This window comes from Streptomyces sp. NPDC007189, from assembly GCF_040703635.1.
In the GTDB taxonomy this organism is placed as follows: Bacteria; Actinomycetota; Actinomycetes; order Streptomycetales; family Streptomycetaceae; genus Streptomyces.
In genome coordinates this window covers 1-114596 of record NZ_JBEYEY010000019.1, presented here as the reverse complement: position 1 = coordinate 114596, position 114596 = coordinate 1, and the positions used below count along the sequence as shown (strand labels likewise).

The 114596-nt window shown below is 70.2% G+C and carries 102 protein-coding genes and 8 pseudogenes (1 of these 110 running past the window's edge); 67 read left to right on the top strand and 43 right to left on the bottom strand.

Annotation, left to right across the window (positions count from 1 at the left end; all coding sequences use genetic code 11):
• The 4 genes from AB0950_RS32495 to AB0950_RS32480 all read left to right on the top strand — a co-directional run.
• Window positions 1–1775, top strand: the final stretch of a protein-coding gene (locus tag AB0950_RS32495) for an SDR family NAD(P)-dependent oxidoreductase (RefSeq protein ID WP_366780023.1). 23539 nt of this gene lie to the left of the window's left edge; only the last 1775 of its 25314 coding nucleotides appear in the window; its start codon lies off the left edge, out of view; its stop codon occupies window positions 1773–1775.
• Window positions 1772–7738, top strand: coding sequence for an SDR family NAD(P)-dependent oxidoreductase (locus tag AB0950_RS32490; protein WP_366780022.1), 5967 nt, complete (start codon window positions 1772–1774; stop codon window positions 7736–7738). The genes AB0950_RS32495 and AB0950_RS32490 overlap by 4 nt, the downstream gene beginning before the upstream one ends.
• 1 nt (window position 7739) lies before the next feature.
• On the top strand, window positions 7740–10103 hold the full coding sequence (gene fabD, locus AB0950_RS32485; RefSeq protein ID WP_366780021.1) for an ACP S-malonyltransferase: 2364 nt from the start codon (window positions 7740–7742) through the stop codon (window positions 10101–10103).
• Between the two features lie 472 nt (window positions 10104–10575).
• Window positions 10576–11553: a Dyp-type peroxidase gene (locus AB0950_RS32480; RefSeq protein WP_360160323.1), complete on the top strand. Its 978-nt coding sequence runs from the start codon at window positions 10576–10578 to the stop codon at window positions 11551–11553.
• Here AB0950_RS32480 and AB0950_RS32475 read toward each other — a convergent pair.
• Window positions 11552–11710: pseudogene (locus AB0950_RS32475) on the bottom strand (DUF1345 domain-containing protein); the annotation flags it as partial. The gene AB0950_RS32480 and the pseudogene AB0950_RS32475 overlap by 2 nt on opposite strands.
• 142 nt (window positions 11711–11852) lie before the next feature.
• Here AB0950_RS32475 and AB0950_RS32470 point away from each other — a divergent pair.
• The 5 genes from AB0950_RS32470 (at window position 11853) to AB0950_RS32450 (ending at window position 16640) form a co-directional block, all read left to right on the top strand.
• Window positions 11853–12494, top strand: a complete 642-nt coding sequence (locus tag AB0950_RS32470) for an HD domain-containing protein (RefSeq protein WP_360160324.1) — start codon at window positions 11853–11855, stop codon at window positions 12492–12494.
• Window positions 12491–13486, top strand: coding sequence for a GlxA family transcriptional regulator (locus AB0950_RS32465; RefSeq protein ID WP_366780020.1), 996 nt, complete (start codon window positions 12491–12493; stop codon window positions 13484–13486). The genes AB0950_RS32470 and AB0950_RS32465 overlap by 4 nt, the downstream gene beginning before the upstream one ends.
• A gap of 499 nt (window positions 13487–13985) precedes the next feature.
• The gene (locus AB0950_RS32460; RefSeq protein ID WP_360160326.1) at window positions 13986–14684 is read left to right on the top strand and encodes an aquaporin; all 699 of its coding nucleotides are present in this window, start codon (window positions 13986–13988) and stop codon (window positions 14682–14684) included.
• A gap of 116 nt (window positions 14685–14800) precedes the next feature.
• Window positions 14801–16258 (top strand): catalase, encoded by a 1458-nt coding sequence (locus tag AB0950_RS32455; protein WP_360160327.1) that lies wholly within the window; start codon window positions 14801–14803, stop codon window positions 16256–16258.
• A gap of 121 nt (window positions 16259–16379) precedes the next feature.
• Window positions 16380–16640, top strand: a complete 261-nt coding sequence (locus AB0950_RS32450; protein ID WP_360160328.1) for a hypothetical protein — start codon at window positions 16380–16382, stop codon at window positions 16638–16640.
• Window positions 16641–16667: 27 nt separating this feature from the next.
• On the opposite strand, the gene AB0950_RS32445 is transcribed toward AB0950_RS32450, so the two are convergent.
• From AB0950_RS32445 to AB0950_RS32420, 6 genes are all read right to left on the bottom strand, one after another.
• Window positions 16668–19346: a LuxR C-terminal-related transcriptional regulator gene (locus AB0950_RS32445; RefSeq protein WP_366780019.1), complete on the bottom strand. Its 2679-nt coding sequence runs from the start codon at window positions 19344–19346 to the stop codon at window positions 16668–16670.
• Between the two features lie 108 nt (window positions 19347–19454).
• Window positions 19455–20396, bottom strand: coding sequence for a hydroxymethylbilane synthase (gene hemC / locus AB0950_RS32440; RefSeq protein ID WP_366780018.1), 942 nt, complete (start codon window positions 20394–20396; stop codon window positions 19455–19457).
• Window positions 20393–21712, bottom strand: coding sequence for a glutamyl-tRNA reductase (locus AB0950_RS32435; RefSeq protein WP_366780017.1), 1320 nt, complete (start codon window positions 21710–21712; stop codon window positions 20393–20395). Before AB0950_RS32435 ends, hemC begins: the two co-directional genes overlap by 4 nt.
• Window positions 21713–22129: 417 nt before the next feature.
• Window positions 22130–22840, bottom strand: coding sequence for an NPP1 family protein (locus AB0950_RS32430; RefSeq protein WP_360160427.1), 711 nt, complete (start codon window positions 22838–22840; stop codon window positions 22130–22132).
• A gap of 173 nt (window positions 22841–23013) precedes the next feature.
• On the bottom strand, window positions 23014–23199 hold the full coding sequence (locus AB0950_RS32425; protein WP_360160332.1) for a hypothetical protein: 186 nt from the start codon (window positions 23197–23199) through the stop codon (window positions 23014–23016).
• Window positions 23200–23358: 159 nt separating this feature from the next.
• The gene (locus AB0950_RS32420; protein ID WP_366780016.1) at window positions 23359–23733 is read right to left on the bottom strand and encodes a hypothetical protein; all 375 of its coding nucleotides are present in this window, start codon (window positions 23731–23733) and stop codon (window positions 23359–23361) included.
• Here AB0950_RS32420 and AB0950_RS32415 point away from each other — a divergent pair.
• Window positions 23717–24151 carry a hypothetical protein gene (locus tag AB0950_RS32415; RefSeq protein ID WP_366780015.1) on the top strand — a complete coding sequence of 145 codons (435 nt, stop codon included), beginning with the start codon at window positions 23717–23719 and terminating at the stop codon, window positions 24149–24151. The genes AB0950_RS32420 and AB0950_RS32415 overlap by 17 nt on opposite strands.
• 232 nt (window positions 24152–24383) lie before the next feature.
• Here the strand turns inward: AB0950_RS32415 and AB0950_RS32410 are convergent, their stop codons facing one another.
• Together AB0950_RS32410 and AB0950_RS32405 are read right to left on the bottom strand one after the other, a co-directional pair.
• Window positions 24384–26039, bottom strand: a complete 1656-nt coding sequence (locus AB0950_RS32410; RefSeq protein WP_366780014.1) for a xylosidase — start codon at window positions 26037–26039, stop codon at window positions 24384–24386.
• A 304-nt stretch (window positions 26040–26343) separates the two neighbouring features.
• Window positions 26344–27165, bottom strand: coding sequence for a GntR family transcriptional regulator (locus AB0950_RS32405; protein ID WP_360569521.1), 822 nt, complete (start codon window positions 27163–27165; stop codon window positions 26344–26346).
• Window positions 27166–27506: 341 nt separating this feature from the next.
• Between AB0950_RS32405 and AB0950_RS32400 the strand changes: the two genes are divergently transcribed.
• The 6 genes from AB0950_RS32400 to AB0950_RS32375 all read left to right on the top strand — a co-directional run bounded on the left by AB0950_RS32400 (window position 27507) and on the right by AB0950_RS32375 (window position 33773).
• Window positions 27507–28358, top strand: a complete 852-nt coding sequence (locus AB0950_RS32400) for a hypothetical protein (RefSeq protein ID WP_360160337.1) — start codon at window positions 27507–27509, stop codon at window positions 28356–28358.
• A 257-nt stretch (window positions 28359–28615) separates the two neighbouring features.
• Window positions 28616–29554, top strand: coding sequence for a fumarylacetoacetate hydrolase family protein (locus tag AB0950_RS32395; RefSeq protein ID WP_360569519.1), 939 nt, complete (start codon window positions 28616–28618; stop codon window positions 29552–29554).
• Window positions 29555–29570: 16 nt separating this feature from the next.
• Entirely contained in the window at window positions 29571–30155 is a 585-nt protein-coding gene (locus AB0950_RS32390; RefSeq protein ID WP_360160339.1) for an NAD(P)H-dependent oxidoreductase, read from the top strand.
• On the top strand, window positions 30152–31654 hold the full coding sequence (locus AB0950_RS32385) for a DHA2 family efflux MFS transporter permease subunit (protein WP_366780013.1): 1503 nt from the start codon (window positions 30152–30154) through the stop codon (window positions 31652–31654). Before AB0950_RS32390 ends, AB0950_RS32385 begins: the two co-directional genes overlap by 4 nt.
• Window positions 31651–32082, top strand: coding sequence for a heme-binding protein (locus AB0950_RS32380; RefSeq protein WP_360160341.1), 432 nt, complete (start codon window positions 31651–31653; stop codon window positions 32080–32082). The genes AB0950_RS32385 and AB0950_RS32380 overlap by 4 nt, the downstream gene beginning before the upstream one ends.
• A 161-nt stretch (window positions 32083–32243) precedes the next feature.
• Window positions 32244–33773 (top strand): MFS transporter, encoded by a 1530-nt coding sequence (locus AB0950_RS32375; protein WP_366780012.1) that lies wholly within the window; start codon window positions 32244–32246, stop codon window positions 33771–33773.
• Window positions 33774–33983: 210 nt separating this feature from the next.
• On the opposite strand, the gene AB0950_RS32370 is transcribed toward AB0950_RS32375, so the two are convergent.
• The 14 genes from AB0950_RS32370 to iolC all read right to left on the bottom strand — a co-directional run bounded on the left by AB0950_RS32370 (window position 33984) and on the right by iolC (window position 53168).
• A complete protein-coding gene (locus tag AB0950_RS32370) occupies window positions 33984–35204 on the bottom strand; it encodes an SGNH/GDSL hydrolase family protein (RefSeq protein WP_366780011.1) in 1221 nt (406 codons plus the stop codon).
• A 98-nt stretch (window positions 35205–35302) separates the two neighbouring features.
• On the bottom strand, window positions 35303–37729 hold the full coding sequence (locus AB0950_RS32365; protein ID WP_366780010.1) for a glycoside hydrolase N-terminal domain-containing protein: 2427 nt from the start codon (window positions 37727–37729) through the stop codon (window positions 35303–35305).
• A 100-nt stretch (window positions 37730–37829) separates the two neighbouring features.
• On the bottom strand, window positions 37830–39704 hold the full coding sequence (locus AB0950_RS32360) for a CBM35 domain-containing protein (RefSeq protein WP_360160346.1): 1875 nt from the start codon (window positions 39702–39704) through the stop codon (window positions 37830–37832).
• 414 nt (window positions 39705–40118) lie between these two features.
• Window positions 40119–41306, bottom strand: a complete 1188-nt coding sequence (locus AB0950_RS32355) for an ROK family transcriptional regulator (RefSeq protein ID WP_366780009.1) — start codon at window positions 41304–41306, stop codon at window positions 40119–40121.
• A gap of 240 nt (window positions 41307–41546) precedes the next feature.
• Window positions 41547–42527: a sugar phosphate isomerase/epimerase gene (locus AB0950_RS32350; RefSeq protein WP_360160348.1), complete on the bottom strand. Its 981-nt coding sequence runs from the start codon at window positions 42525–42527 to the stop codon at window positions 41547–41549.
• The gene (locus AB0950_RS32345) at window positions 42524–43390 is read right to left on the bottom strand and encodes a sugar phosphate isomerase/epimerase (RefSeq protein ID WP_360160349.1); all 867 of its coding nucleotides are present in this window, start codon (window positions 43388–43390) and stop codon (window positions 42524–42526) included. Before AB0950_RS32345 ends, AB0950_RS32350 begins: the two co-directional genes overlap by 4 nt.
• The gene (locus AB0950_RS32340) at window positions 43387–44406 is read right to left on the bottom strand and encodes a Gfo/Idh/MocA family oxidoreductase (protein WP_360160350.1); all 1020 of its coding nucleotides are present in this window, start codon (window positions 44404–44406) and stop codon (window positions 43387–43389) included. The genes AB0950_RS32345 and AB0950_RS32340 overlap by 4 nt, the downstream gene beginning before the upstream one ends.
• A 56-nt stretch (window positions 44407–44462) precedes the next feature.
• Entirely contained in the window at window positions 44463–45893 is a 1431-nt protein-coding gene (locus AB0950_RS32335) for a sugar porter family MFS transporter (RefSeq protein ID WP_360160351.1), read from the bottom strand.
• A 9-nt stretch (window positions 45894–45902) separates the two neighbouring features.
• A complete protein-coding gene (locus tag AB0950_RS32330) occupies window positions 45903–46853 on the bottom strand; it encodes a TIM barrel protein (protein WP_360160352.1) in 951 nt (316 codons plus the stop codon).
• 76 nt (window positions 46854–46929) lie between these two features.
• Window positions 46930–48435, bottom strand: coding sequence for a CoA-acylating methylmalonate-semialdehyde dehydrogenase (locus tag AB0950_RS32325; RefSeq protein ID WP_366780008.1), 1506 nt, complete (start codon window positions 48433–48435; stop codon window positions 46930–46932).
• A 29-nt stretch (window positions 48436–48464) separates the two neighbouring features.
• Window positions 48465–50345: a 3D-(3,5/4)-trihydroxycyclohexane-1,2-dione acylhydrolase (decyclizing) gene (iolD, locus tag AB0950_RS32320; RefSeq protein ID WP_366780007.1), complete on the bottom strand. Its 1881-nt coding sequence runs from the start codon at window positions 50343–50345 to the stop codon at window positions 48465–48467.
• The gene (gene iolB, locus AB0950_RS32315; protein WP_366780006.1) at window positions 50342–51292 is read right to left on the bottom strand and encodes a 5-deoxy-glucuronate isomerase; all 951 of its coding nucleotides are present in this window, start codon (window positions 51290–51292) and stop codon (window positions 50342–50344) included. Before iolB ends, iolD begins: the two co-directional genes overlap by 4 nt.
• Window positions 51289–52161, bottom strand: coding sequence for an aldolase (locus AB0950_RS32310; protein ID WP_366780005.1), 873 nt, complete (start codon window positions 52159–52161; stop codon window positions 51289–51291). The genes iolB and AB0950_RS32310 overlap by 4 nt, the downstream gene beginning before the upstream one ends.
• 2 nt (window positions 52162–52163) lie before the next feature.
• Window positions 52164–53168 carry a 5-dehydro-2-deoxygluconokinase gene (gene iolC / locus AB0950_RS32305; protein ID WP_366780004.1) on the bottom strand — a complete coding sequence of 335 codons (1005 nt, stop codon included), beginning with the start codon at window positions 53166–53168 and terminating at the stop codon, window positions 52164–52166.
• 209 nt (window positions 53169–53377) lie between these two features.
• Here iolC and AB0950_RS32300 point away from each other — a divergent pair, with 209 nt between their 5' ends.
• From AB0950_RS32300 to AB0950_RS32285, 4 genes are all read left to right on the top strand, one after another.
• Window positions 53378–54373 (top strand): LacI family DNA-binding transcriptional regulator, encoded by a 996-nt coding sequence (locus tag AB0950_RS32300; protein WP_360160428.1) that lies wholly within the window; start codon window positions 53378–53380, stop codon window positions 54371–54373.
• A gap of 448 nt (window positions 54374–54821) precedes the next feature.
• Entirely contained in the window at window positions 54822–56012 is a 1191-nt protein-coding gene (locus tag AB0950_RS32295) for a PP2C family protein-serine/threonine phosphatase (RefSeq protein ID WP_360160358.1), read from the top strand.
• Between the two features lie 356 nt (window positions 56013–56368).
• Entirely contained in the window at window positions 56369–56752 is a 384-nt protein-coding gene (locus tag AB0950_RS32290; protein ID WP_366780003.1) for a hypothetical protein, read from the top strand.
• A gap of 51 nt (window positions 56753–56803) precedes the next feature.
• Window positions 56804–57163 carry a hypothetical protein gene (locus AB0950_RS32285; RefSeq protein WP_360160360.1) on the top strand — a complete coding sequence of 120 codons (360 nt, stop codon included), beginning with the start codon at window positions 56804–56806 and terminating at the stop codon, window positions 57161–57163.
• Window positions 57164–57291: 128 nt separating this feature from the next.
• On the opposite strand, the gene AB0950_RS32280 is transcribed toward AB0950_RS32285, so the two are convergent.
• Window positions 57292–58449 carry a nuclear transport factor 2 family protein gene (locus AB0950_RS32280; RefSeq protein ID WP_360569494.1) on the bottom strand — a complete coding sequence of 386 codons (1158 nt, stop codon included), beginning with the start codon at window positions 58447–58449 and terminating at the stop codon, window positions 57292–57294.
• Between the two features lie 95 nt (window positions 58450–58544).
• Between AB0950_RS32280 and AB0950_RS32275 the strand changes: the two genes are divergently transcribed.
• Window positions 58545–59504 carry a LysR family transcriptional regulator gene (locus AB0950_RS32275; RefSeq protein WP_360160362.1) on the top strand — a complete coding sequence of 320 codons (960 nt, stop codon included), beginning with the start codon at window positions 58545–58547 and terminating at the stop codon, window positions 59502–59504.
• A gap of 16 nt (window positions 59505–59520) precedes the next feature.
• A pseudogene (locus tag AB0950_RS32270) lies at window positions 59521–59636 on the top strand (ribose-phosphate diphosphokinase); the annotation flags it as partial.
• A gap of 678 nt (window positions 59637–60314) precedes the next feature.
• Here AB0950_RS32270 and AB0950_RS32265 read toward each other — a convergent pair.
• The 3 genes from AB0950_RS32265 to AB0950_RS32255 form a co-directional block, all read right to left on the bottom strand.
• Window positions 60315–60806, bottom strand: a complete 492-nt coding sequence (locus AB0950_RS32265; protein ID WP_360160363.1) for an RNA polymerase sigma factor — start codon at window positions 60804–60806, stop codon at window positions 60315–60317.
• 122 nt (window positions 60807–60928) lie between these two features.
• Window positions 60929–61546, bottom strand: coding sequence for a class F sortase (locus AB0950_RS32260; RefSeq protein WP_366780002.1), 618 nt, complete (start codon window positions 61544–61546; stop codon window positions 60929–60931).
• Window positions 61543–61944 carry a sortase-dependent protein gene (locus AB0950_RS32255; RefSeq protein ID WP_366780001.1) on the bottom strand — a complete coding sequence of 134 codons (402 nt, stop codon included), beginning with the start codon at window positions 61942–61944 and terminating at the stop codon, window positions 61543–61545. The genes AB0950_RS32260 and AB0950_RS32255 overlap by 4 nt, the downstream gene beginning before the upstream one ends.
• Window positions 61945–62118: 174 nt before the next feature.
• On the opposite strand from AB0950_RS32255, the gene AB0950_RS32250 reads away from it, so the two are divergent.
• From AB0950_RS32250 to AB0950_RS32220, 7 genes and pseudogenes are all read left to right on the top strand, one after another.
• The gene (locus AB0950_RS32250) at window positions 62119–62424 is read left to right on the top strand and encodes a hypothetical protein (protein ID WP_366780000.1); all 306 of its coding nucleotides are present in this window, start codon (window positions 62119–62121) and stop codon (window positions 62422–62424) included.
• Window positions 62425–62524: 100 nt separating this feature from the next.
• Window positions 62525–62590, top strand: a pseudogene (locus AB0950_RS32245) (hypothetical protein); the annotation flags it as partial.
• A gap of 102 nt (window positions 62591–62692) precedes the next feature.
• Window positions 62693–62881, top strand: a pseudogene (locus AB0950_RS32240) (arginine deiminase family protein); the annotation flags it as partial.
• A 425-nt stretch (window positions 62882–63306) separates the two neighbouring features.
• Entirely contained in the window at window positions 63307–64035 is a 729-nt protein-coding gene (locus AB0950_RS32235) for a DUF2071 domain-containing protein (protein ID WP_366779999.1), read from the top strand.
• Window positions 64036–64077: 42 nt separating this feature from the next.
• Window positions 64078–64716 (top strand): hypothetical protein, encoded by a 639-nt coding sequence (locus AB0950_RS32230; protein ID WP_360569490.1) that lies wholly within the window; start codon window positions 64078–64080, stop codon window positions 64714–64716.
• 52 nt (window positions 64717–64768) lie between these two features.
• On the top strand, window positions 64769–65173 hold the full coding sequence (locus AB0950_RS32225; protein ID WP_366779998.1) for a hypothetical protein: 405 nt from the start codon (window positions 64769–64771) through the stop codon (window positions 65171–65173).
• 365 nt (window positions 65174–65538) lie between these two features.
• Window positions 65539–66390 carry an LLM class flavin-dependent oxidoreductase gene (locus AB0950_RS32220; protein WP_366779997.1) on the top strand — a complete coding sequence of 284 codons (852 nt, stop codon included), beginning with the start codon at window positions 65539–65541 and terminating at the stop codon, window positions 66388–66390.
• A 202-nt stretch (window positions 66391–66592) separates the two neighbouring features.
• Here the strand turns inward: AB0950_RS32220 and AB0950_RS32215 are convergent, their stop codons facing one another.
• Both AB0950_RS32215 and AB0950_RS32210 read right to left on the bottom strand, forming a co-directional pair.
• Entirely contained in the window at window positions 66593–67447 is an 855-nt protein-coding gene (locus AB0950_RS32215; protein WP_360569484.1) for a GAF and ANTAR domain-containing protein, read from the bottom strand.
• A gap of 620 nt (window positions 67448–68067) precedes the next feature.
• On the bottom strand, window positions 68068–68556 hold the full coding sequence (locus AB0950_RS32210; protein ID WP_360160372.1) for a MarR family transcriptional regulator: 489 nt from the start codon (window positions 68554–68556) through the stop codon (window positions 68068–68070).
• A 171-nt stretch (window positions 68557–68727) separates the two neighbouring features.
• On the opposite strand from AB0950_RS32210, the gene AB0950_RS32205 reads away from it, so the two are divergent.
• From AB0950_RS32205 to AB0950_RS32165, 9 genes are all read left to right on the top strand, one after another.
• Window positions 68728–69354 (top strand): nitroreductase family protein, encoded by a 627-nt coding sequence (locus tag AB0950_RS32205; RefSeq protein WP_366779996.1) that lies wholly within the window; start codon window positions 68728–68730, stop codon window positions 69352–69354.
• A gap of 60 nt (window positions 69355–69414) precedes the next feature.
• Window positions 69415–70098: a phosphoribosylanthranilate isomerase gene (locus AB0950_RS32200; protein ID WP_366779995.1), complete on the top strand. Its 684-nt coding sequence runs from the start codon at window positions 69415–69417 to the stop codon at window positions 70096–70098.
• Between the two features lie 130 nt (window positions 70099–70228).
• Window positions 70229–70894 carry a uracil phosphoribosyltransferase gene (upp, locus tag AB0950_RS32195; protein WP_366779994.1) on the top strand — a complete coding sequence of 222 codons (666 nt, stop codon included), beginning with the start codon at window positions 70229–70231 and terminating at the stop codon, window positions 70892–70894.
• A complete protein-coding gene (locus tag AB0950_RS32190) occupies window positions 70891–71799 on the top strand; it encodes an EamA family transporter (protein ID WP_366779993.1) in 909 nt (302 codons plus the stop codon). Before upp ends, AB0950_RS32190 begins: the two co-directional genes overlap by 4 nt.
• A 30-nt stretch (window positions 71800–71829) precedes the next feature.
• Window positions 71830–73437 (top strand): amino acid adenylation domain-containing protein, encoded by a 1608-nt coding sequence (locus tag AB0950_RS32185; protein ID WP_366779992.1) that lies wholly within the window; start codon window positions 71830–71832, stop codon window positions 73435–73437.
• Between the two features lie 110 nt (window positions 73438–73547).
• Window positions 73548–73802 carry a tautomerase family protein gene (locus AB0950_RS32180; protein WP_360160375.1) on the top strand — a complete coding sequence of 85 codons (255 nt, stop codon included), beginning with the start codon at window positions 73548–73550 and terminating at the stop codon, window positions 73800–73802.
• Window positions 73799–74740, top strand: a complete 942-nt coding sequence (locus AB0950_RS32175) for a pseudouridine-5'-phosphate glycosidase (protein ID WP_366779991.1) — start codon at window positions 73799–73801, stop codon at window positions 74738–74740. Before AB0950_RS32180 ends, AB0950_RS32175 begins: the two co-directional genes overlap by 4 nt.
• A gap of 17 nt (window positions 74741–74757) precedes the next feature.
• Window positions 74758–75840 carry an alkene reductase gene (locus tag AB0950_RS32170; RefSeq protein WP_366779990.1) on the top strand — a complete coding sequence of 361 codons (1083 nt, stop codon included), beginning with the start codon at window positions 74758–74760 and terminating at the stop codon, window positions 75838–75840.
• Window positions 75837–76820: a ribose-phosphate diphosphokinase gene (locus AB0950_RS32165; protein WP_366779989.1), complete on the top strand. Its 984-nt coding sequence runs from the start codon at window positions 75837–75839 to the stop codon at window positions 76818–76820. The genes AB0950_RS32170 and AB0950_RS32165 overlap by 4 nt, the downstream gene beginning before the upstream one ends.
• Window positions 76821–77077: 257 nt before the next feature.
• Here the strand turns inward: AB0950_RS32165 and AB0950_RS32160 are convergent, their stop codons facing one another.
• Together AB0950_RS32160 and AB0950_RS32155 are read right to left on the bottom strand one after the other, a co-directional pair.
• The gene (locus AB0950_RS32160) at window positions 77078–77617 is read right to left on the bottom strand and encodes a hypothetical protein (protein WP_366779988.1); all 540 of its coding nucleotides are present in this window, start codon (window positions 77615–77617) and stop codon (window positions 77078–77080) included.
• A gap of 485 nt (window positions 77618–78102) precedes the next feature.
• Window positions 78103–78894 (bottom strand): alpha/beta hydrolase, encoded by a 792-nt coding sequence (locus tag AB0950_RS32155; protein WP_366779987.1) that lies wholly within the window; start codon window positions 78892–78894, stop codon window positions 78103–78105.
• A 565-nt stretch (window positions 78895–79459) separates the two neighbouring features.
• Here AB0950_RS32155 and AB0950_RS32150 point away from each other — a divergent pair.
• Window positions 79460–79566, top strand: a pseudogene (locus tag AB0950_RS32150) (oxidoreductase); the annotation flags it as partial.
• Window positions 79567–79755: 189 nt separating this feature from the next.
• Here the strand turns inward: AB0950_RS32150 and AB0950_RS32145 are convergent.
• A complete protein-coding gene (locus tag AB0950_RS32145; protein ID WP_360569463.1) occupies window positions 79756–80292 on the bottom strand; it encodes a phenolic acid decarboxylase in 537 nt (178 codons plus the stop codon).
• A gap of 116 nt (window positions 80293–80408) precedes the next feature.
• On the opposite strand from AB0950_RS32145, the gene AB0950_RS32140 reads away from it, so the two are divergent.
• Complete coding sequence (locus AB0950_RS32140; protein ID WP_360160382.1) at window positions 80409–80909, top strand: MarR family winged helix-turn-helix transcriptional regulator; 501 nt, start codon at window positions 80409–80411, stop codon at window positions 80907–80909.
• Window positions 80910–81289: 380 nt separating this feature from the next.
• Window positions 81290–81460, top strand: a pseudogene (locus tag AB0950_RS32135) (CBS domain-containing protein); the annotation flags it as partial.
• Between the two features lie 62 nt (window positions 81461–81522).
• On the opposite strand, the gene AB0950_RS32130 reads toward AB0950_RS32135, so the two are convergent.
• Window positions 81523–81726: a cold-shock protein gene (locus AB0950_RS32130; RefSeq protein WP_360160429.1), complete on the bottom strand. Its 204-nt coding sequence runs from the start codon at window positions 81724–81726 to the stop codon at window positions 81523–81525.
• Window positions 81727–82200: 474 nt separating this feature from the next.
• Between AB0950_RS32130 and AB0950_RS32125 the strand changes: the two genes are divergently transcribed.
• The 17 genes from AB0950_RS32125 to AB0950_RS32045 all read left to right on the top strand — a co-directional run bounded on the left by AB0950_RS32125 (window position 82201) and on the right by AB0950_RS32045 (window position 95876).
• Window positions 82201–82350 carry a hypothetical protein gene (locus tag AB0950_RS32125; protein ID WP_366779986.1) on the top strand — a complete coding sequence of 50 codons (150 nt, stop codon included), beginning with the start codon at window positions 82201–82203 and terminating at the stop codon, window positions 82348–82350.
• 731 nt (window positions 82351–83081) lie between these two features.
• Window positions 83082–83435 carry a hypothetical protein gene (locus AB0950_RS32120; protein WP_360160384.1) on the top strand — a complete coding sequence of 118 codons (354 nt, stop codon included), beginning with the start codon at window positions 83082–83084 and terminating at the stop codon, window positions 83433–83435.
• A 107-nt stretch (window positions 83436–83542) separates the two neighbouring features.
• Window positions 83543–84100 (top strand): hypothetical protein, encoded by a 558-nt coding sequence (locus AB0950_RS32115; protein WP_366779985.1) that lies wholly within the window; start codon window positions 83543–83545, stop codon window positions 84098–84100.
• Window positions 84049–85071, top strand: a complete 1023-nt coding sequence (locus tag AB0950_RS32110) for a PP2C family protein-serine/threonine phosphatase (RefSeq protein WP_366779984.1) — start codon at window positions 84049–84051, stop codon at window positions 85069–85071. The genes AB0950_RS32115 and AB0950_RS32110 overlap by 52 nt, the downstream gene beginning before the upstream one ends.
• A gap of 51 nt (window positions 85072–85122) precedes the next feature.
• On the top strand, window positions 85123–85395 hold the full coding sequence (locus tag AB0950_RS32105; protein WP_366779983.1) for a hypothetical protein: 273 nt from the start codon (window positions 85123–85125) through the stop codon (window positions 85393–85395).
• A gap of 322 nt (window positions 85396–85717) precedes the next feature.
• Window positions 85718–85921, top strand: a complete 204-nt coding sequence (locus AB0950_RS32100) for a hypothetical protein (RefSeq protein WP_366779982.1) — start codon at window positions 85718–85720, stop codon at window positions 85919–85921.
• Window positions 85922–86092: 171 nt separating this feature from the next.
• Entirely contained in the window at window positions 86093–86590 is a 498-nt protein-coding gene (locus AB0950_RS32095) for a Fur family transcriptional regulator (protein ID WP_366779981.1), read from the top strand.
• Window positions 86591–86598: 8 nt separating this feature from the next.
• Entirely contained in the window at window positions 86599–86808 is a 210-nt protein-coding gene (locus tag AB0950_RS32090; protein WP_360160388.1) for a hypothetical protein, read from the top strand.
• A 9-nt stretch (window positions 86809–86817) separates the two neighbouring features.
• Window positions 86818–87840, top strand: a complete 1023-nt coding sequence (locus AB0950_RS32085; RefSeq protein WP_366779980.1) for a GTP-binding protein — start codon at window positions 86818–86820, stop codon at window positions 87838–87840.
• Window positions 87841–87947: 107 nt separating this feature from the next.
• A complete protein-coding gene (locus tag AB0950_RS32080; protein ID WP_360160390.1) occupies window positions 87948–88862 on the top strand; it encodes a hypothetical protein in 915 nt (304 codons plus the stop codon).
• On the top strand, window positions 88859–89296 hold the full coding sequence (locus AB0950_RS32075; protein WP_360160391.1) for a (2Fe-2S) ferredoxin domain-containing protein: 438 nt from the start codon (window positions 88859–88861) through the stop codon (window positions 89294–89296). The genes AB0950_RS32080 and AB0950_RS32075 overlap by 4 nt, the downstream gene beginning before the upstream one ends.
• A gap of 97 nt (window positions 89297–89393) precedes the next feature.
• Window positions 89394–90371: a zinc ABC transporter substrate-binding protein gene (locus AB0950_RS32070; protein WP_366779979.1), complete on the top strand. Its 978-nt coding sequence runs from the start codon at window positions 89394–89396 to the stop codon at window positions 90369–90371.
• A 178-nt stretch (window positions 90372–90549) separates the two neighbouring features.
• Window positions 90550–91323, top strand: a complete 774-nt coding sequence (locus tag AB0950_RS32065) for an ATP-binding cassette domain-containing protein (RefSeq protein WP_366779978.1) — start codon at window positions 90550–90552, stop codon at window positions 91321–91323.
• A complete protein-coding gene (locus AB0950_RS32060; protein WP_366779977.1) occupies window positions 91310–92221 on the top strand; it encodes a metal ABC transporter permease in 912 nt (303 codons plus the stop codon). Before AB0950_RS32065 ends, AB0950_RS32060 begins: the two co-directional genes overlap by 14 nt.
• The gene (locus tag AB0950_RS32055; RefSeq protein WP_360160395.1) at window positions 92218–93087 is read left to right on the top strand and encodes a metal ABC transporter permease; all 870 of its coding nucleotides are present in this window, start codon (window positions 92218–92220) and stop codon (window positions 93085–93087) included. Before AB0950_RS32060 ends, AB0950_RS32055 begins: the two co-directional genes overlap by 4 nt.
• Before the next feature lie 18 nt (window positions 93088–93105).
• A complete protein-coding gene (locus tag AB0950_RS32050) occupies window positions 93106–93564 on the top strand; it encodes a Fur family transcriptional regulator (RefSeq protein WP_360569451.1) in 459 nt (152 codons plus the stop codon).
• Window positions 93565–94754: 1190 nt separating this feature from the next.
• Window positions 94755–95876 (top strand): hypothetical protein, encoded by a 1122-nt coding sequence (locus tag AB0950_RS32045; protein WP_366779976.1) that lies wholly within the window; start codon window positions 94755–94757, stop codon window positions 95874–95876.
• A gap of 415 nt (window positions 95877–96291) precedes the next feature.
• Here AB0950_RS32045 and AB0950_RS32040 read toward each other — a convergent pair whose 3' ends face one another.
• Window positions 96292–97194, bottom strand: coding sequence for an NmrA family NAD(P)-binding protein (locus AB0950_RS32040; protein WP_366779975.1), 903 nt, complete (start codon window positions 97192–97194; stop codon window positions 96292–96294).
• A 431-nt stretch (window positions 97195–97625) separates the two neighbouring features.
• The gene (locus tag AB0950_RS32035; RefSeq protein WP_366780035.1) at window positions 97626–99221 is read right to left on the bottom strand and encodes an MFS transporter; all 1596 of its coding nucleotides are present in this window, start codon (window positions 99219–99221) and stop codon (window positions 97626–97628) included.
• A gap of 235 nt (window positions 99222–99456) precedes the next feature.
• Here AB0950_RS32035 and AB0950_RS32030 point away from each other — a divergent pair, with 235 nt between their 5' ends.
• Both AB0950_RS32030 and AB0950_RS32025 read left to right on the top strand, forming a co-directional pair.
• Entirely contained in the window at window positions 99457–100050 is a 594-nt protein-coding gene (locus tag AB0950_RS32030; protein ID WP_366779974.1) for a TetR family transcriptional regulator, read from the top strand.
• Between the two features lie 605 nt (window positions 100051–100655).
• A complete protein-coding gene (locus AB0950_RS32025; protein WP_366779973.1) occupies window positions 100656–101108 on the top strand; it encodes a hypothetical protein in 453 nt (150 codons plus the stop codon).
• A 214-nt stretch (window positions 101109–101322) separates the two neighbouring features.
• On the opposite strand, the gene AB0950_RS32020 is transcribed toward AB0950_RS32025, so the two are convergent.
• On the bottom strand, window positions 101323–102216 hold the full coding sequence (locus AB0950_RS32020) for a phosphorothioated DNA-binding restriction endonuclease (protein WP_360569439.1): 894 nt from the start codon (window positions 102214–102216) through the stop codon (window positions 101323–101325).
• Window positions 102217–102534: 318 nt separating this feature from the next.
• Here AB0950_RS32020 and AB0950_RS32015 point away from each other — a divergent pair.
• Window positions 102535–102639: pseudogene (locus tag AB0950_RS32015) on the top strand (IS5/IS1182 family transposase); the annotation flags it as partial.
• Window positions 102640–102787: 148 nt separating this feature from the next.
• Here AB0950_RS32015 and AB0950_RS32010 read toward each other — a convergent pair.
• A complete protein-coding gene (locus AB0950_RS32010) occupies window positions 102788–103639 on the bottom strand; it encodes an oxidoreductase (protein ID WP_366779972.1) in 852 nt (283 codons plus the stop codon).
• 207 nt (window positions 103640–103846) lie between these two features.
• Here AB0950_RS32010 and AB0950_RS32005 point away from each other — a divergent pair, with 207 nt between their 5' ends.
• On the top strand, window positions 103847–104719 hold the full coding sequence (locus tag AB0950_RS32005; RefSeq protein ID WP_360160403.1) for a helix-turn-helix transcriptional regulator: 873 nt from the start codon (window positions 103847–103849) through the stop codon (window positions 104717–104719).
• 15 nt (window positions 104720–104734) lie between these two features.
• On the opposite strand, the gene AB0950_RS32000 is transcribed toward AB0950_RS32005, so the two are convergent.
• The 3 genes from AB0950_RS32000 to AB0950_RS31990 form a co-directional block, all read right to left on the bottom strand.
• Window positions 104735–105679, bottom strand: a complete 945-nt coding sequence (locus AB0950_RS32000; RefSeq protein ID WP_366779971.1) for a YafY family protein — start codon at window positions 105677–105679, stop codon at window positions 104735–104737.
• Window positions 105680–105689: 10 nt separating this feature from the next.
• Complete coding sequence (locus tag AB0950_RS31995; protein WP_366779970.1) at window positions 105690–106643, bottom strand: alpha/beta hydrolase; 954 nt, start codon at window positions 106641–106643, stop codon at window positions 105690–105692.
• A gap of 698 nt (window positions 106644–107341) precedes the next feature.
• The gene (locus AB0950_RS31990) at window positions 107342–108178 is read right to left on the bottom strand and encodes a LysR substrate-binding domain-containing protein (RefSeq protein WP_360160406.1); all 837 of its coding nucleotides are present in this window, start codon (window positions 108176–108178) and stop codon (window positions 107342–107344) included.
• A 96-nt stretch (window positions 108179–108274) separates the two neighbouring features.
• Here AB0950_RS31990 and AB0950_RS31985 point away from each other — a divergent pair, with 96 nt between their 5' ends.
• From AB0950_RS31985 to AB0950_RS31975, 3 genes are all read left to right on the top strand, one after another.
• Window positions 108275–108769: a cupin domain-containing protein gene (locus tag AB0950_RS31985; protein ID WP_360569429.1), complete on the top strand. Its 495-nt coding sequence runs from the start codon at window positions 108275–108277 to the stop codon at window positions 108767–108769.
• A 170-nt stretch (window positions 108770–108939) separates the two neighbouring features.
• Window positions 108940–109299 (top strand): DoxX family protein, encoded by a 360-nt coding sequence (locus AB0950_RS31980; protein WP_366779969.1) that lies wholly within the window; start codon window positions 108940–108942, stop codon window positions 109297–109299.
• 296 nt (window positions 109300–109595) lie between these two features.
• Entirely contained in the window at window positions 109596–110150 is a 555-nt protein-coding gene (locus tag AB0950_RS31975; RefSeq protein WP_360160409.1) for a DUF3291 domain-containing protein, read from the top strand.
• 258 nt (window positions 110151–110408) lie between these two features.
• Here AB0950_RS31975 and AB0950_RS31970 read toward each other — a convergent pair whose 3' ends face one another.
• Window positions 110409–111170 carry a hypothetical protein gene (locus tag AB0950_RS31970; RefSeq protein ID WP_366780036.1) on the bottom strand — a complete coding sequence of 254 codons (762 nt, stop codon included), beginning with the start codon at window positions 111168–111170 and terminating at the stop codon, window positions 110409–110411.
• Between AB0950_RS31970 and AB0950_RS31965 the strand changes: the two genes are divergently transcribed.
• Window positions 111052–111606 carry a DUF6417 family protein gene (locus AB0950_RS31965; RefSeq protein ID WP_366780034.1) on the top strand — a complete coding sequence of 185 codons (555 nt, stop codon included), beginning with the start codon at window positions 111052–111054 and terminating at the stop codon, window positions 111604–111606. The genes AB0950_RS31970 and AB0950_RS31965 overlap by 119 nt on opposite strands.
• Before the next feature lie 162 nt (window positions 111607–111768).
• Here the strand turns inward: AB0950_RS31965 and AB0950_RS31960 are convergent.
• Window positions 111769–112072 (bottom strand): annotated as a pseudogene (locus tag AB0950_RS31960) (SOS response-associated peptidase family protein); the annotation flags it as partial.
• Window positions 112073–112388: 316 nt separating this feature from the next.
• Between AB0950_RS31960 and AB0950_RS31955 the strand changes: the two are divergent.
• On the top strand, window positions 112389–113099 hold the full coding sequence (locus AB0950_RS31955; protein ID WP_366779968.1) for a DUF4232 domain-containing protein: 711 nt from the start codon (window positions 112389–112391) through the stop codon (window positions 113097–113099).
• A 351-nt stretch (window positions 113100–113450) separates the two neighbouring features.
• Here AB0950_RS31955 and AB0950_RS31950 read toward each other — a convergent pair whose 3' ends face one another.
• Window positions 113451–114497: an alpha/beta fold hydrolase gene (locus AB0950_RS31950; RefSeq protein ID WP_366779967.1), complete on the bottom strand. Its 1047-nt coding sequence runs from the start codon at window positions 114495–114497 to the stop codon at window positions 113451–113453.
• Window positions 114498–114596 lie beyond the last annotated feature (99 nt).

The window sequence follows — 114596 nt, the reverse complement described above, 5'->3', positions numbered from 1 at the left end:
TGGTGAAGTCCCTGCACTGCGAGCGGGTCAATCCGTATATCGACCTGGACGGCAGCCCGTTCTACCTGGTGCGCGAGCGGCAGCCCTGGCCCGCGCCGAAGGACGCCGACGGCCGGGAACTGCCCCGCAGGGCCGGCGTCAGCTCCTTCGGGCTCGGCGGGGTCAACGCCCACGTCGTCCTGGAGGAATACGTCGCCCCGAACGGCAGCGAGACGCCGGCCGCGTCCCCGGCACCGCTGCCCGTGGTGCTCTCCGCACGCCACCCCGACGTCCTGCGCGACCTGGCCGGACAGTGGGTGACCGCACTGGAACGCGGCGACTACCGCGACGCCGACCTGCCGTCGATCGCGTACACGTCGCTGACCGGACGCACCCCGATGACCGAACGCCTGGCCGTCCTCGCAGGCGGCGTCGACGACCTGCGGCGGCGCCTGGAGTCCTGGCTGCGCGGCGAGTCCGGCCAGGCCGTGCGCACCGGCCGGGTACGCCGCGGCAGCGACACGCCGGACGCCGTCACGTGCCCGGAGCCCGGCCCGGTAGACGGCCCGGTCCGCCGGGACTGGGACCGCGCGCTCACCGCCTGGCTCGACGGCGCCGACGTCGACTGGGAACGCTGGTGGACCGGACCCCGGCCGCGCCGCGTCTCCCTGCCCACGTATCCGTTCCAGCTGCGGCGCTACTGGATCGACACCACCGCCCCCGCCGGGACGCGGGCCGCCGCACCGCACCCGCTGCTGCACAACAACACCTCCGACCTGACCGAGCAGCGGTACACCAGCCGCTTCACCGGGCGCGAACCGCTGCTGGCCGGCCACCGCGTGCGGGGCGTGCCGGTGCTGCCGGGCGCCGCCCAGCTGGAGATGGCCCACGCCGCTGCCCGCCTCGCCTCCGGCGACGACGCGCGGGCCTGGGCGCTCGGCCAGGTGGCATGGACCCGCCCGCTGACCGTCGAACGGCCCACCGACGTCGAGGTGGCCCTGACGACCCGGCCCGACGGCAGCCTCTCCTACGAGGTGCGCAGCCGTGGCGCCGACGGCGCAACCGTCGTACACGGCCACGGACGGCTGCGTCGCCGCACGCCGGCGGTCGGGGAACGGCTCGACCTTCCGGCCCTGCTCGCCCGCTGTGACGGCGGGGAAGCGGACGCCGAGGCGATCTACGAGCGGTTCGCCCGCCGCGGCCTGGACTACGGGCCCGCACTGCGCGCACTGCGCCGCCTGCACAGCGGCTCCGGCCTCGCGGTCGCCCGCCTGGAAGCGCCGGCGTCCGCGCGGCCGGACGGCGCCGGCTACGTCGTCGACCCGGGCCTGCTGGACGCCGCCCTCCAGGCCACGTCCGGACTGTTCACCGACGACGGCGCCGGACTCACCGCGCTGCCCTTCGCGCTCGGTGGACTGGAGGTGCTGCGGCCCACCCCGGCGACCGGCTGGGCGGTCGCCCGGTTCGACGCGGACGACCGGCCCGGCCCGGTGCGCCGCATGGACGTCGACGTGTGCGACGACGACGGCGAGGTGTGCGTCCGGCTGCGCGGGTTCACCGCCCGCGACATCACCGCGAACGACCGAACCGGGGGCCTGGCCGGCACCGGACCGGAGCCGCGGCCCGCACCCGCCCCGACAGCCGGACACGAGCCCGCACCCGCCCCGGCAGCCGGACACGAGACGGACGGCGGCGCCCCCGACGACGCGTACCTGCTGCACCTGATCGAAGCCGTGTCACGCCAGGACCTGAGCGTGGACGACTTCAAGCGGAGCCTGAACGGAGCCAGGAAGTGACCACATCCATCGAATCCCTCGACGACCTGCACGCAGGCATCCGCGAAGGGCGCATCGGGCAGGCCGAGGCGCTGCGTCTGATCCGTGCCCTCCGGCACCGGCCGGCCGCCGTGCCCCGGCCCGGCACCGACACCGGCACCCGGGAACTGCTCGAGCACGTGTCCGGCATCGTGCTGGAGAAGGTCGCCGGCTTGTTGAAAGTCGATGCGGGGGAACTGGACCCGGACGTCGCCCTGAGCGAGTACGGCCTGGACTCGATCGTCATGAGCCAGCTCGTCAACGAGCTGAACGAGGTGCTGGGCCTGGAACTGATGCCGACCGTGCTGTTCGAGCACGGCACCATGAACGCCTTCGGCACTCACCTCGTGAACGCGCACGGCCCGGCCCTCGCCGCCCGCCTCGGCCGGCCGCGGCCCGCCCAGGACGCCACTCCCACCGCGCAACCCGAAGCCGAACCCGTTCTCCCGGACCCGGCGCGGGGACGGTTCACGCCGCGCCCGACGGCCACGGCCGCACCGGACGTGCCCTCCGGCTCCGAGCAGGCCGCCTCGCCCGTCGCGGGGGAGCGGACCGGCGACCTCATCGCCGTCGTGGGCGTCAGCTGCCGCTTTCCGCAGGCCGGGGATCTGGACGCCTTCTGGGAGAACCTGTGGGAGGGCCGCGACTGTATCGGGGAGGTTCCCGCCGACCGCTGGGACTGGCGCGCCCATTACGGCGACCCCGTGAAGGAGCCCAACACCACGAACGTCAAGTGGGGTGGCTTCATGGACGGCGTGGCCGATTTCGATCCCATGTTCTTCGGCATCTCGCCGAAGGAGGCCATGCTGATGGACCCGCAGCAGCGGCTCCTGATGCTGTACGTGTGGAAGGCCCTGGAAGACGCCGGATATGCCGCCGACTCCCTGGCCGGCAGCGACATCGGCCTGTTCGTCGGCACCACCAACACCGGCTACAGCAGCCTCGTCGAGCGCACCGGCGGTCCGGTCCAGAGCGTGTCGTCGACCGGGGGAGTGCCTTCGGTCGGCCCGAACCGGATGAGCTACTTCCTGGACGTGCACGGGCCGAGCGAGCCGGTCGAGACGGCCTGCTCCAGCTCCCTGGTCGCCATCCACCGCGCCGTCGCCGCCATCGAGCGCGGCGAGTGCCCCATGGCGGTCGCCGGCGGCGTCAACACCATCGTCGTGCCCGACGGGCACATCAGTTTCTCCATGGCGGGGATGCTGGCGGTGGACGGGCGGTGCAAGACGTTCTCGGACCGGGCGGACGGCTATGTGCGCGGTGAGGGCGTGGGGATGCTGGTGCTCAAGCGGTTGTCGGACGCCGAGCGTGACGGTGATCATGTCTACGGGGTGATCCGGGCGACCGGTGAGAACCATGGCGGCCGGGCGAACTCGCTGACCTCGCCGAACCCGCGTGCGCAGGCGGACCTCATCCGCAGGGCGTGGACGCGGGCCGGGGTGGATCCGCGCACGGTGGGCTATATCGAGGCTCACGGCACGGGGACGTCGCTGGGTGACCCGGTGGAGGTCAATGGTCTGAAGGCGGCGTTTGCGGAGCTGTACCGGGCGCACGGTGTGACGGTGGGGGAGGCGCACTGCGGTCTGGGCTCGGTGAAGACCAACATCGGGCATCTGGAGCTGGCGGCGGGGGTCGCGGGCGTGATCAAGGTGTTGTTGCAGTTGCGGCACCGCACGCTGGTGAAGTCCCTGCACTGCGAGCGGGTCAATCCGTATATCGACCTGGACGGCAGCCCGTTCTACTTGGTGCGCGAGCGGCAGCCCTGGCCCGCGCCGAAGGACGCCGACGGCCGGGAACTGCCCCGCAGGGCCGGCGTCAGCTCCTTCGGCTTCGGCGGGGTCAACGCCCACGTCGTCCTGGAGGAGTACGTCCCGCCCGCCCCCGCCCTCGCCACCCCGCCGGCCGACGAGCCCGTGGCCGTCCTGCTGTCGGCCGCGGACCAGGACACCCTGCGCGCCCGCGCCCGCGACCTCCTCGCCTGGATCGACGCGGGCCGCATCCGCGAGAACGACCTCACCGCGCTCGCCCACACCCTGCAGACCGGGCGCGTCGCCATGGACGAGCGCCTCGGCTTCGTCACCGACTCCCTCGCCGACGCAGGCGAGCGCCTGCGCGCCTACCTGGAGGGCGGCACGATCCCCGGCGTCCACGCCGGGCGGGCCGCCCGGCAGGAGGCATGGAACACCCTCACCGCGGACGAGGACGTGGCCCGCGCCGTCGACCAGTGGATCGCCCGCGGCAACCTCGACCGCGTCGTCAAGCTGTGGACCACCGGCTGCGACGTCGACTGGAGCCGCCTGCACGCCGGCCGGCCGGTGCGGCGCATCCCCCTGCCCGCCTACCCGTTCCGGTTGCGCCGTTACTGGATCGCCGACCGGAACCACGGCCACCGCCCCGAGGCGGCGCTGCCGGCGGGCACGGGGGAGCGGCTGCGGCGCCTCGACGGACAGGAGCCCTACCTCGCCGACCACCGGGTCCTCGACGTGCCCACCCTCCCCGGCGCCGCCCACGTGGAGTTCGTCCGTGAAGCCCTCACCGCGTCGACGCCCGGCGCTCCCGCCACCGGCGTCCGCCTGCGCGACGTGACCTGGCTGCGACCGGTGCGGGTGACCGGGCCGCGCACGCTGCGCATCACCCTCACCCCCGGCGGCGGGGACAGCGGTGACCCCGCCGAGCGCACCTTCGAGGTGCGTGCCGACGACGCGCCCGACGTGCACGCCCGGGGCACCGCACAGCTCGACCCGGCGCTGCGCGACGCGCCCGCGGAGACCCGCGACATCGACGCCCTGCGGGCCGGCTGCCCCCGGCGCCGCGACGCCGACGAGTGCTACGCCCTGTTCGCCCGCATGGGCCTGGACTACGGTCCCGCCCTGCGCACGGTCCAGACGCTGTACCACGGGCCCGACGGCGCGCTGGCCCGGCTGCGGCTGCCCGCCCGGGCCGCCGGCCTGACCACCGACCCGAGCATGCTCGACGGCGCCCTGCAGGCCACGCTCGGCGTTCTGCTGGAGGAGCGGGACGACGAGCCCGCCGCCGGCTCGGCCGCCGTTCCGTTCACCGTGCGCGAGATCCGACTGCTGCGGCCCACACCGGCCGAGGGCTGGGCGGTGGTGCGCCGCGCCGCGGACGACCGGGGGGAGGGACGCCTGCGACGCCTCGACGTCGACCTGTGCGACGACCGGGGCACCGTCTGCGTGCGTCTGCTCGGCTTCAGCACCCGCGCGATCCAGACCCCGCCGACCACGGCCCCTACGCGGGCCGTACCGGACACGGCCACGGCGTCCACGGCGGACACGGACGCCGCCCTGCTGGCCCACATCGCCTGGCAGGACCACACCGGCACCGGCCGGGACACGCACCGCGGCACGCCCGGGCACGTCGTCCTGTGCGAACTCCCCGGCATCGACGCCCCCGAACTCGCCCGCACCCTCGGCGCCGGGTGCGATGTCTGGCAGGCCGACGGCGACGCCGCGGCCCGCTACGCCGCACACGCCGAGCGGCTGCTCGCCCTGCTGCGCGAGGCGGCGCGCGACCACGCCGACGAACCCCGGCTCCTGCAGGTCGTCACGCCCGCGCACGCGCCCTGGCTGGCCGGCCTGAACGGCATGCTGCGCACCGCCCGCGCCGAACACCCCAAGCTGCTCACCCAGTGGATCGAGACCGCGGTGCCGGCCACCGCGGAGGACCTGGCGGCCGTCCTGCGCCGCGCGGCGGCCGACCCGGACGAGGACGCCGTACGCCACGTCGACGGCTGCCTCCGGGTGCCCCGCTGGCGGGAGCTGACGGTGCCGGCTCCGGCGGCACCGTGGCGGGACCGCGGCGTCTACCTGCTCACCGGTGGCGCCGGGGGCCTGGGCGCCGTCCTCGCCAAGGACATCGCCCGGCGCGTCAGTGACCCCGTTCTGGTGCTGTGCGGGCGCAGCCCGGCCGGTGCCGCCCACGCCCGGCTCCTCGGGACTCTGCGCGACTCGGGCGCCCGCGCCGAGTACCGCGTCCTGGACGTCACCGACCGCGCCGCCGTCCTGACCGCCGTACGGGAGACCGAGACCCGGTACGGGGCCCTGCACGGCGTCGTCCACGCGGCGGGTGTGCTGCGCGACGGCTTCCTCGCCACCAAGAGCGCCGACGACCTGCGGGACGTCCTCGCCGTCAAGGCCGCCGGGCTGGTGCACCTGGACGAGGCGACCGCAGGCTGCGACCTGGACTGCTTCATCGCGTTCTCCTCGATGGCCGCCTTCGGCAACGCCGGCCAGGCCGACTACGCCGCCGCCAACGCCTTCCTGGACGCCTACGCCGCCCACCGCCAGGACCTCGTCGGCAAGGGCGAACGCCGGGGCCGCACCCTGTCCGTCAACTGGCCGCTGTGGCAGGAGGGCGGCATGCGCGCCGGCGCCGGCGCCCTGGCCGCCATGGAACGCGCCGGACTGCGCGCCCTGGACGCCGACGCCGGACTGGACGCCCTCCACCGGGCCTGGGCCGGCGCCCTGCCCCAGGTGATCGTGGTCCACGGCGACCACGACCGCATCCGCGAGCAGTTCCTGCCCGGCACCGCCGCACCGCAGGCCCCGGCGGACGGCCGGCCGCACACGGCGGACACCGGCCGGCCGCCGGCACCGGCCGCCGACCGCGTCACCGCGCTGCTGGCCGAGGTGCTCGAACTGGATCCGGCCGAGCTGAAGCCCGACGTGCCGCTGCGGCGCTACGGCTTCGACTCCATCTTCCAGGTCCAGTTCCTCGCCCGTGCGCAGCGGGACATCGACCCGGAGCTCACGCTCGACACCCTCGTCGACAGCGAGACCCTCCAGGACCTCGTCACCGCGCTCGGCGGACCCGGCCGCGAGGACACGGCACCGGCCACCCCGGCGCTCCCGCCGTCCGGCGAGCCCGTCCCCGACCCCGCGCAGGCCGCCGCCTCCGTGCTCGTCCGGATGAACGGCGTCACCACCGGCCGGCCGGTGTTCTGGGTCCACGACGGCAACGGCGGCATCGGCGGCTACGCGCCCCTCGCGGCCCGCTGCCGACGTCCCTTCTACGGGATCATCCCCAAGGGCTGGACCGGTACGGAGGACATCCTCACCGGCCAGGAGGCCATGGCCCGGTACTACGTCGCGGCCATGCGCTCCGTCCAGCCGGACGGCCCCTACGACGTCGGCGGCTTCTCCCTGGGCGGCCTCTTCGCCTACGAAGTCGTGCGCGAACTGCAGGCGCAGGGCCAGGAGGTGTCCTCCTTCGTCATGCTGGACACCCTCGACGGCATCGCCACCAACCGGGCCAACGACCTGGTGCTCGGCGGCCGCGCCGACGCCGACGCGCGCGCCAAGGTCAGCCTGTTCCGCGCCGTCAACCTGGTGCTCGGCGACAACCGCCTCACCGCCCCCGACGACGCCTCGCCGGTCCTGCACCGCGACGAGGTCGACCCCACCCTCGATGTGGACGCCTTCCTGAACTCCCTGATCAAGGCCGCCCTGGAGCGCGGCGTCGACCGCACCGAGGGGCAACTGCGCACCCGTGTCCGGCAGCTGGCACGCTACTTCGACGCCGTGCAGGGCGAGACGTACACCGTCCGGCCCCTGCCGCGCCCGGACCAGGTGCCCTGCCACTACGTGCGCAACAAGGGCGGCGAGTTCTTCGGAGCGTACGAGGAGTACATGGTGCTCTTCCCCAACCCCGACCTGCCCAGCGTCGACGGCACCGCGTACTGGCGCGCATGGGAGGGGCACATCGAGGACTTCACCGTCGTCGACGTCGACACCGTCACCCACTCCGACGTGATGAGCGCCCCCCACGCTCTGGAGAAGATCCTGGACCTGTGCGACACCCTGTACGGGCCGCAGGGGCCCGCCCACGACGCCGCGACCGCGCCCGCCCGGGACGCGGGCGCACCGGTGCAGGAGCACACGGCCGGCGACCGGACGTCCGACCCGTCCGCGCGAGGAGGCAGCTGAGATGAAGGCAGTGATCTTTCCCGGACAGGGCGCCCAGTTCCGCGGTATGGGCCGCGAACTGTTCGACGCCTACCCCGAAGCGGCCGGGCAGGCGTCCGACATCCTCGGCTACGACCTGCCGCGCCTGTGCCTGCACGATCCGCACCGGGTCCTGAACGACACCGAGTACACCCAGCCCGCCCTGTTCGTCGTCGGCGCCCTCGCCCACCGCCGCTGGCGGGAGGAGAACGGCGACGCGGCCGGCTGTCTCGCCGGGCACAGCCTGGGCGAGTACTGCGCCCTGCACGCCGCCGGCGCCTTCGACTTCGCGACTGGCGTACGCCTGGTCCAGCGGCGCGGCGAGCTGATGGCGCGGGCGCGCGGCGGCGGCATGGTGGCCGTCGTCGGCATCGACGGCGACCGGCTCGCCGGTCTCCTCGCCGAGGGCGCCTTCACCACGCTCACCGTCGCCAACCACAACACCCCCACGCAGCACGTCATCTCCGGCGACGCCGAGACGATCGGCGTGCTGGAGACCCACCTGGAGGAGCGGAAGGTACGGAGCGTGCGCCTGAAGGTCTCCGGGGCCTTCCACTCCCCGCTGATGCGGCCCGCGCAGGAGGAGTTCGCCGCGTTCCTGCGCGACTTCCGGCTCGGCGACCCCCGCCTGCCGGTCATCGCCAACGCCACCGCACGCCCGTACCCGGCCGGCCGTACCGCGGAACTGCTCACCCGGCAGATCACCAGCCCCGTCCGGTGGACGGAGAGCGTGCACCACCTGCTCGACCTCGGCGTGAGCGACTTCGTCGAACTGGGCGGCACGGTGGTGGGCCGCCTGGTCGACCAGATCCGCACCGCCCCGCGCCCCGCCCCCACGGCGCCACCGCCGGCGCCCCAGGCGGACGGAATCCCGGCCCGACCGGCCGATCCGGCCCGTCCCGCCGATCCGGCCGGTCCCGCCCCCCGGCCGGCCGACACCGCTTCCGCCGCCACCGAACTGGGCAGCGCCGTCTTCCGCCGCCGCCTCGGACTGCGCTACGCCTACGCCGCCGGCGGCATGTACCGGGGCATCGCCTCACCCCGCATGGTCATCGCGCTCGCCCGCCGCGGCATGCTCGGCATCCTCGGAACGGGGGGCACCCCCCACCAGGAGATCGAGGAGGACCTGCGCACCATCCGGGCCGCCCTCGGCCCCGACCGCCCGTTCGGCGTCAACTTCCTGGCCCACCACGACGATCCCGCCGCCGAACGTGCCATGGCCGACCTGCTGCTGCGCCAGGACGTCCGGATCGTCGAGGCGTCCGCGTTCATCCGGATGACCCCGGCGCTCGTCCTGTACCGGGCCCGCGGCCTGCGTCGCGGCCCCGACGGCACTCCCGTGTGCGACCACCGCGTCGTCGCCAAGGTCTCCCGCCCCGAGGTAGCGCGGGCCTTCATGGAGCCCGCCCCCGACGCCGTGCTCGACCGCCTGGTGCGCGACGGCGACCTCGGCGCACACCAGGCCGAACTCGCCCGCCGGGTGCCGATGAGCCACGACATCACCGTCGAGGCCGATTCCGGCGGCCACACCGACGGCGGCATCTCCACCGTGATGATGCCGGCGATGCACCGGCTGCGGCAGGAGGCCCAGCACCGCCACGGCTATGCCGAACCCATCTGCCTCGGCCTGGCCGGGGGCCTCGGCACCCCGGAGGCCGTGGCCGCCGCGTTCATGCTCGGCGCCGACTACGTGCTGACCGGCTCGGTCAACCAGTGCACCGTGGAGGCCGGGACGAGCGACGCCGTCAAGGACATGCTCCAGGACATCGACATCCACGACACCGAGTACGCGCCGGCCGGCGACATGTTCGAGATGGGCGCCAAGGTGCAGGTACTGCGCAAGGGCGTGTTCTTCCCCACCCGCGCCAACAAGCTGTTCTCGCTGTACTCGCACTACGACGGCCTCGACGAGCTGCCCGCGAGGACCCGTGACCTGCTGGAGCGCACCTACTTCCGCCGCACCCTGGACGAGGTGTGGGAGGACACGCGCGCCCACCTGCGTTCCCGAGGCCGGCACGACGACCTCGCGCGCGCCGAGGCCAACCCCAAGCTGCGCATGGCGCTGGTGTTCCGCTGGTACTTCGCCCACACCGCGCAGCTCGCCCTCAACGGACGCGACGACCGCACCAACTACCAGGTGCACACCGGACCGGCGCTCGGCTCGTTCAACCAGTGGGTCAAGGGCACGGACCTGGAACGGTGGCGCGACCGCCACGTGGACGACATCGGTGTACGGCTCCTCGAAGGCGCCGCCGGACACATCGCCGCCATGTACCTCAGCTGGCACCAGCCCGCGTCGGCCACCCCACCGCCCTTGCCGGCACCCACCCCGGCTGCCGCCGTCTGAGACGGTGGTCGATGCCGGGTCCGAAGGGGGCTTGACCGGCTGCGGTGGTGTCCGCGTTCAGCTGGTCGGCGGGCAGGGCCCGCGGGTCGGCGAGGGGGGCGCCGTGCAGCTAGACCATGACTCCGAGGGCCGGTGACGGCCGGTTCGCATCCGGGGTGGGGAGTCCAGGCTCCGCCACGCCACGCCGGCATCCGGCTGGTGCTCGACGATCTTCGTCGCGTACCGGCACAGCCACCTGGACCGTCTCTTCGATGGTCGACATGGCTCGCCCGTCATGTCGATCTTGCGGGGAGTGCCGCAGCCGTGTCGCCGCCCGTGTGAAGGCAAGCGCTTTGCCGCGTCGTGCAGCAGCATGGAAGGAGGGCACAGGCAGGCCATGCCATGGCGAGGCCCTGTTGCCACGCGTTGACAGATGCCGCACCCGTCGGTACGGCATTCGCCCCCCGCCCAGGTTGGAGAGGACGGTTCTCCTGTGGTCGAATCACAGCCCGTGATTGTCCCGCCGGCCAGAACCGCCGTATTCCTGGTGGCCACGGTCTTGCCCGGCGGTGAGGGCGCGGTCCGCGGTCTTCTGGAAGATGTGTCGAGTCTGCGGCGTTCCGTCGCGTTCCGAGCCCCGAGCGAGGAGCTGACCTGTGTCGTGGGGATCGGTTCTGCTGTCTGGGACCGTCTCTTCAGCGGGCCGAGACCCAGGGATCTCCATCCGTTCGTGGAGCTGGACGGCGGACGTCATCGAGCCCCCTCGACCTCCGGCGACCTGCTCTTCCACGTACGATCGCGCCGCATGGACCTCTGCTTCGAGCTTGCCCGGCTGTTCTCCGAGCGCCTGCGCGGCGCAGTCAGCGTGGTGGACGAAGTGCATGGCTTCAAGTACTTCGACGAGCGCGATCTCCTCGGTTTCGTGGACGGCAGCGAGAACCCGGAGGGACAGCTCGCCGACGATGCCGTGTTCATCGGCGACGAGGACCCCGGCTTCGAAGGAGGCAGCTATGTGGTCATTCAGAAGTACCTGCACGACCTCGCGGCCTGGACCGAACTGTCCGTGGAGGAGCAGGATCGGGTGATCGGCCGCCACAAGCTGGACAACGTCGAACTGCCCGACGACGTCAAGCCCGAAGACTCTCACGTGGCACTGAACACGATCACCGACGAGGACGGCTCCGAGCGCAAGATCGTGCGTGAGAACATGCCGTTCGGCAGCTTGGAACAGGGGGAGTTCGGCACCTTCTTCATCGGCTACTCGCGCACGCCGGACGTGACTGAGCAGATGCTGCGGAACATGTTCATCGGCCCCCGCCCGGGGCTGCACGACAGGATTCTCGACTTTTCGACCGCTGTCACCGGGTGCCTGTTCTACGTCCCGACCGCTGACTTCCTGGATGACCTGCCTGCGGCGCCCGATGCCGCGACCACCCGCGACGGTTCCTTGGGGATCGGCAGCCTGAAATAGGCGGGCCCTCGGAGTTGAAGCCGATCCCGCCCCCGGCCGCGTAGTAGACGCGAGCGTAGCGGGTGGCGTACATCAGGTGCAGGGTGGCCCAGGCCATGAACACACCGCAGAGGGCGACCGTCACCACGACGACTTCCTCGGTAGCAGGCCGGAAATCCACAACGGCACGCGGTGCCATGGCGGGACCTGTGGGATATACGTCCACATCGCCATGGCCTGTGCCGGTGGGGACGACGATCCTGAAACAGAGCTGCTGAACGCGGCCCCCACCGACCCCACCAAGCACACAGGCGGATCCCATGACCATCACCGGAGCAACCGAGGCACAACTGCCCGACACGGCGCTCGTCCGCGAGGCGACCCAGCTCGTCCGGGACACCACCAGTGATCTGATCTACCACCACTCCCGGCGGGTCTTCTTCTTCGGCAGCCTCCAGGGACACCGGCGCGGCCTCCGTTTCGATCCCGAACTCCTCTACGTCGGTGCGATGTTCCACGACCTCGGCCTGGGCGAGGTGTTCCGCGGCAGCGGACGCCGTTTCGAGGTCGACGGTGCCGACGAGGCGAGAAAGTTCCTGCAGGCCCATGACGTGCCGGCCGACGGCATCCGGCGCGTGTGGACGGCGATCGCCCTGCACACCACCCCGGGCATCCCGGAGTTCATGGAACCGGAGGTCGCCCTGGTCACGGCCGGCGTCGAATACGACGTCCTGGGCATCGGCTACGACACGATCAGCGACGAGGAGCGCGCCGCGATCGTGTCCCTGCACCCGCGCCCCGACTTCAAGCGGCGGATCCTCGCCGCCTTCACGGAGGGTATCCGCCCCAAGCCCGACACCACCTTCGGCAACGTGAAGGCGGACGTGCTCGAGCGGTACGTACCCGGCTTCGAGCGCGGCAACTTCGTGGACACCATCCTTGGCTCACCATGGAAGGAATGACCACCACACGCACGCCGGGCCGGCGCGTCGTCGCCGTCCTCGCCTTCGACGACGTACAACTGCTGGACGTCACCGGCCCGGCCGAAGTCCTCACCACGGCCAACTCCTACGGCGCCCGCTACGACGTACACATCGTCTCCGCCACCGGCGAGGACGTCCGCACGTCCTCGGGTGTGCGGATCGGCGTCGACGGAACGCCCTCCGCGCTTCCGCGACGCCTCGACACGCTGATCGTTCCGGGCCGCCGTGACTGGCGGCGCACGGTCGCCGACACGGAGCTGGTCGCCCTCGCGGAGAAGCTGTCGGCGGGGGCCCGGCGGACGGCCTCGGTGTGCGCGGGCGCCTTCGTGCTCGCGGCGGCCGGACTGCTGGACGGCCGCCGTGCGGCCACCCACTGGGAACTCGCCGCGGAGCTGGCCGCGGCCTTCCCCGACGTGGATGTACAGGCCGATCCCCTCTTCGTGCGGGACGGCCGCGTCGTGACATCCGCGGGCGTGACCGCCGGCATCGACCTCGCCCTCTCCCTGGTCGAGGAGGACCACGGCCCCGACACCGCGCGCGATGTGGCCAGGCAGCTCGTCGTCTTCATGGCCCGGCCGGGCGGCCAGTCGCAGTTCAGCACCAGGCTCGCGGCCCAGCGGGCCGACGACGCGGCCGTACGACGCGTCATGGACGTCGTGACGAGTGACCCCACCGCCGACCACGACCTGGAATCCCTCGCCCGGTGCGCCGGCCTCAGCGCCCGGCATCTCGGCCGCCTGTTCCGCAGCCATACCGGCATGACACCGGGCCAGTACGTCGAGGCCGTCCGCACCGAGGCGGCCCAGACCCTGCTGGAAAGCGGCGGGCACAGCGTCGAGGAGGTCGCACGCCTGGCCGGATTCGGCTCGTCCGAGTCCCTCCGCCGGGTCTTCCAGCACCGCCTGGGAATCGCCCCGACGACCTACCGCGCCCGCTTCCGCACCACCGCCACGGCGCCGGGAGCGTCATAGCCAAGAGCTACTGATCTGATCGAGACGGCACCCTCCGGGCACGACCACGAGGACGTGAACGGCACCGAGGCCTGTCCGGAGGTCAGGTCCGTGTGCCGCGTGACAGCAGCGCGCACGACGCAGCCGTGCCCGTCGAGGACCGTCTCGACACCCGCGCCGGCCGACGTGGTCTCGGCGACGCGGTCGTGGTCGGCGTCCACGTCGGCGCCCACGGCGAGGTCGGCCTCCGTACTGTCGCCGGTGCGGCTTCACCACCTTCACGCGACAGGCGCCTCACCAAGGGCCGGCCGGGTGTCCGCCCCGTCCTCGGGGCTTTCGTCGTCGCTTTCGCCGACGGGCGGCTCGGCTCGCGACCCGGAGATCCGGCCCGAAAACCACCAGAACCATGTGATGCCGGTTCACCAGGGCGGACGTGAGGCTGAGTGCATCGGTCAGGCCGAACCGGAACGAGTGCGGCCAACGATGCCCAGCCGAACACAGCAGGGAACGGAGCACCATCATGGCAGGAGCAACCACGCGAGAGGCAGCGCCCACCTATGCGGTTCCTCTCCCGCAGTACGGGGTGGCGGGGCGGAAGTACGTCACCGAGTTCATCGGCGCGTTCTTCCTGACGTTCGCGGTCGCGGTGGCCGTCTTGAGCGGCAGCACCTTCGTGCCGCTGGCGGCGGGCGCCACCCTGATGGTCATGATCTACGCCGGCGGGCACATCTCCGGCGGCCACTACAACCCGGCGGTGACGGTGGCGGCGCTGGTCCGCCGCCGGATCGGAGCCCGGGACGCGGCCGGGTACGTGGTCGCGCAGGTGGTCGCCGGCGTCGTCGCGGGGATCATCGCCCGTGCCGTGGTCAACCCCGGGGCGGTCAGGACCCTGACGCTGTCCGGGCACACCGAGGCGGCCGCCGCCGTGGTCGAGCTGCTGATCACCTTCGCGCTGTGCTACGTCGTGCTGAACGTGGCCACCAGCAAGGACCACCCCGGCAACGGGTTCTACGGGCTCGCGATCGGGTTCACCGTCGCGGCCGGCGCCTTCGCCGTCGGCGGCATCTCCGGTGGTGTGTTCAACCCGGCGGTCGCGCTGGGCGGCGCCACAGCAGGGCTGTTCGGCTGGTCGACGATCTGGGTCTACCTCGTCGTCCAGCTGGCCGCCGGCATCGCGGCGGGGATTGCGTTCCGGGCGCTCAACCCCGGCGACAAGTGACCGGGCACGGGCCGTCACCGGCCTCGTGCACCCCCGGAACGGCGGGCCCCGGGTCGGCTACCACCTCCCTTTCCACCACCCCTCTTTCCACCACTCGCACAGAGGAGAAACGGTCCATGACCAGCATCCAGCCCAAGCCGACCACCAACGATGCCGGCATTCCGGTGGCCAGCGACGACCATTCGCTGACCGTCGGTCCCGACGGCCCGATCCTGCTGCAGGATCACTACCTGATCGAGCAGATGGCCAACTTCAACCGGGAGCGGATCCCGGAGCGTCAGCCGCACGCCAAGGGAGCCGGCGCGTTCGGACACTTCGAGGTCACGAACGACGTCAGCGCCTACACCAAGGCCGCGGTGTTCCAGCCCGGCACCCGCACCGACACGCTCATCCGGTTCTCCACCGTGGCCGGGGAGCAGGGCAGCCCGGACACCTGGCGGGACCCGCGCGGGTTCTCGCTGAAGATGTACACCTCCGAGGGCAATCTCGACCTCGTGGGGAACAACACCCCGGTGTTCTTCATCCGCGACCCGATGAAGTTCCAGCATTTCATCCGGTCCCAGAAGCGCCGCGCCGACAGCGGGCTGCGGGACAACGACATGCAGTGGGACTTCTGGACCCTGTCCCCGGAGTCGGCGCACATGGTGACCTGGCTGATGGGTGACCGGGGCATCCCGCGGACCTGGCGGCACATGAACGGGTACTCCAGTCACACCTACTCCTGGCTCAACGCCGACGGTGAGCTGTTCTGGGTCAAGTACCACTTCATCACCGAACAGGGCATCGAGTTCCTCACCCAGGCCGAGGCCGACGACCTGGCCGGCAAGGACGGCGACTACCACCGGCGTGACCTGTTCGAGGCGATCAAGCGCGGGGAGTACCCGAGCTGGGCCCTGAAGGTGCAGATCATGCCGTTCGAGGACGCCAAGACCTACCGGTTCAACCCGTTCGACCTGACCAAGGTGTGGCCGCACGGCGACTACCCGCTGCACGAGGTGGGCCGGCTGACGCTGGACCGCAACGTGAGTGACTTCCACACCGAGATGGAGCAGGCCGCGTTCGAGCCGAACAACCAGGTGCCCGGCACCGGGCTGTCGCCGGACAAGATGCTGCTGGCCCGCGGGTTCTCCTACGCCGACGCGCACCGCGCCCGGCTCGGGGTCAACTACAAGCAGATCCCGGTGAACTCGGCGAAGGTCGAGGTGCACTCGTACTCCAAGGACGGCGTGATGCGTGTCCGCAACGTCTCCGACCCGGTGTACGCGCCCAACTCCTACGGCGGTCCGCAGGCCGACCCGGTGGCGGCCGCGGAGGTGCACTGGTCCGCCGACGGCGACATGGTCCGGTCCGCCTACACGCTGCGCCGTGACGACGACGACTGGGGCCAGGCCCGCACCATGGTCCGCGAGGTCCTGGACGACGCCGAGCGCGACCGGCTGGTGTCCAACATCGCCGGCCACCTGCTGGGCGGCGTGTCCGAGCCGGTGCTCGAACGTGCCTTCCAGTACTGGAGGAACGTGGACCAGACCCTCGGCGAGAGGATCGAGAAGGCCGTCCGCGACGGACAGCCGTGACCGGCGGCCCGCACCCACCCATGGGCCTGGCGCCGACAGGCGCCGGGCCCATTCCCCTGACGTCCGGAACAGCAGCCGTCCGGCACGGAACAGCCCAGACTCTGGGCGGAACGCTGGCGCCATGAACAATCCCACCACATCCGCGTGCTACGAGATCCGTGTGCACGGACATCTGAGCCAGACCTTCCTCGGCGCGTTTCCCGGCCTGCGCGCCGAGATCCAGGGAGCCGATACCCTGCTCACCGGAACGCTGCCCGACCGAGCCGCGCTGCACGGCGCGCTGGCCCAGATCGAAGCGCTCGGCCTGGAGCTGATCGAACTCCGCCGCTGCGACGGCACGCCCGTGAGTGGCCGGGTCCGCGGCCGGCGCCGCCAGGGCTGAGACCCGCCGCCAGGCCTGAGACCCGGCTCAGGATCTGCGCGAAGAGGGAGCCAGCAGGCCCAGGACCCGGGCCCGCTCCACGGCCTGGCTACGGCTGTGTGTGCCGAGTTTCCCGTACAGGTGCCGCATGTGCGTCCGCACGGTGTTCACCGACAGGGACAGCTCGTCGGCGATCTCCGGCGCCGGCAGGTTCGTCGGCAGGTAGCGCAGGACGCGGATCTCACTGTGGGTCAGCGGCTCGCGCAGCCGCGCCGGGGGGCCGGCCGCCGGCGCTGCCCGCTTGCCGGCCAGGAGGTCGAGGATCTCGGAGATCATGGCGGCATGAGCGGTGCCACGCCGGGCGTGGCGCCCGAGCAGCCCCGGAGTGGGGTGGAGGAGGAAGGGCAGCACCGCGGCGTCGGGCTCGGCGAGATCGAGTGCGCGTTCCAGGGTGCGCCCGGCGGCGGCCTGGTCGCCGAGCGCGTCGCGTGCGATCGCCTCGAGCAGGAGGGGCTGCGCCAGCCAGCCACGGGGTTCCATGAGCGGGGCGGAGCCGTCGAGGACGGGCGCCAGCTCGGCCGTCGCCGCCTGCGGGTCGTCCTGGGCGAGCCGCAGCGCCGCAAGAGCGACCCGGTTCTCCCCGCTCTCGCGCTCCGGCGGGTCCATCTCGGCCAGCGCCTGTTCGACACGCTCCTGCTCACCGAGCCGGACCCATGTGTGCAGCTGAAACGCCCGCGCCTTCGTGGCGAGCGGATGACGGGCGGCCACCAGACCGCTCACGTGCTCGGCCGAGCGGAGAGCGGTCAGCGCGTCCCCGTCATGGCCACGGGCCAGATCCAGCAGCCCACGGCCGTAGTGCAGGATCAGGACGGTCACCGGATCGGCCTCCCTGCGCACCGCCCGCTCGGCCCGCTCCAGCCACGGCTCCGCCTCGTCGAGCCGTCCCTGCCAGAGCATGTGCAGGCCGAGCGCCACATGCGCGGCCGTGACGATCCGCTCGTCGGTCCAGCCGTGCCGGCGGGCCAGCTCCATGGCCTGCCGACCGCGCTCGGCGGCGACGGCGGGCTCCCGGCTGAGCGCCACGACCGCCCAGTGCGCCAGCCCCAGGATCTCCAGATACGGCCGCCCGCTGCGGTGGGCCAGTGCGACGCCCCGCTCCAGGTGCCGGTTGGCGTCTTCGTACCGCTGGGACCAGGTCTCGGCCATGCCGAGGCTGATCAGCGCCAGGGTACGCAGCTCGGTGCCGCGTTCGAGCTCCGCCGCGTGCAGGGCGTCACCGGAGGCGAGCAGCCGCTGCGCTTCCTGGACCACGGCCGGCAGGTCGCCGCGCTGACGAGCCAGCAGGAGCCGCAGCCCGGTGACCATCCGATCGACATGCTCCCGCCGGTCTGCGGACACCGGCGCCGCGCCTCGGGTGGCCAGGGCCAGCCACCGCTCCGCCTCCGCCAGCGACCCGTGCACGGCTTCGTCGAACGCGGCCAGTGTCGAGAGCTCCCCGTCGGCCGAGATCATCTCGGCGGGGAATCCGGCCAGCAGCGCATGGGCCGTGGCGGCCTGTCCGTCCAGCACGAGACCGATCCAGTGGTCCGAGAGCAGGCGGGCCGCCGCACCCCAGTCTCCCGCCGCCTGGGCGTGCCGGATCGCCTCCACCGGATACCCGTGGTCCGCGTACCAGCCGGCCGCGGCGCGATGCACCGCGGGCACCTCCTCCGGAGCCGTGCGTCGCAGTTCCAGCTGGAGCAGGTCCGCGAACATCGTGTGGTAGCGGAACCAGGACCGCCGCGCGTCCAGTGAGATGACGAACGCCCCGGCCTCCTCCAGGTCCTGCAAGGCCCGTTCCGCGCCGGAACTCCCCGTCAGGAGGTCGGCGAGCTCGCCGTTGACCCGTTCCAGCACGCTGGTCCGCAGCAGCAGTCGCCGGACCTCCGCGCTCTGCCGCTCCATCACCTCGGCCAGCAGGTAATCGGCCACGGTCCGCTCGCTGCCGGCGAACCCGGCGGCGAATCCCTCCGGGTCCGGATGCCCGGCCAGCGACAGAGCGGCCAGCCGCAGCCCTGCGGCCCATCCCTCGGTGCGCTCGTGCAGCCGTGCGAGGGTCGCCCCGGACAGCTCCACCCCGGCGCCCTGGAACAGCGCTTCCGCCTCTTCCAGGCTGAACCGCAGGCCGTCCGCGCGGATCTCGGTGAGTTGCGCCTCCAGTCGCAGCCGGTGCAGGCCCAGGCGCAGATCCCGCCGGGTGGCGAGCACGAACCGCAGCTCCGGCGGCGCGCGCAGCAGCAGCAGTTCCAGCTGGCGTTGCGCCTCCGTCGAGCGCAGCTCGTGCAGGTCGTCGATGATCAGCCAGACACGGTCCTGAAGCGGTGCCAGGTCCTTCAGCAGCCGCTCCACGATGGCCCACCCGTCCAGGTCCGGCGCCTCCGTCAGTGGCCGCACCAGGCCGGCCCCGACGTCCGTGGCCCGAAGCGCGTCGCACACAGTGACCCAGAACCGTTGCGGGTCGCGCTCCTCGCGCTGCACCGAGACAGCCGCGGCACGCTCCACCAGGCCCGCCTCGCGGACCCAGGACCGCAACAGGAAGGTCTTCCCGCTGCCGGCCGGCGCCGACACCGTGGTGACGCGCGCCGCGCCGGCAAGCCGTTCGTACAGTGCGGGGCGGGAGACGATCCGTCCCTGGACAGCGGGAACCGTCCGAGCGTCGGCGCTCTGGGATCGGCCTGGAGTTCTCATGGCGGTCACTGTGAAGTGGGCAGGGGCACGGTGCGCACTTCCGACCATCGCACAGGTCCGTGGTGAATTCCCTCCGGCGGGCATCTCGCCACCGAAGGTCAGCATTTCTCAGAGCCCGGAACCGGTCACCTGCATGAGATCGCGCGCCCCGGCGCAGAGCAGCTCCACGGCCAGTTCGCGGCCGAGTCGCAGGGCTTCGGCGAGGGGGGAGGAGGAGCCGAGCGGGGCGGCGCCGTGCGTACGCAGCACCCGCCGTCCGTCGGCGCCGAAGACGGCGGCCCACATCAGCAAGGGCCGCGTACCCACCGCGTAGGCGCCGACCGGGGCACTGCACCCGGCTCCGAGGGCCTGGAGCAGGCCGCGCTCGGCGGTCACCGCGGCCAGGCCGGCCGGGCAGGTCAGGGCATCCAGCACGGTCGCGAGCCCGGGCTCGTCGGCACGGCATTCCACGGCGAGGGCTCCCTGGCCGGGGGCCGGGAGCATCTCGTCCGGCTCGAAGACCTCGGTGACGGCGTCGGCCCGACCGATCCTGGCCAGCCCGGCACGGGCCAGCACCACTGCGTCGAGCCGGCCGGAGGTCACCATGCCGAGCCGGGTGCCCGCGTTGCCGCGGATCGGGACGCAACGCAGGTCTCCGCGCAGGAGCAGCACCTGCGCGGCCCGCCGCGGCGAGCCGGTGCCGACCGTGGCGCCGGGCGGCAGGTCGGCGAGCTTGGCACCGTTCCGCGCGACCAGCGCGTCCCGAGGGTCGTCGCGGGGCGGCACCGCCGCCAGTACGATGCCCGCCGCGGGCCCGGTCGGCAGGTCCTTCAGCGAATGCACGGCGAGGTCGACCGCACCGCCGAGCAGAGCCTCGCGCAGCGCTCCGACGAACACTCCGTTGCCGCCGATCCGGTGCAGTCGCGCCCAGCTGACGTCGCCCGGCGTCGTCACCCCGACGATCTCCACCGGTCGGCCGGTCCGCTCGGTGATCATGTCGGCCACCCGCCGGGACTGTGCCATGGCCATCGGGCTCCTGCGGCTGCCGAGCCGCAGCGTCTGCGCGTTCACGGCAGCTCCTCCTGCGCCGGGGCGGGTGCCCGGGTGACCGCCTGGACCGCGCGTGGATCCAGATCGAACAGGACGTGCAGCGCCGCCGCGTAGTCCTCGCCCTTCGGTGAGCCCGCGAGTTCCTTCACCCGTACGGTCGGCTCGTGCAGGAGCTTGTCCACCACCCGCCGGATGGTCTGGGCCATCTCGTCAAGGACACGGCCGCTCGGCGCGTCGGGGGGCAGCCGGCCGGCCAGTCTGGCCAGTTCGGCGTCGACCACGCCGGCCGCCTTGGCGCGGAGTGCGACCACGACGGGAGCGACCCGGGCGGCGTCGACCGCCGACCGGTAGGCGGCGAGTTCGCTCTCCACGATCGCCCGCACCGCGGCGATCTCGTCGGTACCGGCGCCGGTCCGATGCTCGCTGAGCGCGTCCATGCCGACCACCATCACGCCCGGCAGGTCGGACACGGCGGGCTCCACGTCGCGGGGCATCGCGAGGTCCAGGAACACCAGGCTGCCGCGCCGCTCGGCGGGCACCATGTCCGCGGTGACCACGGGCCCGGCCGCACCGGTGCAGCAGATCACGACGTCCGCCTCCGCCATGCCGGCGGGCAGGTCCCCCAGGCCTACGGCCCGGGTCACCGTCGTACCCGCCCGGGCGGCCAGCCGCTCCGCCTTCCGGCGTGTCCGGTTGGCCACCACGATCCCGGCCGCCCCGCTCCGGGCCGCGGTCGCCACCGCCAGCGCGCTCATCGACCCGGCCCCGAGCACCAGCACGTCCCGGCCCGCCAGGCCCTGCTCGCCCAGGCGCGGCGAGGCCAGTTCCACCGCCAGGCCCAGCAGGCCTGCCCCGGCGCGGCCGATCGCGGTCTCGGCCCGGGCTCGCTTGCCGGCCCGCAACGCGACACGGCCGAGGTCGCCCAGGATCCGTCCGATGGTGCCCTGCCGGGCGGCCAGCTTGATCGCCGCGCGTACTTGGCCGACGACCTGCTCCTCGCCCACCACCACCGAATCCAGCCCGCAGGCCACGGCCAGCAAGTGGCTGACGGCGCGGTCCTCGTAGTGCACGTATACGTGGGGGGTCAGGTCATCGAGAGGGACCCCGGAGTGCCGCGCCAGCAGCTCGCAGATCACCGTCACGCCGGCGTGAAATCGGTCGATGTCGGCGTACACCTCGATCCTGTTGCACGTCGAGACCACGAACACCTCGGCCACGGGCTCGGCCTGCGCCACGTCCTGCAGCAGCTTGCCGAGTGTGTCCCCGGTGACCGAGGCCCGCTCCAGGACCGCCATCGGCGCGCTCTTGTGGCTCAAGCCAACCGCCAGTACGCTCACCGCTCCTCCTCATGTCCGTCGCTGACACCCAGCCTCCGGCGCGGATTGGTGAACGCACATCGCCCGATTCAGGTGATGTGCGCCGGCGGCTCCCACGCAGGCGGGCGCCGACGAGCCCGGCCCAGCACCGCCCGTGCACCGCGCCACCGTCGCCGACCTGGTCGGCGACGCCGGCTGCCGCTGGAAGAGCGAGGGCTGCTTCCGGAGTGCGAAGAACGAGGGCGGATGCATGGTGTGTGCGCAACGTTCGACGTGCGTGGCGTGGTGCATACGAACCGGTGCCTCGTTCGATGCGATCGCGATGCTGCTCTTTCCTCGCACTCCGACGTCACAGGGCATGTGCTGCGACGCTCTGTCGGCCCGACGACGGACCGCGATGCCACGGCGTCGATGTGCCCTCAGCGGTGCATCGGTGTCTCAGGCGTAGGGGTCGAACGGGATTCCGGAGGGCTTGGAGTAGGCGAGGTTGTCATTGAAGGAGCCGTCCTTGATCTTGATCGTGGCCTCGCCGAAATCGGCGTTCAGGAGCTTGTCGCGGTAGCCGGCCGGATAACCCTCCCAGCCGACGAGGCGCGGGTAGAACCAGCCGCCGGTGGCATTCTCCGGTGGTTCGTCGTTGCTGTTCGCGAAGCGGAAGTCGTGCGTCGACACCCCGTCCTTGTGGTACACGATCTTCGGGTGGGTTCCGTCGAAGCGTACCGAGGAGCTCGGACTCACCAGGTATGAGGAGTGCTGCGACACAGAGACGTACTGGACCTGGTTGTTGGAGATCCACACGATGACGTGTTCCCAGTCGTGGGTGTGGCCGATGGCCGCCGGCCCCAGCGTGGCCTGGTCCTTCTCGAAGTAGCTGGCGTACATGACGGCGCACCAGCCGTTGTTGCACTTCTCGCGCGAGTACGTGTTGGCGTTCGCCAGCTGGGCGGGATCGTGGCAGTGGCCGTTCACGTCTCCGCCCAGCGGCAGGCCGGGATTGATGGTGCCGTCCGCGCCGATCGCGGCCGTGGCGTAGCAGCCGTCGCCGTCGTAGTCGTAGGCGGGGGAGAACGTCTGCTCCAATCCGTCGGCGTTCTGCGGCAGGAGGGTGAGAACGTTGGCGTTCGCGTCGGTCGGGAGTGCGATGACCAGGGCTGCGGCGGCAAGGACGCTGGTGAGCGCGAGTTGGCGGGTCCTCTTGGGGCGCTTCGTCTGGTGGGGAGCGGTTTCCGCGTGCGAGACGGGTGATGAGGATGTGTCGTGCACTTCAACTCCTTTTGGGGGAAGGCGAGTTGAGGCGATCCTCTTGGGTTCCCGCGTCGAGATCAAGGGATGTCGCGGATGTTCCGCGCGGACCGCTCCCGCGGGCCGATGGCCGTGCCCTCGGCGATCAAGAGGCACAAGGTGATCACGACGAGGTCGGCCAGGGTGTCCGGAAACTCGCCGATGCGTGAGAGCGCCGGCGGGCATGGGGTGAAGGGGTCACCGGACTGGCCGCCTTCGATGTCCATCGGGCGGCGTGGGTGCTGCCGGGCGGCAGCGACTCTTGCGCCGACCCTGGTTCGGATCACTTTGGCAGGAGTTCCACAGACAAACCCAAGTGTCGTCATAGGAACGGACGGCAGGCTCTGCGGCGTTACCTCAGTTGCGAGGAGTGCCATCATGAACGACTACGACCCGACAAGCCACTCGCCGGCCGGTTCAGCCCCGGCGACCACAGCCGTGCGAACGCGGCAGCAGGGTGTTCGGCGGTTGCTGTCGAAGAAAAGAAGCGGATGGATCCTGGCCGCCGGACTGACGTGTGCGGCGGCTGGACTCACCGGCACCTCCGCCGCGGCGGACTTCTCCTCGTCCGCGTCGTCCTTTTCAGCTGCCGACACGTCCGCACCGGCTCCATCGCCCAGCCTGCCCGCAGGCGGCGGGTCCCGTTCCGCCCCCGCCGCCGGGGGTGCGACCGGCATCGTCGACAGCAGGTCCGCGTCGGGCTTCACCTTCTCGACGGCGACGGGCGTGGAGGTCACCGTCGACGTGTCGAAGTCCACCATCTATGACAAGGGAGTCCACCGCTCCTCGGCCAAGGCCGTCAAGAAGGGCGCAAGCGTCCTCGTCCTGGGAACGGTCGACAGCGCGACCATCACGGCCACGCGGGTCGTCGTGCAACCCGGGGGCGACGGTGGAGCCGCGGCTGCCAAGGCGGCGGGAGTGATCCCGTTCCAGCAGGGCACGCCGTCACCGGTGAAGTCGGTCGGCCAGATCCCGGACTACACCGAGGGAGAGGGAACGATCGTCAGCGGGACGGCAGCGGACAAGGCGACGAAGGCCGCGCAGGCCGTCGTCCCCGGAGGCATCAACGACCGTGTGGTGAAGCTGAGCGACGGCGAGTACGAGGTCCACAACATCAGCGTCAACTGGCCGCACCACATCTTCGTCAGCAAGGACTTCAAGGTCCTCGGCTACGAGTAGCCGCCGCGGCAGAGCGCCGGTGCCCGTCGCCGGCCAGGGTTGCCACTGGCGGACGCCCCCAGTGGCAACCCTGGCCTCCGCCCCCCGCTTTCCCGGTGGTTCGGCGCGCAGGCATTCGGCCTGCTCACCCTGGAGGGCTGCTCCCGGGCCCTGCATCCGGGCCGGGTGCCGTCCCGGCGGCCCGAGCGCGACGGGCGCCGCACTGCGCCGCAGGGCCGGGCCGGCCGGCGGGCTACGCGGTGGCCATGGTGAACTGCTCCCAGGTTCCGATGGCCGTCCGGTTGGCGATCAGTGGGGACGTCCCGGTGTTGTCGGCGCAGACGTACTGGTTGTTGGCCAGCGCCTTGAAGCTGACCGTGCCGTTCGAGTTCCTGATCAGCTGGAAGCTCTCCCAGGTTCCGACGGCCGTCCGGTTGGCGATGAGCGGGGACGTCCCGGTGTTGTCCGCGCTGACGTACTGGTTGTTGGCGTGGGAGAGCAGCGCGACGTTGCCGCTGCCCGCGTCGACGAGGGTGAACTGCTCCCAGGTTCCGACGCTCGTCCGGTTGGCGATGAGCGGGGACGTCCCGGTGTTGTCGGCGCAGACGTACTGGTTGTTGGCCAGCGCCTTCAGTGAGATCACCGAGCCGACGCCGGGCGTGGTGCCCGAGAGCACCGGCTGGGTGGGGCGGGTGGCGGTGAGGGCGATCTGGCCCTTGAGCATCCTCCCGCCGTCACCGGTGAGCCTCAGGTAGTAGTCGGAGGAACAGGCGGTGCCGTCCTCGTCCAGGGCCAGCATGCCGCTGTTGGCCGGTGTCCAGGCCTGGGACTCGGCTGTCTTGGCGATCTGGTTGCCCTCGTTGTACTCGTCGAACATCGAGATGTAGATGCCCTGCACTCCGGCCCGCACCATGTTGTAGAACTGCCGCCACATGAAGTCACCGTGCGCTCGCTGCCGCGCCGATACGTCGCCGGGCAGGACGCACGGCTGGTAGTCGATGCCGTGCGCGGCGCAGTCGGCGAGGTCCGGCACGGTCGCCACGTTGTAGAAGTTGTCGGCGTCGGCGACAGTGCCGATCCGGCCGACCATCCACGGGGAGAGCATGTCGAAGGCGTGGTAGGTGTCCAGGAACCCGGTTCTGGAGTCGCCGGTGCCGGTCCGCCACCAGGTCGGCACGCCGCCGATCACGTAACACCCCTGGGACTTGAACCAGTTGATCACGTCCAGGGCCTGTGCGGCGGTGGCCGGGTGATTGCTGTCGTTGAAGCCGAAGCCCCATATGCAGACGACCGGCTTGCCGTTCTGCTTCGCGTACGCCGAAGACGCCGTGTGCGCCTTCATCTTGTCGGACCAGTCCGTCTTGATCTCGGACTGCATGTTCGTCCAGCCGGTGACGTCGTACATGATGTAGAACTTCCGGCCGTACGACTCCGCGGCGCTGCGCACCTTGGTGGCCATCGCGTCGCGGGTCGGGCCCTCGGCGCCGTTGGGGTTGAACCGTTGCAGGGCCGCGGTGTCGATGTTGTTCTGCTGCATCCACAGGAAGTGCGTGTTCACCGTCTGCTGGTCGTACGACGAGAACAGCGTCGCCGGCCGGCCGTTGCCCAGCGCGGCGAAACCGGTCTGGTAGGTCCTGGTGTACTCGCGCACGTCCGGCCAGCACTTGATGCCGTTGTTCGACGGGGACGGCGCCTGGCCGGAGTTGGGGCTCCAGTGCCACCAGGCATTGATCGGCGCGCCGTCCCCGATGCACGCGAACCAGCCCTGGTAGCCGACCGTGATCTTCCCGACCACGTCTCCCGGCGCACTTGCCGCCGATGCGGTGGGGGCCAGGCCGAGCACGGAAAGCCCCGCGGCCGCCGAACCGCCGACCGCCGTGGTCAGAAATGTCCGACGCGTCACACCCATGTTGACTCCCATGTTCAACAGCTGAACGCAGCGTCCCTGACCCGCGTGCGGACGCAAGGGCCCGCAAAATCGCGCAAGTTTCCGCTCTGTTTGCGCAGGCTTGCGGTGGGGGGAGGTGTGGGCCGGAGCGGGCGCACACCACGCTGAGCGCTACTGCATCTGCGGTTTGAGGTCTCCGGGGATTCAACTGCTGAACAAAGACCCCGTCAAGAGGTCTGGACCAACAGACTTTTCAGCGCCTCATCCGTCAATTTCTCGAGAGACGCTACTTATTGCATCCGCTGGAACGGGCCGGACCGGGGACTCACGACGTGTTGTCCCGGCTGGGGACCTGGCCGCCCAGGGTGACGTTCGACCGCAGCCACGCCGTAAGAGCCTCTGTGAGGCCGGCGTCGGAGGCGGTGTTCTCGCCGTCCTTCCGGGCCGACGTGATGCGTTCGACGACCAGGCGGTGGTAGTCGCGGACCACGGAGGCCGCGTGCCGGGCGTCGCGGGAGGCGATCGCGCCGACGATCCGCATCCGCTCGGCGTGGAGAGTGTCGGAGACCCGCCCCCAGTCGCCACCGTCGCCGCCGGACAGTTTCACGGCGAGTCCGAGCTGCATCTCGGTGATGAACCGGCTCAGTGCGGCGAGCAGGGGATTGTGCGAGATGTCGGAGAGCGTCCCGAAGAAGTGCTGCAGCGCGGCGGCCGACCGTTCCACGCCCTCGGTGGCGGGAATGGCCTGCGCCGCCTCGCGCAGCCGGTGGACCTCTTCGTCCGAGGCGTGCTCGGCGGCCAGTTCGGCGGCGTAGGCGTTGAGCGCGCCGAGCAGGCCGAACACTTCCCGCGCGCCGACCTTCTCGAACTGCACGACGGAGGCGATCGACACGGCGAGCAGGGTGTCGCCCTGCGCGGTGACGGTCGCTCGGCTGCCGTTGCGGGTGTTGACCAGACCCATGGCGGTCAGTACGCGGATGGCCTCGCGGACGGTGGGGCCGCTGACGTCGTAGTACGCGGCCAGCTCCCGTTCGGCGGGCAGACGCGAGCCGTCGGGCAGGGTGCCGCTGAGGATCTGCGCGCGCAGGTCCTCGACGATCTGGTCGGCCACCCGGCCGCGGAAGATCTTCGCCGGAGTGCGAGGCACGGACATGTGACTCCCCAAGGGTGTTCAGGGCCAGAATGCCCCATCGAAAGGAGCCTAACCTACCTAATAGGTTGACTCAAGCTCTTCGGTGCTCTCACTGTCCGTGCCACCGCAGGCTCCTTCATTTTCGATGAGAGCTCGCCGTCTGTCTTGACGCGAACCTACTAGGAAGGTTTGCTGGATGGCGAGCGACGACCGGAAATCATCGAAGGGGCCGCGTCGCGGCCCCCACCGCGCGACAGCCGGACCGGCCGATCGCCGTCAGTCATCACGCCCGCTCCGTCCGAGCCCCGTGCCGCGCGGATGCCACCCGGGCGAGCACCCGACCATGGAGGACAGCGATGAAGATCGCTCCGTTCGATGAGAACGCATTCAAGATGGACCACCCCAGGGGGACGGTCTCGTTCAACTACCTGCTCATGGGCGACCGGGACAAGCCGCTGGAGAACTACCGCTACATCCTGGGCCGCCAGGAGGCCGACTTCTCCATGCCCCGGCACTGCCACACCTTCGAGCAGATCCGTCTGCCGCTGGTGGGCGACATGAACCTGGGCGAGCAGGGCATCCTGCGCGAGGGTGAGGTCGGCTACTTCCCCGAGGGTCAGACCTACGGCCCCCAGGACGACAAGCTCACCGACCCCAAGCAGCTCCAGCTCGTGCTGCAGTTCGGCGGGGCTTCCGCGCTGGGCATGGGTGCCGGCCGTGGCCGTGGCCCGGACAACAAGGAGGCGCAGACCGAGCGCCGCCCCCGGCGGGAGCAGAAGTTCCCGAAGCCGCGCTACAACGGCGTCGTCATCAGCAACCCCGCCCACTTCAACTGGCTTCCGGTGGCCGGCTGGCCGGGGGTGAAGCGCAGGCACATCGGCACTTACACCGAGCGGCAGTTCTGGGTCGAGTTCGTCAAGATCGAGGCCGGCGCCGAGTGGATCTCCGAGAGCGAGAACGCCAAGCGGCTGACCGTGGTGCTCTCCGGTACGGGCACGGTGGAGGACACCGAGATAGGCAGGCTCGGCGCGGTGGAGGCCGACCCCGGTGAGAAGGCCCGCTACGCCGCGACAGAGGAACTCGTGCTGTTCACCGTCGGCCTGCCGCCGATCCACCTCCCTGTCGAACCGGACGACGACAAGTTCGTCACCGTCGTCACCGACGGCGGCATCCGCTTCGAGGACCCCAAGGACGCCGACAACGGCTGAGCCCTGCACCATCGGGCGGTGTCCCGGAGCCACGCTCCTTCCCGAGCCCCCTCGGCCCACGCGCCGAGGTGTGGCGCGGGCAGTCCGCCCCGGAGCCTCCGCGCCCCCGTCCGCTGCGGAGTCCTCACCGCGGCCTTCGCACCTGGCAGCCCGGCCACGGCCGCCCGGCGCAAGAGCGCCGTGCTTCCGGCCCGACCGGCCTGCCCGCACGGCGCCGCACCCGACTCGCCCACTACCCGGAAAGCTCCCCTCACCCAGTGAAAATCGCCTCGCGGCGGACCCCCTTCGGCGATCGGCTCTGCTTCGCCGAAGTCGTTCCGCACCACCTCGTCGACATCGGGGCCGCCTACGTACGACGGCTTGAGGCCGACGGCGTCCACCGGGACGACGCCCTCGCCCGCGCCCGCTACGCGGTCCCCGGTGATCTGCCTTCCCTCCTCCAGGTCGACCCCCAACTCGCCTCCCTGCGGCGCCTGTTCGACTGGGTGGCCGGGCACGCCGACACCGGCGTACTGGACCAGGACTGTCTGTGGTCCGACGAGCCCCGCCTGCTCGCGCCGCCCGTCGGGAAGCCGCACACCGTCTGGTGCATGCTTGCCACCTATCCGCGACGGCCGCCCGCCACCGGTCAGAAGCCGCCTCCCCGCCGCGGGCTTCAGGGCTGTCTCAAGGCACCCGGTGCCCTGGCGGGCCCGCACGACGACCTGCGGTACCCCGCGATCAGCGAACAGGTCGCCCCGGAGACGGAGCTGGCCGTCGTCATCGGTCCCCGCTCGGGCCGCCTCACCCCCGACAACGCCCTGCGCGCCGTGGCCGGTTACGTCGGCTTCTGCGACGTCGGATCCCGGGACGTCTCGGAGCGGGACAACAACCGCATGGACCGCGGCAAGGGCTTCGACACCTACGGGATCTGCGGCCCCTGGTTCGTCACCGCCGACGAGATCCCCGACCCGCACGCGCTGCGCATCCGCCAGTGGGTCAACGGTGAGGTACGCCAGGACGGCAGCACCGCCGAGATGCTCCACACCATTCCCGAGCAGCTTGCCTGGCTCACCGCCGCGCTCACCCTCGCACCCGGAGACGTGCTGTCCACCGGCACCCCGGCCGGCCACGGCCCGGTGCGGCCCGGCGACGTCGTCCGCGGCGAGATCGAGGGGCTCGGAGTCATCGAGAACAAAGTCGTCCCCGGCGACTGACCGACCGGAGGTCACCATGTCCCCACCCCGTCTGCACATCATCGTGGGCAGCACCCGCCCCGGCCGCCGCGGCCCGGCCGTCGCCGGCTGGTTCCACGCCCTGGCCCTCGAGCACTCCGGCTTCGACGCCGGACTCGTCGACCTCGCCGCGGTCGGACTGCCGCTGCTGGACGAACCCCGTCCTGCCCAGCGCGGCCAGTACGAGCACGAGCACACCCGGCGCTGGAGCCGGACCGTCGACGCTGCCGACGCCTTCGTGTTCGTGGTGCCCGAGTACAACCACAGCTACAACGCCGCAACCAAGAACGCCCTCGACTACCTGGCCAAGGAGTGGCAGGGCAAGCCGGTCGCCTTCGTCGGGTACGGCGGGGTCGCCGGGGGCGCCCGAGCCGTACAGGCTCTGCTTCCGGTCGTGATCGCCCTGGGCATGGTGCCGGTGGCCGGTGCCGTGCACATTCCCTTCATCCGGCTGTCGTTCACCTCCGACGGCACGTTCGAACCCGCCCCCGGCCTCGACGAGAACGCCACCGGCGTGCTCGACGAACTGCTGCGGTTGACCACCGTGCGCTCCGCGAGCCGGCCCGCCACCTGGGTCGGATGAACGCCGACCCGGCCGCTGCTGCCGCCGACGAGGCGGCGGACGCGCGACGCGGCCCCCGGATCGCCATCAGCCAGAAGGTGGCCGTCTGCGTCGTCTACGTGGCCGGGCTGTTCCTGAGCACCCTCGACATGACCATCGTCAACGTCGCCCTGCCCACCATCGGCCGCGCCTTCGACGTCCCTTCCACGGCCGTCGACACCGTGTCGATCTCCTACCTGGTGAGCCTTTCGGTCGCCGTGCCGGCGTCCGGATGGCTCGGCGACCGCTTCGGCGGCAAGCGCACGCTGCTCACCGCTGTCGCCGTCTTCACGCTCGGTTCGGCGCTGTGCGGGACGGCGCAGAGCCTCGGCCAACTGATTGCCTTCCGGGTGGTACAGGGAGCAGGCGGCGGAATGCTCGCCTCGGTCGGCATGGCGATGCTGCTGCGCAGCTTCGCCCCGCACGAACGGGTGCGGGCCTCGGCGGTCCTCAGCATCGCCAACGGCCTCGCCCCCACCCTGGGCCCGGTCCTGGGCGGCGTCCTGGTCACCCAGGTCTCCTGGCGGGCGATCTTCTACGTCAACGTGCCGGTCGGCGTCTTCGCCACCGTCTTCGGCGCGCTGTGCCTGCGCAATCAGTCCGCCCGCCCGGCCGAGCGGTTCGACCTGACGGGGTTCCTGCTCGCCGCCTCCGGCTTCGGGCTGGTCATGTACGGCATCTCGGAAGGTCCCGAGCAGGGCTGGAGCACGTCATCCGTGGTGCTCGCCCTGGCTTGCGGAGCCGTACTGGCCACCGCGATGGTCACCGTCGAACTGCGCAAGCGGACCCCGATGATCGACGTACGGCTGCTGAAGGACCGTCTGTTCGCGTCCGGCACGACCGTGATGACGGTGGAGTCGGTGACCTTCCTGGGCACCCTGTTCACCCTCACCCTGTACCTGCAGGACGAGCGGGGCATGACCCCGATGACCGCGGGCCTCACCACGTTTCCCGAGGCGCTGGGCGTCGTCACCGGCTCACAGCTCGCGAGTCGTGTCCTCTACCGGCGGCTGCGGCCGCGCCGGCACCTCGTGCTCGGCGTGGGCGGCACCAGCGCGGCAGTCGCCGCGATGGGCCTGCTGCTGCGGGCGGACACCGGCCGGTGGCTGGTCGTACCGCTGCTGTTCTGCCTGGGGCTCGCCGTCGGCCAGGTCTTCGTGGGCACCCAGTCCGCGTCGTTCGCGACGGTTTCCGCCTCGTCCTCCGGCCGGGCCTCGACGCTGTTCAACGTCGGCCGCCGGCTCGGCGGAGCCGTCGGTGTCGCGGTGGCCACCACCGTGCTGGTGACGGCCGGCACGACGGGTACGGACACCGCGCCCGGTATCTCCGGCTACCGCGCCGCCTTCCTCGCCCTGGCCGCACTGAACCTGCTCGGCCTGTACGCGGCCACCCGCGTCAGCGACACCGAGGCGGCCGGCACCCTCCCCCTACCACCATCCCCGAAACCCACCCCGTACAAGGAAGAGGAACCACAGCCATGAGTGCACTGACGCTGACTCAGGCGTCCGAGATCGTGGACGCGGCCCTGAGCCATGCCCGAGAGCTCGGCCTGCGCCCCCTGACCGTCACCGTCCTCGACCCCGGCGGCCACCCGCTGGTCGTCAAGCGCGAGGAGACCGCGGGCATCCTGCGCCCCCAGATCGCCCACGCCAAGGCATGGGGCTGCCTCGGCACCGGCCAGGGCGGCGCCGCCGGTGCCCGGCACGCCACCCGCGACCCCGCGTTCTTCGCCGCCCTCGCCAGCATCTCCGAGGGGCGCATCGCCTCCTCCAAGGGCGGTGCGCTGATCCGGGACGAGGACGGCGAGCTGCTCGGAGCGGTCGGGGTGAGCGGCGACCGGCCCGACAACGACGAGGCCGTCGCTGTCTTCGGCGTGGAGAAGGCCGGCCTCGTCGCCGACGTGGGCTGACCGCGCCCAGCGCCAGGGCCGGGACGGGAACCCGACGGTCCCGGCCCGTACCGGAAACGGATGCAGCTCCACGGCACGAGCCGCATTCCCCGGGGGCGCTCCCGCGCCCCCACGGCATCGCACTCCCCGTACGGACAGCCGATGGGAAACAGAGGGACACCATGGCAAAGACGCCGGAAGACCTCACCGCACCACATGACACGCCTGACGGAAAGGGGCGCCCCGGGCCCGCCGAAACCGCCGGACTCACGCCCGGACGCCGCGCCCGGGCCCTCGCCGTCTGCATCGCGGCGGCCTTTCTGACGCTGCTCGACGTGAGCATCGTGACGGTGGCCCTGCCGTCCATGGAGCACCACCTGCACCTGTCGTCCTCCCAGGCGACCTGGTCGATCGCCGGATACACACTGACCTTCGGCCTGGTGCTGATCCCGAGCGGCCGGCTGGGCGACGAGTTCGGCCGCCGAAAGGTCTTCCTCGTCGGCATGGTGCTGTTCACCGTCACGGGCGTGCTGTGCGGGGTCGCACCCGACGCCACCTGGCTCGTGGCCTCACGACTCGCCCGTGGAATCGCAGCCGGCCTGGTGGCGCCCCAGGTCGTCGGCCTGCTGCACCAGATGTACCCGCCGCGTCAGCGCGGCCGCGCCTTCGGCTACTACGGCGCGACGGTCAGCCTCTCCACGGCCATCGGGCCGCTCCTCGGCGGCGCGATTCTCCAGGGCTTCGGCACGGCCGACGGCTGGCGCTGGATCTTCTACCTGTTCATTCCGCTGGACCTGCTCGCCCTGTTCCTGGCCGGCCGCCTCTTGCCGGAGGGACGCAGGGCCGAGCGGCCCAGCAGCCTCGACCTGGTCGGCATGCTCGTGCTCGGCGTGGCCGTCACCGCCGTGATGCTGCCCCTGCTGCAGAGCGGCGGCTGGGCGGACCGCCGCTGGTGGCTGGCCTGGACCGGTCTCGCCCTGCTGGCCGTGTTCGTCCTGTGGGAGCGCGGCGTCGCCCGGCGCGCGAGGCAGCCGCTGGTCGACGTGAACCTGTTCCGCGAGCGGACCTACTGGGTCGGCACCCTGGTCGCCGCCGCGCTCTACGGCGGATTCACCGGCATCTTCATCGTCCTGTCGCAGTTCCTGCAACAGGGCATGCACTACTCCCCGCTGAAGGCATCCCTGTGCACGGTGCTGTTCACCGTCGGCTCGGCCGTCTGCGGGATCATCAGCGGTCGCGTCGTCCACCGTGTCGGGCGTCCGCTGGTCATCGTCGGCACCGCACTCACCGCCGTGGGTCTGGCGGCCAACGCCCTGATCGTGGGCCAGTCCTCGGTCGGTGACAACATGTTCCTGCTGACGGCCCTTCCTCTGCTGGTGGCGGGTTGCGGCGCCGGCTGTGTCATCGCCTCCAACCAGACGCTCGCCCTCCAACTGGTGCCGCGCGGAGAGGGCAGCACCGCGGCCGGTGTCTACCAGACGGGCATGAAGATCGGCACCTCGCTGGGCACGGCACTGGCGGGTTCCCTGTACTTCAGCCACCTCCTCGCCACGCACCGCGACTTCCCCGCCGCGGCGCGTACGGGCCTGCTGGGCGCGGCCGCACTGGCCTGCGTGGCCTTCCTCGTGGCCCTGCCCGGGTTGACCATCCCCGAACGAAGGGCCGCGGAGGCGGTGGTGCACGTCGTGGAGGAGGCCGAGCCGGCCAGATGAGCCCGTTGTCGTCGCCGTCGACGAACTGGGTGCCAGGCTGGGTACGGTCGAGCCCTCACTGTCCGGCCCGATGTCGGTGCCGGTGGTCCCACGAACCGTGAGACCACCGGCAGTTGGTCGGTGTGATGCGCAAGCAGATGCACTGTCGGCGCCGCCCATGGCCCGGTGGAGACCGACGGACTGCCGGACGCCGGGTCCCGCCAAGCGATGTCAGCTGCGCAGGAGCCGTAGGTCGATCGCGTCGGCCATGGCCTTCATGCCCTGGTCGTTGGGGTGGATGTGGTCACCCGAGTCGTAGGCCGGGTCGAGGGCGGCCGGGTTCGCCGGGTCACGCATGGTCCGGTCGAAGTCGATGACGCCGTCGAAGGCGCCGCTGGTGCGGATCCACTGGTTGACGCTCTGGCGGATCGTCTCCGCGGCAGGTGTGTAGTAGCCGTTGCCCTGGTCGGGCATCAGGGTGGCGCCGATGACGTGGACGTGCGCGGCATGCGCCTCGTCGATCAGGGTGCGGTAGCCGTTGACGAGGTCTTGGGCGGTCAGCGGGCGGCCGTCGGGGCCGGCGTTGTTGCCGATGTCGTTGATGCCTTCGAAGAGGATCACGTCCTTGACGCCTGGCTGGCCGAGGGCGTCATGCCCGAACCGCTTGAGGGCGCTGACGCCCTGCCACAGGTTCGGTACGTCGGTGAGGACCCGGTTTCCGCCGATGCCGGCGTCGACGACGCTGAGCCGCTGCGGCCCCGGTCCGGCGCCGAGCCGGCGACCGAGGAAGTCGGGCCACCGGCTGTAGGTGCCGGTCGAGGAGTGGTACCCGTCGGTGATGGAGTCACCGAAGGCGACGACGGTGCCCCGTGCGGTCGGTGACACGACGTCCAGCCCTGCCAGGTAGTACCAGGAGGTCGTGGTGGTGCCGAAGGCGGCGGCACTGTCGTCACCGGCGTGGTTCCCGGAGGCGATGTAGGTGGTGTCGAACGCGTCGGAGTGCCAGGTCGACATCCCCGTCGTACCCGGCACGTAGAGGCTGACGAGCAGGTTCTCCCCGGCGCCGACCGGGATCGGGACGACGTCGCTGACCGCCTCTTCGCCGGCGGGGATCGTGAGGTGGCGGGACCCGCCGAAGGTGATGTTGCGTGTGGTGCCGCGCGTGGCCTCTCCGCCGCTCGCCTGGACGGCCACGTCCACGGCGCCGACATCGAGCGGGGTGGTGCTGTACCGGTTGGACAGGGTGATGCGGGCGCCCGAGCCCGCGACGCTGCTGTGCGCCACCATTCGGATGGTCTGGTCGCTGAAGGACGGGCCGCCGGTCGTCATGCTGGGCGACCAGGCACCGACCCGGGTGCCCTTGCTCTGTGACGAGGGCGTGGCAGCACTCGCCGCATGCGCGGTGCTCAGCGGAACCGCCGCCAGGACCAGGCCGGTCAGCGCGCCGAACACGGACAGCAGGGTTCTACGACGCGGTCGGCGACCCCTCGTCGTGCTTATCTCTTCCGGGGACATCGGCGATCTCTCCACTCTTCTCGTGGTCCGCATCCTCAGCCGAAAGCGCCCAGGGTGACGGACTCACCGGGCTTGAGGCTGATCCTCCGTGAGGTGCCACCCGCGACGACGGTCGTGTCCCGGCCGCCGACGCTCTGCAGCGTCACCTGCGTGACCTTGCCGTTCTTCCACTTCAGGGCGGCGACGAAGCCGCCGCGGACTCCGACGCCGGACACCGAGCCGGATGCCGCCCAGGCGGCGGGCAGCGCGGGCAGCAGCTCGACGTGGCCCGGACGTGAGTAGACGAGCATCTCGGTGATCGCGGAGGGGGTGCCGAAGTTGGCGTCGATCTGGAAGATGCCGCGGCCCTGTCCCATGTCCATGATGTCGAAGAGGTTCGGCGCGGTGCCGTTGCTGCCGTTCACCGACGGCTTGAGGTTGTTGACGACCAGCTGATAGGCCTTCTCGGCGTTCTTCAGCCGTGACCAGCACAGGCTGCGCCAGGCGTTGGACCAGCCGTAGCTGTTCATTCCGCGGGCTGTCAGCAGGGCGGTCGCGCCGGCGAGGATGTCCTTCGGCGTGGAGTCGTCCGGGCGGATCCGGTCGCCGGGGAAGAGCCCGATGAGCGGGGAGAGGTGCCGGTGTGTGGTCTCGCCGAGGTTGTCGGGTGACATCCACTCCTCCAGCCAGCCGGTCTTGGGGCTGACCACGGGCAGGTACAGGCGCCCGCGCAGACCGTCGACGGTCGCGCTGTAGGAGGTGTCCCTGCCGAGCACCTGGGTCGCGGTGTGGTAGTTGCCGAAGAGGTTCCACACCAGTTCCTGGGCGTAGGTGATGCCCTTGGCGTCCAACGGCCCCTGCTCGGGCGACCAGTCGCTGTCGGCGATGAGGACCTCGCGCGAGGCTCCGGAGGCGTCGGTGACGGTCGTGGTGATGAGACGGGCCTCCCAGAACTGAACGGCGCCCTTGAGGAGGGGGTAGATCTTCTGGAGGTAGGCGCGGTCCTGGGTGTACTCGTAGTGCTCGAACAGGCTCTGGCAGAGCCAGGCGTTGCCGGCCGGATGCCACCACCAGCCGCCACCGCCGTAGGGATTGGTGGAGATGGCCACGGTCCAACCGGCGAGCTTGCCACTGGAGTTGCGGTATCTGTTGGCCGGGCTGTTGAACAGCCGCTGTGTGACGTCCGTCCAGGAGGGCAGCTGCGCGAGGCAGTAGTCCGCGAAGGCGTCGAAGCAGCCGGACAGGCCGGCACGGTCGGCCATCCAGTAGTTCATCTGGACGTTGATGTCGGTGTGGTAGTCGCCCATCCAGTCGGGGTCGTTGCCGTCCAGCCAGGGACCCTGCAGGCCCATCGGCAGCGTGCCCCGCGACCCGGAGATCATCAGATAGCGGCCGAACTGCAGGTAGGCGGCCTCGAGTTCGGGGTCGGGCACGTCGTCCCGATAGCGGGCCTGCACCCGCTGCCAGGTGTCCAGCCTGCGCTGCGCGGCGGACGACGTGCCGAGGTCGATGTCCAACTGCTCGAACACCGGGCGGAAGTCGGCGACATGCGTGTGCAGCAGGGTGCTCGCGGAGTGCCCGGCCGCGCCCAGGACCTTGGTCCGCGCCAGCCGCTCCGGGTCCAGGGACGGGTCGCGGAACCCGGCGGCCGCGTCGGGCGCGTAGTTGGTGCCGCCGCTGACCACGACGGTGAGGTCCTTGCAGCCGCTGAAGGAGATCGACCCGCCGTCGACGGCGATCGTGCCGCTGCTGCTGCGGGCCGTGACGGCGGCGCCGTACTTCAGCCCGTTGGAGAAGGAGGCGCCGAACGACGTGGAGTGCCCGGCGTCGTCGGCCGTGGTGGTCTCGCCGTGGGTACCGGCAAGGGTCACGGTACCGGTGTAGGCTCCGCCGCCCTGCTGGGAGAAGTACAGGACGATGACGTCGTCGGGGCGGCTGGCGAAGATCTGCCGCCGGTAGGTGACGCCGGACAGGTCGTAGGAGGCGCTGACGAAGCCCTGGGCCAGGTCGAGGGAACGGCGGTAGTTGTCGACCGAGCCCAGGTCGTGCGCGGGGATGTCGACGGTGAGTTTGGCCAGCAGGGTCAGGGAGCCGAAGTCGTCCCGGCCGTAGGGGAATTGGCCGTCGCTCTGCAGGGTGTCGTTGAGGCCGCCGGTCCACAGGGTGGCGTCGCTGATCGTCAGCAGCTCGCCGGCGGGGTCATTGCTCGCGAGCGCTCCGAGGCGCCCGTTTCCCACCGGCAGGCCCTGCTGGATCATCGAGTCGGCGGAGCCCGGAGCCTGCCACCACAGCTGGTTCCTCGCGGCGGCGGCCGCGGACAGCAGGGGCGAGGAGGTGGGGCGGGCGGGGGACGCCGATGCGGTGAAGGAGGGCAGACCGCCGAGGGCGGCGGCCGCGCCGGCGGTGGCGGCGAGAGCGAGAAAGCCCCTGCGGCTCGGGTGGTTGTCGTGCGATGCGGTGTGCGCGGTGTGCTCGGTATCCACGTTGTGCACTCCATGTCGGGGGAACGGCGCATGCGGGGCGGGACGGGAGGGTCCCCGGGCGCGGGCCCCGGGTCGTGTCTCCCGGAACCCGCGGAAGGGGTCAGGCGGACTTGGGCACGTCGATCCTGTCGATGTCGGGGGAGTAGTCCCAGCCGCTGTCGAACGTGATGGTGTTGGAGCCTGCCTTCAGGGCCAGCTGCACGCTGACGGTGTCGACCGTGGACCAGTCGCCCGTGGAGGGGAACTTCAGGCTGGTGCCGTTGCCGCTGTTGGAGTAGACGGTGACCGAGCGGGGGTCACCGCTCACGTAGGAGACGTTGACGGTGTAGATGCCGGCCTTCTTCACCGTGATGTCGTTGAACTGCAGCTTGCTGTCGAGATAGAGGTTGCCGACCTTCTTTCCGCCGGAGCAGGAGTCGCATGAGGCGACGGAGGCGCTGCCGGTGAGGGTGTTGTTCGTGGACTCGGCCTCGTATCGGGTGGTCGCCAGCGGGGTGCCGCCGGGTTTGACGGTGAACAGCCGTGAGCCGTGTACGGGCAGCGTCGCGGTGATCTTGTTCTTGTACGTGCCGAGGTTCCGGTGGTTCCACAGGTCGCGTACGGAGGCCGCGCCGGTGAAGCCGAAGGACGCCCAGTCGGCGCTGACGGAGGCCGGCGAACTGCCGAGATTGAACAGGGCGACGGTGTACGTGCCGTCGGCGTTCCTGGCTCCCCAGACCTGCTGGTCGCCCATCGGCGTGACGGGGCGGGCGACGGGCGAGTCGCTCTGGTCGACGCCGATGACCTCCTGGTTGGTCAGCAGGGAGAGACCGTAGCTGTCCAGCTTGGTGAGGTCGTCGCCGGTGAACAGGGGCGACTTGTTGATGGCCCACAGGGTCATGTAGCTCTGCCGCTCGGCGTTGGTGAGACCGTCCATGGCCCCGTTTCCGACGTCGATCGCGTCGAGGTCGTTCCAGCCGCCCGGGCCGGCCTCGCGGCTCCAGGCGGGGGCGTCGTTCCAGCGGTCGTTGACGGAATTTTCCCAGGTGACCAGGGTGTTGCAGTAGCACTCGACATCGGTGTCGATGCGCCAGCCGTTGGAGTACTTCTTCCAGTCGGCGGCGTGGCCGATGTCGAGGGACCAGGAGAGTTCGAGGTGGATCGGGCGGCCGGTGTCGGATATGGCCTTGTGCCAGGCGGCCACGTCCGCGACGTTGTTGTAGTTGTCACCGGACTTGAACGAGCCCGGGCCCACGCCGTCCAGCTTGAGGAAGTCGTAGCCCCAGTCCGCGAGCATCTGTGCCTGCGAGTCGATGTACTTCTGCGCGCACGGGTTGTCGAAGTCCAGCTTGTAGGCGCTGTCCCAGCCGTTGGTGGTGCGCAGATCCGGGTAGACGACGTCCGCCGTGGTGCAGCCGGGGGCGTTCCAGATCGGCAGCTTGCCGTCGCCGTACGCGCCCTTCTCCAGGCCGACGGGAAGGTAGATGCCGGCCTTGAGGCCCTTGGAGTGGATGTGGTCGGCGACCGACTTCATGCCGTCGGGGAACCGGACCGGGTCGGGTGACTGGCGGCCGTACTGGTCGAACTCGGACGTCCAGTTCTTGTCCATCCACCAGCCGGCGTCGATGTTGACGTAGTCGTAGCCGTACTTCTTCAACGTGGCGGCGAGGGCGTCCGTCTGCTTCAGGACGTTCGCCTCGGTGAGATAGCTGTAGTTGCCGTCCGGGTTGAGGCCCGGGTACTGGGAGGACTGCATGCTCCAGCTGGACCAGCCCATGTACGGCTTGGCCGCGAGGCTGGAAGTGGCATCCGCTGTGTTCGCGGCGGAAGTACCGGCTGAGGTCGTGGACTTGGAGGCGACGGCCATGGCCTGGCCTGCGGCAGGGACCGCTGCGGCGGCTCCCGCCGTGACGGCCAGGACCAGTATCGCTCGGAGGGTACGGCGCGGGAAGCCGGAGAGGGCTCCGCGCAGGGCTCTGTACGGGGATGACCGCATGGGTCGCCTCCTGAGGTGAGGTGAAAGGAATCGTTCGGTGGCACACGGCGGGTGGAGGGGCGTTGCCCGGACAGGGGACGGTCGAGGTGCCGGGCAGGACGCCCGGTGAAGCGGCCGAGTGGTCGCTCCGCACGACGTCGGGTCGGTGGCTCAGCCCTTCTCCGAGGCGATGGTGAGCTCGCTGATGAGCTGTCGCCGCAGCGCGAAGTGCACCAGGGGCAGGGGATCGCGGTCACGAGAGCGCTGTCCGCGATCAGCTGGGACTGGGCTACCGTCTTCGCATCGGTCCGGCCCTGCGCCCCAGACGGCGAGAGCGGCACGGCCGAAGTGGCGGGCCCTGACACCGAACGGCGCCTGGAGCGACCGTGCGGCGGCCGATTCCCGCGACGGCCTATGGGCTGCGGCTCTGCAGCGTCATCGCCACTCCTCGTATGTGTCCGACCCCATGAACGACTGGATCGCGGTGGCCACGGCCCCGCGCGCCCACTCCTCGAAGGGCAGGGGACGTGTCACCACATCGCACTGCGAAGCGGTGCCGAAGGCGGACGCGGCGAACGCGTCCCGGATGCCCTCGGCGAAAAGGTCGTAGGCGGCCAGGCCCTCGCCGGAGATGACCACCCGCCCGGGACCGAAGATGTTCACCAGGAAGCCGATGGCCTTGCCGATGGCCTCGCCGGCCCGCGCGTAGACCGCTCGGGCACAGGGGTCTCCGCCGTGGGCCAGGGCCAGGGCTCCGGCTGCATCGGTCACCTGCTTGCCGGTGGCCGCACGTACGGCGCGGAGTATCGCCGGGTCCGCCGCGATCGCCTCCACGCACCCGCGGTTGCCGCAGTGGCAGAGCGGGCCGAGCGGGTCAAGCGCCAGGTGCCCGATCTCGCCGGCCACGCCGTGCGCGCCGGACACCACCCGCCCGTGGACCACCAGGCCGCATCCGATACCGGCGCCCACGGTGACCAGGGCGAAGTCGGAGAGCCCGACTCCGGCGCCGAACCAGTGCTCGGCGACCGTGAGCGCCCGGACATCGTTGTCGACCGTCACCGGAAGCCCCGTCGCGGTCCCGACGATCTCGGCGAGGGGTACGTCCCGCCACTCCAGGAAGGGCGAGTAGCGGACCACACCGTCCGCGCGGTCCACGTCCCCCGAGATCGCGATGCCCAGCCCCCGTACGCGGACGCCGAATCCGTCGGCCTCGGTGAGCAACTCCTGTACCAGCGTGGTGAGCGCGGGGAGCACGGCCTCCGGCTCGCGGCCCGTGAGCCGTACGTGCCGGGACAGCCGGACACGGCAGCACAGGTCGGCCAGCACGGCGATGAGCTCGTCGCCTGTCACCTTGATCCCGATGAACAGCGCTTTCCCTCCGTCCACCCACACCAGGTTGGCCGGGCGTCCCACCGAGGGCCGTGCCTCTTCGTCCACGCCCTCGACCAGGTAGCCGAGTTCCATCAGCGGACGGACCGCCTTGGTGACGGCGGCCGGTGAGAGCTGGGTCCGCCGCCCCACCTCGGCCCGGGTGAGCGGACCGTGCGAGAGCAGGGTGGTGAACACCAGGGAGGTGGCCGGAGTCATCGTGACGACTGACTCACGGGGGGATGCGTTGCGCATGGCCGGAAACCTAGGGGTGACTCTTTTCCGCTGTCAATAAAAAAACCATCCTTGCTCAGGGAGATTTGGCAGAAGGCTGTCGGTCCTGGGAAAGTAAGGTCAAACCCGTCCCCTGTCACCGAACATGAGCGCGCGTCGCCGGGATGCGCTGGGCCATCGAGGAAGCCTTCACCCGCCGGGCTGTGGCGGGTGAAGGCGGGTGAAGGCGGGTGAGCCGCACCGTCATCCGAGGGAGGCGGTTCAGGAATTCGCCGCCCGCAGTGTCTGCGCAGCCACCTCCAGCCCCTCCAACTGCCCCAGCTCCATGTCCTCGTGCTCGATGTTCACGGCCATGCCGGGGTCGACCTTCCGCAGTGCGCCGAGGAAGCCCCGCCAGAAGGACTCGTCATGCCCGCGCCCGACCGCGACGAAGTCCCAGCTCGACTCGGCCGGCCAGGTGTTGAGGGTCCAGCGCCCGCCGAGTCCGACAGGGTTCTCGGTGACCCGGGTGAAGCGGTCGTCGAGGACGCCGTTGACCCGGCAGCGCTCGTTGATCCGCGTGTCCTTGGCTGCCGCGTGGAACACCAGCGGGCCCAGGTCCTCGATCGCGGCCACCGGGTCGATGCCCTGCCAGAAGAGGTGGCTGGGGTCCATCTCGGCTCCGATGTGCCTGGCCTCGACCCGCTCGACGAGCCGCTTCAGGGTCGCCGGATTGAACACCAGGTTGTGCGGGTGCATTTCGATGCACACCTTCACACCGTGCGTGGCCGCCAGCGCCTCGATCTCGCGCCAGAAGGGGACGGCGACCGTGTCCCACTGGTACTCCAGCGAGTCCAGATAGGCGCTGTGCCAAGGGTTCACGTTCCATGCGGGCGTGGTGCCGCCCGGCTCCGCGGCGGGCAGGCCCGACATGGTGACGACACGGCGTACGCCGAGCATCCCCGCCACCTCGATGGCGCGTCGCAGATCGGCGGCGTGCTGGGGGCCGGCCACGGGGTCGGGATCCAGCGGATTGCCGTTGACGTTGAGACCGGTGAGCTCGACTCCTGTGTCCGAGAACGCCTTCAGGTAGTCCTCCGGGGCCAGCGCTCCCGACAGCAGCTGCTGAACCGGCAGGTGCGGCGTGCCCAGAAAGCCGCCCGCGTTGATCTCGGCGCCGGTCAGGCCGAGTGACGTGATGATCTCAAGGGCCTCCCGCAAGGGACGGTCGTGCAGGATCGCGGTGTAGATGCCGAGCTTCACGCGGCCAGCCCCTTACGTATGCGGTCGAGCATGAAGGCCGAGGATTCCCGGGCCCGTTCCTCCCAGGCGAAGACACACGCGGTGGCGACGCCGTCGAAGTCCAGCTCGCGCAGGGTGCCGAAGAAGGCGTCCCAGTCGACTTCGCCCTGGCCGATGTCCAGGTGCTGGTGGATCCGGGCGGCCGTACCGGGCGGGTTGAGGATGTAGCGCAGTCCGCTGGACCCCTTGTGGTTGAAGGAGTCGGCGATGTGCACGTGCTGAAGCTTCTCGCCCGCGTACCGCAGCATCGCCGCGATGTCCGCCGTGGGGTCGGAGCCGGAGAGGTGGAAGGAGTGCGGTGCGCAGTAGAGGTAGTTCACCCAGGGCTTGTTGACGGCACGGACGAGGTCGACCGCGGGGGTGTTCTCCTCGCAGAAGTCGTCCGGGTGGGCCTCAAGGTTGAGGGCGATGCCCTCCCGCTCGAAGACCGGCAGCAGCTCGTCCATCGAGCGCCAGAACGCGGCCTCGCTCTCGGCGGCCCGTTCGGGGCGGCCGTTGAACTCCGAGTTCATCAGCGGACATTCGAGGTCCACGGTGATCTCGATCATCCGCTTCCAGTACCGTACGGCGGCCTGCCGCTCGGACTCGTCGGGCGAGGACCACTTGTACAGCGGGAGTACGGAGGACAGTTTCACGCCGTGCCCGCGCAGGGAGTTCTTCAGCTCCGCCACGCGCGCGTCGTCCGCGCGGGGATGCAGGAAGAACGGCATGAAGTCCTCGCGCGGCGACAGCTCGATGTACTCGTAGCCCAGTTCGGCGATCGTGCGCACCATGTCGTCGAGGGGCAGCGCGCGGAACATGTACGGGTCGATGGCGATCTTCACGCTGCACCTCCGTAGAAGGCGGGACGGGGCTTCATGTCGACGGTGACGACCGGGCCGCCCGACTCCAGGGACCGGACGGCGGCGTCGGTGATGACGGTCGCGGCGTAGCCGTCCCAGGCGGACGGTCCGCTCGGCTCCCGGCCGGCCGCGATGCCCGCGATCCACTCGCGGAATTCGGTGTCGAAGGCGTCCACGAACCGGCCCTTCCAGTCCTGCAGGACCGCGGAGCCGCTCACGCCCTGGGTGCGCACGGCGACCGCCGCCGGGTCGGGCAGCCGGACCAGGCCCTGCTCGCCGACCGTCTCGCACTGGATGTCGTAGCCGTACTGGCAGTTGACGAAGACCTCGAGGTCGATGCGGACGCCGCCCGCGGTCTCGAAGAGCATGATCTGCGGATCGCGCAGGTGCTCGTGCCGGTGGGTGGTGGCGCGGGGGGTGATCACCTGGGCGGAGACGATCTCGTCGTCGAGCAGCCAGCGCAGTACGTCGATCTCGTGGACCGCCGTGTCCTGCGCGGCCATCGCGGAGGTGTAGGACTCGGGGACGGTCGGGTTGCGGTGGGCGCAGTGCACGATCAGCGGGAGGCCGATGGTCCCGGAGGACAGCACCTCCTTCATCTGTCGGTAGCCGGCGTCGTAGCGGCGCATGAAGCCGACCTGGACCAGACGGCGACCGTACGCGCACTCGGCCTCCACAATGCGCAGGCAGTCCTGGGGCGTGGTCGCCAGCGGCTTCTCGCAGAACACGGGTTTCCCGGCGGCGATCGCGTTCAGCACGTGCTCGGCATGGGTGGGGCCCCAGGAGGTCACGAGCACCGCGTCGACGTCGTTCGCGGCGACCAGCTCGGCGCCGGTGGCGAGCACCCGGGCACCGGCCCGTGCGGCGGCTTCCCCGGCGCGTACGGCGTCGATGTCGGTCACCGCGGTGACCGCGGCGCCCGTGACGACGTCGGTGAGCCGGCGTATGTGGTCCTGGCCGATCCAGCCGGCGCCGATGACCCCAACGCGCACAGTCATGGGATTTTCCTTTCTACGGCCCCCGGGCCGGCGTCGGCCCGGGGGCGTGCGGGTGTTCAGGAGAAGCGGGTCTTGAGTTCCGTCTCGAGGTTCTCGAGGGTGCGACCGCGGGTTTCGGGGACGTAGAACTTCACGAAGGTGACGGCCGCGAGCCCGAGGGCGACGAAGACGAAGAACGTGTTGGACACGCCGACCGCGTCGACCAGGACCGGGAAGAGCAGCCCGATGAGGAAGTTGGTGATCCACAGGGCGAAGGCCGCGATGCCGAGGCCGAAGCCGCGCATCTTCAGGGGGAAGATCTCGGACAGCATCAGCCAGGTCACCGGAGAGATCGCGCCCTGCTGGAAGGCGAGGAACATGACCGTCATGGCGAGCACGGCGTAGGCGCGGCCGTCTCCGGCGGGCAGGGTGAACGAGAAGATCGCGATCAGCAACTGGGCGGCGATGGTGCCCACCTGGCCGATCATCAGCATCGGCCGCCGGTTCACCTTGCGCAGCAGATAGATACCGACGAAGGTGGCGAGCACGGAGATCACACCGTTGGCGATGTTCGCTGTCAGCGCGCTGTCGGCGGCGAAGCCCGCGTCGGTGAGGATCTGGGTGCCGTAGTACATGATCGTGTTCACGCCGGTGATCTGCATGACGATCGCGATGCCGATGCCGACCCCGACCAGCTTGCGGATCCACGGGATCCTCAGGTCGGACCAGCCGCCGAGCTTCGCCTTCTGGTCCTCGACGGCGAGCGCGGTCACCTCGCGCATCTCCGCCTCGGCGCGCTGCTGGGAGCGGACCTGCTTCAGTACGTCCAACGCCTCCGAGTAGCGCGCCCTGGAGGCCAGCCAGCGCGGACTCTCCGGCATCACGAGCATGCCGAACCACAGCGCCACGGCGGGCAGCGTGGCGACGACCAGCATCCAGCGCCAGATGCCGTTGCCCTCGCCGCCGACGTGGGCGATGACCGCGTTGAAGGTGAAGGCGGCCAGCTGACCGGAGACGATCATCAGCTCGTTGCGGGTGACCAGCCCGCCGCGGCTCTCCGCCGGGGAGACCTCCGCCAGATAGACCGGCACGGTCACCGAGGCGCCGCCGACCGCGAGGCCGAGCACGAGGCGGGCGACGACCATGAACGCGGTGTCGGGAGCCAGCGTGCAGGCCAGCGCCCCGGCGAAGAAGAGCACGGCGAGGAGCAGAATGGTGCGCCGGCGCCCGCGGGCGTCGGAGAGCCGGCCGCCGAAGAGGGAACCGAAGGCCGCCCCGAGCAGGAGCGAGCTGGTGACCATGCCCTCCGCGAAGGGGGTCAGGCCCAGGTCGTCGGTCATGTACGGCAGCGCGCCGTTGATGACACCGGTGTCGTAGCCGAAGAGGAGTCCGCCGAAGGTGGCGATGAGGGTGATGACCCGCAGCCGCCGGGAAACGGCCGGCGGGGCGTCGGCGATGAGCGTGGATGGAGCGGTGCGTGCCTGTGTCGCGTCGTCCCTGACGTCCATGGCCGCCTCCTACCGGTTGTCGTTCGGGCGCCGGGTTCCGAAGAGGCCGCAGTCGGCCAGGTGCTCACGTGTGCGTACGGCGATGGGGAGCGGTACGTCAGGAGCGCACGGGTACAGGTCCTGCTCGACGATCACGAACAACTCGGCGTCCAGGGACGCGAGTTCGGCCACCACGTCGCCCGGGTCCGGGACGCCCGCGGGCGGCGACACGCACACGCCGAGCTGGACGGCCTCGCCGAAGGAGAGGCCCTCGGCCGCGACCCGGGCCAGCACCGACGGGTCCATCTGCTTGAGGTGGACGTAGCCGACCCGTTCGCCGAAGCGGCGGATGAGGTCGAGGGTGTCTCCGCCGCCGTACGCCACGTGGCCGGTGTCGAGGCAGAGGTTCGTGTAGCGGCCGTCCGACTCGTTCAGCAGCCGCTCGATCTCCGGCTGGGTCTGGATGTGGCTGTCGGCGTGCGGGTGGAGCACGAGCCGTACGCCGTACTCGTCGAGGAGCAGCCTGCCGAGCCGGTCGGCGTTCCTGCCGAAGCCCGCCCACTGCTCGGCGGTCAGCTCGGGCGGCTCGGTGTACGCGCCGGTCTTCTCGTCCCGGTACATCGGCGGGATGAGGACCAGGTGGTGGGCGCCCGCGGCGGCGGTCAGCTCCGCCACCTGCCGGACGTGGACGAGCATGTCGTCCCATGCCTCGGGCCGGTGCAGGGCGCCGAAGGCGGTGCCGCCGGAGAGCTTCAGTCCCCGGGCGTCCAGCTCCTCCTTCAGCCGGCGCGGGTCGGTGGGGAGGTAGCCGTACGGACCGAGCTCCAGCCATGTGTAGCCGGCCTGCGCGAGCTCGTCGAGGAAGCGGGTGTACGGGACCTGCTGCTCGTCCTCGGGGAACCAGACGCCCCAGGAGTCGGGGGCGGAGCCGAGACACAGGTTGCCCGCGACGGTGCGGAGCGGGGATGGCGCCGTTGCCATGGCGGAAGTCCTTCGGGATCGGGGACGGGGGTGTCTTTCCTGACGTGGGGGCTTTGGGTGGGGGGCTGTTGCCGGTTCAGCTGGAGGTGGGGAAGTCGAACCCGGCGTTCACCTGCTGGGCGGGCTGGGGCCAGCGGGTGGTGACGACCTTGGAACGGGTGTAGAAGCGGACGCCCTCGGGGCCGTGGATGGGGGAGTCGCCGATGAGGGAGTCCTTCCAGCCGCCGAAGGAGTAGTACGACATCGGCACCGGCACCGGGACGTTGACGCCGATCATGCCGACCTTGACGTTGCGCTGGAAGCGACGCGCGGCCTCGCCGCCGGCCGTGAACAGGGCGGTGCCGTTGCCGTACGGGTTGGCGTTGATCAGGTCGATCGCCTCGTCGAGAGTGTCGACACGGACGATCGCGAGGACCGGGCCGAACAACTCCTCCTTGTAGGCGTCCATGTCCGCCGTGACGTGGTCGAGGAGGGACGGGCCGGTGAAGAAGCCGCCGGCGCATTCGGGGTGGTCGTCGATCTTGAGTCCGCGGCCGTCCACGACGACGGTGGCGCCCTGTGCGGCTGCTGTGCCGACGGCGTTCTCGACGCGCTCGCGGGCGGCCCGGGTGACCAGCGGTCCCATCTCGGTGCCAGGGGCGTCCCCGGGGCCGACCTTGACCTCGCGGGCCTTGCGTGCCAGTACCTCGACCAGGCCGTCGGCCGCCGCGCCGACCGCGACGGCGACGGACAGGGCCATGCAGCGCTCACCGGCCGAGCCGTACGCGCCGGCGGTGATGTGGCTGGCAGCGAACTCCAGGTCGGCGTCGGGGAGGACGACGGCGTGGTTCTTCGCGCCGCCGAGGGCCTGGACGCGCTTGCCGTGCCGGGTCGCCTGCTCGTGGACGTACTTGGCGACGGGCGTCGAGCCGACGAAGGAGACCGCTTCGACGCCGGGGTGGGTGAGGATCGCGTCGACCGCGTCCTTGCCGCCGTGCACGACGTTGAAGACGCCGTCGGGCAGACCGGCCTTCTTGTACAGCTCGGCGACGAAGTTCGCGGCAGAGGGATCGCGTTCGCTGGGCTTGAGGAGGAAGGTGTTGCCGGACGCGATGGCGATGGGGTGCATCCACAGGGGCACCATGGCGGGGAAGTTGAACGGCGTGATGCCGGCGACGACACCCAGCGGCTGGCGGAAGTCGTGTACGTCCACGCCGCGGGAGACCTGGTCCGAGAAGGCCCCCTTCAGTATGTCGCCGAGGCCGCAGGCGAACTCCACGACCTCCCGGCCCCGCGTGATCTCGCCGCGCGCGTCGTCGACGGTCTTGCCGTGCTCGGCGGAGATGATCCGGCCCAGCTCCTCCTCGTGCTCGACGAGGAGCTGCCGGAAGGCGAACATCACCTGGGTGCGCTGCGTCAGCGACGACTCCGACCAGGACTCGAAGGCGCGCGCGGCCGCTGCCACGGCCGTGTCGACGTCGGTGGCCGAGCCCAGTGTCACCCGGGCCTGCTCCTGACCGGTTGCCGGGTTGAAGACGGGGGCCGTCTCGGGGCTCGTACCGGTGGTGGGGGAGCCGTTGATCCAGTGCTGGATGGTCTTCACGGTGCGGGGTTCCTTTGCGGGGACGGGACTTACAGGTAGTGGCGCTGGGCCTGCTTGCGGGCGGCGTACGTCTCGTACGCGGCGCGGGTGGAGTCCAGGGCGGAGGTCTGGCTGACCGGCACGTCCCACCAGCCGTGTCCGGGCGGGTTGGGCCCGTAGAGGTCGGTCTCGACGTGCACGACGGTGGTGCGGTGGGCGGCCTTCGCCTTCTCCATCGCCGTACGGAACTCCTCCACGGAGGCGGCGTGCAGGACGTCCGCGCCGAGGGAGGAGGCGTTGGCGGCCAGGTCGACCGGGAGGACGTCGCCGTCGAGCAGGCCCGAGTCGCCGTCGCGGAAGCGGTACTTGGTGCCGAACCGCTGCGAGCCGAGCGACTCGGACAGGGCGCCGATGGAGGCGAAGCCGTGGTTCTGGACGAGGACGATGATGACCTTCAGGCCCTCGGAGACCATGGTCACGATCTCCTGGGCCATCATCAGGTAGGAGCCGTCGCCGACGAGGACGACGACCTCACGAGTGGGGTCGGCCATCTTCGCGCCGAGTCCTGCCGCGACCTCGTACCCCATGCAGGAGTACGCGTACTCGACGTGGTAGGCCTTCGGATCCCGCGCCCGCCAGAGTTGCTGCAGGTCACCGGGCATGGAACCGGCCGCGTTGATCACCACGGCACGGTCGTCGAGGACGTCGTTGAGCGCGCCGAGGATCTCGGTCTGGGCGGGCAGCGGTCCATGGCCGAGATGGAAGCACTCGTCCTCGATCTCCCGTGTCCTGACGATGAGTTCACGGGCGCGCACGCGGTGGTCGGGGGAGACCTGCCAGCCGGTCAGCGCCTGTGCCAGCGCCTCGATGCCGAGCCGGGCGTCGGCCACCAGCGGCTCGGCCGAGTGCTTCACGGCGTCCAGACGGGCCACGTTGAGGTTGACGAACGTGACGTCCGGGTTGCCGAAGACGGTGTGGCTGGCCGTGGTGAAGTCGGAGTACCGGGTGCCGATGCCGAGAACGACGTCGGCCTCCCTCGCCAGTTCGTTCGCCGCGTAGGAGCCGGTCGAGCCGATGCCGCCGACCGCGTACGGGTGGTCCCACGGCACGGCGCCCTTTCCGGCGTGGGTGTCGGCGACCGGGATACCGGTGGCCTCGGCGAAGGCGCGCAGCTGCGTCTCGGCACCGGAGTAGACGGTGCCGCCGCCCGCGATGACGAGCGGTTTCCTGGCCGTACGCAGCAGCGCGGCGGCCCGCTGGATCGCGGCGGCCTCCGGTACCGGCCGGCCGATGTGCCAGACCCGGCGCCGGAAGAACTCCAGGGGCCACTCGTACGCCTCCGCCTGCACGTCCTGCGGGAGCGCGAGCGTGACGGCTCCGGTCTCCACCGGGTCGGTCAGCACCCGCATCGCGGCCAGCGCGGCCGGGATCAGCTGCTCGGGGCGCGAGACGCGGTCGAAGTACTTCGACACGGCCCGGAAGGCGTCGTTGACCGTGACATCCCCGCCTCGGGAGTCCTCCAGCTGCTGGAGCACCGGGTCGGCGGCGCGGGTGGCGAACATGTCGCTGGGCAGCAGCAGTACCGGCAGCCGGTTGGTGGTGGCCAGCGCCGCACCGGTGATCATGTTGGTCGAGCCGGGCCCGGTGGACGCCGTGCAGGCGAAGGTGGCCAGCCGGTCGCGCATCTTGGCGTACGCCACGGATGCGTGCACCATGCCCTGCTCGTTGCGGGCCAGGTAGTACGGAAGATCCGCCTCCTTGGTCACGGCGGCCTGAAGGAGGGCCTGGCCGAGGCCGGCCACGTTGCCGTGCCCGAAGATCCCCCAGATGCCGGGGATCAGCCGCTGTTCCTGGCCGTCGCGCTCGCTGTACTGGTTCGCGAGGAAGCGCACGAGGGCCTGAGCGGTGGTGAGTCGTACGGTCTGGCTCATCGGTCCTTCTCCTTGGCCCCGAATGACTTGGCCCCGAATGTCTTGGCCCCGAATGTCTTGGCCCCCGGTTCCGTGGACCTGAGTTCCTCGGCTCCGAAGGGGAGCCGGGCGTCGGTCTCCTGTGACTGCCACGTCGTCCGCACCCAGCCGTGTGCCGGGTCGTCGCAGATCAGCCAGGCACGTTCCTGGCCGGGACCGGCCATGACGTTGAGGTAGTAGAGGTCGTAACCGGGCGCGGCGATGGACGGGCCGTGCCAGCCGTGCGGGATGAGCACGGCGTCGCCGGAGCGGACCTCGGCGAGCACGTCGATGGGCCGGTCCTCGGTGCCGTACACCCGCTGGTAACCGAAGCCGTTCTCGCCCGCGACCTCGAAGTAGTAGATCTCCTCGAGCTGGGACTCCGTCCCGGGACGAGTCTCATCGTGCTTGTGCGGCGGGTACGACGACCAGTTGCCACCGGGTGTGAGCACCTCGCACACCAGCAGCTGGTCGGCGTCGAACGTGCCGGGCAGGCAGTAGTTGTTGACCTGGCGGGAGCAGTTGCCCGCGCCGCGCAGCTCGACCGGGACGTCCTCCTTGCGCCCGTACCGAGCACGAAGGCCGGTGCGCTCGGTACGGGCGGAGGGCAGCGCGTACGTCCCGCCGGACGCACTGCTGATGACGGCCTCCGACGCGCGCGGCAGGTACGCGAAGTCGGTGACCGAGTCGAACACACCGCTGCGGCCGTCCAGTGCGAAGGTCTCGCCCGCGACGCCGACGGTGCAGCCACCGTGCAGCGGCAGGACCAGGAACTCACTGTCGCCGGTGCCGAGCGTTTGCGCCTCGCCCGGGGCCAGGGTGAGGATCCTGAGACCTGAGTGGCTCCAGCCCGCGGACTCGGGGGTGATGACGAGGTCGTACGGTCGCTCGGTCGAACTCCCCTTGGGCAGGTGGTACTTGCTGCTCACAGCAGGCTCACCGCCCGGTCCACCGCGCCGGCCACGTCGCCGTCCGAGGGGCAGAGCAGGGAGCGGCCCACGACCAGGCCCCGCGCGGTGGGGAGCTTCAGGGCCCTGCCCCAGGAGGCGAAGGCCGCGTCGGGGTCCTCGACCTCGCCGCCCAGGAGGAGTGCGGGCAGGGTGGAGGAGGCGAGCACCCGCTCCATGTCGTTCACGACCGGCACCTTCAGCCAGGTGTAGGCGGTGCGGCGGCCGAGTCCCGAGGCGATGGTGATCGACTTGATGACGGCGTCGGGAGAGAGGTCGTTGCGGATCCTGCCGTCCTGCCAGGAGGACAGGAACGGCTCGATCATGGCGATCAGCTGACGATCGTTGAGTTCGTCCACGGCGTGCGCGGTGTTCTCGAGCGCCGACGGGGTCGCGGCGTCGTCGAGCGCGATACGCGTGAGCATCTTGCCCCCGTCGAAGCGCATCGCGGCGATCGTCTCGGCGTCGTACCCGGTGAACCGGTCGTCGATCTCGAAGACGGAGCCCGCGAGGCCGGCCCGGTTCATGGAGCCGAACACGGACTTGCCGTCCAGGACGCCGAGCAGAAGCAGGTCTTCGAGGATGTCGGCGGTGCCGAGCACGCCGGTCACGCCCGGGCGCTCCAGCGCGGTGCACAGGCGGTCGAGCAGCTCGAAGCGGTCGGCCATGGCGGACGGGTCGCCGCCCGCCCCGTTGGCGCCGCGTGCCGGATGGTCGGCGGCGATGATCATGGCCTTGCCGTGCTCACCGAAGGGCGACGAGGCCCGCACGCGCCGGGCCGCCGCCGCCGCGATGGCACCCGGGTCCTCGGCCCTGGCGTCCACGATCCGGCTCACCTTGTCAGACAGCACGGTCACACCTCTCGGTTCGGTTCGTCGGCGGTCGGGCGGCCGGCGGTTCCGATGTCCGCGCGGCCGGCCACGTCACGGAGCTTCGCGTCCACCTCGGCCTCGGCGGGCATGGCGTCGGAACAGGCCAGCCGGCCCGCGACGAGGGCGCCCGCGGCGTTGGCGAAGGTCACCGTGCGCCGGGTGTCCCAGCCGGACAGCAGGCCGTGGCAGAGTGCGCCGCCGAACGCGTCACCTGCGCCGAGACCGTTCACGACGTCGACCGGGACCGGCGGAACCTCGGTGACGCTGCCGTCGCGGTCCATCGCGAGGACGCCTCTGGGTCCCTGCTTCACGACGGCCAGCTCGACCCCGGAGGCGATCAGGGCCTTGGCGGCGGCGTACGGCTCGCGCTCCCCGGTCGCCACCTCGCACTCCTGCGAGTTGCCGACGGCGACGGTGGTGTGGCGCAGGGCCTCGGCGTAGTACGTACGGGCCTCGGCCGGGTCCTGCCAGAACATCGGCCGCCAGTCGAGGTCGAACACGGTCATGCCCGACCTCGCGCGGTGCCGCAGCGCGGCGAGGGTCGCGGACCGGCTCGGCTCCTCACTGAGGCCGGTGCCGGTGATCCAGAGGATCCGGGCGCCGAGGACGGCGTCGAGATCCAGCTCGTCGGGGTGTATGTCCAGGTCGGGTGCCTTGGGCAGCCGGTAGAAGTACAGCGGGAAGTCATCGGGCGGGAAGATCTCGCAGAACGTGACGGGGGTCGGCGCGATGTCCGACGTACCGACGAAGCGCGGGTCCACGCCGTAGCCACGCAGGGCGGTGCGGACGAAGTCGCCGAACGGGTCCGCGCCGGTCTTGGTGATCACGGCGGCGGAGCGCCTGTGCCGGGCCGCGGCGACGGCGACATTGGTGGGGCTGCCACCCAGGTATTTGCCGAACGAGGTGACGTCCGCCAGCCCCACGCCTGTCTGGAGCGGGTAGACGTCCACTCCCACTCGGCCCATGGTCAGCACATCGAACGACATCACGCTGGTTGTCCCTTCGTTCCGGAGATCCCGGTGGTGACGAGTTGACTGGTGCGCGCTACTAGCGCGCTCTAGTGCGAGTACGATGGCCTCTGCTCAAATGTCATGTCAATAGGTTGTTGCCAAGAGATTTCGTTGGCGGCTCACGGTGTGGGGAGCGCAGGAGGATGGGTTCACAGGTGGATGCGTCGGGCAAGCAGCGGCCCACCATGGCGGATGTGGCCGCACGGGCCGGAGTCTCCCGGGCCCTGGTCTCGATCGTCTTCCGCAACCAGCCGGGAGCGAGTGAGGAGACCCGCGAGCGTGTGCTGCGCGTCGCCGACGAGATCGGCTACCGTCCCGACAGCGCGGCCCGGCTCCTCGCCCGCGGCCGCAGCCGCACGCTCGGTGTGATGCTCACCGTCCACCAGCCCTTCCAGGCGGACCTGGTCGAGGGCATCTACCCCGAGGCCGACCGCCTGGGGTATGAGGTCCTGCTGTCCGCCAACGCTCCGGGCCGCGACGAGGCCAAGGCGATCGAGGCCCTGCTCAGCCACCGTTGCGGCGCGTTGATCCTGCTCGGCCCGGGATCCGACGCCGCCGACCTGGACGACCTGGGGCACCGCACGGTCGCGGTCTCGGTGGGCCGGCGCGTACCGGGTGCTCGCGTCGACAGCGTCCACACGGCCGAGGGCAAGGGCGTACGCCAGGCCATGGACCACCTGGTCGAACTGGGGCACCGGCATATCGTGCACGTCGACGGCGGCCGTCAGTCCGGCTCGGCGGAGCGCCGCCGCGCCTACCGCACCGCGATGCGCCGCCACGGTCTCGCGGACGAGATGCGGGTGATCCCGGGCGCCCACGACGAGGACGCGGGCATCGAGGCCGGCCGCGCGCTGCTGGCCGAGCGTGCCCGTGGAGTGCCCATGCCCACGGCGATTCTCGCGGGCAACGACCGCTGTGCGATGGGCCTGTTGATGGCCTTCGCCCGGGCAGGTGTCGATGTCCCGGGCGAGGTGTCGGTCGTCGGTTACGACGACAGTCACCTCTCGCATGTGATGCCCATCGGCCTGACGACGGTCCGTCAGGACGCGCTGCTCCTGGCCGAGTACGCCGTACGATTCGCGGTCGAGCGCCTGGAGAACGGGGAGTTGGAGCCGCGCGAGGCAGTGCTGGACCCGAAATTGGTGGTCAGGGAAACCAGCGGTCCGCCTCGGAAAGCGTGAGAGGAAAGGGCGCCGTGGGCGTTACGGGCGATGGCTTGGCGCTTGAAATGACGCTGATCCTGACCCGTCAGTCAACTCGCGGGCCCGTCGAGGAACTGATACGCCCCGCTCGGGGCTCCGACTCCAGCCAGCCCCTGATCCGGACAAACACGCCCACGACGACCGTCCCCGTACTCCAGGCGCCGTTCGCTGGGCGCCGACTCCGACGTCGTCGCACCATAGGCGCGGTCGGATTGGTCTGACAAAACGCTTTACGGACCTCCACGCAGTGGTCAGATCCCACACCACGGCTCAGCACGTTCATCTGCACTTGGCTGGGCACTTTGATGAGTACCGGACAGCGCGGACCCTGTCCCAAGAGGAGACGCCGTGAGCAGGCGTGATGGAAGCACTGGGTGAAGACGGGCGAAGCCGGGGAAGAAGGAGCGGCAACGGACGGGAGGTTGCCATGGGTGGCGGAGATCTGGAACTGGGGCAGCTTTTGGCCGCCGCCGAGGCGGCACCGCCCGGGGAGTCCATCGCGGTACTTGCGCACGACCTGCGCAAGCGCTTCGGGGCCGAGCACGTGTCCTTTCTGTTCGTCGACCTCGTGGGCCGGCGGCTGCTGCGCCTGAACACGCAGGTCGAGGATGACATGGGGGGCGCTGCCGAGCGGATCGCCCTGGAGGGCAGCGTCTACGACGCAGTCCTGCGTAGCCAGCGCCAGCATGTGGAACCGGACGGCCAAGGCGGGCGGCGCGTGATCTCACCGGTGACCAACCGCGGCGACTGCATCGGTTTGCTGGAGGCGACGCTGCAGAACGCCGACGACACCGTGCTCGCCCAGATCGAAGACGCGGCCCACGCCCTGGCTTACATCATCGTCACGGACCGCCGCTTCACCGATCTTTACCATGCTGGTCGGCGCACCACTCAGACCAGCCTGGCCGCCGAGATCCAGCACCAGTTGCTTCCCTCGGCCGCCTGCTGCGAGGCTCCCCAGTTCACCCTCGCCGCAGGGCTGGTGCCGGCCGACGACATCGGCGGCGACACCTACGACTACACACTCGATCGCGACACATTGCATCTGTCCATCACCGACGCCATGGGCCACGACACCAACTCCGCGCTCTTGGCCACGCTCCTGGTCGGTGCTCTGCGTGGCGCCCGCCGCAGCGGCTGTGACGCACTCTTGCAGGCGCAACGCGCCCACGAGGCCCTGCTGAGCCACAGCCGCGGCCTGGCCACTGGGCAATTGCTGTGCATCAGCCTCGCAACGGGCGCCTGCGAACTGGTCAACGCCGGACATCCGCGGCCTCTGCGCCTGCGCCAAGGCGCTACTGAGGTGGAAGAGGTCGAGCTCGCCGCCAACCTGCCGTTCGGTGTGGCGAGCCCCACCACCTACCAGGTCCAGGAACTCCAGCTTCTCCCCGGCGACCGCCTGGTCCTGGTCACTGACGGTATGCAGGAACGTGGCGCTGGGGCCGTCGACCTGGCCTCTCTCGTGTGGCGCAGCCGCACCTCGCACCCCAGGGAGGCCGTGCGCAGCCTGACCACCGCGGTGCTGGATGCCTGTCGGGGCAATCTCAGAGACGACGCCACTGTCCTCATCCTGGACTGGCATGGTCCCCGGCGTGACGACCGGCGGGACGACGTATAGATAGACCGCAACCTCGGAACTTGCCTACCGCGCGACCTTGTCGCCGGGTACGACACCGCGTGAGCGCAGCAGGCTGGCACCCGACGAGCGGTGGTGTCCAGCTCCGCCTTGGGCCTTTGCATACCCAGCGGGGCGCCGTAGCTCGCGAGAATCGTGAGCTACGCCGGAGCTGCTACACACAACTGCATCGGGATGCCCGGCAGTTTGCCACGGCGCTCAGCCGGCACTTGTACGTCATGCGGGATCGCACGCTCGGACATGAGGATGTATCGGCGTTGGAAGGAACCAAGGACGCCTACCCGCTCCCAATGTGACAATGCGCACGTCAAAAAATCGTACATCGCGTACAGCCTTCCGTGCATTATCGGTGGCTGCCGTCACACTCGTGCCGCTGTCCTCAGTTTCGCCTGCTGCGCAAGCGAATACGGCCAAGCCCGCACGTACCCTTCGCCGGAATCCCGCTGCGCTGCGGCACCGCGACCGGCTTCGGCTTCAACAAGATCCATGCGAAGCACTGGCAGCCCTTCGTTGACGAGAACATCGCCAACACCCTCGCTAACCCCACCAGTACCTACGAGCAGGACCGAAACACGCGAGTCTTCCTGCTGAAGGACCTGCCGCCCTGCGAATCGGGCCAGTACCGCGTCGTAGTGTCGTACCTCAGCTACGGCTCGACCGGCATCAAGGGCATCATCACCGCCTACCACGAAAAGCTTCCGGCCGGCGCCCGGCGCTGCTGACCGGACGCGGGGACGGGCACACACGCTCGTCCTCGCACTAACCTCCTGGGTATGACCGCCGCGTCCTTTCCTCCCGCCCGCGCCGCACAGATGACCGCTGACGCGCTGCGCGGGCGCTCCATCGACAGTCCGCAGGCCGGCTCAATCCAGGTCGTCGACGTCACAGCAGACGGGAAAAGCTGGCCCCTCCGCATCCGGTTCACCACCCGTGCTGACCGCTGGCCAGTCCACCGCACATGGGAAACCACCTTTGAGCCAGCCGACGTCATCGATGAAGACGAGCCCCGCACTGGCGAATTCAGCGACGACCACGCACAGGAACTGGCTGCAAATGCCCTCACTCTGCTCTTGGAGTACCTCGCCACCGGCCCCGGAGGGGGCATCCGCGAAATCGACGGCCCCCCAGCCTGACACAGCCGCGATACCCCGCCGCTATCCGGCCACGTGCTGCCGACTCCGAGGGCCGTTCATACCGGCGAAAGAGCGTTCCCCGTGTGCGTAATGATCGTTCCCTGAGGAAAAGGATCGGTTGCACGCTCTCACGAGAGGCGGTGATACGCCTTGTTGGCGATGCGCCAGCTGTCGTCGGCGTGGACCAGCAGGAAGATGTCGGTGAAGGTGTCCGGGCCGTGTGAGAGCGTCATGGTGGCGGTCGCCACGGTGCCGTGGACATCGATGGCGTCGATGCGGCGGGTGCGGGTCGCCTCGTCCGGGGCCGGCCGGCTTTGGAAGAGGGTGCAGTACTCCTCCAGGCGCCAGGAGACGAATGCGCCGTCTCGGATCCCTTCGATGTGAGCGGTGGGAAGGAACGCGTCGCGGAAGTGGGTGGGGTCGCCTGTGGCGTGTCCGCGTATGTAGGCGCGGAGCGGTTCCAGGACGGCGTCCTCCACGGCGGGGACCGTGGCGGCGAGGGCGATGTCGGCCTCAAGGGCAACAGGTGCACCGGCCAGGCCCGTTGCGCTGCGCAAAGGGGTGTCGGACGCGGCGGCCAGCAGATCCATGTCTTTGGCCAGCGCACCGATGGTGAACTCGGTCGTGGCAGCCGTGGGCTCGCCGAGGAGGAAGGCTCGCTTGCGGGCCACGAGCCCGCCCAACTGGCCGAGTTCGAGGACGTCCAGCGTCTCGGTACGGGGCAGGCCGAGGGCGTCGGCCTGCCGCAGTGAGTCGCGCAACGCGAGGACGGCGCCGGCGAGGCTGTTGTTGGCGATCAGCTTGAGCGCGGCGGCGGTGGAGGCGTCGTCCACGTGCCGGACGGTGCCCAGCGTGTGCAGCACCGGCCGGACTCGGTCGAGCGCGTCGTGGTCCGCGGCGGCGAGGATCTGCAGGGCACCGTCGGCGGCAGCCGGCACCGAGCCGAGCAGGGGCGCGTGGACGTAGGACGGGCCGAGTTGCCGGGCCAGCTGCGATGCTTCGGCGGGGGCGATGGTGCTGGTGTTGAGTACGATCGTGTCCGTTTGCAGCGAGTCACGGACGTCGTCGAGGACCTGCTGGCAGGCCGGGCCGTCGAACAGCGCCAGGAGTACGACATCGGCCTGCGCCACGGCCTCGTTCGGGTCGTCGGTCGTCTTGACGGTGCCTGAGGTGCACCCGGAGCGGGTCCACCCGACGACGTCCCAATCCTGGGCGGCCAGTCGTGTCGCGATGGCGCCGCCCATGCGCCCCAGACCGAGGACGGCGATCGTGTGCGGTGTGGTCATGCCCACCACAGTCGTGCACCTCGACAGATGCGACAAGCGCAGATTTCGCATGCCTGCTCTGCGGGGCTCGCATAGCGTCTGGGCATACTGCCGCTATGGACTTGACTGTGTGGCGGGCCTTCGTGACCGTGTGCCGGGTCGGATCGCTGTCGGCCGCGGCAGCCGAGCTCAATCACACCCAGTCGGCCGTCTCCCGGCAGATCGCCGGGCTGGAGCGGCAGTTCGGCGTGCCGCTGGTGGAGCGCCATGCGCGTGGTGTGCGTCCGACGCCGGCGGGTGAGGTGTTCCGGCGTCATGCCCTGGCCACGCTCAACGAGGCCGACCGCGCCGTTCGCGCTGTACGAGACGTTCGCGACGGGGTGTCTGATCGGCCTCTGGCCATCGGAGCGACGCCGTCTCTCGCCGCGGGGATCGTCCCTGAGGCCGTCCGAAGCCTGCTGAAACAGGCCGGATCCATCCGGTGGAGCCTGCTCGCCGCTCTGAGCGCACAACTGCACAGCCGCGTGATCGCCGGCGATCTCGACATCGCCGTCGTCACCGACGCTCCGCCGGGGCTGGCCGTCGACCCGCAGGTCGAACGCCGGTTCCTCGCACTGGACGAGATGGTCGTCGTCCTGCCCGCCGGCCATCCGCAGGCCGGGCGCGGACCGGTGCGCATTCAAGCGCTGGCCGATCAGACCTGGGTCGAGGACAACGACGGCTCGGCGGCGCTCCTGCGTCAGCACGCCGTCCGCGCCGGAGTCAGCGCCCGCATCGATCTCACCGCAGCCGATCTGCCCGGCAAGCTGGCCCTGGTCGCTACCGGCCACGCCATCGCGTTGATCCCCGGAGTGCTGACGTCCGCGCTGCGGGCCGATGTCACCACAGTCGGCCTTGTCGACCCCCCGACCCGCGGCATCTACACGATCACACCGCGCCGCGACCCCCACCCCTGCGCGGCGCCACTGCTGGAACTACTCTCCACAGCCTTCGCCTCGGTCCGTCCGCCCCGGGCTGCTCACCGGTCCGGCGACACGGACGGCCACGCCGCTGCGCCGGCGGTTCACGACGATTGAAGCGGGCCTTGGCACGCAGCGTCACCGTCGTCGCCCCGAGCCGATCTCGGCCCGCCTCTGGCCGATCTGCTAGCGGCGGCGGGTGCGGACCGGGTCATCACCATCGATCTGCACACCGAAGAGGGACAAGGACGTCGCACACCAGGTGAGCGGGCAGGTCTGATCGCCCAGGCGATCCGCGAGGTTTTCTAAAACGGCGCGGTGACGAGCCACCTTGAGGGTCTGTAGGGGAGCCAGAAAGGTTCCGGCGGCTGGCGCGTGTTCGCGGAGGCTGCGCCGCTCCATGGCGCGGTGTGAGAGCCCCGCGGTCAGGGGCGGGTGCCGGCCGCGGAAGGGGGCACGGAGCGCGCCGGGTCCGTCGATGGCTCCACCGTGCGCCGTGGGGTGGGGGACGGGGGTCGAGGTCCTGTCGGGGCCGTCGAGGGATCGGCGGACGGCGAGGCGGTGGTGGCCGGAGGGCGGGCGGGAATGCTCGTCCTACCCGTCGAAGGGCGGGCGCTGGGGCGAGCGGTGACACGCGTGGGAGCCGACTCGACCGGGGTCGGCACGGCTGTGCGGCTGCTTGCGGGGGGCGGAGCGAGGGGGACCGTGGGCGAGGCGGGGCCCTGGTGGGGGGTGTGCAGCAACGGTATGGCGAGGAGGGCAGCGACCGTACAAGCGGCACCGGCTCCGACGGCAGCGCGGAGGATGCGGCGGCGGGCCGCGCCACGGCGGATCTCCTCGTACCGGCCGGGAGGCGGGGCGAGATACTTGGAGGGCGGCCGCATGATGACGGCGAGGGGGTCGTCGGGTTCGAAGTCCGGACCGTCGTCATTGTATGTGATCAAGGCTTCTCCTCAGGTGGGCGCGGAGCAGTTCGCGGGCCGCGTGCAGGTCGGCCTTGACGGTTCCTTCCTTGCGTCCGGTCAGCACGGCCACCTCCCGGATCGGCATGTCAGCGTAGTAGTGCAGGAGGGTCGGTATGCGCAGTCGTTCGGGGAGCGCCTGGACGAGCAGGCGGACCGAGGGGTCGGTCTGCTCGGTCGGTGGACGGACAGAGGCCTCCACAGTGGCGCGCTGCACCGCTTGTCGCTCGCGCTCCACGCGGCGCCAATGGTCCCGGACGATGTTGGCGGCCGTGACGTAGAGGAACCCTCGGGGCTCCGACACGGATGTCCAGCGGGCCCAGAGGCGGGTGAACGCCTCCGAGGCGATCTCGTGGGCGGTCTCGTCGTCGTCGACCAGACGGCGGCACCAGCCGGCCAAGCGCGGGTAGAGAGCGGCGAACAACTCTGCTGCCGCCTTCTCGCGGGACCGTTTCAACGCTCTCCATAGGGGGGTGAGGGCCTCGTCGCGCCCGGGGCGCGCGCCGGGCGCCCGTGGGAAAGAGCCCGGGCCGACGGCGTAGGTTCCATCGGCCCGGGACCGGGGCGCGCGGAGGCCGGTCAGTGGATCGTGGTCCTCAACGCGGCGAAGACGATCACGTTGTCGAGATAACCGTCGCCGGTATGCGGTCCGCCGCACGTGATGAGCCGCAACTCGGGCCGGTCGACGTTGCCGTAGACCTCTCTTGTCGGAAAGTCGGCCTTGGCGACGGTCCGTACGGAGGTGACGGTGAACTCGGCCGATCTGCCGTTCTCCAGACGCACCGTAATCCCGTCACCTCGGTGCAGCCGGTCGAGGTGGCGGAAGACGCCGTCCCCATAGGCGCCGACCGTGACATGGCCGAGGATCACCGACGGACCCAACTGGCCCGGCGTTGGGGAAAGCTGGTACCAGCCCGCCTGGTCATGGGCGGTGATCGGGGGTACCTGCACGCTGCCGTCCTGCGCCAGCCCGAGTCGCATGACCGGCGTGTCGACGCCGATCTCGGGGATCCGCAGCCGCGCCGGGACCGAACGGCCCAGCGCATACGGTTCTTTCGCCGGCCCCGCGGAGGACCGGGCGGACCCGCGGGTATCGCTGGGGCGGGTGACCGACGCCCCGCCGCCATGGCCGGCGCAGCTCACGAGCAGTGAGGTCAGCGCAGCAGTGACGAACACGCGCCTGGAGAGGTCGGTCATGCCCCGGTCGCCCGTCGGCGGCGCACGAGGAGCACTGCCGCGCCACCCACCGCGAGGGCCCCGGCGGCACCGCCGCCGATCAGCATGCCGTCCGCACCGGAGCCGTTGGAGCCGGTGGCCACGCCGGTGTTGGGAGCGCCACTCGGTACGACGCCGACCTGGCCCCGCCCCTGGCTCGGCGCGACGCTCGGCACGGGGGTGGCCGCCCGGCTCGGCTCCCGGGTGGGAACCGGGCTCGGCGCCGCGCTGGCCGGCACGCTCGGCCCGGGTGACGGCTCGGAAGTGGCAGAGGGACGGGGGGCAGCAGAGGCGCTCGCCCCGTGTGCGAACGCGGGCACCGTGCTCGCCAGCACGGCGATGCACGCGGCTGCCGTGGCGGTGAGGACTGTTCGGCGCATGTATCGCTCTCTTTCGTCGGCCGGCCCGGCGGGTGGCCGGGCGGGCTGCGTGATGGGTCGAGCACAGAGACGAGACCCGACCAGCACAGGTTGTAAAGGATTGGCAAAGTCCGCGAAGTACGGGCTGTGGGGCACGGCCAGTCCTGGCGCAGGCGCAGGCGCAGGCGCAGGCGCATGCCGGTTCCCACCTCAACGAAGCTGGGCGACTACCAGCTCGCCATGAGCGACATCCTCGACGGCAACGCCTTCCTGCCCGTGCTGTTCCTGCTCGCCACCGTCGTCTCCGGCAAACCGGTGCTGCCGGCCGCGCACGACACCGACATCTACCTCACCGCGCTCGGGATCATCCTGACCGTGGTCTACATGGCAGGGTTGGTCTTCTGCCCCCGGCGCCAGTACGCCCGCATGGGCGTCGACAGCATCGCCGCGATCGTCATCTACCTCATCGGCATCGCCGGACTGGCCACCATCGCCACCTGACCGCGAGACGCATACCTGGCCGTCACCCGCACGACAGCCATCGCCAGCCGCACTCTCCCGCCTCACCCCCCGCAACGTCGACGCCCTCCTCTTCGACGACATCCTGTGGGCCAAGCGGGCCCGCGAGGAGCACGACGCCTTCGCCCAGGCCCTGCGCGACCACGGCGTCCGCGTCCACAACTTCGCCGAGCTCGCCCAGGCTCGAGCATCCCCCAGCGACACCCGCGAGACGGGATTCGACGTCACCCCGGACTCCGACCTGGCCACCGCGCTCGCCGAGGCCCTGGACCTGGACAAGGTCCGCATTCTCTCCGCGCCGCAGGACATCCGGGGCGCCGAGCGCGAGCAGTGGGACGACGGCAGCGACTTCCTCGCCCTCGCCCCGGGTGTGGTCGTCGGCTACGAGCGCAACGTCACCACCAACACCTACCTGCGCAAGCAGGGCATCGAGGTCGTCACGGCCGCGGTGAGCAGCGCCTTGCCGTACGGCTGGGCGGAGGTGTCCCAGCGGTGGAGCAACTTCGGCGCGCCCGCCACTACTTGCGGCAGGCTGAACTCTGGTGGGTGGCACAGCGCTTGGGTGATGCGTGGGTTCGGTGCCGGTCATGGCCGCAGCCCGTTCCCACTCGGCCGGCCGGAAGTGTGCGAGGTCGATCCGCTCGGCCATGGCGAGCAGACCAGGGCCCGAGCCAGGTTTCAGCCATGCACAGGCCACAGCCACCGCAGACGCGCGGACGGCCGCACACGTCCTCCGTTCGGCTGGACGAAGGGCCGTATGCCGAGCGATCCGGGGGCAGCACGTACCCACCCGCGCAGCGGATCGTGCGGACCGCGTACTCCCATCATGCGTTTCCCCCGGGTGGGCAAGGGGACTCGCGGTGAGTGGTGACCTACGGTGCGGAGCAGCGGGTGCGGCTGCCGGCGCTGCGGGCGGGCTGGCTGACGCAGACGTTCGTCCACTGGCCGTTCCCAGTGGAGGAGGTCCAGGCACTGGTGCCCGAGCCTCTGGTCGTGGACGAGTACGAGGGCGCGGCCTGGGTCGGGCTCACGCCGTTCGTGATGGCGGACGTACGCCTGCCCGGTGTGCCGGCCGTGATGCCCGGGCTGCCCACGTTCCCGGAGACGAACCTGAGGACCTATGTGCGGCACCCCAGCGGCCGGGACGGGCTGTGGTTCCTCTCCCTGGAGGTCGCCTGCCCGCTGATGCTGGCGGCGCGAGGGATCGGCGCGCCGTACCACCCTGGCGCCCTCCACGTCACCAGGCGCGAGGAGACCCTCGTCTACGCCGGACGGAGATGGGCGGGTGGAGCCTCCTACCGTCTTGTCGTGCGCCCCGGCGTCCCCATCGAGCGGCCGACGCAGCGCGACGTGTGGCTGACCTCGCGCTGGCGGGCGTACACGCGTCGGCTCGGCATGCTCTGGGAGACGCCCGTGGAGCACGAACCATGGCCGCTGGCCGGCGCCGACGTCGAGGCACTGGAGGAGACGCTCACCAGTTCGGTGGGCCTTCCGGCGCCCTCCGGTGACCCCGTCGTGCACTTTTCGGAAGGAGTCAGGCATGTGCGGCTGGGAGCCTCACTGCCCTGCCCACCGGCAGCCGCCGCTTCCTGAGACAGGGCCCCTGTGCGGGTCCGCTCCGACGGAGCCCTGGCGATGAAGCCGGTTCGCAAGCGGGCCGCGCGCCGGCGCAGGCTGCGCTTCGAGGGCTGGATCGCGGGCCTGGGTACCTCCTCGGGAACCCGCGTGGTGCTCGGACACTGGCAGCGGTCACCGTTCGGCGCGTTCAGCGACGTGATGCTGGAGCGGGCCGACGGTGAGCGGCTGCTGCTGGCCCCCACGTGGGAGACTGCGGACTTCATCGGCGCCACGTATGTCTTCGACACCGTGCGCGTCGTGCCGGTGCGGGTCGGCGTCGTGGAGCACATGTGGACCGTGACCTCGGGCTCACTCGAATTGCGCTTCGTCACCGGACGGCGCGGGCCTGCGGGCCTGCTGCTGCGCGCCGTGCCCGGCGCGCTCGCCCGCCGTCCGGCGTGGAGCGCGCTGACGGACGCGCCGGCCCGTCTGCTGCTGCCCGGAGTGCGGACCCGGGGGAGTGCCCGTGCGGGCCGCCGCGAGTGGTACGGCGCTCGTGACCTGCGGCCGGTCCGCCTGGTGTCGGCATTCTTCGAAGGCGTGGATCTGGGGGTGCCGGCCCCCGTCGCACCTCCCGTGCGCTTCGGCTTCGGTTCGGTGCCGAGGAAACCGGCGCTCACCAGGGTCACGACGACCGTGGTCATCGGCCCCGAGTGAGGGAGCGGGCCCTGGGGTACCCGGCGGGCCGTCCGTACGGAAGGGAAAAGCCTTGCCCAGGACGACGGCACGGGAACCCACGGATGGCATCGCGGTCGCGCACGGCGCCTTCAATGTCGTCGGCGGGCTGTGGCCGCTGGTCCATCTGCGGAGCTTCGAGTGGGTCTTCGGCCCGAAGACCGACGACTGGCTGCAGATGACGACGGGCGGACTGCTGGTCTCCGCAGGGCTCGTGCAGATCGCGGCGGCATCGGACCCGCAGGGTGCTGCCCACGCCCGCCGTATCGGCCTGGGTACCGCGCTGACCCTGCTGGCCATCGATCTGGTCTACGTGCCCAAGGGACGGATCCGGCCCACGTACCTCTTCGACGCCGTCATGCAGAGGGGCTGGATCGCGGCCTGGCTGCGCACCACCTGGCCGACAAGCGAGGGAGCAGCCGGCAGCGAGGAACGATGAGCGAGGCAACTCGGCACGCCCGCACGGCGGCGCCGGGCACAGCCACCCAGAACCCGACAAGGAGCCGCTCATCAGTGAGAACACGCCGCCGCAGGCGGAGGGCTCGGCAGCCGACGGAACGGACGGCGATCCAGGACCTGTCCGGTGGGTCGGGTGGGCGCAAAGCTTGTCCTGAGGCCGTCGTTCAGTGTCTGCGTGTGCGGAAAAGGTTGTTGCTAGGGCTCAGGCGAGCGGGAACGGTTGCCGCACTCTAAAGATCACGCTCTCGGGAACCGTGGCCGCGGAACGGGAGCGGGCCCGCGCACAGCAGCGCGGAGCCACGGAAGGGCGGCACCCGATTCTGTGTGCCCTCCGGAGGTTTCCCCATGAAGATCGGTCTCGGTCTCCCCATCGATGATCCTGCCCTGCTGCTGACCTGGGCCCAGCGCTCCGACGTCGGCCCCTTCAGTACGCTCGGCCTGCTCGACCGACTTGTCTTCGACAATCCTGAGCCTCTCATCACCCTTGCGGCGCTCGCCGGCGCCACCTCCCGCATCCGCCTTCAAACCGAAGTTCTCATCGCGCCCGTCCACAACACGGCGATGCTCGCCAAGCAGACAGCGACCCTCGACCGCATGTCCGGTGGCCGGTTCACGCTCGGCATCGGCATCGGCGGTCGCGAAGACGACTGCCTGGCCGCGGGCATCGACGTCCGACGCCGGGGGCGCCGCCTCGACGAGCAGATGCCCCTGCTGCGCCGGACCTGGCGCGGTGAGCCGTATGACGAAGGCGTCGGACCGATCGGTCCTGCGCCCACGACGCCCGGCGGCCCGGAGGTGCTGTTCGGCGGCTTCGCCCCAGCAGCGATCGAGCGTGTCGGGCGGTTCGGCGACGGCTTCCTCGGCGCGGCGCTGCCGCCGCAGTCCATGGCCGGACTGTTCCGCAACGTGGAGGCGGTCTGGGAGGAACACGACCGCCCGGGCCGGCCGCGCCTGGTTGCTCAGACCAACGTCGCCCTCGGCCCAGAGCGCACCATCGAACAAGCCCGACGCAACATCCGCGACTACTACGGATTCAGCGGCCGCGCCGATCACGTGGCCGCTGGTCTTCTCACCACGCCGGAGACGATCCGTAAGGCGGTCGATGACTTCATCGGCATCGGCGCCGATGAAGTCATGCTTTATTGCTGGTCCCCGGCCATCGACCAGATCGACCGCATCGCCGACACCCTGTTCTAGGGACTGACCGTCACCTGGGCCGCATCACGAGGCCCACGCGCGGGTCGCGGGCGGCGTGTTCGGTGAACGCGTGGACGGAGGCGGGGGCTCAGCCGGGGCGGGCGAGGTGGGGTTGGTGGTGTTGAGGACGCCGCCGTAGGCGAAGACGTTGTCGGCCAGGACGATCTCGAGACCTCACACGGCAGAGGCGGCAGAGGCAGGGTCAGGTCATCTGGCGGGCCGCGGTGTGGAGGTGTTCCAGGGCGTCGAGGACGATGGTGCGGCGGTGCCAGGACAGCCAGTGGCCGGCGTCGGTGGCGGTGGACTGCAGGCTGTTGAGCTGGGCGCGGGTGAAGCCGCTGAGCGGGTGGCGGTGGTGGGAGGAGATCACTCCCAGTAGGGCGCCGCGGTGGCCCACCAGGGGGATGCTGTGGCAGGCGCGGCTGTCGGCCTGGAGGATCACGTGCCGGGATTCGGCGTCGAAGACGGGTGCGGTGGCCACGTCGTGGACGGTGACCTGTTCGCGGTTCTCGGCCGCCTGGGCACAGGCGGTGCTGGAGTGGTCGACGAAGGTGAAGAAGTCGGTGAACCGGCGGTTGAGACCGGTGTGTTTCTCCAGCCGCAGCAGGCCCCGTTCAGCGAGCTGCACGTTGCCCATGCCGGTTTCGGTGATCTCCAGTACCCGCTTCAGGGTGGCGCTGAGGACCTGCCCCTGCGTGGCGCTGCTGCTGCGCTGGTCGGAGGGGAGTATCCGGGTGAGCGGGGGAGCGCTGGTGCGGGCGCGGCCGGGGAACCAGAGGGCAGCGTCGTGGTCGGGGCCGGGGACGCGGGTGACCGCGTCGGCCAGGGTGTGGAGCTTGATGTTGTGCCGTTGAGAGGCCAGGCGCAGCAGCTCGAATGCCGTCTCCTGGGAGGGGAGACGGTAGCGCTGTGTGAGGATGCCCTGCGCTTCGGAGACCGCGGTGCGGGCGAGCGTCCGGTTGCGCAGGGCGAGGTCTGGGTCGTGCGGGCCGCGTGCGTCGTTGCGGGGGGTGGCCGTTTCGTGCTTGGAGAGCGTGCGGGTGTCGGTTTCCCTCACCGAATCGTCCCTTTCGCCGGGTAACAGGAGATCCGCCTCACGCGGGCATGAGCCGATCGCGTGAGGTGCCTGCTTCCTAAGCACAGCCCCGAGCCTAACGCCGCCGCAGACAGGCCCCGCTCGCACCCCTCTCCCCGGCGCCGGTGGTCAGGGATGGGCTAGGGGGCGGCTTCAGTTTCGGCCGTTGCTGGTGCAGGCGTCGCGCAGGAACGGCAACCGGTGGCAGGACGTGCGGCGATTCTCGCCGGACTGGGGTTGAAACCAAGCGACGTGGACCTTCACCACCACGTCATCGACAGCCACCGTTTCTCGTGGCGTCTGCACGGCGACGGCATGCTCCGGCTCCTCCCCGCGAATACCGCGGGACCGTCCCGATCCGGTCCATCGGGGCAGCCCGGCGCCCACTGCCTCAGCGATGCCGCCACCGGAGTGCCCATGGGCCTGGCCGGCCCCCGGCTCACCCCGCACACCCAGCGCCTGCCGCTCCGCCACCGTCTGCGCGGCAGGCCGCCATGGTGAAGGCGAAGGCGCGTGACCATCCGCTGCCCGGCCACGGACAGATCAGTGCCGTGCTGCCGGTAGCGACTTGGACACGTGTCACGGGCCGAGTGGAGTCGACGTCAGCGGACGTCGCCGAGGGAGACCAGCAGGGTGCGCAGCAGCCGGTTGAAGTCCTCTGCGTCGCTGTCGTCGAGGGCCGAGAGGATCGCGCGCTGATTGCGCACATGCCCTTCCACGGTCCGGTCGACCAGTTCGCGGCCTTGATCGGTCAGTGCGATGTGCAGGCTGCGCCGGTCTTCGGGGACGGCCTCACGGGTGACCAGTCCGCGGGCGACGAGGCGGTCGATGCGGTTGGTCAGGGCGGCGGAGCCGATCATGACACGGGCCGCCAGTTCCTTCGCTGTGAGCGGCCGGCCGCTGCGGCGGAGCGTGGCGAGTACGTCGAACTCCCATGTCTCCATGCCGTGCTGCGTGAAGTACTCCTTCAGTTGCGTGCTGACCAGCCGTGACAGACGCAGGACGCGGCCGATCGCGCCCATCGCGTCCAGGTCCAGGTCCTTGCGCTGGGCGGCCCACTGATCGAGGAAGTCGTCCACGGCATCCCGCATGTCGTCACCTCAGGTTCGTTTTGCTTCGTCCCGATGAACAATATTACTTCGACGCCAAACTGTTTGACATCGCGGTAGAAGGCGTCATAGCTTTTCGATGTCAGATAGTTCGACGTCGAAAGATATGGGGGTCGGACCTTGGAGCTGTCTGTCGAGGCGGACCATGCCACCGTGTCCCGCATCATTCGTTCGCGGCGCAGCATCCGGCACTACCTGCCGGACCCCGTGCCCCACACGCTGCTGAGGGAACTGGTCGAACTGGCCCTGGAAGCGCCGTCGAGCTTCAATCTCCAAGCCCGGTCCATCGTCGTCGTCTCCGGCGAGCAGGGCCGCAAGGTGCTCACGGCGGCCACCGGCGGCCAGCCGCATCCGCAGGAGGCCCCGGTGACCATGGTCTTCGTGGCCGAGTCGGGCGCCTGGCGCGAGGACCGCGACGACATCTGGGAGCAGGCGCGACGCAGCGGAGCGTGGTCGGAGCGGTTCACAGCGGCCTCGCCCGGCGATGCGCGCGCCTTCTCTCAGGATCCGCGCAGGCGGGGCCTGGAACGCGAGTATGCGGTGAAGGACGCCATGATCGCCGCGTCCTTCCTGATGATCGCCGCTCACGCCGCCGGCCTGGCCACCAGTCCCATGAACGGCTGGGACGAGGCCGAGGTCAAGGAGGCCATCGGCATCGCGGACCGCGACGACCTGCACATCGCCCTGCTCCTTCCCCTCGGCCGCCCGGCCGAGACCCGGCTTCATCCCGGCCGCCGCAGCCCTGTGCTGACGGTCCATCAGGACACCTACGGCCGGTAGTGGACCTCGCCCACATACATCCGCGCATCGCGAACCTGTCTCACAGGGGGGTTGGTCCTCGTGACCGTCGTCAGCAAGCTCGTCCAGGTCGCCGGTGTCATCGACGCCGCCGAAGCCGACATGATCATCGAGGAGGGGGCGGACTGGCTCGGCTTCGCCCTGCGCCTGCCGTCCGGCAAGGACGACATCGCCGAGCAGGACGCCGCCGCCATCATCAAGGGCCTTCAGGCCCCGCACGCCGGCGTACTCATCAGCTACCTCACCCAGGCCGAGGAGATCAGCGACTTCTGCCGTGAACTCGGTGTCGTCGCCGTCCAGTTGCACGGTGACGTGGAGACCGGGCAGCTGCGCCGGCTCAAGGAGCTGCGGCCCGAGCTGTTCGTCCTCAAGTCCCTGGTCGTCAAGCAGGACAACGCCGAGGAGCTGCTCAGGCTGGTCGACGACACCCACCCGCTCGTCGACATGTACATCACCGACACCTTCGACCCGAGGACCGGGGCCAAGGGCGCCACCGGACTCACCCACGACTGGAACGTCTCCGCCGAACTCGTCCGCCGTTCCCCCAAGCCGCTGATGATGGCCGGCGGTCTCAACCCCCAGAACGTCGGCGACGCGATCCGCGCCGTGAGGCCCGCCGCGGTCGACGCGCACACCGGCCTGGAGGGCCCGGACGGGCGCAAGGACCGGGCCAAGGTGGCGAAGTTCGTCGCCGAGGCGCGCCGGGCGTTCGACGAGATCGGCTGACAGCCGCGAGAGCCGGCCCTTTTCCGGAACCGACTGCCGCAAGAACGGGGCGGACGCCCGGCCCGAAAGACATCCCCGGCGCCCTGCCGTACCCACGTGCCCGTCGACAGCCGACCTTCAGGAGTCCGACGTGACCACGGGTCACCACGTCCATCTGCTGCCGCAGACCGACCAGATGCGCGCCATCCACACCATCATCCGCGACCGGGACTGCACCCGCGCCGACTTCGTCTTCTACGCGCGGCGTGTCATCCGTCTCCTGCTCGAACACGGCCTCGGCCTTCTGCCGTTCACCAAGAAGGAGGTCACCACCCCGGTGGGCGCGACCTATCAGGGACTCGAGTTCGCCTCGAAGATCTGCGCCGTCCCCGTGATCCGGGCCGGCGAGGCCATGGAGAGCGAACTGCGTGAGATCCACCCGGGCATTCGCATCGGCAAGATCCTCATCCAGCGCGACAAGCGGACCAAGCTGCCGCAGCTGTACTACAAGCACCTGCCCGCCGACATCGCCGAACGGCATGTGCTGCTTCTCGAACCGATGCTGGCCACCGCCGGGTCCGCGCTCGCCGCCGGCGACGTCCTGATCGAGGCCGGCGTACTTGAGGAGCACATCGTCATGGTCAATTTCCTGTCCTCCCCCGAAGGGCTGCGCCGAGTCGCCCTCGAACGGCCCCGCATGAAGATCGTCACCAGTGCCTTCGAGGACCGGCTCAACGAGCACGCGTTCATGATTCCCGGCATCGGCGACTTCGGCGACCGCTTCTTCGGGACCACCGATTCCGGAGCCGTGAAGTGAGCAGCCAGCGCCTCGCGGTGACCTCCGCGGTCACCGCCCTCGCCCCCGCCGTGTGGGGCTCGACCTACCTGGTCACCACCGAGTTCCTGCCCCCGGACCGGCCCCTGCTGGCGTCCACCCTGCGGGCGCTACCCGCCGGGCTGGTGCTGCTGCTGGTCACGCGCACGCTGCCCAAGGGCATCTGGTGGTGGCGGGCCGTCGTGCTCGGCGTGCTGAACATCGGCGCCTTCTTCTACTTCCTCTTCCTCGCCGCCTACCACCTGCCCGGCGGAGTGGCCGCGCTGGTGATGTCCGTCCAGCCGATGATCGTGCTCCTGCTCAGCGCGGCGCTGCTGAAGGACCGCATTCAGCCGCTGCACATCGCCTCCTGTCTGCTGGGCGCCGCAGGCGTCGCCCTGCTGGTGCTGCAGCCGCACGCCGGCCTCGACGGTCTCGGCGTCGTGGCCGGGCTGCTCGGCGCCCTGTCCATGGCGTCCGGCATCGTCTTCACCAAGAGGTGGGGACGCCCGGACGGCGTCAGCCTGCTCACCTTCACCGGCTGGCAACTCACCGTCGGCGGCCTGGTCCTGGTGCCCGTCACCCTCGCCGGCGAGTCCCTGCCCGAACACCTCACCTGGCGCAACATCGGCGGCTTCGCCTACCTCGGCGTCATCGGCGCGCTGATCGCCTATGTGCTGTGGTTCCGCGGACTGTCCCGGCTGCCCGCGCTTGCCGCATCCTTCCTTTCCTTCGCCTCGCCTCTGTGCGCGACGATCCTCGGCTACCTCTTCCTCGACGAGGCCCTGCGCCCGCTCCAACTGCTCGGCGGGCTGGCGGTGATCGCGGCCGTCGTCCTGGCCCAGCCGCGCGCACGCAAGAGAAAGACGACACCGGCACCGCCCGCCCGGGCGACGAGCCGGGTCTAGCCACCACATCCGTTCGGGGGATCCACAGCAATGAACACCCAGGCACCGATATCCGGTGTGAGCTTCAAACACGCGTCGCTGCGCAGCCTGCTGAACCACCAGGCACGGCTGCGCCCCGACGACATCGCCGTCACCGCCGCCGGCGGGGACCTCACGTTCCACGAGCTCACCGCCGAGGCCGACCGTCTCGGTTCCCGTCTGACCGCGCTCGGCGTCGCACCCGACACCTGCGTCGGTCTTTACACCGAGCCCTCCACCGACCTGGTGACCGGAGTGTGGGGCATCCTCACCGCCGGCGCCGCCTATCTCCCGTTGTCGCCCGACTACCCCGAGGCCCGGCTGCGGTACATGGTCGAGAACGCGTGCGCCCGGGTGATCGTCACCCAGCCGCACCTGCGCGACCGGCTGCTGCACCTCGTCCCCGACGCAACCGTCGTGTTCACCCTGGAGGACTGCCCGCCGGACGGCGTGCCCGTGCCGCAAGCAGAGGCGCAGGCGGACCACCTCGCGTACGTCATCCACACATCCGGCAGCACCGGCAAGCCCAAGGGCGTGATGATCGAGCAGCGCAGCATCGTCTCGCAACTGCGCTGGCTGGAGGCTTGCGGCCACCTGGGGCCCGGTGTGTCCATCCTGCAGAAGACGCCGATGAGCTTTGACGCGGCCCAGTGGGAGATCCTGGCCTGCGCGGTCGGCGCCCGCGTCGTCATGGGCACCCCGGGTCTGTACCGCGACCCCGAGGGCGTCATCACCGCGATCGCCGAGCACCGGGTGACCGCCCTGCAGGGGGTGCCGACGCTGCTCCAAGCCCTCGTCGACACCGAGCAACTGGGGAGCTGCGCCTCGCTGACACGGGTCTTCTCGGGAGGCGAGGCCCTCACCCGGGCTCTCGCGCAGGACCTGTTCCGGGCACTGCCCGGGGTCTCGCTGGTCAATCTGTACGGCCCGACCGAGACGACCATCAACGCGACCTCGTACTGGGTCGACCCCGAGACGCTCGGCGAGTCGTCCCCGGCGATCCTGCCCATCGGTGTCCCGGCCGACAACGTCACCTGCTACATCCTCGACGCGGACCGCCGGCCGGTGGACATCGGCGAAAGCGGCGAGCTGTTCGTCGGCGGAGTTCAGGTGGCCCGTGGCTACATCGGGCTGCCCGATGTGACAGCGGAACGTTTCCTCACCTCCCCGTTCAACCCCACCGAGCAGGGAAGCATCCTTCGCCAACCCCGCCTACGTCACCATCCTGTTCTCCGTCTTCGCCGGCACCGCCCACGGCCCCGCCGTACGCGCCTGCCTGCAACAGGCCATGGACGAGGACTCCTTCGTCTCCTTCGTCCACGACCGGATGCCCGCCCTCGACGAGGGCACGATCCGCCGCATCACCCGGATCGTCGCGCAGACCTACGAGTTCGAGTACAGCTTCCGCGAGCTGCAGGAACGCCGGATCGACGCACCCGTGACGATCTTCAAGGCGCGCGGCGACGACTACTCGTTCCTGGAAAACAGCTCCGGCTACTCCGCTCGGCCGCCCCGGGTGGTCGACCTCGACGGCGACCACTACAGCGTCCTCAAGAAGCACGGCGTCGAAGAACTCATCGGCCGCATCCGTCAAGTGACCGGTCGCCGGTAAGGCTCTGACGGCCGTCAGCCGAGCTGAACGGTCATCAGCCAATCGCCTCGCCCCGCGCGTTCCCCCACCGCGGGGCGAGGTCCCGCCCCCTCTTTCCGCACGGAAAGGTTCCGCTGTCGTGCCGCACGTCAGCATCAAGCATTTCTCCCGCACGTTCACCGAGGACAACAAGGCCGACCTGGTCACTGCCGTGACACAGACGATCACCCGGGTGTTCGGCGTGGACGCGGACTCGGTGTCGATCGCCGCCGAGCCCGTGGAGCCCGCCGCCTGGACGGCCGAGGTCCACACCCCGGAGATCGAGGCCAAGGCCCACCTGCTGTGGAAGCACCCGCACTACTCCCGGCCCATCCCCACCGAAGGAACACGATGAGCACCACCAGCCCCGCCATCCCCATCGTGTACACGGAAGAGGTCCGTGAAGCACTGCACGAGGGCCGCCCGGTCGTCGCGCTGGAGTCCAACGTCATCACCCACGGCCTGACATACCCGCACAACGCCGAGACCGCCCACCGGGTCGAGGCCGCGGTCCGCAAGGGCGGATCGGTCCCGGCGACCATCTGCATCGAGGACGGCGCCATCCGGATCGGAATGACCGAGCGGGACATCGAGCGCTTCGCGTCCGAGTCCGGCATACCCAAGGTGTCCAGCCGTGACCTGCCCATAGTGCTGGCCCGCGGCGGCCGCGGCGCGACCACCGTCGCCTCCTCACTCGTCGCCGCAGAGCTGGCCGGGATCACCTTCTTCTCCTCGGCCGGCCTCGGCGGCGTGCACCGCGGCGCCGAGACGACGATGGACATCTCCTCGGACCTGATCCAGCTCACCCGCTCCAAGGTCGCCGTCGTCTGCGCCGGCGCGAAGATGATCCTCGACCTCAGGCTGACCATGGAGTACCTGGAGACGCAGTGCGTCCCGGTGATCTCCCACGGCTCCGACGACTTCCCCGCGTTCTACTGCGCCTCCAGCGGCGTGAAGGCCCCGCACCGCATCGACGACGAGGACCTCATCGCCAAGGTGGTCGCCACCCACTGGGCCACGGGCCACCCCGGAGGCGTCGTCGTCACGACCCCGCCGCGTGAGGAGGACGCCGTCGACGCCGCAGAGGCCGAGGCGGCGATCGCCGACGCGCTTCGCCGGGCCACGCGGGACGGCGTCGCCGGCCAGGGCCTGACCAAGTACCTGATGCACGCGGTCGACCGGGCCACCGGGGGCCGTACCGCGCAGGCCAACATGGCCGTCCTCATCTCCACGGCCGAGGTCGGAGGCCGCCTGGCCGCCGCCTACGCCCGCCACCAGACCACCCACTCCTGAGAACCAGAAGGAACATCATGACCTCGTTGTTCGACCCCGTGTCCTTCGGCAAGATCACGCTAGCCAACCGGCTCGTCATGGCGCCCATGACCCGCAACCGGGCCAAGCCCTGCGGCGGCGCCACCGAGCTGATGGCCGAGTACTACGCCCAGCGCGCCTCGGCCGGCCTCATCATCACCGAGGGCACCCAGCCCTCCCAGGTCGGGCAGGGCTTCCTCAACACCCCGGGCCTGCACCACCCGGAGCAGGTCAAGAGCTGGCGTGCCGTCACCGACGCCGTCCACGCCAACGGCGGCAGCATCGTCGTCCAGCTGATGCACGCCGGCCGCATCGGCCACCCCTCCCTCTACGACAGCGCACACCAGTCCGTCGCACCCTCGCCGGTGGCCGCCGCGGGCCAGTGCTTCACCCCGGACGGCCCCCGCGACTACCCCGTTCCTCACGAGCTGACGGCCGACGAGATCGCCGCCACTGTCGAGGACTTCGTCACCGCCTCCCGCAACGCGATCGAGGCCGGCTTCGACGGCGTGCAGATCCACGCGGGCAACGGCTTCCTGCTGCACCAGTTCCTCGCCGAGAACACCAACCACCGCACCGACGTCTACGGCGGCACCCTCGCCAACCGCATCCGCCTCACCGTGGAGGTCACCGAGGCCGTAGCCAAGGCGATCGGCAACGAGCGCACCAGCGTGCGCGTCTCGCCCGGCAACACCTACAACGACATCGCCGAGGGCGACACCGAAACCCTGTACGCGGCCCTCGTCCCCGCCCTGCCGGAGCTGGCCTTCCTGGAGGTCTGCGAGATCGTCAGCCGCCCGGCGACCCGGGCGATCCGCGACCTGTGGCAGGGCAACCTGATCGTCAACCCGCACGCCACCCCGGACTCCTTCCCCGCCACCGCCGAGACCGCCCAGCAGGTCCTCGACGAGGGCCTGGCCGACGCCGTCTCCCTCGGCGGGCTGTTCCTCGCCAACCCCGACCTGCCCGCGCGCATCCAGGCCGGCGGCCCCTTCAACACCCCTGACGAGTCGACGTACTACGGCGGCGACCACCGCGGCTACACCGACTACCCGGTGCTCGGTCAGGGCAGCGACCGATGAGGCCGACGGGACTCGTCGTCCGGGCCGCCGAGCGCAGGCTGCAACTGTTCACCGGCCGGGCCCACCCGGAAATGGCGGCCCGCATCGCCGCCGAGCTCGGCACGGCCCTGGTGCCCACCCAGGCACGGGACTTCGCCAACGGCGAGATCTACATCCGGCACGAGGAGTCGGTGCGCGGCGCGGACTGCTTCGTCATCCAGTCGCACACCCACCCCATCAACACGTGGATCATGGAACAGCTCATCATGATCGACGCGTTGAAGCGGGCCTCCGCACGCAGCGTCACCGTCGTCGCCCCCTTCTACGGCTACTCCCGTCAGGACAAGAAGCACAAGGGCCGCGAGCCGATCTCGGCCCGGCTGCTGGCGGACCTGCTCGCGGCGGCGGGCGCCGACCGGATCATCACCATCGATCTCCACACCGACCAGATCGTGGGCTTCTTCGACGGTCCGGTGGACCACCTGTTCGCGCTGCCGACACTCGGCGACCACATCGCCCGCCTCACCGACCACAGCCGGCTGACCGTGGTCTCCCCGGACGCCGGCCGGGTACGGGTCGCCGACCGGTGGTGCGACCGGCTCGGGGTGCCACTCGCGATCGTCCACAAGAAGAGGGACAAGGACATCGCACACCAGGTGAGCGTGCACGAGGTGGTAGGCGATGTCACCGGCCGGGTCTGCGTCCTGGTGGACGACATGGTCGACACGGCCGGGACGATCTGCGCGGCCGCGGACGCACTGTACGCCGCCGGGGCGGATGACGTGATCGTCGCCGCAACGCACGGCATCCTGTCCGGGCCGGCCGTCGACCGGCTCAAGAACAGCAGAGTCAGCCGGTTCCTGTTCACCGACACCCTGCCCACCGCCGCCGCGACCGGCCTGGACAAGGTCGAAGTCCTGTCCGTGGCGCCGCTGATCGCCCAGGCGATCCGGGAGATCTTCGAAAACGGCTCGGTGACCAGCCTCCTCGAGGACCTGTAGCGACCCCCGATCGGGGGCCAGGCCGTGCCTGAGAAGTCGGTGACCTGCCAGGGTGGCCGCCCGCGGAAGTACCGGGCGGCCACCCGGATGGTCAGACCGCGGGCCATGCCGCCCACCGCTGCCCCCTCCCGCTTCTACGACGCCGACCAGCCGACCCCGGACCCGGCGACCCGCCGCCGCGCCCGCGGTCGGGCGCTGCCTCGAATCCCCAGACGGGATGCGGACGTTGGTGGTTGTGCACTGGCGGAGGACTGTGATCAGTGGCCGCCGCTCGGGGGCTCACAACCGGTGCCGTCGGGGTAGCCGCCGAAGGCGTCCGCCTTGGTGGAGTCGCTGCTCATCGTGCCCTCCACACACCAGGGTGAGGCGCCGATGTCGATGAGGAAACCGACCCCGGCGGACCCATGTTGGTACGTCTGCACCTTTTCAGCGGAGTAGCCGAGGCTGGTGAGCGCGGTGCGGACGCTGTCCGGGGCGAAGTCGCCGCGCTGGCGCAGCGGTTCGAGTGCATTCTTGATGCGTCCGACGGCGGTGAGTCCGTCGCAGCGGCTCTGGCCGTGGAGCGGGATGGGAACTTTGAAGCCGTGGTTTTCGGCGTAGTGGTCGGTCGGCGGCTCGGTTGAGCTCGGGGTACTGGCAGCCGTGCTCGCCGTCGGCTCGGGGCTCTCGCCGCGGCAAGGGAAGTCGGCTGGTGTACTCGGCGTCGATATGCCGGTCGGCGTTGGATGCAAACGTCGGTACGCGTCGGCGGTGTCCCCTGCCCGCTGCGTTCCGCACCCCGCCGTCAGCAGGACCATCGCCGCCAACGGCAGCATCCCGACCCGGGCTCTCGTCTTCCTTGGCATTGTCATCCCCCGATCTTTCCCCGCAGCTCGGTGGGTGTCATGAGTTCTTTTACTCATAGGGCGACAACACCCGGTCAGCCTTCGGTGAACACCACCAATCCTCGCTGCCACAGGTCACCGGCACTGAGGCGGTGGGTTCCGCGCACCGCCTGCCGTTGAGCACTCCCGAGACCCTGGTCGACCGGCGCACGCTTCCCGCTCTTCGAGCCTGGCAACAGGCCGAAGGCGATGACGCGAGCACCAGGAACAGGAGCGGCGCGCCGTCGAGTTCGGCACCGATCGCCTCAAGAAGCACCGGGTCGTCGCGGCGCGGTACGACAAGCTCGCGGTCCTCTGCACGTGCCACGGAAGCACATCCGGAGACCCAACGCCGGTGTCTGAGCCGGGAGGCGCTTGCCGTGTGGGATGGGCGAGGCCGGTCTCGTGGGACGGCCGTCCTACTTGATGCGCCCGTTGCTCCCACTGGTCCCCGGCTGCGGGGTGGAGCCGGCCGCGCCCGCCGCCTTGAGGATGAGATCGGCGACGGCGTCGGGGCGGGCGATGAGGGAGACGTGACAGGAGTCGATCTCCACTGTGTGGGAGTGGGCCCGCTTGGCCTCGAAGCGCTCCTGCTGCGGGGTGATGGTCATGTCCTGGCGACCTACCAGGGCCCAGGACGGAATGTCCTTCCACGCGGCGACCTTGGCCTTCTCGGAGAACGCGGCCGTGGCGACCGGTCGCTGGGTGACGCCCAGCAGGTTCGCCTGGGCCGCCGGCAGACAGGCGGCGAAGACCGGGTGCACCTTGTTCCGCTTCAGGTAGAGATCGGTGCCGCTCGTGACGCCGGTGCGGTATCGCACCGATTCGGTGGCGGTGGCCAGAGCACTGGGGAAGCGGGCGGACAGCGACATGCCGCTCTCGCCGACATCGGGCATCAGCGCATTGATGTACACCAGCGACTTCACCTGTGCATTGCCCGCCGCGGCCGAGCTGATGACGGCACCACCGTAGGAGTGGCCGACCAGCAGGACGGGACCCTTGATCGACTTCAGCACCGAGCTGATGTATGCGGCGTCGCTCTGCAGACCGCGCAGCGGGTTGGCCGGAGCCATGACCGTGTAGCCGCGGCGCTCCAGCCGCTCGATCACCCCGTTCCAACTGGAACCGTCTGCGAACGCGCCGTGCACGAGGACGATGGTCGGCGCGGCACCGCTCGGCGCGCTCTGCGCCGCGGCGGGGGCCGCGGGCACGGCACACAGGACGGCTGCCGCCCATCCCGCCGCTGCAATGCGTCGACGCCGGGTGCCCAGCAGCGCTCCTCGTATGGCAGATGCCGTCATGCCGATCTCGCTTTCACTCGGGGCCTACGGTCAAACCGTTCACGATGCGATCCGGACGGGCTCGGTGAGATCGCCCAAGCGGGTGACCGGAACGGGGCATTCGAGTGACGCTCGCGCCATCCGCGTAATCGCTCACACCTGATGGCGACGGTTGCCAGCCTGTCGGACGCATATGATCACTCTTCTGCCGGTGGGGACCATCAGCCCTGAGTCACATTCCCGTGCGGCGCCTCCTACCCCGTCGTCGTGTACGGACAGGCACATGATGCCGTCGCCGGCCCGCGCAGAGACGTGGACGTAGGACGCGAGGGCGTGTGTGGTGGTGTCGGCCGGCGCCTCGAAGACGGACTCGGCTCCGACAGCCTCCGGGGGACATCCACTCGAGTTCCGGCGGAATCAGTGAGCGACGAGCCAGAGTCCAGAGCGCTGGCGACAGACCGCCGTCACCGCCTTCTTCGCCGCCTGGCGGGGCCCGCTGGGCGTGGTGAGTCCCACCGGCCACCAGCGGTCACCCGTCGTCTGGGACGACGTCGATTTCGCCTTCCGCCCTACGACCCGTGGCTCGCCTTCGGCCAGCAGCAGGGTGTAGCTGGATGCCGGCTCCGCGGCGTGGGCGCCGGCCGCGACGGAGGGCAAGAGGAGGGCGAAGGGGGCGGCAGTGACCGCGGCCGCCGGGAAAGACGCACAGGCGAATCCTCTCGGCCTGCTGCCCTGGGGGCTGCGGGGCTGCGGGATGAAGTTGTCGCTGGTGAGCGCGTGGCCCGTCAGCCGTCAGTCCGTGCGGTCCGACCAGCCCTCGGGCAGGTCGCCCGGCGCCACGGACACCACGTCCTCGTCGTTCTCGCCGACGTACTCGAAGAGGGTGATCCGGGCGAACTCCGGCACGACGTAGATCGGGTACGTCGGGCCGTCGTCCCGGTACTTCCGCATCTCGTCCAGGTGGTCGTTCTGGAAGCACACGGTCCGCTCGCCGTGGGTGCGGATCCAGTCCGGGAAGAAGATCACGCCGTGCAGCACGCGCTGGGCGGGGACCACGTTCACGACCACCGAGGTGCCGGTCGGCTCGGTCCAGGACACCTTGTAGACGCCCTCGGTCAGCCGGACCAGGTCCACATTCTGGTCCTTGACCCAACGCCCGCCGACATGGCCGCTGTGGATGCGGTAGTCGATGGTCGTCGCGTTCTTGACGTACATCTCGTACTGCCAGCCGTTGGCGTACGTGTAGATGAAGCGGTGACCGACGATGCCGGAGAGGTCCTGCGCAGGGACGGGGTTGTGGACCGTGGTCTGGGGTGCTGCCGTACTCATGGTGGTGCTCCTTGCCTTGCTTGTAACCGGCGGTCGGTCCGGCCGCCGATTCGATTTTGTCACAAAATAGTTTTGCGACAAAATGATCAAGCTGGGGGAGTCGGCACAATGGCACCATGAACAGCAGCAACGGCCGTGACCCCGACGAGGTCGCCCTCGAACTCGGACGGCTGCTCGGCCCATTGCGGCGCGCCGTGTTCCGGGCCACCCGCAGCGTCGAGGGCCTCCCCGAGCTTCCCGAGGCGCAGATCGAGTTGTTGCGCGTCCTGGCCGCCGAAGGTGCCCTCGCGCCGCGCGAGGCGGCGGCCCGGCTGCGGATCGCGCCCTCCACGGTGAGCAACCTCGTGAAGGCGATGGCGGCGGCGGCCCTCGTCGAACGCACCCCCGACCCCCACGACGCCCGGGCCGTCGTCCTGACGCCGTCGTCCCGCGCCCTCGATCTACTGGCCCGCTACGACCGCGCCAGCACCTCGGCGCTGTCCCGAGCCGTCGGCGCCCTCCCCGCTGCCGACCGGGAGACCCTGGCGGCGGCACTGCCGGTGCTCGACGGCCTGGTCCCCGCCGTGGAGCTCCAAGCCGCCGACGCCGCGGACCGAAACGCGCGCGGTACTTCCTGAGCCCGTCCGCCGTGACCCCGCCCGGGCGGGGAGCTGAACCAGATCATCAGCCGGCTGCCGTCCGGCTCCCGCCTTGTTCGGCGAGCCGGACCTGGCCGACTGTCTTGCACGCCGCTTCCGGGGGGGTGCCCGGGCTACAGGGCGGGCCGTGGGCGCGGCCATCGGGGGCAATGCGGCTCGCGGGCGGGAGCCATCGATGTGGCGGGTATTGACACTGAGGTTGGAAAGCGGTCCTCGCGCCGCCCTGAAGACGGCCGCCAAGAAGACGCCGAGCCGCCGGCCACATACCGCATGGGCGAGCAGACCGACTGCCACCTGACTCGGCGCGTAGGTCCTGCGCGGGAGCCCGGCGCGTGCAGCGAGCATCTGGTCAGCCTCGCCCGGAGGACGGCATCAACCGGGCGGTCCAGCTGATGCGCGAAGCCGTGCGCCGTCTTCCGGTGATCGAGGAGGGCCGGCCGGTGGGTATCGTCTCGCTTGGGGACCTGGCTGTGGAACGCGATACCGACTCCGCCCTGGCGGACGTCAGTGCCTCGCAGCGCAGCGCGTAGCCCCTGACCCCGCCGGCCGGCATGACGACGTCAGCCGCGGGCTCGGCTCTTTGGGCTCCTCATCAGGCCGGGGTGACGTTCTCGGCCTGCGGGCCTTTGTTCCCCTGGGTGATGTCGAAGCTGACCTTCTGGCCTTCGCCGAGTTCCCGGTAGCCGCCGCCGGCGATGGCCGAGTAGTGGACGAACACGTCCGGTCCGCCGTCGTCCGGCTGGATGAAGCCGAAGCCCTTTTCCGCGTTGAACCATTTCACCGTGCCGGTGGCCATGATCTGTCTCCATTCGTTGAGGAACGGGTAGCGCGAGCAGGCCGTGTGCTGCCGCACCACCATCGTGAATCACCGTGGGCGGTCGGGGCGAGGGGAAGCAGACACGCTGGTGACCGCATCGTCGAGCCGCTGGCCGGACGGTTGCCGCCGATGTGCGGGTCGTCGGCCGCTCACGGCCAGCTCCCAGCCGCTGCGGGGCAGCGGTCGCGCGGGCCGCCCCCCGGCCGAGGAAGGCCAGGGACGGCTTTTCCGGTGACCATCCCCGGTGCCGAAGGCCGGCCGGGGCGCGCGGCGGCCGGCTGTACGGTGACCGCAGCGGCTGGATGCGGGGAGTGGCGGGATCATGCAGAGCGGATGGCTCTGCTCACGCGGGATCTTGCTGGGCCGGGATTCGGTCCCCGCGTCTTGACGCGCCGCACTTCGCACGGACACGCACTGGCGTGGTGTTCAACGTGCGGCCGCCCCAGCGTGCTGGTGAACGTCACCTCGGGCGGAGCGTATGTCCCGCAGCCCTTCGCCCCGCTGTACAGCGCGGCGAAGGCCGCACTGCACAGCTACCCCATGAATCTGCGCCACACGCTCCAGGCCACGCCGTGCCGAGTGGTCGAGCTGATTCCGTCGTGACCAGGCACTGCTCGCCGGGGTGCATGACCGATCCGTCGCACGTGACAGGTCGGCCGGATTGAGCCAGCGAATACAGCCCCGCCCCCAGCACCAGCACGCCGACGAAGACGCAAACACTTCCGCCGACCCGCAGGAGCAGGCAGGCTGTAGCCCGCGGCGTACGCCACGGCTTCGTACGGTGCTGAGATGCTGGCATCGTCCCCCTCCATTCAGGCCCAGTCCTTTGCACTTTGCCCGCTGACGCCGCGTTCCGGTAGGCCGCGCGCCGTCCACCGGGAGCCGCCGGGTGCAGACAGTCGGCATGGCAACAGCCCCCTCTACCACAGGCACAGCTGGGCCGTTCTCGAACGCCTGGTCGCCGACAGATGCCCCGTGCGAGTAGGTCGCCCTGGCGGGCCGCGCGACGGTCGCCAATAACATGTCGGCGGCCAACATGAGGGCGTGGGGGCGAGGGAAGAGATGCCACCGAAGGCGAAGCCACCGGCATGCGGAACAACGGGGGGCCCATGGCCGCGGCAGCATCGGCGCACCGTTCAGGAAGGGCGCGTGCGCGTCGCTTAGGAGCGGGCGTAACGCTGGTTGCCCTCACTGCTGTGGCGGTGACCGGCTGCAGCGGCGGCTCAGACAGGGCAGACGGCAAACCCTCACGTGGACGCGGTGCGACGGAGTCCACCTCCGCCCAGTACCCACAGCGCCCGCCCGCCGTACACACCACCTCTGCCGGCCCTTCGATGTCGGCGGCAGACGGGCAGGATGTCGGCGCCTGCGCGGACGGCAACTGTGAGATCGCTGTGTCCCACCCCCTTACGGTTCGCTTCAAAGGCCCGGCCGGCCCGGCAACGCTGTCCGTGACCAAGTTGGGCCCGAACACGGTCGAATACACAGTGAAGTCGGGTAGCGGCCATTCCAGCGGGGGAGCCGGCGGACCGGGGCAGGGCTGCATCACCGTCCTGCGCGCCAACGGCTCCGGAAACTCCTGCGGCGCCCTGGGAGATGGTCGGCCGAGCCGGCAGCCCAACGCCGTGGTCATCCAGGTGGCGACCGGCCAGGCCGGCACGGCGATCCTCGACATCGTGTCGGACTGACCATGTCGGTCTGGCAGCCGAGTGCCCCGTCGGTGGAAGCCGCGTGGTGGTGAAACGGGGGAGGGGGGCCAATGCGCACGGGGATATGGAAGGGGGCCGCCCTGGGCATGGCGGTGGTCGTGGTCGCGATGCTGCTGTCCGGTTGTGGCGGAGGCGGGGCCGGTGGGGAGGAGCGCACGGACAGGGCCCTGAAGGCGATCCTCAAGGAGTACGGGCCCCGCTTCGAGCAACGGCGTACGGCTCTCGCCGCCGCTGCTTCGCGTCTGTCCAAGGACCGCCCTGGCAAGGGCTCGCGTGACAGGAAGGCGGACCCGCGGCCGGACTTCCAGCCTTTCGATCACAAGGGCCTCGTCCTGGACAACTACAACAGCCCCGACCAGGGGGGCAATGTCGACATCGCGTCGGTGGGCGACGCCGATACCCCGGAGCGGATCGCGGACGACCCCGGCTGGAAGTTGTGCGAGAGCGGTGAGTGGAGTATTGGCCTGCACCGGGGCAGGCTGAAGGCATGCGGTCATTCTTCCGCTCATCGCGTCGACCGGGAGCGGACGGCCAGAGCGGGGTTTTCCTCGCACTCGCGCGGTGTGTGCCCTTTGCGCTCGCGCTGCTCGTTGTGGCCATCGAGCTGTCGCCTGCGCACTTTGTGTACACCGGCCCGGTGCTGACCGCGACGCCGGCGCTGGCCGCGGTGACGATGGGCCCCAGGGGCACCGTCTCGGCGGCCGCCCTGGCCCTGGCGGTGAGCGTGACGACGGCGACCTACAACCAGGCATGGGGCACCCAGCCGGTCTATACCAATTTTGTGGCGGTTGTGCTGGTGTCCGGGGCCAGTGTCGTGACCAGCAGGGCGATCGCCAGGCGCCGGGGGATCGAACTGGATCAGGTTCGCCGGATCGCGGTGGCGGCGCAGGAGGTCATCTTGCGGCCTGTCCCGGCGCGGCTGGGGCCGGTGCGGGCGGCCAGCCTGTGTCTGGCGGCCGGGACGGGGGCGCAGGTCGGTGGTGACCTGTACGACGCCGTTGAGACCTGCTACGGCGTCCGGATGATCGTGGGCGACGTACGGGGCAAGGGGCTGAACGCGGTGCGCGCGGTCGCGGTGGCCTTGGGCGCCTTCCGGGAGGCCGTGCATTACGAGGGCGACCCTGTGGAGGTCATGAACCACTGCGCGGCTGCGCTGCAGCGGGAGGCCGCGATGCCGGGTGCGTTCGATCAGGAAGCGCTGATGGAGGGATTCACCACCGCGCTCATGGCCCAGGTGCCGCCGGGTGAACCCGTGGTGGAACTGATCAACCGCGGCCACCCTCCTCCGCTGCTGCTGCGTCAGGGCACCGTTCATGCCCTGACGCCCACCTGTCCACTGCCGCCCTTCGGCCTGGAAGACCTCATCACGGGTCCTCCCGTCAAAGCCGAAAGCTATCCGTTCCTGCCGGGTGACCGGCTGCTGCTCTACACCGACGGCGTGATCGAAGCCCGCAACCGGGACAACGGCTTCTTCCCTCTGGCGCACATCATGGAAGGGACGCATGCCGACGCTCCCCAGCACTTCCTGGCACACCTGCACCAGCAATTGCTCCGTCACACCGCAGGCGCTTTGGAGGATGACGTGGCCATGATCCTCGTCGACCGGCTCAGCTGACCGGTTCCGCCCTCCGAGCGGCGCGGCGGTGCGGCAACCCACGGCGCTCGGATGGGGAACCTGCGCTGCCCCGACGAGGCCGAGGTCGGCCGGCCGCTGAAGCTGTTCCTCGACCGGTGGGGTATGTGCCGGCCGTCGGGTACCGCCGACGGTCGGGGGGCCGAGTCGGCGGACGAGGCGGCGGTGCTCGACCTGCTCGCGGGGACCGGCGCCGGGCCGGTCGGCGTGTTCTACGGTGATGCTCGCCGAGGCGGTAGCGTGAACGCGCCCGATTCTCCCGCCGATTCGGGTCTCGCGGGACGGTGGAACCATGAACGGCGGTAGCGCCGGTTCCGGACCGGGCCGCTAGTGAGCGGTGAATCGACACAGCCAAGGTCGCGGCTCATTCATGTGCCGTTCGATGTAAAGGCTGATCGGGCCAGGATGTCCGGGTCGTCGAAGTAGGCCGTATGCAAGAGCGCGCGGTCGACCGGCATCGTGCCCCAGTGCCGGAACCGGGCCGGCGCCAAGCCTTCCAGGGCAGCGTAGGCCACGATGCCGCGGACCCCAGGCCTAGGCGAGCCGCCTGCTCATCGGTTGGTGATCACGATGCTCGGCAAGGTCATCCGGCAGACCGGGCGGGAGTCGGCCGGCGGGAGCAGTCAAGGTGAGCCGTAGACCCGCCCCGCGCCGGCCGACCCGGGTGGACCTCACCGGTCCCCGCAGTGGCACGGACCCAGAGTTGATGGAACGCCTCACCCGGCAGGTCCTCGCCCCGCCCCACACGCTCGTCGACCGGACCCAGGACCCGGCGAACGACGTCGTGGCGACGCGGTTGGCGCAGACCCGACACGAAGGGAAGGAGGCCTGATCTCGATGCCGCCGCACCGTACGAAGGGCCGTTCCCATCGGCCGCTTCGACGGCACTTTCTGCGGCGGTGCCGGCAGCAACACATGACCCAGAGTTCATATGGACATGGATTTCATTTTCATCTACGGTGGTGTGTGCCGACCCACCAGAAGCCACAGGGGGTGATGCACCATGGGCGGCCGGACGACCCGACAGCGCAAGGCCGTCACGTACGCGCTCGCGGGCTGCCAGGACTTCGTGTCGGCCCAGGACTTGTACGCCCTTCTGGTGGCCGGTGACCACGCGATCGGCCTGACCACCGTCTACCGCGCCCTGCGCGAGCTGGAGGCGGACGGTGGCGTGGACGTCGTACGCGACGAGACCGGCGGACGGCTCTACCGGCTGCGCCCGGCCGACGGGCACCGCCACTACCTGATGTGCCGCGACTGCGGCCGCAGCCGGCCGGTGGACTCCGAGGTCGTCGAGGAGTGGGCGGGCCGGATCGCCACCGAAACCGGCTTCACCGCGGTCGAGCACACCGTCGAACTCACCGGCGTCTGCGCCGACTGTCGGCCCCGCGCCGACGGAGGCCGGCCGTCCGCGGATGAAGGAGGAGAACCGCCATGCCATGGGGGCCCCTGGGATCGCGCCCGGGACATCCGAGGCCCAGCCCGCAGCTGCGCGAGCTGAAGGAAACCGTGCGCGCCCTGCTCGGTCTCGACGACGACACCGCCGTCTTGATCCGCCGGCTCGCCTGCACCGAACCGGGCTGCCCGCCGCTGGAAACAGTCGTCGTCGTGCTGCCGATGGAGGGCGCCGCCCGCCGCTGGACCCTGCACCGCCCCGCCGACCAGATCACCGAGGACGACCTGCGAGCCACGCTGCTCGCCCCTGAACAGAACGACTAGGAGATCGACTTGACTACCCCCGAATCCAGTGAACCGCGCGACGATCGGGTGCCCGTCACCGTCCTGACCGGCTTCCTCGGCTCCGGCAAGACCACCCTCCTCAACCGCATCCTCACCGAGAACCACGGCATGAGGATCGCGGTCATCGAGAACGAGTTCGGCGAGGTCGGCATCGACGACGCCCTCGTCCTCGACGCCGAGGAAGAGATCTTCGAGATGAACAACGGCTGCATCTGCTGCACCGTGCGCGGAGATCTGATCCGTATCCTGGGTGCGCTGATGCGGCGCCGCGAGAAGTTCGACCACATCCTCATCGAGACCACCGGCCTGGCCGACCCCGCACCCGTCGCACAGACCTTCTTCATGGACGACGAGATCGCCGCCCAGCTGCGGCTGGACGCCATCGTCACCCTCGTCGACGCCGCCCACGTGCTCCAGCACCTGGACGAGGTCAAGCCGGAGGGCGTGGAGAACGAGGCCGTCGAGCAGATCGCCTTCGCCGACCGCGTCGTCCTCAACAAGACCGACCTGGCCGACGAGGAGACCATCGGACAGGTCGTACGCCGCATCCGGACCATCAACGGCGGAGTGTGGATCATCCCCGCACAGCACGCGCGCATCAATCTGCACGAAGTGCTCGACGTCGGCGCGTTCGACCTGGAGCGAGTGCTCGCCGACGACCCCGCCTTCCTCACCGAGACCGAGCACCAGCACGACGCCACGGTCACCTCGGTCGGCATCGAGCTGACCGGGGAGCTGGACGAGGACCGGCTCAACGCCTGGCTCGGCCAGTTGCTGCGCACCAAGGGCGTCGACCTGTTCCGCTCCAAGGGCATCCTCGCCATCGCCGGAGCGCCCAGGCAGTACGTCTTCCAGGGCGTGCACATGCTGCTGGACGGCACCTTCGGACGCGACTGGCGGGAGGGCGAACCCCGCACGAACAAGCTGGTGTTCATCGGCCGCAACCTTGACCGCGAAGCCCTCGGACTCGGCTTCGCCGACTGCCTGGCCACGGCGGGAGCGGCCGCGTGAGTACGACTGTGGAGTCCCCGCTCGCTTGGAACGCGGGCGTTGATGACGCGCCCGTCGCACTCAGCGCACGCGGTGATCTGGTCGCAGTGGCGGGGGCGGAAGGGACCGTGAAGGTTCTCGACGTGGCGATGGGCGCCGAGATCGGGTCTTTCGACCTTCCCGGAGGCGCACTCAACACTGCGCTCTCCCCGGATGCCGAGCACGTGGTGGCGACCGGGCCCATGGGCTACGCCGTGTGGCGCCGTTCCGACGGACGTGCGACCGTGCGGGAGTCCGGCGCCTGGTCGGCCGCCGCCGCCTGGGCCGACGGCACACGCGTCGCCGTCGCCTCCGGCCGCCGAGCACTCGTACTCGACACCGACGGCCAGGAGTTGTGGCGTACGGAGCCCGCCGCGTCCACCGTGACCGACCTCGCCTGGATGCGACAGGGACGACGCCTGGCCGTAGCCGCCTACGGTGCCGTGCGCTGCCACGAACGGCACACCGAGAAACCGGTCGCCACCTATCCCTACGTCGGCTCGCACCTCGCGCTCGCCGTCGCACCCACCGGGAGGTGGATCTGCAGCGGCAACCAGGACGCCTCCATCCACATCTGGCGCACCCGCGACGGCGGCGAACTCACCATGTCCGGCTACCCGGAGAAGGTCTCCCGCCTCGCCTTCGACGACACCGGCTTCTGGCTGGCCGCCGACGGCGCACCCGACGTGACGGTGTGGGACTTCTCCGGCAAGGGCCCCGAGGGCACGGCACCGCGCTCACTGCGCTGCCATGAGACGGTGACCGCGCTCGCCTGGCGGCCCGGGGCGGGTGGGCATCTGGCCAGCGGCGGCGCCGACGGCACCGTAGCCCTGTGGCACGCCACGGCCGGGCGGCCGCAGGCACGCCTGCGGCCGGCGCGCGAACTGGACGGCACCGGCGCGGCGGTCGCCGCACTGGCCTGGGCGGGCTCACACCTGCTGGCCGTCGCCTGGCGGGACGGCCGGATCCGGACGTACGGCGTGCCGTCCCGGACCGCGCTGTGAACCGGTCCGTGCTCCGGGCGGCCACTGCCCGCCCCTGCACCCTGGTCGTATGCCGGGGCTGCTGCTGCGGCAACCCCCGCAAACACCCCGGCGCCGACCACGGCTGGCAGCTGGACCGGCTGTGCGCCGGCGCGACGGAAGGCGGCTTCCAGGTCCGTACGACGGACTGCCTCGGCCCCCGCGACCAGGCCAACGTCATCGTCGTCCAGCCCTCCACTGCCGGGCGCCGGGCCGGAGGCCGCGCCGTCTGGGTGGGCTTCGCCATGGACGACGACAGCACCGACGACCTGCTGCGCTGGGCAGCGCAGGGCGGACCCGGCATCGCCGAACCACCCGCCAACGCTTGTCCGGACGGGTATCCGCCGCACTCCCTACCTGCGGAGTCCCCGAGCAGTCGTGCGCACAGTCAAAAGATGGCAACGGTTTTCATCTAAGATTGATCTGAAAATCATTTCCATCTAGCGTCGAAGTGTCGCCAGCCGGTCGGCGCGTGTCCGCCGCGCGCCCGGCATCGCCCGAAGGAGTTCCCACATGTCCACCGCCCCCGCCTCCCGTTCAGCCCGGCCGACCGCGAGGATCGCCCTGGTCACCGCGACGGCCGCCCTGACGGCCCTGACAGCGGCCGCCTGCTCGACCTCCTCCTCGCACACCAGCAACACCGCCGCGACCGGCGGCGGCAGCGGCTCGGGAAAGACGATCCAGGTGGTGGCGGCGGAGAACTTCTGGGGCAGCATCGCCTCCCAGCTCGGCGGCAGCCACGTGAAGGTGACCAGCATCATCACCAGGCCGGACGCCGACCCGCACGACTACGAGCCGACCGCCGCCGACGCCCGCACCGTGGCCGGCGCCCAGTACACGATCGTCAACGGCATCGGCTACGACGCCTGGGCCGACAAGCTGCTGGCCGCCAACCCCGGCAGCGGGCGCACCCAGCTGAAGATCGGCGACCTGGTCGGCATCAAGCCCGGCGGCAACCCGCACCGCTGGTACTCCCCGGACGACGTCCACCAGGTCATCGAGAAGATCACCGCCGACTACAAGAAGATCGACCCGGCCGACGCCGCCTACTTCGACCAGCAGAAGAAGACCTTCGAGACGAAGACGCTCGCCGGCTACAACAAGCTCATAGCCGGGATCAAAGCGAAGTACGCGGGCACTCCGATCGGCGCCTCCGAGTCCATCGTCACGCCGCTCGCCGAGGGCCTGGGACTGAAGATGCTCACCCCGGAGACGTTCCTGGACGCGATGAGCGAGGGCTCCGACCCCACGGCCAAGGACAAGGCCACCATCGACCAGCAGATCAAGAACAACAAGATCAAGATCTACGTCTACAACTCGCAGAACTCCACGCCGGACGTCCAGGCGCAGGTCAAGGAGGCCAAGGCGCAGGGCATCCCGGTCGCCACGGTGACGGAGACCCTCACCCCCGCCGGGGCCTCCTTCCAGCAGTGGCAGACCACCCAGCTGCAGGGCATCGAGCAGGCCCTGGCCAAGGCCACCGGGAAGTGAACCAATAGCCATGAACCCGATAGCGAAGGCCCGCGAAGCCGTCACATACACCAGCGGTCACGCCGTCCCCAGCCGCCGAAGCGGGGGGCACGACACGGCCACAGGAACAGGAAGCGATCCGGTGGTCGCCCTGCGCGGGGCCGCCGTGCGGGTAGGCGGCCGGACGTTGTGGTCGGGGGTGGACCTTCGCATCGGGGCCGGCGAGTTCACCGCCGTGCTCGGTCCCAACGGCGTCGGCAAGTCCACCATGGTCAAAGTACTGCTGGGCGCCCTGCCCGCGGCGGCCGGCGAGGTACAGGTGCTCGGCGCCCGGCCCGGGCAGGCCAGCGACCGCATCGGCTACCTGCCGCAGCGCCGCAGCTTCGACGCCACCTTGCGCATCCGCGGCATCGACGTGGTGCGCATGGGCCTGGACGGCGACCGGTGGGGAGTACCGCTGCCGTTCCCAAGCGAGCGTCGGCGGGCCGCCCGCGCGCGGGTGGACGAGGTGATCGAGCTGGTCGGGGCGTCGGCGTACGCACACCGGCCGATCGGGCAGTGTTCCGGCGGCGAGCAGCAGCGGCTGCTGATCGCCCAGGCACTGGTCCGCAGGCCCGAACTGTTGCTGCTCGATGAGCCGTTGGACAGCCTCGACCTGCCCAACCAGAGCGCCGTCGCGGCGCTGATCGGGCGCATCTGCCACCAGGAAGGCGTCTCGGTGGTCATGGTCGCCCACGACGTGAACCCGATCCTCCACCACCTGGACCGGGTGATGTACCTGGCCCAGGGCCGGGCCGCCGCAGGCACCCCGGCGGAGGTCATCACCTCCGAGACGCTGACCCGGCTGTACGGCACACCGGTCGAGGTGCTGCGCACCTCGGACGGCCGGCTGGTCGTTGTGGGCCAGCCGGAGGCACCGGCCGTGCACACCGACCGGCACGACACCCCGAGGAGCGGTCATGCTGCTGGCTGAGATTGGGGCACCGTCCTGGTCGTGGAACCTTCTGACCGACTTCCAGGACATGTGGTCGTACCCGTTCATGGTCAACGCCTTCCGCGCCGGCGCGGTCGTGGCCGTGGTCTCCGCGGTCGTGGGCTGGTTCGTGGTGCTGCGGCGGCAGACGTTCGCCGCGCACACCGTCTCCGCCGTCGCCTTCCCCGGCGCCGCCGGAGCGCTCCTGCTCGGATTCAGCGCGGTCTACGGGTACTTCACGCTGTGTGTGGCCGCCGCACTGGTCATCGCGGCTCTACGCGGCGGCGGCGAGCACGAGGAGTCGGCGCTGACCGGGACCGTGCAGGGGTTCCTGCTCGCCTCCGGGTTCCTGTTCACCGCCCTGTACAGGGGCCTGCTGGAGGGACCGCAGACCATCCTCTTCGGCACCTTCCTGGGAATCACCTCCTCCCAGGTGACCGTGCTGACGGTGGTCGGCGCGGTCGTGCTCGCGGTGCTGGCGCTGATCGGACGGCCGCTGCTGTTCGCCTCCGTCGACCCGCAGGTCGCCGCCGGGCGCGGAGTGCCGGTCCGCGCCCTGTCGGTGGTCTTCCTCGCCCTGCTCGGCGCGGCCACCGCCGAGGCGAGCCAGATCACCGGCACCCTCCTGGTCTTCGCCCTCATGGTGATCCCGGCCGCCACCGCACAAGTCCTCACTCCCCGCCCCGCGTTGAGTCTGGCCCTGGCCGTCCTGCTGGCCTTCGCCGCGACCTGGCTGGGGCTGACCGCCGCCTACTACTCGCCCTACCCGCTGGGCTTCTTCGTGACGACCATCGCCTTCGCCGGATACCTGCTCGCGCTGGGCCGGCGCGCGCTGCGCGAGGTACTCAGTCGTACCCGGGCCGGGACCGCGCCCAGTGCCAAGCAGGTGGTCGCATGACCGTCCTGCTCGCCACCTCTGCGTGGTCCCACCCGTTCTTCCTGCACGCCTTCCTCGCCGGGACCGCCATCGCCGTTGCCTGCGGACTGGTCGGCTACTTCCTGGTGCTGCGGGCCCAGGTCTTCACCGGCGACGCGCTCAGCCATGTCGCCTTCACCGGCGCGATGGCCGCTCTCGCCTTCGGCGCCGACCTGCGCCTGGGCCTGTTCGCCGCCACCATCGCCATGGCGCTGCTCTTCGGCACCCTCGGCCGCAAGGCACGCCCCGACGACGTGGTCATCGGCAGTGTCTTCTCCTGGATCCTGGGCCTGGGCGCCTTCTTCATCACCCTCTACACCACCTCGCGCAGCACCACGAACGGCACCGCCGGGGTGAGTGTGCTGTTCGGCTCCATCTTCGGCATCTCCACAGGCAGCGCCCTCGTCGCCGCCCTGGTGGCCGCAGGAGTTGCCCTGCTGGTGGTCCTCATCGCCCGACCACTGCTGTTCGCCACGCTCGACGAGGCCGTGGCCGCAGCCCGCGGGGTACCGGTCCGCCTGCTCGGCTACGGCTTCCTCGCCCTGGCCGGGACCAGCGCCGCCGAGGCCACCCAGGCGGTCGGCTCCCTGCTCCTGCTCGGCCTGCTCGCCGCCCCCGCCGGCGCCGCGATCCGGCTCACCGACCGCCCCTATCGCGCCCTCGCCCTCTCCGCCGCCCTGGCGGTGCTGGAGATGTGGGCGGGGCTGTTCGCCTCGTACGCGGTGCCGAGGATGCCGCCGAGCTTCGCCATCATGGCCGCCGCCACGGCCGTATACACCGCCACCTTCCTGATACGACGGCCCGCCCACGGTCCTCGTACGCCAACCGCCGTCCCCGTCGGCACATGAGCGAAGGCACGCTGACTGATGGCAAGCGACCGACAGCACGCCGCCGCCCCGTCGCCCGACGTCATACTGATCGGCCGGCTCACCCGCCAACGCACCGTGGTCGTGGACGCATTCATCCGAGCCCAGGGCTTCGTCGGCGCCCGGGCGCTCCACGACCGACTCGCCGCCGACGGCTCACCGGTCGGCCTGTCCACGGTCTACCGCACCCTCACCGCCCTGGCCGCCGCAGGCCGGGCCGACATGGTCCGCGACACCAGCGGTGAACGCCTCTTCCGCTACCGCCGGGGACCCGACCACCGCCACTACCTCATCTGCACCGAATGCGGCCTGAGCCGCCCCGTCGACTCCGGCCCGGTGGAGCAGTGGGCGGACACCATCGCACAGACCTCTGGCTTCGCGAACGTCCGGCACACGGTGGAACTCTCCGGGGTGTGTCCGGACTGCGGCCGACGGCACACGGCGGCCGAACGACGGTGACCGCTCACGCCCTTTCTGCCTGCCCCTCCGCCAAGCGCAAACAGTCGCACCCCGGAACACAACCGCAGGCATCCTCCACCTCCCGGCAGCGGACCAGCGCCTCATCGGCGCCTGCGCCGACGTGCCACCGGCCTCGCACACCGAACCGCACCGGACCATCACCCACGAAACCGGCGCTGCCCTCACCCATGGACCCTTCCAGCCCACCGGTCAGCGCACCGCCGATCTCACAAATCCGGCCACGCCGGCCCCGGTTCTCCGTGCTGATATGTCTCTCACGAACCGACGGTCCCACGGGGTTCGGAATGGGGGATCGGTGAGTTGGGACAACCTCCGCTGGCGGGCGCGTCCTTGACGTCGGGAGATGCGTAGGGGGAGGGCAGGCGGTTGCTCAGCCGACTTGGTAGAAGGACTTGCTGAACCGAAGCGTGCTGACTTCGAAATGACCGCCTTTGGTAGTTGCGGCAGCCGTGGGGGCCCGGGCCCCGGATCTTGGACACCGGAGATACTTGGACTTGGTGGTCAGGGAGAACGGAGTCCCTGTGGGGATGAAGCACTATCCCGCCGAGTCCAAGGCTGACATGTCGGGCCCAATTAACCTCCCCGTATTGCCCTGCCAGGCCCAGGCGTCCGACTGCCCGGGTATTCGGATGGACGTGCGGACCGACAGCGGGGTGAAACCGCGTCGCGGAGTGGCCCCGCGTAAAGGGCGCCCCCCAGATGCCTCTGCTGATGAGGCCGAACGGCGCGGTGGTGCATACGCCAGGGAGCGCTCGGGAGAGGGTAGTGAACAGCTGCCAGGGCCAGTTGACGCGGACCATCCCGCCTACCAGTCGCAACCGCCCGCGGACGCCGGGCAGGACGTGCCCCCGTGCCTCGCAGGGCGTTCCGATCCTCCCAGGTGGCAGGGCAGTGCCGGACTCCGGCTCACGGGCCGGACGCCGAAGCGCCGCGGTCGGTGGCGCGGTGTGCGTTGCGTGCCGGGGCGCGGCCGGAGCTGGTTTTCGCGATGGCGCACGCGATCGTGGCCCAGTGGTGGGAGCAGGCCCTGTACTGGGAGAACGAGGAGACCTGGCCGTACTGCCTGCACCTGCTGGGGGTGCCAGCGTGTCACGCGGCGTCGACGTTTCCTCGGGGTCATCCTGTGGGCACTTGCGATCGCGGGGGCAGCCGACGAGAAGGGTCCAGTCATGTGGGTGTCGCCTCAGGACGTTACGGTCGTGACTCTCCTGGCGGATCCGGACGCGCCGACGGAGATCGCGCAGCGGATGGCCCCGACACTTTCTGCTCGGCTCGCCGACAAGTCGGGCCAGGATCGACGGTTCGAGGTCGAGGTGGTCAGTGAGCCCTTCACCGCAGGGACCGAGGACCCGCCCACCCTGATACGCCGGATCATGGATCGCGGAAGTGCGGAGAATTGGGACATCGTCGTGGCCCTCACCGACCTTCCGCTGCACTCACACGGGCGCAAGCTCGTTGTGGATATGAGCCACGAACACGGTTTGGTGCTGCTGTCTCTTCCTGCGCTGGGGGGCCTGCGTCTGCAGACGAGGGCCCGGCGCGTCGTCGAAGAAGCCGTGCTCAGCTTGGCGGGTCCGCGGGCCACTGGGGCTGAGGGACCTCCGCGGAGTCAGCCACTTCTGGGGCCCTTCGTCAGCCGTCTCGCGCCTGTCCACCCGGGCCCGGTCGGTGAGGAGGAGACCGCTGATCTGCGGTACGTCGTCAGCGGGCCGCGCGGTTACCTGAGGGTGCTCGGCGGTATGGTCCGCGCCAACCAGCCGTGGCGGTTGGTGCCGGGCTTGTCGAAAGCCCTGGCGGCCGCACTCGCCACGGGAGCTGTCGCCACCGTGAACTCCACCATCTGGAACCTGGCCGCGTCCCTGAGCACGCCGCGCCTCCTGATCGCGATGGTCGCGTCTGTCGGGCTCATGATCGGCTGGCTGATCGTAGACGCGCACCTGTGGCATCGATCAACAGACGCCTCGCCGGAGGAGAGGAAGAGGACGAGCCTCTACAACGCCTCGACGGTCATGACCGTGGGTTTCGGGGTCCTCGTCTGCTACGGAGGTTTGATCGTCATCAACTTGGCGTCGGCGCTGTTCATCCTCAACGACCGAGTGTTCGCTTCCATGACACGAACTCCGCTGCACGCCACGGAATACTGGACGTTGTCCTGGTTCGTCGCTTCGATCGCCACGGTGGGCGGCGCGCTGGGATCGGGCTTGGAGAGCGACGAGGCGATCCGGGCAGCCGCTTACTCCAAGCGCGAACAGGAACGTCGCCGCATGCTGCAGGACGACCACGGTGACTAACTGGTGATCTGAGTCGGAAACTCGTAGTTGGTCGCTGGTCGTCCGGGTCCGGAGATTCCGCTGACCGGTCGGTGCGGGGTTGTTTCGTGTCGGGGGCCGACGGGGATCCGAGCGGCACGCCGCCGAAGCGTCGAAGCTCCGTCTGGCGGGCCGGCGGCGGCACCGCTCCACCTGAACCGGGTGAGCGGCCCGCAGAGGCGCGCCCGAGCCACAACGGCCACAAGCGGTGAGGAACGCGAGGGCCGCCGACCCTCCTTGTCTTCCCGGACCGGGCCGGCCGACGGGTGACCATCGCCCCGGCTCCGGCCGGGGTTGGGCGGGCGGCGGATGTCTCCCCGGACTTCCGTAGTCAAGGTTGGGGGCCCGGCCGGCCCCGCGATGGAAGTCACCCCGGGCCGGCCCTGGCCGGGGCTGTTCAGCCCAGGTAGAAGTCCTTTCGGGCGGTTACGAACGCCTCGATCGACTGGGCGTGGATGCCCGTCACGCGCTCGACACCGTCGGCGGTGCGGTTGTAGCGGTTTTCCCGGTGGAGCTTCGCCATGGTGGCGACGTGTTGTTCGAGATGCGGCGGCATCCCCAGCTTCGGGAGTTGTGCCTCCCACCTCTCCGGCGGCACGTCCACGTAGGACACCGTTCGTCCCAGCGCCCGCGAGAATTCCGCGGCCAGCTCCGTCATGTCGACCGAGCGCGGTCCGGTCAGCTCGTAGACCTGCCCGATGTGCGGAGCCGGATCGTGGAGGACGGTGGCGACGACCCGGGCGACGTCGTCCACGGCGACCGGCGAGGTGCGTCCGGTGCCGAACGGCAGCGCAATCGTGCCGTTCTCCTGAATCGACCGCGCCGCCATCGTGGTGAACAGCGGACTGTCCAGGAACGCTGTCGGCCGGATGTGCACCACGGGCAGACCCGACCAGTTCAGTACCTGCTCCGCCAGCCAGTGCAGCCGCTGCTGGTGCGACTCCTTGGTGCTGGTGGCGGTCATGGTCGACACCGTCATCTGCGACAGGTCGACCAGAGCCTCCAGCTTCCCGTACTCCTTCGCAACGGAGGCCACCACGGTCGCCGCCAGCAGGTGGTCCGGCGACACGCGCATCGCGAAGTACATCCGCGCCACGCCTTGCAGCGCGGCCGCTACAGTCTCGGGCCGGGTCAGGTCACCGATGACGACCTCCGCGCCGAGCGCCCGCAGCTCAGCCGCGCGCTCGTCCTCGCGCCGGACCATGAAACGCACCGGTACATCCTGAGCACGCAAGTGCTCGAAGACGGTACGGCCCACGCCGCCGGCACCGGGGATAAGAACAAGGTTGTTGGCAATCATCAGTCGATCTCCTCGGGAGTAATGGAATATCTGATTTCAGGTGTGATCAGAGCGTCAGTGGAGCGGTCAGCAACGCGCTGGCCCGGCGATGTCACCGCTGATCCGGGTGGCGATTCACAGGGGTGTCTCCGGTGGTGTCGGGGGATCCTGTATTGGGCGGGCGGAGGAGGTCAGCGCCGCCGAAGTCAGCTCATGTCTCACCCGCGCAGGCGCACTCCTTCGAGCATCGTGCCGACCGTCCGCCCGCACAGCCCCTCCTCCAGCCAGGAGCCCGGCCGCTGCATCGCGCACGACAGCAGATCGACGTCGCTGCGGCTCTCCCGGTGTCGATGCCGCGCTGCAGCAGGCTCTCGGTCATGGCGGTGTCGGCGGCGCTGCGGGGCGTCCCCGGCAGGCGGCCGCCTCCGGCGCGTCGCGAGGATGATTCCTGATCACTCTTGGGCCCCTGCGGTCTGGCGTTCGGGCTCGTCACGGCCGGCGGGCACGGCGGTGTCCTTGCGTGGCAGGAAGAGAAGCACGACGACCGCGCCGACCAGGGCGGTGGCAGCCGACCCTGTTGCGGTGATGTGCATGGCATGGATGAAGGCGTCGTGGGCGGGCTGCACCAGCGCCTTTCCGGTCGGTCCGAGTTTCTCGGCGACGGACAGGGTCGCCTCGACGGATTCACCTGCGGCGTGCCGTTTGGAGGCGGGCAGTGCGCTCAGGTGGCCTGTGATGCCGCTGCGGTAGGTGGTGGACAGCAACGCCCCCAGCAGGGCGACCCCCAAGGCCCCGCCGACCTGCCGGAAGGTGTTGTTGATCGCGGATCCGGAGCCGGCCTTCTCCCGTGGGAGCGACGACATGATCATGACGGTGGCGGGCGGCATCACATGCGCCATCCCCGTACCCATCAGGAAGAACAGCACCTCCAGAACCCAGATGGGGGTGGCCTGGCCGAGCAGCAGGAAGCCGGCGAAGGCCACGGCGGTCAGGACGAGGCCGCTGGCGCACACCGCTCGGGCACCGAAGCGGTCGACGACCAGCCGGGCCCGCGGGGCGAAGAACATCTGGGAGGCGGCCAGCGGCAGCACGAGCAGACCGGACTGCAGGACGCTGTAGCCGCGCACGCTCTGGTTGTAGAAGACGCTGAAGAACGTGACGCCCGTGAGGGCGAAGAAGACCAGGCCGATGGCGGCGACGGACGCGGAGAACCGCCGGTTGCGGAACCAGGTGACGTCGAGGACCGGATGGTTGCTGCCGCGCTGGTAGACGACGAAGACCCCGAGAAGCGCCAGGCCGGCAACGATCGGGCCCCATGACTGGGCCACCATGAAGTCGCCCTCCTGGCCGCCCTTGATGATGCCGTAGATCAGTGAGACCAGGCCAAGGATCGAGAGCACGACGCCCACCGGGTCGAGCTTGCCGGGCGTGGGGTTCTTCGAGTCGGGGACGATCGCCACCATCGCGACCGCCGCGGCGACCACGATGGGCACGTTGACCAGGAAGACCGAGCCCCACCAGAAGTGCTGCAGCAGGATGCCACCGGTGATGGGGCCGAGGGCGATGGCGAAACCGACCACACTGGTCCAGATGCCGATGGCCTTGGGCTGCTCCTCGCGCTCGAAGACGTTCATGATGATCGCGAGGGTGGCGGGCAGGATGAAGGCGCCGCCGAAGCCCATCACGGCGCGGAAGGCGATGAGCTGTCCGGAGGAGGCCGACAACGCGGACAGCGCCGATCCCGCGCCGAACACCAGCATGCCGAAGAGCAGCACCTTCTTGCGGCCGAGCCGGTCACCGAGCAGACCCGCGGTGAAGAGCAGTCCGGCGAAGACCAGCGTGTAGGAGTTGATCGCCCACTCCAACTGGCTCTGAGTGGAGCCGAGTCCGGTGGGAGCGGGCTGGGCGATGGTCTTCGTCGCCACGTTGAGGATCGAGTTGTCCAGCATCACCACCAGGAGGCTGAAACAGAGCACGGTCAGGATGGCCCAGCGCCGGCGGTGAACCGCCTCGGAAACCCTTCGTTGCGCGGACGGCAGGCGTGGCATGGACCCCGCGGGCGTCGAGGAGTCGGTGGGGGCGGGTGGTGATGCCACAAGGATCTCCAGTGCTGTCGGTGGTTCTGCGAACGGGGAGGAGGCCGCCGGCCTCAGACGGTGTGAGACAGCGCGAGGCCCCGTTTGACCTGCGGGGTCATCCCAGTAACCTAATTAGATGTCGCAGTCACACTAAACACAGGTTAGGATAGATGACAAGTGACATCCATCTGGGGAGCGTGATTCCGTGGGCCGCGTGTCCAAGGCGCAAGCACAGGAGAACCGGCAGCACGTCGTGGCCACCGCCTCCCGGATGTTCCGGGAGAAAGGCGCCGCGGTGAGCATCGCCGACCTGATGAAAGCCGTTGGGCTCACCCATGGCGCGTTCTACAAGCAGTTCGCCTCCAAGGAGGACCTGGTCGACAAGGCCATCGCCCACGCTTTCGAGGATCCGGCGGCGCACTCGTCGGCGGCGCACGAGGAGCACGCCGGGGAACACGAGGCCGCCCGCCAGGCGCTGATCGAGGACTACCTCTCGATCTGGCACCGCGATCACGCCGGGGACGGCTGCCCCGTCTCTGGATTCGCCGCCGACCTGGCGCGCGACCCCGACCAGGCCGCCCGCTCCCAGCAGGTGTACGTCAACGGGGTACGGAACCGCGCCGCTCGGCTGGCCACCGGCGAAGACGACGGCCTGGTCCAGCTCTGCACCATGGTCGGTGCCCTCGTCCTCGCCCGCGCCACCCGGGGCAACCCGCTCTCCGAAGAACTGCTGCAGGCCGCACGCACGTCTCTGATCGAGAACGGCAGCAGGCAGTCCGACACGGCCGTAGCGCAGTGATCGAGCGAACGGCCCACCGGCACTGATCACGGCGGCTCTCTCGTCTGCGCCGCCCCGGTTGTCGGCTGTCGTCGGCTGTCACCGTTGACTCGCCTCGGACGGCCCACAGACGGCCCGGAGACATGGCAGGGGCACGTCGCCGGGCCAGCCTGCGGCCCGACGGCTGGCTCGGTGCGCGAGCGCGTGGGACGGACTCTCGACGTGGTGGTCACCTGCGAGGAACTGGTGCAGGCTGTGGTGCCGGGTCTCGCCGATGTGGCCGTGGTGGACGTGGTGGATGCGGTGGTCCGTGGCGAGGATCCTCCGCCGAGTCCTCTCGGACCGGAGGTGCCGCTGCGCCGTGCCGCCTTCGGCCGCAGTGGCGGCGAGGAGCAACTTCAGGCGCATCCGGTGGGTGACGTGCGCGCTCTGCCGTTCCCGACGCCTTACGCCCAGACGCTGACCGACCTCAAGCCCCGACTCGTCGCTCTGGGTCCCGAAGCGCCCTGGCTGGCGGCCGTCCCGCCGCGTGCTGAGGCGCTCCGCGCCTCCGGTGCCCACAGCCTGATCACCACGCCCCTGAGAGCGACGCCTACGACAAGGGCCATGTCACCCTCGCCGTCGCCGTGGCCGCCTACACCGCGCTGTGCATCCTCGACGCCCGCCGTTACACCCGCGAACACACCATCGCCTTGACAATCCAGCGCCACCTGCTGCTTCCCCGCCCTGTGACGCAGACGACCGCTGAAACCGCGCAGTTGCACGTGCCCTCCGATGTGGGCGGAGGCGGCGGCTTCGACACCTTCGCGCTGCCCGGCGCCCGCACCGCACTGGTGGTCGGCGAAGTCGCCGGCCAAGGCATCCAAGGCATCCACGCGGCCACCACTCTGGGACAGATACGGACCGCCACGCACTCCCTGGCGGCACTCGACCTGGAGTCCGACGAGCTCCTCGCACGCCACACTCCCAACTGCCGGCCGGCCTCGGCGCTCACCACGTGCCCCGAGCAGCCTGGCCCGCCGTCGAGCACGCCGTCTCCACCGGCAGCGGCGGCCACCGAGCGGCCTCGCCGAACATGACCGCCGCGATCGGCGACGCCTTCGCCTCCGGCGTCCACGTCGGCATGGCCGTTTCATCGCCGCCGTGTTCCTGTGCGCGGCCCTCGCCTCAGCCTTTCTGATACACAACCGACCGCACCACACCACCGCCACGACGAACTGACGCCTAGCTTCCAGGAGCGACGCCGAGAACCCTGGACTCGCTTGCGCAGCGACGCCGACCAGTACAGGGCGTTCAGGCTGCCGTGGCAGGGCGTGGCTCGCCGTGGAAGACCTGACGGGCATGCCAGTCGCGGTGAGCGGCCGCGACGGGGCGTGCGCCGGGCTGCGGGCCGACGAGTCGACGGCCCGCGAGGGCTATGACGTGCTCGCGGGCGGCGGCGCTGTGGCCGACGAAGCGTTGCGAGACCAGGATGCGCTGATCCTCTCCCACGCCGAGGACGCCCTTGTCGAAGAGCTTGTGATGCAACGAGCACAGGCACAACCCGTTGTCGATCTCGTCGGGACCGCCGAACGCCCACCAGCGCACATGGGCGGCCTCCAGCCCCACCGGCACCGCGCCGATCCTGCCGTCGTAGCCGCAGAAGGCGCACCGGTACTCGTAGGCGGTCAGCACCAGCTCCCGCATCCGCCCATCCCGCTGCCTGCGTGCGGCCGAGAGCTGCTCGATCCGCGCCGGCTCCGGCTCCAGGCCGACGGCTTCGCACAGTTCGCCATGGAGGGAGGGCGGGAAGTGCAGGTCGAGCAGCAATCGCACGATGCTGCCGAGCAGTTGAGGGTCGCGCCGCAGCGCCGCTCTCAAGTCCGGCGCCAGCCGTCCGGTGGCACCCGTCTCGCGCAGCTCCCGCACTCCGCTGCCCGGGCTGCCGGGCCCCCGATCGGTGCGGACCTCCCATACGCCGTCGCTGACCAAGTGATGGAAGGGGTAAGCGGGCGTCGTCGAGTTCGGAGGGCCGTACTCGGCCAGCAGCCGTTGCAAGTCCTGCTCCACCGCGCTGTAGCGCAGGCTGCCCTCCGAGTCCTGCTGGAATCGGCCAAGGGCATACAGGAGCAGCAGCGGCTTGTGCGGCGCGCGCGTCCCGTTCCTGGTCCACTGCCTCAGTCTCGCGGTCCGCTCCAGCCAGTCCATGGCGGCTGATCGTAGACGGGCCATCCCAGGTCCATGAACAGGCGGAACCGGAAAGCCCAGCATGAGTTGGCTCAGGCACCGAGATCGGCCAGCCAGTGCAGCACCCTGAGCCTCGGCACATACAAGTACTCATCACCGTGAGTGATGACAAAGCGCTCGACACCGTGCAGGCGACGCCTGACGGGGTGTTTGGGGATCGTGAAGACGCCCGTGCCGTCGTTGTCGCCCGTGAGCAGGTCTCAATCGGTGGCTCCGTGAACGTCCGAGTGCCGGATGCCCGGCTCAGAAGTCCTGGGAGACCTACGCCCGGGTGCTGCGCGACTGAGCCTCTTCCGTGCGGTCGCGACTCGTTACGACAAGAGGGCCTACGTCTTTCACGGGACGGTCACCGTCGCCTCGATCCGGCTCTGGCTGCGCACTTGAGGTTCGTGTACGGTTTGCCGGCTTCCAACCGCCCGACGTTTCAGGCGGGTGTAGGCGGAGGACCGGCTGTGGTGGACCAAGAGCGGGCCTTCCTGGTGATGGCGGTCGCCGTCGAGGCCCCGCGCTGGGGGCCCGGCAGCGAGCGTCGTCAGGCGGATGGGCTGACGTCGTCGAAGTCGGTGGAGGCCGACAGTTCGGCCCATGCCCGCATGTCGCGCTCGAAGGCGTCGCGTCCGGCCTGGACGAGCCGGAGCGCGTCGGTGCCGAGGAGCAGGTGCCTCGGTGGCTGGTCGGCCGCCACGATGCGCAGCACCGCGGCCGCGGCCTTGTCCGGGTCGCCCGGCTGGTGCCCGCTGCCGTGGATACGCCGGGCGCGCAGCGGCTCGAACAGCTCGTCGTAGTCGGCGATCGCACGGGGTGCGCGGGTCATCGAACGGCCGGCCCAGTCGGTCCGGAAACTGCCCGGCTCCACGGCGGTGACATGGATGCCGAAATCGGCGACCTCCTTGCCGAGCGTGTCGAGGATGCCCTCCACCGCGAACTTGCTGCCGTGGTAGAAGCTGAGGCCCGGCATGGTGATCAGCCCGCCCATCGAGGTGACGGCGATGATGTGGCCGCAGCGGCGCTCCCGCATGTGCGGCAGCACGGCCTTGATCACCGCCACGGTTCCGTAGACGTTCACCTCGAACTGACGGCGAAGGTCATCCATCGACGACTCCTCGAAGAGGCCGTCATGGCCGTACCCGGCGTTGGCGACGAGTACGTCGACCGGGCCCAGGTCGCGCTCGGTCTCGTCCACGACCGTGTCCACCGCGTCATGGTCGGTCACGTCCAGGATGCGGGCGTGCGCGTCGCCGGCGAGCGCCTCGAAGGCCCGTGCGTCGGCGGGCGTGCGCACCGTTCCCACCACCCGGTGGCCCGCGGCCAGCGCCGCGCGGGCGAGTGCGCGGCCCAGGCCGGTGCTGACGCCGGTGATCAGGAATGTCTTGGTGTTGGACACAGGAGTTCCCTTCGTGCGATGCGAACAGAGGCCGACCGAGGGGCGGTTGGGCCCCGGCCGGTCTCGACCCGTTCCACTTCAGCACCAAAATCGGCTGCTGATCGGCTTCGAGGGGGTCCGCTTCGCCCCGGGGACGGCCGGACCGGGGGACTGCCAGTCCCCCTTTCGCGGGCCGCAGGGGCGATCTACGGCCCTATCGTGAACGGCATGGACCGCAACACAGCTCTCGGTGAGTTCCTCCGCTCCCGTCGGGCACGGATCACCCCGCGCCAGGCGGGCCTGTCCGACGACGGCGGCCCTCGGCGCGTGCCGGGACTGCGCCGCGAAGAGATCGCGCACCTGGCGGGCGTGAGCGTCGACTACTACGTACGCCTGGAACGCGGACGCCGACTGAACGTCTCCGAGACCGTGCTGGACGCCATCTCCCGCGCGCTACGCCTCGATCCCGTCGAACGCACCCATCTCTTCCAGCTCGCCAAACCCGCCGCAGGCAGGCCCCGGCGCACGGCGACGCGTCCACAGCCGGTCCGCCCGGGACTGCGCGACCTGCTCCGGATCCTCGAGCACACCCCCGCCCTTGTGCTGGGGCGGCGACTGGACGTACTCGCGTCCAACCAGATGGCACGTGCGCTGCTCACCGACTTCGACGCGCTTCCGCACCGCGAGCGGAACCTGGTGCGGTTCATGTTCTGCGACGAGACCGCCCGCTCGCTGTACACCCACTGGGACACCCACGCCCAGGACATCGTCGCCTCGCTCCGGCGCGACGCCGGACGCCATCCCCACGATCCACTGCTGGCCGAACTCGTCGGCGAACTCTCGATCAGGGACGAGGACTTCCGCCGCTGGTGGGCCGACCAGAACGTGTATCGGCACACGCATGGCAGCAAACACTTCCACCACCCGGTCGTCGGCCCGCTCACCCTCCATTACGAGTCCCTCACCCTGCCCGCCGACCCGGACCAGCGGCTGAGTGTGTACACCGCCGAGGCAGGCTCCAGCTCGGAAGAGGCGCTTCGGCTGCTGGCCGCGTGGATACGGCAGCCCGAGACCTCGCACGGGCAGCACGCGGATCATTAGACGCCTGCCACGTCGTCAGGTTGCCGGCGGTGGCCCGGTGATGGGCGGAGCTTGGTCGGCGGGTTGATACAGCTGCTGCCGGCGACGCCGTTGTTCGTTGCGGTGGTCATCAACCCGCTGACGGCGCGGACGACGGAGATCGGCCGTCGAAGGCGATGTCGAAGGCGATGCCGGAGGCCTGGAGTGCGGGCTTCCATCGCATGGCCCCCGCCCGGCGCCACCCGAAGCGGACTGCGGCTCCTCACTGCGGGGCGTGAGCGGAGCCAGCGTGGTGGGCTGCACCGCGCCGGCTGCGGCCGAGCCGCGCAGCAGCTCGGTCAGGTTGTGGCGGTGTGCTTGCTCGGTGGTTGGAGCTGCTGCTGTGATGCGGTCCAGCCGGAAGCCGCGGCCGGCCTGTCGCGAGCGGCACCAGGCGATGAGGTACCAGTGGCCGTCGGCGGTGAGCAGTCCGGCCGGTTCCACTACGCGGTCGCTTTCGTGTCCTGCCGCGTCGGTATAGGACAACTGCAGGACGGTGTTGGTGATGAGGGCCTGTTCCACTGCGGTGCGGACCTCGGAGTTGGACGGCGTGGGCAGCGCAATGATCCGTGCGGCCATTTCCTGTACCGCCGCCGAGGCAGGGCCGGTCATCGACGCTGCGATCTTCTGGGCCGCTGTGCGGGCCGCGCCGGCGTACGGGGCCCAGTCGTCGGTCGCGGCGAGGGCGACGGCCAGTGCCGAGGCTTCCTCGGGGGTGAAGTGCATCGGAGGCAGGGTCATTGCCGGGTCGATCGACCAGCCCCCGCCGCGTCCCGGTGTGGTGCGCACCGGGACGCCGGTCTCCAACAGCGCCTGGAGGTCACGCTGCACGGTGCGTGTGCTGATCTCGAAGCGCGAGGCGAGTGCCGCAACCGTCAGCGGCCGTGGCGCCGCCGCGCGCAGCTCTTCCACCAGTGCATACAGCCGGGCAGTGCGGTTCATGCCGGTGACGCTACCGTCCTGTGGTGGACAGGAAGGATTGCTCACGGCGCAGTTCGCGTTCGGTGATGGTCAGCGGGAAGAGAGTGAAGCCGTGCATGGCGCCGGCGACGACGCTGTGCTGCACGGGCGCGCCGGCCGCCTGCCACCGCGCGGCCAGGAACAGCGAGTCGTCCCGCAGCGGATCTTCGGTGCCGACGACGATCCGGGCGGCCGGCAGACCGGCCAAGTCGGCGAACAGCGGTGAGACGTCGGGATCCCGGCGCTGTTCTGCTCCCATGCCGGGTGTGAACATCTCGTAGGTCCGCCGCAGGGTGTCGGTATTGCTCAGCAGCCGCTTGGAGCCGAATGATCGCTGGCTCGGCGTCATCGACAGGTCGTAGGGACCAAATAGCAGGTTGGCGGCCTGAAAAGCGCCGGTGATGCCGTGCCGGTCACGAAGGCGCAGCAGCGTCACGACGCTCAGGTGGGCACCGGCCGATTCACCGCCGATCAGCAGCCGCTCGGTGCCGAACTCGGTCGCGGCGCGGTCCACCAGCCACCGGGCGACGGCTTCGCAGTCGTCGGGCCCGGCGGGGAAAGGGTGTTCCGGTGCGAGGCGGTAGTCCACGCTGACCACGGCGAGCCGAGTCTGTTCGGCGAGTCGCCATAGTCTTTCGTCCTGCCCGTCTGCGGAGCCGAACGCCCAGCCGCCTCCGTGGAAGTGGAGGTACACGCCGTCGACGCGGTGGGGTATGAACGTCCGGACCCTCACCTCACCGGCGACGACGCGATCTTGACCCTGCGGCAGTCGCACTGGTGGCGTGTCACCACCGAGCCGGTTGCGTCGCAGGGCGGCCAGCGCGGCTGTGTCCGGCATCTCCTCACGCGCCGGGCGGCTCGCGGCAGTAGCCTCGAATTGCTCGTTGAACGCCAGAGTCTCGGCCAGACAGTCCTTATCGGTGATCGTCATGCCGTCGACAATCACAGCTGTCCGCGACAACCCCCTGTCACCGTTTCCGGGTGAGCTGCACCACATTTCCGGGGCGCCACCCGGATGGGCTCTGGCTCAACTTCTGTGGCGGGCTCACCGACCGCAGTGTCGGTGGCATGTGGCGGGATGGCCGCGCGGTGTAGGCCTCCTGGTGGGAGCCCGTTCCGATGCCCGTGTACTCGTCGCTGACCCACGCTCTGGCGGAGGCGTTGGTCGATGTCCTCTGGTTCGTCGACGCGGGCAGATCCTCCTGCCGGACAGCCTCGAGACAGTCCGGCAGGCACTCGCCCCGTCGGTCGGTGAGCATGAGCGCGGAACCCGGGTCGACCAAGCCCCGCACCCCGGGCACGCGGCGCCGACCGTGGTGCAATGCGCTTCAACGCGCACTATCTGGATGGTCACGTCCACCGATAGCACCGCGACGTCCGCGATCGACGGGAACAACAGCTCCTCCAGCCGGAGCACGACCTCTTCCACAGCCCGGATCTCAGCCCAACCGCCCACTCCAGGGCTCCAATTCGGGCGACTTGGAAGCCGCGGCCGGAACGCTCAGACGCCACTCAGAGTGGCCGCTGCACGAAATGTGCCAGAGCCTGAGAAGGGGCAGCAGATGTTCACCACTTCTGGAGGCAGTCCCGAGGGCCGCAGCGTTCGAATTGTTCACGAGCTGCCGCAGCACCGGTTGCTGGTGCTCAGTGGCGGTACGCGGCCGTCGCGATCTCGATGAAGGATCGGATCAACGGGTTGGTATTGCCTTCGTTCCACACCGCCACCACTCGGCTTGGCGCCATGTCGATCAGCGGCACCACGGCCAGCTCTGCGGGCAGGTCGTGCCCGAGCGGGGCCAGGCCGACCGTGCCGTTCCACAGCACGGCCTGCAGGCATTCCTGGACGGCGCGGACCACTGGGCCCTCGCGCGGCCTGCCGCCGTTCCAGTACGACTGCCAGATGGGGTCGGTGCCCTGTGGGAACTGGAACCAGCGGCGTCCACTCAGATCGGCCAGCCGCAGCCGGTCGCGGCGGGCCAGCGGATCGTCGGCGCGCAGGACCACCCCGACCGGATCGGTTCGCAGCACACGCACCGTCAGGGCAGTCTCGTCGAACGGCGCCCGGGTCAACGCGACGTCGACCAGTCCAGTGCGCAGCCCGCACGTGGGGTCGGTCAGATCAGTGTCGCGGATGCGGATGTCGATGCCGGGGTGGCTTCGGCGGTAGGCGGCGGCCAGCCTGGACACTCCCGGGTCGCTGCCGTCGCCCAGGATACCGACGGTGATGATCGCGACGCCGGCCGCCGCGCTCACGCGTACACCGACCCGGTCGGCATGGTCGAGCAGGGCCCGCGCCTCGTCGAGCAGCACCTCGCCTACCGGCGTGAGCGTGACCCCGGCAGGCGAGCGGACGAACAGCAGGGCCCCGACATCGGCCTCCAACCGCTTGATCGCCCGGCTCAGCGGCGGCTGACTCATGTGCAGTCGGGTGGCGGCTCGGCCGAAGTGGAGTTCCTCGGCGACGGCCACGAAGTAGCGCAAGCTCCGTAGCTCCACGCTGCCACGATACTCATGGGGTATCAGCGCTGCGAAATGGGTCTTGGACACTGGCGGGACCCCGGCGGTGCACTCGTGAGCATGACCGAAGAAGCAAAGACCAGCGAGCCGCAGACCGACCCCGCCGTATCAGTGGTGGGTCCCGGCGGCGGCGAGACGATTGTTCTGGGCACCACGCACATGCGCGTTCTGGAGGACGGCAGCCACACCGGACATCGCCTCGCGATCGCCGAGTCCGTCCTCGCCCCGCGCACCCAGGGACCGCCGCAGCACCGCCACGGCCAACACGACGAGGGCTTCTACATCCTCTCCGGCACCGTGCGATTCACCGTCGGGGACGAGGACTACGACGCCACCACGGGCACGCTCGTGATGGTTCCGCCCGGTACCCCTCACACCTTCGCCAACCTGACCGACCAACCCGCCGTCATGCTCAGCACATTCACCCCCGACCTGTACCTGCAGTACTTCCGAGACCTCCAGGAAGTGCTCGCCGACGGCCGGCCGCTGACGCCGCAGGCCAATATCGACGCGATGAGCCGCTACGCGACCGAGCCCGCCACCGACCTCGCCTGAAGTCGACGGAGGGGAACGGCCCGGCCGCCCCGCCTTTCGACCGGCAGGGCCGTGGCGCTCCCGCCCATGTCCGTTCCCTCGGACGACGGACCGTACCTTCTCCAGGGGCTTCCCTGGCATTCGACGCAATCGACGGGTCCCCGCGAAGCGGTGGCCCAGGAACGGGAACCATGAACACCGCCTATTGGATCGTCGCGGGACTGCTCGCCGTCTTCTACTTCTACGCAGGCACGCTGAAGGTGATCCGCAGCCGCGATCAACTCCGACCGATGATGGCCTGGGTCGACCGCATCCCCTTGCCCGCCCTCAGGGCGCTGGGGACGGTCGAAATACTCGGCGCGACCGGCCTGATCCTGCCGCCACTGACAGGCATCGCTCCCTCGCTGGCGCCGGCCTCAGCCATCGGCTTCGTACTCCTGCAGACCGGCGCGGTCACTGTCCACCTGACCGGCGAAGACCGCCGGATCGCACTCAACGTCGGGCTCATCGCCACCGCGGCCCTGACCATCTGGCTGGCCACCGGGTGGTGATCGAGCACCGTCCTCGCCTGGGTCATGCCACTGCACGACCAGCCGCCCCACGGCCGCGAGGGCCTCTGCAAGAGGCCACTTGAAGAGGGAAAACGCAACTTCGACAAAGTCTGCGGAGGTGGTTATCGTCACCTGTCATTCGGCGGCGCCCACAGTCGCATAGGAGTTCCATCAAGCTGAGTCGATCACGCCCACAACTCTCCACCCGACGGGCAGGCCATCGAATCGAGTCCACGCCCGGACGGCGAGACCGTCAGGGACTTCCCCATCAGGCCCACTCGGCCAGGGAGAGACGCATGCCCCATCTTGCTCTGTACACGTTCGGCGTCCTGAAGTCACCCCTCACCGATCCCGCACCTCTTGTTCGGGAGTTCTACGAGACCGGTGAGGCCGTCTACCGGGAGATCGGCCGGCAGCCCGGATATATCACTCATGCTGAACCGGCACACCACGTCCAAGGCGTACTCTTCGACGCGGACTGGGGTGAATGGGGAGAGTTTGTTGTTCCGGCCTGGTACGGCAAAGGCCGCAGTGCGGAAACCACCGCCCTGGCCGCGACCCTCTCACTCTGGAGCGGCCTGCGACCCGCCTTCGATGCCATCTACACCGGCCTGCACCGCGTGGCGCTCAACAGGCGTTACGACTGGTTCGAGCGGACAGGGCACCCGGCTTACGTGTTCTGGTGGGTCCCCGACGGCGCGATACCTACCTGGCAGGACGGGGTTTCCAGGCTGGAGCACCTCCACGAATACGGCTCCGCGCCGTACGCCTTCACCTTCCACCGCTCGTTTGACCCAGGCGGAACTCCGACCAGACTCGAAGGCGTCGGAACGAAGAGCGAGGTTCGCTGACTCGGAATTCTGAACGACGGGGTTCGCTGTGAAACGCCTCGACTGGATGACGGCGGCCATGGCCAGTCGGGGTGCGGAGCCCGTTCGGAGGGTGTTGCGTTACACGAGGTGGCCGCCTGTTTACCGCGCCATCGGCCCTGCGCATGCCCGAAAACCTGCCTCTCACCGGCCGGCTGTGTCGGCAGAGCCGGTGTGGCGCCAGGATCAGCAGCAGCCCGCGGGGCAAGCGCGTCCGGGTCGGGCGATTCCGTTCCGGCCTCAGTGTGAGCGTCTACCGGTGGCGTGGGCGTACGCGTCGCGGATGGATGTCGGTACGTGGCCGCTGGGGCCCCAGTTCAGAGGGCAGCCGTGCTCGGCGGCCCAGGTGCGAATGATGTCGGCGTCGGTGTCGGGGCCCAGGCTGAGCGAGCCGCGGACGGTGTAGGCGGGCAGTGGGGCATGCATCGCACTGCTTTGGGGCAGGCACAGCCCGAAGTGGTGCTCGAGCACGGTGAGAGTGAGACGGTGGCCGCTCTCGGCTGAGCCGGGGCGCGCAGGTTGGTGCCTGGTCCCGTCTGGGGTCAGGATGCCGCCTGCAACGAGCGCCGGCAGCAGATGGTCCGGATCCTGGCCCCAGCGATGTGCTTCCCGCCCGAGGCCGAAGCCGCACACCGTTCGACCATCACGCAGATAGGTGACCTGCGCGGGCGGGTGATCCGTCATCGCCGCGTACTGGAGGACTTCGAGGCCACCGCGTGATGCTCTGACGGCCAGGTCGTTTCGCCCGGGGTCGGCCAGGTGCAGCACCGCGTACGACCAGGCACCACACGCCGCAACCCGCACCACGTCGCTGTCGCCGCTCTCCGAGCGGTGGAGGAGAGAGGTGACGTCGGGGCCGGTCAGTTCCACGGCGGTACCGGGCGTGCCACCCATCCGCACCGCCAGCTCTTCCGGGCTGGCATCCCGGGCGAACACCACGCTGTCCAGCCCTTCGTCCTGGTCGGCCAGCCATCCGATTCCCTCACACACAGGCACCCCCACACGCACAGCGAAGACCGATGCCAGGCAGCGTATCCAGGGATACCCGTCGTGCAGTTCCAGACGTGCGCTGCGCGTGCCGCCGGCCGAGGGCCTGGTGCAGCGAGTGCGCACAGCGCATGTCGACCGACCGGGCAAACTGTGGTCGCTGCGCCTGATGGCGGAGCAGATCGCATCGGTGGCCTACGCCTTCTACCTGCGCACAGTGGGAAGTTCTGGCACGGAGGCGAACCGGTTTGCTCGCGAGTACGGCGCGCTTTCCGCCCGGTCCGTTCGACGAGCAGTGTGCGGGTGCCCCGGTTGCCTTGAGGCAGGCTCCGCCGTCTTGGCTCTCGCCGTTCGCGCCGGACACGCGTGCGCGAGCCGGTGCCGCGTGGCGTCACGGGCTTACCGGGGGCGCCACTCGTCTGGTTGCGTGTGCGGTGCGGCGATTCGGTGATCCGCGGCTGTGTCACGGGCGGGAACGTCCTCCTGGTGGTGGTCTGGTCGCAGCGGTGCCGTGGTCCGGTCCCCGAGCCGGTCGCGGCACCGCCAGCTGCGGGGGAGCGATGGCTGCCAGGCCTTGCCGGCCAGGGCCGGCGTACGCAGCCACGCCCGGTCGTGCCGTGGAGATCGGACGGGCGTCCAGATGTCCGTCGGCGGGCTGGCCGAGGAGAGCACGCAGTTGGTCGGGGTCTTGGTGCGTGGGGCGAGCCAGGCCTCGTAGCGGTCCTCGGTGAGCGCCAGGGGCATGCGCGGATGGACGCGGCCGGCTGCGTCGGTGGCCTCCGTGCTGATGACGGTGCAGGTCATCAGCCAGGCGGCCGGGTCGTCGTCCTGGGTGCGGCCGGATCGCGCCAGTACTCGGACAGGCAGGCGAGTGCCATCACGTGATCATTCTCGGGGTGGATAAGGTACGGCTGCTCGGTGCCAGGGCTGGGTGTCGCGGGGGGCGCGTACGCGGTGAACCGCTGGCGAAACGTTTTGCGGACCGGGGTGAGAGCGCCTGGTGGCCTTTCCTGTGCCGCAGCAGTCGGAGGCGCTGCGCCGCTGACGGGTATGGCGTGAACACCGGCGTGTGCGTGCGCCCAGTTGCCTGTAACTGAATGCGGACAAACCCGAGTGAACGACGCTCGCCCCGGCGTCATCTCATGGGGTGCAGCGAAACAGCCGATGCGGCCGGTCGCCCTGCGGGAGCAGGGGAGATGCCGCGTCCTGACAGACCATGGGGGAGCTTTCATCATGACCACGCACCGTGCCCGCCGTACCGCCCGTTCCGCCGCTCTGGCCGCCGTCACCATCGCGCTGGCGTTGGGCCTGACCGCCTGCGGCGGCGCCGGCCACGGCTCGAAGGCGGCGGGCGTCGACCACACCGCTGGTAGCGCCCCGAGCCGGTCCGCGTCCCACGGGGACGGCAAGGGCAGCGCGGCGCAGACCGACAGCGGTGGTGCCCCCAAGGAGGGGGCCGGCTCGGAGACCGTCTCGGGCGGGACGCAGGAGGTCGCGAGCAAGGACACAACGGCCGACGCCCAGCCGTGCCGTGGGGACGAGCTGCTGGTCACCGCGGTGCACCGGTTCGCCGGTCAGCAGGGCGACCACCTGCTGCTCACCGCGGCGAACGAGGGCACCAAGCCCTGCTGGGTCACCTCGTACCCGGCCGTGGTGCTCGACTGGAACGTCGACAACGTCGCACTGCCGCACTCGAACAAGGACAACCCGGCTGGCGACAAGCGCATCACGCTGCGGCCCGGAGGCACGGCATACAGCGCGGTGAACCTCTTCGACTACGGCTCGAAGAACCGCACGGCGCAGTCGCTCGCCTTCGCGCTGCGCGGCGCGGACGGTCACAACGGCCCCTTCTACTCCGTCGTCATGAAGGACCAGAAGCAGCAGTTCAGCTGGAACGAGGCGGACGTGCTGAACTGGAGCACCAAGAAGCCGTACGACTTCTGACGGCACGTCGGCCAGTGACGCGTCACCGCCTTCCAGACCGCCCTGTGGACCCCGCTGGCCTGCCTTGCCGACCCACGCTCAACTGGCCGATTGCAACGGTCAGTCATAGTCCTCGGCATTCCAGCGACACTGTTGCGAATGCGGCTCGGATGTGGACCTTCACGCCCGGGGTCGAGTTCGCGTAATTCCCCAGCCTCGGGCTGCCGCTGGAAGCGGGTCCGCCCCGGGCTCCGGCAGCCGCCGCATGACGACCGACGTCGATCGGTGTGCGCGTCGGCGTTCTCGCCCGCGCCAGGACCCAGCATCTGCCGTGGCTCGGGAGGTTCGCCAGGCATTAGCGGCGTCGGAGGGTTACTGGGCGGCCGGATCAGCGGTCCGGCCGCCGACCTCGTCCAGCCAGTCGAAGATCACCTTGAGCGCCAGGCCCTGGTTGCCGATCTGGCAGTGATTCTGGGCGTGCTCCGCTTCCGTGAAGATCCGGGCGCTGACCGATCGTGCGGCGGTCAGCGTCAGCACCTGGTCGCCGAGCATGTGCAGCGGCACGCAGTGGTCCGCGGCGCCGGCCAGCAGCAGGACGTCCTGGGTGACTCGGTGCGAGACGTCGTCGGTGCGGTACGCGCGCCAGGCCCTGAACACCTCGGTCGCAGTGGCAGTGCCCATCACACGCTTGCCCTGCGTGACGAACCACTCCGTCAGCAGGTCGGTCCTGCAGGCCTCCTCGATGGCCGCGTCGAATACCGGCGCGGGAATGTTGTCGAAGTTCGCCGCGATCGCGCCGAGGCCGATGGTCTCGAAGAGCTTGCTCGAGGCTTCGAGGAGGTCGGGGAGGATGTCCCAGGCGATGACCCGGCTGACCCGGGGCTCGCGGGCGGCCGCGCGCATGGCCAGGCAGCCACCGAGGGAGAAGCCCGCCAGAGTGACGTCGGACAGGCCGAAGTGGTCCAGGACGGCGGCCACCGGCAGGTGCCAGTCCGGGGTCATCGGCGTGCCCGCGTCCAGCACCGTGCCCTGGCCGGGTCCGTCGAAGATCACGGTGTCCAGCCCGGCGTCGCGCAGGGCGAGTGCTGCGGGCAGCCATTCCGCGATGTAGCTGTCGTACCCGCCGAAGACGACGATCGTCCCGCGCGGCTGCGCCGGGGTGAAGCGGTAGGCCGTGAGCTGTGTCGCCTGGTAGGGAACCAGGTGGCGATCGGCTGCGGTGATGCCGTTTCCGGCCTCGGCGTTGTCCAGGAAGCGCTGCCGGGCAGGCTCGAACCGCGGATCGTCCGGGCGGAGGAAGAACTGCGCCGCGCGGGCGTAGTAGGCGGCGGGCAGGTGGCGCTCGGCGGACAGCGACTCGTCGCTGAGTTCCAGCATCTCCCGTGTCCAGTCCACGTAGCTGTGGATTCGAGGCGCCACCGCCTGAGCTGTCCTGGGTTTCGTAGAGTGCGGTGGTCTTGTTTCAGGCGGGCTGCTGGGTGGCTTCCTGTTGTTGCCACCAGCCGCGTTCGTACTCGG

What these genes read in the sequence shown, in the direction of transcription:
- AB0950_RS32410 (WP_366780014.1), bottom strand. Translation starts at nt 26,039, where the DNA reads ATGGGTGTGACGCGTCGGACATTTCTGACCACGGCGGTCGGCGGTTCG.
- AB0950_RS32465 (WP_366780020.1), top strand. Translation starts at nt 12,491, where the DNA reads ATGACCACCACACGCACGCCGGGCCGGCGCGTCGTCGCCGTCCTCGCC.
- AB0950_RS31985 (WP_360569429.1), top strand. Translation starts at nt 108,275, where the DNA reads ATGACCGAAGAAGCAAAGACCAGCGAGCCGCAGACCGACCCCGCCGTA.
- AB0950_RS32020 (WP_360569439.1), bottom strand. Translation starts at nt 102,216, where the DNA reads ATGGACTGGCTGGAGCGGACCGCGAGACTGAGGCAGTGGACCAGGAAC.
- AB0950_RS31955 (WP_366779968.1), top strand. Translation starts at nt 112,389, where the DNA reads ATGACCACGCACCGTGCCCGCCGTACCGCCCGTTCCGCCGCTCTGGCC.
- AB0950_RS32170 (WP_366779990.1), top strand. Translation starts at nt 74,758, where the DNA reads ATGACCTCGTTGTTCGACCCCGTGTCCTTCGGCAAGATCACGCTAGCC.
- iolC (WP_366780004.1), bottom strand. Translation starts at nt 53,168, where the DNA reads ATGTCGTTCGATGTGCTGACCATGGGCCGAGTGGGAGTGGACGTCTAC.
- AB0950_RS32070 (WP_366779979.1), top strand. Translation starts at nt 89,394, where the DNA reads ATGTCCACCGCCCCCGCCTCCCGTTCAGCCCGGCCGACCGCGAGGATC.
- AB0950_RS32335 (WP_360160351.1), bottom strand. Translation starts at nt 45,893, where the DNA reads ATGGACGTCAGGGACGACGCGACACAGGCACGCACCGCTCCATCCACG.
- AB0950_RS32280 (WP_360569494.1), bottom strand. Translation starts at nt 58,449, where the DNA reads ATGACCACACCGCACACGATCGCCGTCCTCGGTCTGGGGCGCATGGGC.
- AB0950_RS32360 (WP_360160346.1), bottom strand. Translation starts at nt 39,704, where the DNA reads ATGCGGTCATCCCCGTACAGAGCCCTGCGCGGAGCCCTCTCCGGCTTC.
- AB0950_RS32255 (WP_366780001.1), bottom strand. Translation starts at nt 61,944, where the DNA reads ATGCGCCGAACAGTCCTCACCGCCACGGCAGCCGCGTGCATCGCCGTG.
- AB0950_RS32385 (WP_366780013.1), top strand. Translation starts at nt 30,152, where the DNA reads ATGAACGCCGACCCGGCCGCTGCTGCCGCCGACGAGGCGGCGGACGCG.
- AB0950_RS32470 (WP_360160324.1), top strand. Translation starts at nt 11,853, where the DNA reads ATGACCATCACCGGAGCAACCGAGGCACAACTGCCCGACACGGCGCTC.
- AB0950_RS32380 (WP_360160341.1), top strand. Translation starts at nt 31,651, where the DNA reads ATGAGTGCACTGACGCTGACTCAGGCGTCCGAGATCGTGGACGCGGCC.
- AB0950_RS32060 (WP_366779977.1), top strand. Translation starts at nt 91,310, where the DNA reads ATGCTGCTGGCTGAGATTGGGGCACCGTCCTGGTCGTGGAACCTTCTG.
- AB0950_RS32300 (WP_360160428.1), top strand. Translation starts at nt 53,378, where the DNA reads ATGGCGGATGTGGCCGCACGGGCCGGAGTCTCCCGGGCCCTGGTCTCG.
- AB0950_RS32045 (WP_366779976.1), top strand. Translation starts at nt 94,755, where the DNA reads ATGTGGGTGTCGCCTCAGGACGTTACGGTCGTGACTCTCCTGGCGGAT.
- AB0950_RS32120 (WP_360160384.1), top strand. Translation starts at nt 83,082, where the DNA reads ATGTCGGCGGCAGACGGGCAGGATGTCGGCGCCTGCGCGGACGGCAAC.
- AB0950_RS32450 (WP_360160328.1), top strand. Translation starts at nt 16,380, where the DNA reads ATGAACAATCCCACCACATCCGCGTGCTACGAGATCCGTGTGCACGGA.
- AB0950_RS32000 (WP_366779971.1), bottom strand. Translation starts at nt 105,679, where the DNA reads ATGAACCGCACTGCCCGGCTGTATGCACTGGTGGAAGAGCTGCGCGCG.
- AB0950_RS32425 (WP_360160332.1), bottom strand. Translation starts at nt 23,199, where the DNA reads ATGGACATCGAAGGCGGCCAGTCCGGTGACCCCTTCACCCCATGCCCG.
- AB0950_RS32400 (WP_360160337.1), top strand. Translation starts at nt 27,507, where the DNA reads ATGAAGATCGCTCCGTTCGATGAGAACGCATTCAAGATGGACCACCCC.
- AB0950_RS32175 (WP_366779991.1), top strand. Translation starts at nt 73,799, where the DNA reads ATGAGCACCACCAGCCCCGCCATCCCCATCGTGTACACGGAAGAGGTC.
- AB0950_RS32260 (WP_366780002.1), bottom strand. Translation starts at nt 61,546, where the DNA reads ATGACCGACCTCTCCAGGCGCGTGTTCGTCACTGCTGCGCTGACCTCA.
- AB0950_RS32455 (WP_360160327.1), top strand. Translation starts at nt 14,801, where the DNA reads ATGACCAGCATCCAGCCCAAGCCGACCACCAACGATGCCGGCATTCCG.
- AB0950_RS32295 (WP_360160358.1), top strand. Translation starts at nt 54,822, where the DNA reads ATGGGTGGCGGAGATCTGGAACTGGGGCAGCTTTTGGCCGCCGCCGAG.
- AB0950_RS32095 (WP_366779981.1), top strand. Translation starts at nt 86,093, where the DNA reads ATGGGCGGCCGGACGACCCGACAGCGCAAGGCCGTCACGTACGCGCTC.
- AB0950_RS32160 (WP_366779988.1), bottom strand. Translation starts at nt 77,617, where the DNA reads ATGGTCCTGCTGACGGCGGGGTGCGGAACGCAGCGGGCAGGGGACACC.
- AB0950_RS32340 (WP_360160350.1), bottom strand. Translation starts at nt 44,406, where the DNA reads ATGACTGTGCGCGTTGGGGTCATCGGCGCCGGCTGGATCGGCCAGGAC.
- AB0950_RS32275 (WP_360160362.1), top strand. Translation starts at nt 58,545, where the DNA reads ATGGACTTGACTGTGTGGCGGGCCTTCGTGACCGTGTGCCGGGTCGGA.
- AB0950_RS32330 (WP_360160352.1), bottom strand. Translation starts at nt 46,853, where the DNA reads ATGGCAACGGCGCCATCCCCGCTCCGCACCGTCGCGGGCAACCTGTGT.
- AB0950_RS32130 (WP_360160429.1), bottom strand. Translation starts at nt 81,726, where the DNA reads ATGGCCACCGGCACGGTGAAATGGTTCAACGCGGAAAAGGGCTTCGGC.
- AB0950_RS32165 (WP_366779989.1), top strand. Translation starts at nt 75,837, where the DNA reads ATGAGGCCGACGGGACTCGTCGTCCGGGCCGCCGAGCGCAGGCTGCAA.
- AB0950_RS32050 (WP_360569451.1), top strand. Translation starts at nt 93,106, where the DNA reads ATGGCAAGCGACCGACAGCACGCCGCCGCCCCGTCGCCCGACGTCATA.
- AB0950_RS31980 (WP_366779969.1), top strand. Translation starts at nt 108,940, where the DNA reads ATGAACACCGCCTATTGGATCGTCGCGGGACTGCTCGCCGTCTTCTAC.
- AB0950_RS32145 (WP_360569463.1), bottom strand. Translation starts at nt 80,292, where the DNA reads ATGAGTACGGCAGCACCCCAGACCACGGTCCACAACCCCGTCCCTGCG.
- AB0950_RS32250 (WP_366780000.1), top strand. Translation starts at nt 62,119, where the DNA reads ATGCCGGTTCCCACCTCAACGAAGCTGGGCGACTACCAGCTCGCCATG.
- AB0950_RS32460 (WP_360160326.1), top strand. Translation starts at nt 13,986, where the DNA reads ATGGCAGGAGCAACCACGCGAGAGGCAGCGCCCACCTATGCGGTTCCT.
- AB0950_RS32355 (WP_366780009.1), bottom strand. Translation starts at nt 41,306, where the DNA reads ATGCGCAACGCATCCCCCCGTGAGTCAGTCGTCACGATGACTCCGGCC.
- AB0950_RS32220 (WP_366779997.1), top strand. Translation starts at nt 65,539, where the DNA reads ATGAAGATCGGTCTCGGTCTCCCCATCGATGATCCTGCCCTGCTGCTG.
- AB0950_RS32140 (WP_360160382.1), top strand. Translation starts at nt 80,409, where the DNA reads ATGAACAGCAGCAACGGCCGTGACCCCGACGAGGTCGCCCTCGAACTC.
- AB0950_RS32375 (WP_366780012.1), top strand. Translation starts at nt 32,244, where the DNA reads ATGGCAAAGACGCCGGAAGACCTCACCGCACCACATGACACGCCTGAC.
- AB0950_RS31975 (WP_360160409.1), top strand. Translation starts at nt 109,596, where the DNA reads ATGCCCCATCTTGCTCTGTACACGTTCGGCGTCCTGAAGTCACCCCTC.
- AB0950_RS32210 (WP_360160372.1), bottom strand. Translation starts at nt 68,556, where the DNA reads ATGCGGGATGCCGTGGACGACTTCCTCGATCAGTGGGCCGCCCAGCGC.
- AB0950_RS32040 (WP_366779975.1), bottom strand. Translation starts at nt 97,194, where the DNA reads ATGATTGCCAACAACCTTGTTCTTATCCCCGGTGCCGGCGGCGTGGGC.
- AB0950_RS32230 (WP_360569490.1), top strand. Translation starts at nt 64,078, where the DNA reads ATGAAGCCGGTTCGCAAGCGGGCCGCGCGCCGGCGCAGGCTGCGCTTC.
- AB0950_RS32185 (WP_366779992.1), top strand. Translation starts at nt 71,830, where the DNA reads ATGAACACCCAGGCACCGATATCCGGTGTGAGCTTCAAACACGCGTCG.
- AB0950_RS32035 (WP_366780035.1), bottom strand. Translation starts at nt 99,221, where the DNA reads ATGCCACGCCTGCCGTCCGCGCAACGAAGGGTTTCCGAGGCGGTTCAC.
- AB0950_RS32105 (WP_366779983.1), top strand. Translation starts at nt 85,123, where the DNA reads ATGGGGAACCTGCGCTGCCCCGACGAGGCCGAGGTCGGCCGGCCGCTG.
- iolD (WP_366780007.1), bottom strand. Translation starts at nt 50,345, where the DNA reads ATGAGCCAGACCGTACGACTCACCACCGCTCAGGCCCTCGTGCGCTTC.
- AB0950_RS32390 (WP_360160339.1), top strand. Translation starts at nt 29,571, where the DNA reads ATGTCCCCACCCCGTCTGCACATCATCGTGGGCAGCACCCGCCCCGGC.
- fabD (WP_366780021.1), top strand. Translation starts at nt 7,740, where the DNA reads ATGAAGGCAGTGATCTTTCCCGGACAGGGCGCCCAGTTCCGCGGTATG.
- AB0950_RS32285 (WP_360160360.1), top strand. Translation starts at nt 56,804, where the DNA reads ATGACCGCCGCGTCCTTTCCTCCCGCCCGCGCCGCACAGATGACCGCT.
- AB0950_RS32420 (WP_366780016.1), bottom strand. Translation starts at nt 23,733, where the DNA reads ATGGTGGACTTCGACACGTCGACGGTGACCTCCACGCCCGTCGCCGTC.
- AB0950_RS32115 (WP_366779985.1), top strand. Translation starts at nt 83,543, where the DNA reads ATGGCGGTGGTCGTGGTCGCGATGCTGCTGTCCGGTTGTGGCGGAGGC.
- AB0950_RS32055 (WP_360160395.1), top strand. Translation starts at nt 92,218, where the DNA reads ATGACCGTCCTGCTCGCCACCTCTGCGTGGTCCCACCCGTTCTTCCTG.
- AB0950_RS32005 (WP_360160403.1), top strand. Translation starts at nt 103,847, where the DNA reads ATGGACCGCAACACAGCTCTCGGTGAGTTCCTCCGCTCCCGTCGGGCA.
- AB0950_RS32445 (WP_366780019.1), bottom strand. Translation starts at nt 19,346, where the DNA reads ATGAGAACTCCAGGCCGATCCCAGAGCGCCGACGCTCGGACGGTTCCC.